The sequence below is a fragment of the Streptomyces sp. NEAU-174 genome (genome assembly GCF_052665095.1).
In genome coordinates this window covers 1-115343 of sequence record NZ_JBQTCE010000002.1, presented here as the reverse complement: position 1 = coordinate 115343, position 115343 = coordinate 1, and the positions used below count along the sequence as shown (strand labels likewise).

45 protein-coding genes and 1 pseudogene (1 of these 46 running past the window's edge) are annotated in these 115343 nt (G+C 72.8%); 22 read left to right on the top strand and 24 right to left on the bottom strand.

The genetic code is table 11. From position 1 onward, the window contains the following. Nucleotides 1-685, bottom strand: the 5' portion of a protein-coding gene (locus ACT2CW_RS05475) for an ATP-grasp domain-containing protein (RefSeq protein WP_445515730.1). The gene continues 245 nt to the left of window position 1, outside the view; 685 of the gene's 930 nt are visible here — the first part of the coding sequence; it begins with the start codon at nt 683-685; the stop codon falls past the left edge of the window. Between the two features lie 191 nt (nt 686-876). Here ACT2CW_RS05475 and ACT2CW_RS05470 point away from each other — a divergent pair, with 191 nt between their 5' ends. The 6 genes from ACT2CW_RS05470 to ACT2CW_RS05445 all read left to right on the top strand — a co-directional run bounded on the left by ACT2CW_RS05470 (nt 877) and on the right by ACT2CW_RS05445 (nt 5395). Beyond that, a complete protein-coding gene (locus ACT2CW_RS05470) occupies nt 877-2013 on the top strand; it encodes a PfkB family carbohydrate kinase (protein WP_445515729.1) in 1137 nt (378 codons plus the stop codon). Then, complete coding sequence (locus tag ACT2CW_RS05465; protein WP_138910686.1) at nt 2010-2933, top strand: pseudouridine-5'-phosphate glycosidase; 924 nt, start codon at nt 2010-2012, stop codon at nt 2931-2933. Before ACT2CW_RS05470 ends, ACT2CW_RS05465 begins: the two co-directional genes overlap by 4 nt. Nucleotides 2934-2998: 65 nt before the next feature. After that, a complete protein-coding gene (locus tag ACT2CW_RS05460; protein WP_445515728.1) occupies nt 2999-3775 on the top strand; it encodes a GNAT family N-acetyltransferase in 777 nt (258 codons plus the stop codon). Between the two features lie 65 nt (nt 3776-3840). Then, nucleotides 3841-4167 (top strand): MmcQ/YjbR family DNA-binding protein, encoded by a 327-nt coding sequence (locus ACT2CW_RS05455; RefSeq protein ID WP_086881029.1) that lies wholly within the window; start codon nt 3841-3843, stop codon nt 4165-4167. A 154-nt stretch (nt 4168-4321) separates the two neighbouring features. After that, a complete protein-coding gene (locus ACT2CW_RS05450) occupies nt 4322-4945 on the top strand; it encodes a hypothetical protein (RefSeq protein ID WP_445515727.1) in 624 nt (207 codons plus the stop codon). A gap of 108 nt (nt 4946-5053) precedes the next feature. Continuing rightward, nucleotides 5054-5395, top strand: coding sequence for a hypothetical protein (locus ACT2CW_RS05445; protein ID WP_445515726.1), 342 nt, complete (start codon nt 5054-5056; stop codon nt 5393-5395). Nucleotides 5396-5512: 117 nt separating this feature from the next. Here the strand turns inward: ACT2CW_RS05445 and ACT2CW_RS05440 are convergent, their stop codons facing one another. Continuing rightward, entirely contained in the window at nt 5513-7927 is a 2415-nt protein-coding gene (locus ACT2CW_RS05440; protein ID WP_445515725.1) for a tetratricopeptide repeat protein, read from the bottom strand. A 132-nt stretch (nt 7928-8059) separates the two neighbouring features. Here ACT2CW_RS05440 and ACT2CW_RS05435 point away from each other — a divergent pair, with 132 nt between their 5' ends. From ACT2CW_RS05435 to ACT2CW_RS05420, 4 genes are all read left to right on the top strand, one after another. Next, a complete protein-coding gene (locus tag ACT2CW_RS05435; RefSeq protein ID WP_445516216.1) occupies nt 8060-8545 on the top strand; it encodes a GNAT family N-acetyltransferase in 486 nt (161 codons plus the stop codon). A gap of 73 nt (nt 8546-8618) precedes the next feature. After that, entirely contained in the window at nt 8619-10139 is a 1521-nt protein-coding gene (locus tag ACT2CW_RS05430) for an ABC transporter substrate-binding protein (protein ID WP_445515724.1), read from the top strand. Beyond that, a complete protein-coding gene (locus ACT2CW_RS05425) occupies nt 10136-11914 on the top strand; it encodes an ABC transporter permease subunit (RefSeq protein ID WP_445515723.1) in 1779 nt (592 codons plus the stop codon). Before ACT2CW_RS05430 ends, ACT2CW_RS05425 begins: the two co-directional genes overlap by 4 nt. Nucleotides 11915-11989: 75 nt before the next feature. Further along, the gene (locus tag ACT2CW_RS05420) at nt 11990-13450 is read left to right on the top strand and encodes an aldehyde dehydrogenase family protein (protein ID WP_445515722.1); all 1461 of its coding nucleotides are present in this window, start codon (nt 11990-11992) and stop codon (nt 13448-13450) included. Nucleotides 13451-14001: 551 nt separating this feature from the next. Here ACT2CW_RS05420 and ACT2CW_RS05415 read toward each other — a convergent pair. Next, nucleotides 14002-15084: an NAD(P)/FAD-dependent oxidoreductase gene (locus tag ACT2CW_RS05415; RefSeq protein WP_445515721.1), complete on the bottom strand. Its 1083-nt coding sequence runs from the start codon at nt 15082-15084 to the stop codon at nt 14002-14004. Between the two features lie 74 nt (nt 15085-15158). Then, entirely contained in the window at nt 15159-16031 is an 873-nt protein-coding gene (gene sigJ / locus ACT2CW_RS05410; RefSeq protein ID WP_182474014.1) for an RNA polymerase sigma factor SigJ, read from the bottom strand. 220 nt (nt 16032-16251) lie between these two features. On the opposite strand from sigJ, the gene ACT2CW_RS05405 reads away from it, so the two are divergent. Together ACT2CW_RS05405 and ACT2CW_RS05400 are read left to right on the top strand one after the other, a co-directional pair. Beyond that, nucleotides 16252-17310: a PP2C family protein-serine/threonine phosphatase gene (locus ACT2CW_RS05405; RefSeq protein ID WP_445515720.1), complete on the top strand. Its 1059-nt coding sequence runs from the start codon at nt 16252-16254 to the stop codon at nt 17308-17310. A 100-nt stretch (nt 17311-17410) separates the two neighbouring features. Next, nucleotides 17411-20050, top strand: coding sequence for an ATP-dependent Clp protease ATP-binding subunit (locus tag ACT2CW_RS05400; RefSeq protein ID WP_445515719.1), 2640 nt, complete (start codon nt 17411-17413; stop codon nt 20048-20050). Between the two features lie 21 nt (nt 20051-20071). Here ACT2CW_RS05400 and ACT2CW_RS05395 read toward each other — a convergent pair whose 3' ends face one another. Beyond that, the gene (locus tag ACT2CW_RS05395; RefSeq protein WP_250853414.1) at nt 20072-21097 is read right to left on the bottom strand and encodes a CapA family protein; all 1026 of its coding nucleotides are present in this window, start codon (nt 21095-21097) and stop codon (nt 20072-20074) included. Between ACT2CW_RS05395 and ACT2CW_RS05390 the strand changes: the two genes are divergently transcribed. Together ACT2CW_RS05390 and ACT2CW_RS05385 are read left to right on the top strand one after the other, a co-directional pair. Beyond that, a complete protein-coding gene (locus ACT2CW_RS05390) occupies nt 21096-21233 on the top strand; it encodes a hypothetical protein (protein WP_445515718.1) in 138 nt (45 codons plus the stop codon). The two genes, ACT2CW_RS05395 and ACT2CW_RS05390, sit on opposite strands and share 2 nt — an antisense overlap. 355 nt (nt 21234-21588) lie before the next feature. Beyond that, the gene (locus ACT2CW_RS05385) at nt 21589-22440 is read left to right on the top strand and encodes a class I SAM-dependent methyltransferase (RefSeq protein ID WP_445515717.1); all 852 of its coding nucleotides are present in this window, start codon (nt 21589-21591) and stop codon (nt 22438-22440) included. Nucleotides 22441-22526: 86 nt separating this feature from the next. Here ACT2CW_RS05385 and ACT2CW_RS05380 read toward each other — a convergent pair whose 3' ends face one another. From ACT2CW_RS05380 to ACT2CW_RS05365, 4 genes are all read right to left on the bottom strand, one after another. Further along, nucleotides 22527-24434 carry a Xaa-Pro dipeptidyl-peptidase gene (locus ACT2CW_RS05380; protein ID WP_445515716.1) on the bottom strand — a complete coding sequence of 636 codons (1908 nt, stop codon included), beginning with the start codon at nt 24432-24434 and terminating at the stop codon, nt 22527-22529. A gap of 86 nt (nt 24435-24520) precedes the next feature. Then, on the bottom strand, nt 24521-24760 hold the full coding sequence (locus ACT2CW_RS05375; RefSeq protein ID WP_445515715.1) for a DUF5988 family protein: 240 nt from the start codon (nt 24758-24760) through the stop codon (nt 24521-24523). Between the two features lie 18 nt (nt 24761-24778). Further along, nucleotides 24779-25549 (bottom strand): AfsR/SARP family transcriptional regulator, encoded by a 771-nt coding sequence (locus ACT2CW_RS05370; protein ID WP_037950606.1) that lies wholly within the window; start codon nt 25547-25549, stop codon nt 24779-24781. Between the two features lie 741 nt (nt 25550-26290). Next, nucleotides 26291-27103, bottom strand: a complete 813-nt coding sequence (locus ACT2CW_RS05365; RefSeq protein WP_182474008.1) for an SAM-dependent methyltransferase — start codon at nt 27101-27103, stop codon at nt 26291-26293. Nucleotides 27104-27344: 241 nt separating this feature from the next. Here ACT2CW_RS05365 and ACT2CW_RS05360 point away from each other — a divergent pair, with 241 nt between their 5' ends. From ACT2CW_RS05360 to ACT2CW_RS05335, 6 genes are read left to right on the top strand one after another with little or no spacing between them, the layout of a single operon-like run. Further along, nucleotides 27345-34694 carry a type I polyketide synthase gene (locus tag ACT2CW_RS05360; RefSeq protein ID WP_445515714.1) on the top strand — a complete coding sequence of 2450 codons (7350 nt, stop codon included), beginning with the start codon at nt 27345-27347 and terminating at the stop codon, nt 34692-34694. Between the two features lie 41 nt (nt 34695-34735). Further along, nucleotides 34736-41437 carry an SDR family NAD(P)-dependent oxidoreductase gene (locus ACT2CW_RS05355; RefSeq protein ID WP_445515713.1) on the top strand — a complete coding sequence of 2234 codons (6702 nt, stop codon included), beginning with the start codon at nt 34736-34738 and terminating at the stop codon, nt 41435-41437. A gap of 41 nt (nt 41438-41478) precedes the next feature. Then, nucleotides 41479-53613, top strand: coding sequence for an SDR family NAD(P)-dependent oxidoreductase (locus ACT2CW_RS05350; protein ID WP_445515712.1), 12135 nt, complete (start codon nt 41479-41481; stop codon nt 53611-53613). 16 nt (nt 53614-53629) lie between these two features. Continuing rightward, a complete protein-coding gene (locus tag ACT2CW_RS05345) occupies nt 53630-65983 on the top strand; it encodes an SDR family NAD(P)-dependent oxidoreductase (RefSeq protein WP_445515711.1) in 12354 nt (4117 codons plus the stop codon). 42 nt (nt 65984-66025) lie between these two features. After that, on the top strand, nt 66026-78205 hold the full coding sequence (locus ACT2CW_RS05340; protein WP_445515710.1) for an SDR family NAD(P)-dependent oxidoreductase: 12180 nt from the start codon (nt 66026-66028) through the stop codon (nt 78203-78205). A 16-nt stretch (nt 78206-78221) separates the two neighbouring features. Next, entirely contained in the window at nt 78222-83222 is a 5001-nt protein-coding gene (locus ACT2CW_RS05335; protein WP_445515709.1) for a type I polyketide synthase, read from the top strand. Between the two features lie 39 nt (nt 83223-83261). On the opposite strand, the gene ACT2CW_RS05330 is transcribed toward ACT2CW_RS05335, so the two are convergent. The 6 genes from ACT2CW_RS05330 to ACT2CW_RS05305 all read right to left on the bottom strand — a co-directional run bounded on the left by ACT2CW_RS05330 (nt 83262) and on the right by ACT2CW_RS05305 (nt 90341). Then, nucleotides 83262-84092 (bottom strand): ABC transporter ATP-binding protein, encoded by an 831-nt coding sequence (locus ACT2CW_RS05330; RefSeq protein WP_445515708.1) that lies wholly within the window; start codon nt 84090-84092, stop codon nt 83262-83264. Then, nucleotides 84089-85120 carry an ABC transporter ATP-binding protein gene (locus ACT2CW_RS05325; RefSeq protein ID WP_445515707.1) on the bottom strand — a complete coding sequence of 344 codons (1032 nt, stop codon included), beginning with the start codon at nt 85118-85120 and terminating at the stop codon, nt 84089-84091. The genes ACT2CW_RS05330 and ACT2CW_RS05325 overlap by 4 nt, the downstream gene beginning before the upstream one ends. Continuing rightward, on the bottom strand, nt 85120-85983 hold the full coding sequence (locus tag ACT2CW_RS05320; RefSeq protein ID WP_445515706.1) for an ABC transporter permease: 864 nt from the start codon (nt 85981-85983) through the stop codon (nt 85120-85122). Before ACT2CW_RS05320 ends, ACT2CW_RS05325 begins: the two co-directional genes overlap by 1 nt. Further along, on the bottom strand, nt 85980-86948 hold the full coding sequence (locus ACT2CW_RS05315) for an ABC transporter permease (RefSeq protein WP_445515705.1): 969 nt from the start codon (nt 86946-86948) through the stop codon (nt 85980-85982). Before ACT2CW_RS05315 ends, ACT2CW_RS05320 begins: the two co-directional genes overlap by 4 nt. Continuing rightward, entirely contained in the window at nt 86945-88546 is a 1602-nt protein-coding gene (locus ACT2CW_RS05310) for an ABC transporter substrate-binding protein (RefSeq protein ID WP_445515704.1), read from the bottom strand. Before ACT2CW_RS05310 ends, ACT2CW_RS05315 begins: the two co-directional genes overlap by 4 nt. A gap of 118 nt (nt 88547-88664) precedes the next feature. Next, a complete protein-coding gene (locus ACT2CW_RS05305; protein WP_445515703.1) occupies nt 88665-90341 on the bottom strand; it encodes an amidohydrolase in 1677 nt (558 codons plus the stop codon). 127 nt (nt 90342-90468) lie between these two features. Here ACT2CW_RS05305 and ACT2CW_RS05300 point away from each other — a divergent pair, with 127 nt between their 5' ends. Next, a complete protein-coding gene (locus ACT2CW_RS05300; RefSeq protein ID WP_164426574.1) occupies nt 90469-91164 on the top strand; it encodes a TetR/AcrR family transcriptional regulator in 696 nt (231 codons plus the stop codon). Between the two features lie 139 nt (nt 91165-91303). Here ACT2CW_RS05300 and ACT2CW_RS05295 read toward each other — a convergent pair whose 3' ends face one another. Continuing rightward, nucleotides 91304-92158 carry an alpha/beta fold hydrolase gene (locus tag ACT2CW_RS05295; protein ID WP_445515702.1) on the bottom strand — a complete coding sequence of 285 codons (855 nt, stop codon included), beginning with the start codon at nt 92156-92158 and terminating at the stop codon, nt 91304-91306. 171 nt (nt 92159-92329) lie between these two features. On the opposite strand from ACT2CW_RS05295, the gene ACT2CW_RS05290 reads away from it, so the two are divergent. Beyond that, nucleotides 92330-93589, top strand: a complete 1260-nt coding sequence (locus ACT2CW_RS05290) for a cytochrome P450 (RefSeq protein WP_445515701.1) — start codon at nt 92330-92332, stop codon at nt 93587-93589. A gap of 82 nt (nt 93590-93671) precedes the next feature. Here the strand turns inward: ACT2CW_RS05290 and ACT2CW_RS05285 are convergent, their stop codons facing one another. The 8 genes and pseudogenes from ACT2CW_RS05285 to ACT2CW_RS05250 all read right to left on the bottom strand — a co-directional run. Beyond that, nucleotides 93672-94082, bottom strand: a complete 411-nt coding sequence (locus ACT2CW_RS05285) for an acyl carrier protein (RefSeq protein ID WP_182473297.1) — start codon at nt 94080-94082, stop codon at nt 93672-93674. Between the two features lie 288 nt (nt 94083-94370). Next, nucleotides 94371-97985: pseudogene (locus ACT2CW_RS05280) on the bottom strand (type I polyketide synthase); the annotation flags it as partial. After that, the gene (locus tag ACT2CW_RS05275; protein ID WP_445515700.1) at nt 97982-99412 is read right to left on the bottom strand and encodes an NAD(P)/FAD-dependent oxidoreductase; all 1431 of its coding nucleotides are present in this window, start codon (nt 99410-99412) and stop codon (nt 97982-97984) included. The pseudogene ACT2CW_RS05280 and the gene ACT2CW_RS05275, both read right to left, overlap by 4 nt. 33 nt (nt 99413-99445) lie before the next feature. After that, nucleotides 99446-99913 (bottom strand): nuclear transport factor 2 family protein, encoded by a 468-nt coding sequence (locus ACT2CW_RS05270; RefSeq protein ID WP_137981537.1) that lies wholly within the window; start codon nt 99911-99913, stop codon nt 99446-99448. 35 nt (nt 99914-99948) lie between these two features. Then, nucleotides 99949-100335: a nuclear transport factor 2 family protein gene (locus ACT2CW_RS05265; protein WP_199335961.1), complete on the bottom strand. Its 387-nt coding sequence runs from the start codon at nt 100333-100335 to the stop codon at nt 99949-99951. 47 nt (nt 100336-100382) lie between these two features. Continuing rightward, nucleotides 100383-106196, bottom strand: coding sequence for a type I polyketide synthase (locus ACT2CW_RS05260; protein WP_445515699.1), 5814 nt, complete (start codon nt 106194-106196; stop codon nt 100383-100385). Between the two features lie 76 nt (nt 106197-106272). Further along, nucleotides 106273-112923, bottom strand: coding sequence for an SDR family NAD(P)-dependent oxidoreductase (locus tag ACT2CW_RS05255; RefSeq protein ID WP_445515698.1), 6651 nt, complete (start codon nt 112921-112923; stop codon nt 106273-106275). A gap of 47 nt (nt 112924-112970) precedes the next feature. Then, nucleotides 112971-115343, bottom strand: a 2373-nt coding sequence (locus ACT2CW_RS05250; RefSeq protein WP_445515697.1) for an SDR family NAD(P)-dependent oxidoreductase, incomplete at its 5' end; no start/stop codon positions are given.

Below are 115343 nucleotides of genomic sequence, written 5' to 3'. Positions count from 1 at the left end.
CCCCGTACAGATCGAGGCCGTAGACCGCGCCGACCTCGGCGGCGATGGCGGCCACTTCGGCGGACAGCGGCACCCGGCGGCCGCGGGTGCCCCCGTCGGGGCCGAGCGGTGACCCCCGCTCGGTGGCGTACAACTCCCCGCCCACGCAGTACACCTTGAGGTCGATGCCCGAATTCGGCACATACGGCTGGGCGATGAGCATGCCCTCCGCCGCCAGCTCGGGGCGCAGCGCCCGCAGCAGGGCCGGGGTCGGCACCAGCCGTACGGCCCGCCCCGAGCTGCCGTCCGCGGGCTTGACCACCAGCGGGAACTCGGCCTCCGGTATCTCCTCCAGCGCCTCGGGCCTGGCCGCCGCGTAGGTGGGCGGCATCGGCAGGCCACGGCTGCGCCCGATGGCGGCCGCCAGGGCCTTGTCCCGTACACCGCGGATGGAGCGGGCGTCGTTGACGGTGGTCAGCCCGACCGCGGCCGCGGCCTCCAGCAGCGTCAGCCCGGGGCCTCCGGACACCGTCTTGAGCACCCAGGCGTCATGGCTGCCCGCCCGCACCGCGTCGGACATCCGCATCAGGGAACGACCCGGCCGGACCACGTCCACCTGGTGACCCCAGGCGGAGAGCTGACGGATCACCTCACGCGGCATGCCGTCATGGCGATAGCGCTCCTCCACCAGAAAGCAGAGTCTCATGGGCCTTCTTCCTCGTCACCGGACAGGTCCCCGGGCCGCTGCCGAGAGTGTCCGGCGCGCCATGGCTCCTCAGGATGTCATCCGCCGTTCTTTTACGATCTCCTGGGCCAACCCATGGCGGTCAGTGGCCCGTTCATCGGCCCCCGGATGGCACCTGTTTATCGCGCTAAGTTTGCTTTACTCTGCTGAATATGACGCTGACGCGCAGGGAGCGGGAAATACTCGCGCTGCTGCGGCGGGACCCGCTGGCCGGCGCCCAGTCCATCGCCGACGCCCTCGGGACCACGCGGGCCGCGGTCAATGTGCACCTGTCCAATCTGGGCAAGAAGGGCGCCATCCTGGGACGCGGCTACATCCTGCGCCAGGAGCACGCGGTGGTGGTCATCGGCGGGGCCAATGTGGACATCAAGGTGCGCAGCCTCGCCCCCGTGGCGTACCGCACCAGCAATCCGGGGCGGTCCCACACCAGCCCCGGCGGGGTGGCCCGGAACATCGCCGAGAACCTCGCCCGGCTGGGCACTCCGACCCATCTCATCGCCGCGGTGGGGCAGGACGCGGCGGGGGAGCGGCTGCTGAGCGACACCCAGGCCGCCGGGGTGCGGATCGAGCATGTGCACCGCGGACCGCATCCCACCGGCACCTATACGGCGGTGCTGGACGCCGACGGCGATCTGGTCGTGGCCATCGCCGACATGGCCGCCACCGACGCGCTGGCCCCCGAGCACCTCCACACCGCGCGGGAACTCATCGGCAACGCCGGTCTGCTGGTGCTGGACGGAAACCTGTCCACGCGGGTGCTCTCCTACGTCCTCGACATCGCCTCCGCCACCGGTGTCCAGACGCTGATCGATCCGGTGAGCGTCCCCAAGGCGGCGCTGCTGGCCCCGCTGTTCGCCGCCGGGCGGCCGGTCTTCGCCGTCACGCCGAACGTGGCGGAGCTGGCCGCGCTCACCGGGCGGGACCTCGAAGGGGCCATGGACGCGGACGACCCCGAGCTGCTCCGGGCCGTGGCCGCCCTCCACGAGCGCGGGGTGCGGCATGTGTGGGTGCGGCTCGGGGCCCGCGGCTCCCTGCTGAGCACCCTCGACGAGGGCCGGGTGCCGCTGGCGGCGCCACCGGCCGAGGTACGGGATGTCACCGGGGCCGGTGACGCGATGCTCGGCGCGTTCGCCCACGCCCTGCTCGGCGGCGCCGACCCGGTGGACGCCGCCCGCTACGGCCACGCCGCCGCCGCGCTGACCGTGGCCACCCCCGCCACCGTACGACCCGACCTGACCCCGCGTCTGATCGAGGACGCGCTCGACGCCACGCTGCGGAGGACCACATGACCACCCCCCACCCCCGGCTGACCCTCACCGAGGAGGTCGCGGAGGCCCTGCTCGACGGCCGTCCCGTGGTCGCGCTGGAGTCCACGATCATCAGCCACGGCATGCCGTATCCGCAGAACGTCGAGATGGCCACCGAGGTCGAGGAGATCATCCGCGCCGAGGGCGCGGTCCCCGCCACCATCGCCGTCCTCCACGGCAGGCCGCGCGCCGGCCTGGACCGGGCCGGCCTCGAACTGCTCGCCACCAGCCCCGAGGTGGGCAAGGTCAGCGTGCGCGACCTCGCCCATGTCATCGCGCGCGGCGGCCATGGCGCGACCACCGTGGCGTCCACCATGCGGCTCGCCGCGCTCGCCGGGATCCGGGTCTTCGTCACCGGCGGCATCGGCGGAGTGCACCGGGGAGCGGAGCGGTCCTTCGACATCAGTGCCGATCTCACCGAGCTCGCCACCACCCCGGTGGCCGTCATCAGCGCCGGGGTCAAGAGCATCCTCGACATCGGACTGACCCTGGAGAAGCTGGAGACCCTGGGCGTTCCGGTGCTCACCTACGGCACCGACGACTTCCCCGCCTTCTACTCCCGGGTGAGCGGCTTCCGCTCCCCGCTGCGCGTCGACTCACCCGAGGAGATCGCCGCCACCATGCGCGCCCAGTGGGAGCTGGGGATGACGGCGGGGCTGAGCATCGCCAACCCGGTCCCCGAGGCCGAGGAGATCCCCGCGGACCGGATGGACGGCATCATCGAGCGGGCCCTCGCCGAGATGGCGGACGCGGGGATCGGCGGCAAGGACGCGACCCCGTATCTGCTGGGCCGGATCGTGGAGTTGACGGAGGGTGAGAGCCTGCGGACCAATATCGCCCTCGTCAAGAACAACGCACGGCTCGGGGCGCGGATCGCGATCCACTACGCGGCCGGGGCGTAAGGCTCCCACGTCGGGGGCCCGATAATCGATTGCCGACTTGAGGGGGCCGGTGCTGGGGTGGGCGCATGGACCGTGATGTGGTGCGTGAGCTGTACGACCGGGAGATGAGACAGGGTGCGCGGGCCGACGGCCCCGGCGTCCGGGTCGAGCGGGTGGGCGCGGTGGTGCGGCAGACCGGTGGCCGCGACGACTGGAACGGCGTCCTGTGGTCGGATCTGGACGACGCCACCGCCGATGCGGCGATCGCCGCGCAGATACGGCACTTCGGGGGCGCGGACCGCGCGTTCGAGTGGAAGCTGTACGCGCACGACCGCCCCGGCGACCTCGGCGAACGGCTCCGGGCCGCCGGATTCGTCCCCGAGCCCGAGGAGACGCTGATGGTCGCCCACGTGGCGGACCTGGACACCGCCGTCGAACCGCCCCGGGGCGTCCGGCTGCTCCCGGTGACCGACGCGGCCGGTGTGGAACGGGTGGTGGACGTCCATGAGCGGGCGTTCGGCGACGACGGCACCGCCCTCCGGCACCGGCTCCTCGCCCAGCTCGCCGAGGACCCGGACACGGTCGCCGCGGTGGTGGCCATGGACGGCGACCGGCCGGTCAGCGCGGCGCGGGTGGAACTGCCGCCGGGGGCGCCGTTCGCCGGGCTCTGGGGCGGCGGCACGGTGCCGGAGTGGCGCGGCCGGGGCGTCTACCGCGCCCTGGTCGCGTTCCGGGCCCGTATCGCCGCCGACCGCGGCTGTCGCTATCTCCAGGTGGACGCGTCCGACCTGAGCCGCCCGATCCTGCGCCGGCTCGGCTTCGTGCCCCTGACCACCACCACGCCGTACGTCTACCGGGCCTGACGCCGGCCGGGGCCGGGGGCGGAGGTGGCTGGGGCCTTGTCGGTGGGGTGTTCTACGGTCTGGCCATGACGACCTCCGATGATGTCCGTGCCATCGCCCTGTCGCTGCCGGAGACCACAGAGAAGATCGCCTGGTCGATGCCCACCTTCAGGGTCGCCGGGAAGATGTTCGCCACCCTGCCCGAGGACGAGACCTCGATGGCGGTCAGATGTCCCAAGGTGGAGCGGGAGGAGCTGGTGCTGGCGGAGCCGGAGAAGTTCTGGGTCGCCGCCCATGAGGCGAGTTCGGCCTGGGTGCGGGTGCGGCTCGCCGCGCTGGACGACCTCGATGAGCTGCGGGACATCCTGCTGGACTCCTGGCGGCAGGCCGCACCGGCCGCATTGCTCGAATGATCACACCACGCGGCCCATGATTCCTCGAAATGTGGCGTTATGGACGTTCGAGCGGATAACCGACACGGGTGAAAGTCTGGACTTTTCCCGGTAATCGGAGTGCTGTCTTCCGCTGTGCGGGGTTCCCTGGAGGGGGATCAGCGAGGGAGGCCGCATGGTGCACGGCGGCAGGACGAACCGCCCCGCGGTGTGCGGCGGCCCGTGCGCGGCCGCCGTCCTTCTGCTGCTGGCGGCCACACTGCTGCACGCCGTGCTGGCCCTGGGGGTCGTCCGCGCGTCGCCGTCCACCGGGCCGGAGCGGTGCGCGGCCGGGAAGGCCGGGGCGGCCGGAGCGGCCGGAGCGGCCGGAGCGGCCGGGGTGCCGGACCGGGCCCCGGCCCCGTCCGATCCCGGTGACGCAGGGGCTCCCGCGTCACCGGGCGCGGGGGCTCCCGCCTCGGTCCGGGCCCTCGGCGCGTCCGCCCCCGCGGGTGCTCCCGGTCCCGTCACCCCCGCTCCGCCGGTGCCGGAGGCCGAGGACGAGCGCCCCGCCTCCTCGGCGTCGGCCGTGTACTCCGCCCGGGACGGCGCCGGGCATCCGGCCCGGCACGCCGGGCGGGTGGCTCACGGCGCCTCGTTCGGCGCCCATCGCTCCCTCTCGACGTCCCTCGGCCCCCTCGTGCTCGGCGCCGTCCGTGGTCGGCCCGCCGACCCGGCGCCGGGCGTCGGCGCGTTCGGCGCCGGGGGCGACGTCCCGGCCGGCCGGCTCTCCTCGCGGACCGTCGTTCTGCGCTGCTGACCGGGCCCGGGCCGTCCGTCATCCCGTTTCCGCGTGCCCCGCGGATCCCGGATGCGGTCCGGCCTGCCCGCCCAGCCGTAGGACGTCCGAGACCGCAGGAGTATCCGCATGCCCATCGATGTCTATGCCGCCATGCGCGCGATGCTGCGCGCGGAAGCCACCCGGCGCCCCGTCACCCCGCGGGTCGGCACCGCCGATCCGTCGCCGCCCGCGGTGGACCCGGCCGCCCCCGGGCCGGGTGACCCCACCGTTCGGGGCGCGTCCGCCGAGGAGGCCGTACCGGCTCCGCCGACCGCACCGGCTCCCGTATCGGCTCCCTCCGGCGCACCGCGTCCCGTCCGCCGGGCTCGCCGCTCCCGGTACCTGTCGCGCTGCCGCGCCGTGCTGCGCGCCGTACGCCACGCCGTGTCGTCCTGCTTCGCCGGGCGCGCGTCACGACCGGGCCGGTGACACACAAGGCCGGTGAGACCGGGCCGTCGACCCCCGGCCGTTGACCGGTCACTGGTGGACACCCGGCCGTTGACCGGCCGCCGACGGAGGGGAGCCGGAAGCACGGGTGCCGGGAGGTCACACCGGCCCGTCGCTCCGTCCGCCCTCCGGTGAATCCCCGCTCGAGAGCAACCGCTCGCGCTGCGCCACGGCCCAGGCGTAGCCGGGATTCAGGGCCACCGCGCGCTCCAGGTCCGCCAGCGCCGCCGCGCGTCTGCCCAGGGCCTCGTTGGCCATCGCGCGGCTCCCCAGGGCCCAGGCGTAGCCGGGGTCGAGGGCCAGCGCCCGGTCGTACTCCGCGATGGCCTCCTCGTAGTGGCCCGCGAAGCGGTGGACGTCGCCGCGCTCGCCGAGCGTTCCCGGGATGCCCGGCTCCAGCGCCTCCACCCGGTCCAGGTCCTCCAGCGCGCCCGCGGTGTCCCCCAGGGTGCTGCGGACCCGGGCCCGCCGGAGCAGTGCCCAGGCGTAGTCGCCGTGTCGCTCGATGGCCCGGTCCAGGTCCGCCAGGGCCTCCTGGATCCGGCCGAGCGCCATCTTGGTCTGGCCACGGCTGCCCAGGGCCACATGGTCCGCCGGATCGGCCTCGATCACCGGGTCGAGCCGGGCCAGCGCCTCCTCGTACCGGCCCGCCCGGCGGCAGGTCTCCCCGCGCTCCCGCTGCACCCAGGTCGAGCCCGGCTCCAGCGCGTCCACCCGGTCCAGCGCGTCCATCGCCGCGGTGAACTCCCCGGTCGCCCGGTGGACCACGGCACGCCCGAAGTGCGCGCGCACATTCCCGGGGTCCAGCTCGATGGCCCGGTGGAAGTCCCCCAGCGCCCCGTCGAACTCCTCGACCGAACGGCGGTGCCAGCCCCGTACGACGAGGGCCGCGACCCGGGCGGCGGTGTCCAGCCCGCCCCGGGCCAGCAGCAGCCCCATCGCGTCGATACCGCGCCGCCGTTCGTCCGTCAGCGCCTCCACCAGGTGCCGCCCCCAGGTGCGCACCGCGTCCGAGTCGGCGTCCTCGCCCGCCTCGACCAGGGTGGTCGCCCAGCGCCGGGCCACCGCGGGGCCCGCGTCACAGGCGCCGATCCCGTCCCGCAGCGCTCCGGGCAGCGCCGCCGACGGCCGTCCGCACAGCAGGTGGTACCACTCCTCCAGGCGCGGTCCGCTCCAGGCGTCCAGCCGCCATCCGTCGTGCGGGTCGAGCCCTCCGGCGGCCGCCTCCCGCCATCCGGCGAAGGTCTCCGCCAGCCGGGTGTGCGCCGCGCTCCACCGCTGCGGTGAGGTGGTCCGCTGGAGCCGCAGCATGGGGGCGCGCACCACATCGTGGTAGCGGGCCGCGCCGTCGCGGTCGCCGATGAACGGCAGCGACCGCAGCCAGCCGAACAGCCCGGCCCCGTCGGCGTCCACCGCGGCCCTGAAGACGTCCTCGTTCAGCCGCCGGGGCAGCGCCCCCGCCAGGGCGGCGGAGCGGCGCACCGGATCGCGCTCCCACTTCAGGAACCGGTCGACGGCGGTGGCGCTGGGGTCGCCCAGATCGCCATCGGTCCCGGGGTTCTCGGCGAGGGTGGACACCAGGACCGGCAGCCGGCCGGAGAGCCGCAGCACCTCCCGCACCACCGGCTCATCGGTGATCCCCTTGGCGGTCAGCAGTTGCCGGGCCTCCGCGTCCGTGAACGGCTCCAGCGGCAGCTCCGCGACCACATCGGCCAGATCGCCCCAGCAGCCGGGGTCCAGCCGGGTCTGCCCGGCCAGCACCAGCACGGTGTTGGCGGGGAGGACGCCGAGGCGTTCGCTGGTGAGCAGGGTGCGCAGCCAGGGGTCGAGCAGCGGTCCCAGGCGCTCGTAGGTGTCGAAGAGCAGCACCAGCCACGGCACCGCCGCGGCCGCCTCCGACAACTCTCTGACCAGCAGCGGCGACAGCGTCTCCACCGGGTCCAGCACCAGCTGGACGTCCTTGTGGTCGCGGAACCGCGAGCTGAGCGCCGCCCGCAGCCGGTCGGTGCTCTCGGCCAGCGGCACCGGATCGACGGCGCCCGCCAGCGCCCCGACCCCCGGCACCAGGCCGAGCCCCGCGAGACCCGCCCGCGCGGCGGCCATACTGCCGGTGCTGGGCCCCTGCCGCTCGCCCTCCGCCGGTGCCGACTCCGCCTCGTGGCGGCGCTGCCGATAGGTGGCGAGCCGACGGTCGAAGGCCGTCAACTCCCGCCCCTGGCGGGCGAATTGCTCACTGATGGCGGCCATCGCCTCGGGTACGGAGCTCGCCGTCTCGTCGATCCGGGCGGTGAGCGCGCCGTACTCCTGGCGGGCGGTCTGCTCCAGCCGGCGCGTCAGCCAGGTCTTGCCCACGCCCGCGTGGCCCCGCACATGGAAGACGAAACGATGCCGCGCGTCCTCCGGCGGCAGCCCGAAATTCTCCCGGAACGCGTCCAGTTCCCGGCGCCGGCCCACGAATCCGGCGTTCCTGCGCCGCTGGATCAGCTCCTGCATCGACGGCCGTGCCCGCCCCATCGGCCCCTCCTCCCCTCGGGATCCAGTCTGCCAGCACGGTCGGCGGACGGGCTTATTGCGTACGATGCGCAGGTGCCCAGCTACCGCATCAGAACCGCGACCCCCGACGACCTCGACGCCGCCCGTGGCGTGATGCTCGACACCGTCTACCGCGACTTCGGAACCGGCTATGTGCCGCACTGGCACGCCGACATCATCGATCCCGCCGCCGCGTATCTGGACGGCGCGCGCCACACGTTGCTGGTCGCGGTGGACGGCGGTGACGGCGCGGTCGTGGCGACCGCCGCGCTCGACTCCCGGGGCCCGGCCCATCCGCCCAACCCGCCGTGGCTGGCCGCGCGTTATCCGTCGGGCGAGACCGCCCAGCTGCGCCGGGTCTATGTGCGCCCCGAGCACCGGCGCCACGGGCTGGCCCGGCGGCTGGTGGGTGCGCTGCTGGACTTCGCCGCGGCGGACGGCGGCTATCGCGCGGTCTATCTGCACACCGATCCGGCGGTGCCGGGCGCCGAGCCGTTCTGGCGGTCCCTGGCGAAGGTCGTCTGCGATGAGCGGGAGGCGCCCGGGGGCGGTCAGGGCATCGTCCACTTCGAGGTGCCCATGACCCCCGGGGCACCCTGAGCCTTATGGAAATGATTATCATGTAGCTTCCGTGTTCCGGTCGTACCCGCGCAGCCCCTGGAGAACCACGCCCATGCACTCTGTCCGCCGCCGGTGGACCGCCGCGCTGCCGCTCCTCCCGCTGCTCGCCGGGTGTTTCGCGGCCCGCGACGGTTCGCCGTACGACGCCGGGGCCGAGGCGGGCGGCGGGCGCCTCCGCGTCGCGATGGCCTTCCCGCCCGCCGAGCGCTTCTCCCCGTACGGCGCCGACGCCACCCTGCTCAGCAGGCTCGGCGTCACCGAGGGGCTGACCCGGCTGGACGGCAACGGCGGCGCGGTGCCCGCCCTCGCCGAGTCCTGGACCCGGGAGAGCGGCCGGGGCTGGGTGTTCACCCTGCGCGAGGCGCGGTTCCAGGACGGCACCGAGGTCACCCCGGCGGCGGTTGCGGGCGCACTCACCCACGCCACCCGCGCCGATCCGCCGCCCGCCGCGCTCACCGGGGTCGCGCTCACCGCGGAGGCGGTGGGGGAGCGGCGGGTCCGGGTCACCACCGCGACCGCCGACTCCGCCCTGCCGCTGCGGCTGTCCAGCCCGAGCCTGGCCGTCCTCTCGCCCAAGGCGTACCGGACGAAGGCCGATACGCGGCGGGGGGAGGCGGCGGCCGACCCGGCCGGCACCGCCACCGGCCCCTTCACCCTGACCAGGACCACCGGCACCACCCGTGCCACCCTCCACCGCTTCGACGACTACTGGGGCGGCCTGGCCCACGCCTCCGGCCTCGACGTCCGCTTCATCGCCGACGGCACGGCGCGTACCAACGCGCTGCGCGGCGGGGAGGTGGACCTGGCCGAGGCGGTCCCGGTCTCCCAGGCGGCCACCCTCGACCGGGCCACCCTCCGCGAGGTGCCCACCGCCCGCACCACCGCCCTCTTCCTCAACACCCGCTCCGGGCCCTTCGCCGACCCCGCCGTCCGTGCCACCGCCCGCGAGGCCGTCGACGGCTCCGCCCTCGCCGAGGACGTGTACGAGGGGCACGCCGACACCGGCCGCGGGCTGTTCGGCCCGGCCCTCACCTGGGCCGCGGGCGAGCGGCCCCGGCCGTCCGGCCGCCCCGCCGCCGCGCGGGTCCGGAACGCCTCGATCACCCTCGCCACCTACGACAACCGGCCCGAGCTCCCCGAGGTCGCGCAGGTGCTGCAACAGCAGCTGCGCAGGGCCGGGTTCGGCGTGAGGCTGGAGGTGCGCGAGTACTCCCGGCTCGAAGGCGACGCCCTGGCCGGGAGGTTCGACGCCGTGGTGGCCGCCCGCAACACCATGCTCGACACCGGCGACCCGGTGTCCTATCTCGCCGACGACTTCACCTGCGACGGCGGCTACAACCTGGCGCGGGTGTGCGACAAGGCCGTGGACCGCGCGGTCGCGGAGGCCGGGTCCCGCGCCGACGACGCGGCGCGCCACCGCGCGGCCCTGGCCGCGCAGACCGCCGTCCTGCGCACGGACGGGGCCGTCCCGCTGGTCCACCAGCGGATCCTGCACGGTGTGGGCGCGTCGGTGCGCGGTGTGATCCTCGACCCGTACGAGCGCACGCTCGTCGGCACGGGTACGCGGCGTTGAGCGGCGCACGGACGCGGTCCACCGGGCTGGTCGCGCTCTGGCGCGTCGCGCTCGCGGGGGCGTTGCTGTGCGGCATCGGTCTGCTGCCCTGGCTGTCCCGTACCGACCCCGCCCGCACCGTCCTCAAGGCGCGCGCGGCCGACCGCGACCCCAGCCCCGAGCTCCTGGAGTCCCTGCGCTCCCAACTCGGCCTCGACGCGGGGCCGTTGCGGCTGCTTGGCCGGTGGCTCGCCGGGCTGCCGCACGGCGACGCGGGTACGTCCTGGATCTCGGGGACGTCCGTGGCCCCCTCGGTGGCCGCGGCGCTCGGCGTGTCGCTGCTGCTCATGGGCGGCGCGCTGGTGGTCGCGGCGGCCACCGCGGGCGCGGTGTGCGGGCGCACGCTGTGGCTCGGGCCGCGGCGGCGGGCCGCCCGGCGCGGGGCCGGTGCGGGGAGCGGTGGCGCGCTGCTCGCCGCGCTGCCGGAGTTCCTGCTGGCGTCCGTGCTGGCCGCGGTGGTCGGGGTGCGGCTCGGCTGGCTGCCCGCGGTCGGCTGGTACGGGCCGCGCTGGATGGTGCTGCCCTCGCTCGCCCTCGGCCTGCCCGCGGGCGCCCTGCTGGGCCGGGTCCTGGACGACGCGCTGCCCGGCGCGTTCGCCGAACCCTGGGCGCGGGCCGCCGCCGCGCGCGGGCTGCCCGCCCGGCGGATCGCCCGCCAGGCGCTGCGGCGCGCCGTGCCCGGAGTGCTGCCGAACACCGGGCTGTTCGTGGTCGGGCTCACCGGAGGCGCGGTCGCCGTCGAGCAGGTCTTCGACATCCCCGGGCTCGGCCGGCTCTCCTTGCAGGCGGCCATCGCCCAGGACCTGCCGATGCTCCAGGCGTGCGCCCTCGTCCTGATCCTGCTCGCGGCCGTCGCCGGAGGTCTCGCCCGGCTCGCGGCCCGGCTGTCGCTCGGGCCCGCGCTGCGCGACGGGGCGCTGCCCTCGCCCGCCCGGCCCACCGCCCCGTCCGCCCGCGCGATTCCGCTGGTTCACGGCGCGCTGCTGCTCGCCGTCGTGGTGCTCGGTGCCCTCCGGGACCCGCTGGTGGTGGACACCGCCGCCCGGCTCACCGCCCCGTCCTGGGCGCATCCGTTCGGCACCGACGCGCTGGGCCGCGATCTGCTGGCCCGGGTGGGACACGGCGCCCTGTCCACGCTCGCGCTCGCGGCGGCGGTGAGCGCCGCCGCGCTGGTGGCGGGGGTGTCGCTCGGACTGGTGCCCCGGCTGTCGGGCGGACTCGCCGAGACGGTGAACGCGGTGCCGCCCGTGCTCGCCGGGCTGCTGGTCGCCGGGGCGGCGGGCCGCGGCCCGTACACCCCCGCGCTCGCCGTGGCCGCGGTCGCCTGGGCGCCGCTGGCCACGCACACCTCGGCCCTGCTGCGGCAGCAGCGCGCCGCCGCCCATCTCGCCGCCACCCGCGCGCTGGGCGCCTCCCGCCGCCATCTGCTGCGCCGCCACATCCTGCCCGCGGTCCTGCCCCCGGTCGTCCGCCACGCGCTGCTGCGCCTGCCGTCCGTGGCGCTCGCCCTGGCCGCGCTGGGCTTCCTCGGCCTGGGCGCCCAGCCGCCGTCGCCGGAGTGGGGCCGGCTGCTGGCGGAGAACCACCCCTACGCCGAGCGCGCCCCGTGGGCCGTCCTCGCCCCCGCCGCGGCGCTGGCCCTTCTGGGTCTCCTGGCGGTGACGGCGTCCGGCGGGGTGCGGTGGCCCCGGCGGCGCCCGCGCATTGACGACTGCCCGGGGCGCGTCGGAGACTGACGGTCCGCGCGCAGTGAACCGAAGTTCATTCCGCGAACACGCCCTTGGGGCGAGGGACCGCAAAGGACATCCGATATGACCCTCCACCGCGATCTGTTGATCGATGGCAAGGACACCCCGGCCGTCTCGGGGCGTACCGCCGAGGACCTCAACCCCTACACCGGGGAGGTGTTCGCCACCGTCGCGGCCGCCGGGGCCGAGGACGTGGCGCGTGCGGTGGCCGCCGCCGACGCCGCCTTCCCGGCCTGGGCGGAGCTGGCCCCGTTCGAGCGCCGTACGATCTTCCTGACCGCGGCGGACCTGCTGGAGTCGCGAGCCGCCCGGGCCGCCGAGATCATGGCCCAGGAGACCGGGGGCACCGCGCCCTGGGCGCATTTCAACGTGGGGCTGGCCGCGAACATCCTCCGCGAGGCCGCCGCCGCGATCACCGCCCCGCGCGGTGAGGTGCTCAGCGCCCAGGAGGCGGGCGCGCTCGGTCTCGCCGTCCGCGAACCGGCCGGTGTCGTCGCGGCCTTCGCGCCCTGGAACGCGCCGGTCATCCTCGGTGTCCGCGCCGTCGCGGCGCCCCTGGCGGCGGGCAACACGGTGGTGGTGAAGGCGAGCGAGGACGCCCCGCTCGCCTGCGGGCTCTTCGTCGCCGATGTGCTGCGCGACGCCGGGCTGCCCGACGGGGTGCTCAACGTGGTCACCAACGCCCGTGAGGACGCCGCCGAGGTGGCGGAGGCGCTCATCGCCGATCCGCGCGTACGGATCGTCAACTTCACCGGGTCCACCGGCGTCGGCAGGACCATCGGCTCACTGGCCGCGCGGCACCTCAAGCCGGCCGTGCTGGAGCTGGGCGGCAAGAACGCCATCATCGTCCTGGACGACGCCGATGTGGACCACGCGGTGAACGCCGCCGCCTTCGGCGTGTTCATGAACTCCGGTCAGATCTGCATGTCGGGCGACCGGATACTCGTCCATGAAAGCCTCGCCGAGGAGTTCACCGCGAAGTTCGCCGCCAAGGTGGCCGCCCTGCCGTGCGGCGGCCCCGCCCAACCGTCCACCGTCGTCGGTCCGCTGATCACGGCCGACTCGGCGCGCCGGGTGGCGGCCCTGGTGAGGGACGCGGTGGACAAGGGCGCCACGGTGCTGACCGGCGGTGGCGAACCGGACGGCGCGGTCCACCCGGCGACGGTGCTGACCGACGTCACCCCGGACATGGACATCCACCACGCCGAGGCGTTCGGGCCGGTCTGCGTGCTGGCCACCTTCGCCGACGACGATCGGGCCGTGGCCCTGGCCAACTCCACCGACCTCGGCCTGACCTGCGGCATCATCACCGAGAACGGAACCCATGGGCTCAAGGTCGCCCGCCGCGTCCGGACCGGCATCGTGCACATCAACGACCAGTCGGTGGCGGACGAGCCCCAGGCCCCGTTCGGTGGCGTCAAGCACTCGGGGTACGGGCGATTCGGCGGCCGCTGGGGCATCGAGGCATTCAGCGACACCCGCTGGATCACCCTCGCCACCCAGCACGCCCACTACCCGTTTTAGGGGGGGCCGCAGCTCCGCGGCTCGGCGGGACTTTGCCCCCGGGCCCCCGGGCCGCCGGATCCCCGGGCTGCCGGATCCCCGGATCCCCGAGCCCCGGGCCCCCGAACCTCGGGCCGCCGGATCCCGGGCCCCCGAACCCTGGGCCCTCGGGCCCCCAACCCCCGGGCCGCCGGATCCCCGGGCCGCCGGGCCGCCGGGCCGCCGGGCCCCGGATCCCCGGATCCCCAGGCCGCCGGATCCCCGGCCCCCGAACCTCGGGCCCCCGGCCCCCGGGCCCCCGGGCCCCGGATCCCCGGCCCCCCGAACCCTGGGCCCCCGGGCCCCCGAACCCTGGGCTGCCGGGCCCCCGAACCTCGGGCCCCCGAACCCCGAACCCCGGGCCGCCGGATCCCCGGGCCCCGGACCCCCGCGCCCCCAGACCCCGGGGGTCCGGGGGCGTAGCCCCCGGTAACGGGAAGGGGCGGGGAGGGGAAAGGCCCGCCGGGCACCCCGTAGCGCGGGCGCATGGCTCGGGCCGCTTGCCGGGGATACTCAGCCTCTCCCCGGGCCCCTCAGCCGACCCCGGGGATGAGGGGCACGGCCCCGGGGCGGCGCGCCGCCAGTCGCAGCGCCCTGACCGTGGTGCGCACCACCTGCTCCTTGGCGCGCGCTGCCGTGCCACCGCGCAGCACCGTCTCGCGCGGGGAGTCGTCCGCCCGCACCAGCTGGATCAGCCCGTCCCGGCGGCCCAGGCTCACGCACTGCGCCACGAAGCGGAAGCGCAACGGCTTCGGCTCCCGCCCCCGCGTCTCGGCGATGATCGAGGAGGCGGCGTGCGAACCGGACGGAAGCGCGGTGGCGCAGGCCATGCGCAGGGCACCGGCGGCCGGGCTGGCCATGGCCGCCGCGTCGCCCACCGCGTAGATCTCCGGATGGGACACCGAGCGCAGCGTGGCGTCGACGCGGACGCGACCGGCCGGGTCGAGGGCGATTCCGGCGGCCTCGGCCAGGCCCGTGTTCGCGGTCATCGCGGTGGCCCAGACCACCGCGTCGGCGTCGATGTCCTCCGGGCGCGCCACCCGGCGGCCCTCCTCGATCCGGACACCGAGCCCGGTGAGCGTCGTACGGACATGGGCGCGGCCCTTCGCCGACAGCCCCGTGCCGACATCCTCGCCCGTGATCAGCCGGACCTTCCAGGCGTCGTGGGACTCGGCGATCTCGGCCGCGAGCTCGATGCCGGTGAGTCCTCCGCCGACCACCGTCAGCTCACCCGGCCCGTCCAGCAGCCGCTTGTGCAGTTCGGCCGCCGTCTCCGGGGTATAGGCGCGCTCACCGGGGTCGGCGGTGCGGCTGCCGAGCGCGTACACCAGCCGGTCGTACGCGAGCCGGCGGCCGTCGTCGGTGGTGATCCGCCGGGCGGCCGGATCGATCCCGGTGGCGCGGGCGGCCACGTGGGCGATCCTGGCCCGCCGGGTCAGCGTGTCGAGCGGATGGGTGATGTCGGGCCGTCCGGCGGCCCGCTCGTGCAGCCGCACCCGCTCGGTGAAGGCGGGGCTCGGATCGACCAGGGTGACGCGGGTGTGCGGGGCCAGCCGCAGGGCGGCCATCAGCCCCGCATAGCCCGCGCCGAGCACCAGGACCTGCTGCTTCTCCATATGGGCGGCCTCCTCGCCGGTCGGTGTTCACGAGGAGGACGACACGGCGGCCCGAGATGTGACGGTGATGCCGGTCACAGGTTCGGCAGGTCGAGATGGCGGAGCTTGTCGGGGTTGACGATCGCGTCGATCTCGGTGATCAGCCCCTGGTGCACCGAGAACGCGAAGACCACGGCCTGCCCGCTCGCACTGTCGACGATGACCAGCCCCGGGGCGCCGTTGACGTCGCGGTGGTGCACCAGCATCGTGGCCGGGTCGAAGCCCCGGGCCAGCCGCTGGGCGAAGCGGGCCACCTTCTCGTTCCCCAGCACCGGGAGCCGGGCCGCCGCCACCTTGCCGCCGCCGTCCGAACGCCAGACGACCTCCGGATCCAGGATCTCCAGCAGCCCGTCCATGTCACCGCCCATGACCGCCCGGAGGAACGCGTCCACGGCCCGCCGGTGCTCCTCGCGGTCCACCGAGCGCCGCGGCGCCTCCGCCCGGACCCGCTTGCGGGCGCGCGAGGCCAGCTGCCGTACGGACTCCGGGCTCCGGCCCACCACCTCGGCGATCTCCGGGAACGGCACCGAGAAGACATCGTGCAGGATGAAGGCGGTCCGCTCCGCCGGGGTCAGCCGCTCCAGCACGGTGAGCAGCGCGAGACCCACCGACTCGTCCAGCGTCACCCGGTCCTCCGGACCACCGGCCGCCACCACCGGCTCGGGCAGCCAGGGGCCGATGTAACGCTCACGCCGCACCCGCGCAGAACCCAGCAGGTCGTAGCAGATGCGGCTGATGACGGTGGTCAGATACGCGCGGGGGTCGGCCACCTCGTCCGCGGGCAGCGCCTGCCAGCGCAGCCAGGTCTCCTGCACCGCGTCATCGGCGTCGGCGACCGAGCCGGTGATGCGGTACGCGACGGCCCACAGCCGGTCGCGCTGCTCTTCGAAGGCGGTCAGCTCTGCCATGTCCCGATCCTCTCCTCGGCTTCCCGGCCCGAGAAGCTCGGCTTCCCGGCCCGAGAAGGAGGACGAGACAGCGGCCGGAAGTGTGACAGCCGCCTCCCGGGGCGCGGTCGTGGACCGGGCCGACGGGTTGGCGCGGGGGCCACGGCAGGCGTAAGCAGTAGATGTGCACTCGCGGCAAGGTCTCTCGGATCTGCGCCGGCCAAGGTGGCGGACCCATGTCTTGGTCGTGATCCCCCTGCTGGTCATCGGGCTGATCACGGTCGGCGACGTGCTGGCACCGGCAAGTGTCCGGCTCAGCCCGCTGCTGATCGCCGCCCCCGCCATGACCGCCTCGTTCGCCGGTCCGGTGCTCACCGCGTGCGTCGGGCTGCTGGCCGTCTTCGCGCAGATCGCGGCGAACGCCTCGGAGGGGTTCCTCGGCCATCCCGGCCGGCTGGCCGAGGTGGTCACCCTCGCCCTGGTCTCGGCGATGATCGTGCTGTTCCGCGCGGTCCTCGACCGGCACATGCGCGAGCTGATCCGGGTGCGGGCGGTGGCCGATGTGGCGCAGCGGGTGCTGCTGCGCCCGCTCCCCGTCAGGGTCGGCCCGCTGGTGATCGCCTCGGTCTACCTCGCGGCCGAACCGGGGGCGGAGATCGGCGGCGATCTGTACGCGGCGGCGCGCACCTCGAACGCCACCCGGCTGATCATCGGCGATGTCCGGGGCAGCGGGCTGACCGCCGTCGCGGACGCCTCCCTGGTGCTCGGCGCCTTCCGGGCGATCGCCCACTGGCCGGTGCCGCTGACCGATCTGGCGTCCCACCTGGACACCGCGCTGTCCGCGGAGCGGACCGAACCCCGCGACAAGGCGCCCGGGGCGGGGGAGTCGTTCGTCACCGCAGCCGTGCTGGAGATCCCCGACGACCGGCCGGTGGTCCGCCTCGTCAACTGCGGACATCCGCCGCCGCTCCTGCTGTGCGACTCCGGTGTCAAGGCGCTGGAGGGCCAGGCGCCCGCACTGCCGCTGGGCCTCGGCCACCTGGCGGCCGGCCGCTACCACACCGAGGTCTTCCCGTTCGAGGAGGGCGATCGGCTGCTGCTCTACACCGACGGGGTGGTCGAGGCGCGGAACAGCGAGGGCACCTTCTTCCCGCTCGCCGAGCGGCTCCCCGGAGCGGACGGCGGCGGCCCCCAGTACCTCATCGACTGTCTGCACCGCGATCTGCTCAGCCACACGGGCGGCCACCAGGGCGATGACGCCGCCCTGGTCGTCCTCGAACGCCACCGGGTGGAGCGCTGACGCACCCGGCGGCGCCCGCCAGCCGCACCCCGGCCGAGGTGCCCGCTCGCGGCACCGCCCAGGAACGGACATCGGCCTCGATCGCTCGTAAACTGGTCATATGGGCGGGAACGAGGGCCCGAATCAGGGCCCCGAGGACTTCGGGCCGGATCCACTCGGCGACTTCCTCGCACGCTTCCTCGGGACCGGGCCGGCCGGGCAGCGGCCCGATTCGCGCCATGTCGACTTCGGCCGGCTGATGAGCGAGAACGCACGCCATCTCGTCTCGGCCGCCGCCTCCTACGCCGCCGAACACGGCAGCACCGACCTCGACACCGAGCATCTGCTGCGGGCGGCGCTCTCCGCCGAGCCCACCCGCACCATGGTCTCGCGCGCCGGAGCCGACCCCGACCGGATCGCCGCGGAGATCGACCGGGAGGCGGGCGGCGGGCCGCCGCGCAACTCGGTCGCCGTCACCCCGGCCGTCAAACGGGCGTTGCTCGACGCCCATGAGATAGCCCGCTCGCGCGGCTCCTCGTACATCGGCCCCGAACACGTGCTGATCGCGCTCGCCGCCAACCGCGAGTCCACCGCCGGGCAGATCCTGGGCGCCGCCCGCTTCGAGCCCCGGGCTCCCGGCCCGCCGACCGGCGGCCTCACCCCGAGCGCCCCCACGGCCGATCAGAGGCCCGTCATGGACCAGCGGAAGACCCCGAACCTCGACCGGTTCGGGCGCGACCTGACCGAGCTGGCCCGCGAGGGGCGGATCGACCCGGTGATCGGCCGCGACGAGGAGATCGAGCAGAGCATCGAGGTGCTCGCCCGGCGCGGCAAGAACAACCCCGTCCTCATCGGCGAGGCCGGAGTCGGCAAGACGGCCGTCGTCGAAGGGCTCGCCCAGCGGATCAGCGACGCCGATGTGCCGGACATCCTGCTCGGCCGCCGGGTCGTCCAGCTCGACATCGCGAGCGTCGTGGCCGGCACCCGCTTCCGCGGCGACTTCGAGCAGCGCGTCACCAGCATCGTCGACGAGATCCGCGCCAACTCCGACGAATTGATCATTTTCATCGACGAGCTGCACACGGTGGTCGGCGCCGGCGGCGGTGGCTCCGAGGGCGGCCAGATGGACGCCAGCAACCTCCTCAAGCCCGCGCTGGCCCGCGGCGAACTGCATGTGATGGGCGCGACCACGCTCCGGGAGTACCGCCAGTACATCGAGAAGGACGCCGCGCTCGCCCGCCGCTTCCAGCCCATCATGGTCCCCGAGCCCACCTCCGCGGACGCCGTCGCCATCCTGCACGGCCTCCGCGACCGCTACGAGGCCCACCACCAGGTCCGCTACACCGACGAGGCGCTGCTCGCCGCCGTCGAGCTCTCCGACCGCTATCTGACCGACCGTTTCCTGCCCGACAAGGCCATCGACCTCATGGACCAGGCGGGGGCCCGGGTACGGCTGCGCTCCAGCGCCCGCGGCACCGATTTGCGCGCCCTGGAGCGGGAGGTCGAGCAGCTCACCCGGGACAAGGACCAGGCCGTGGCGTCCGAGAGCTATGAACGTGCCACCTCGCTGCGGGACCGGATCGCCGAGCTGAACAACCGGATCGCGCAGGCGTCCGGAACGCAGTACCACGGCGGGCGCGTCGCCGAGGTCACCGTCGAGGACATCGCCGAGATCGTCTCCCGGCAGACCGGAATCCCCGTCTCCAGCCTCACCCAGGAGGAGCGCGAACGGCTGCTCAGCCTGGAGGAGCACCTCCACCGCCGGGTCGTCGGGCAGGAGGAGGCCGTGTCCGCCGTGGCCGACGCGGTCCTGCGCGCCCGCGCCGGACTCGCCGACCCCAACCGCCCCAGCGGCAGCTTCCTCTTCCTCGGCCCCACCGGCGTCGGCAAGACCGAACTCGCCCGCGCACTGGCCGAGGCGCTCTTCGGCAGCGAGGACCGCATGGTCCGCCTCGACATGAGCGAGTACCAGGAGAAGCACACCGTCAGCCGGCTGGTCGGCGCGCCACCCGGATACGTCGGGCACGAGGAGGCCGGACAGCTCACCGAGGCGGTGCGCCGCCAGCCCTACTCGCTGCTGCTCCTGGACGAGGTGGAGAAGGCCCACCCCGATGTCTTCAACATCCTGCTCCAGGTGCTCGACGACGGCAGGCTGACGGACGCCCAGGGCCGCACCATCGACTTCAAGAACACCGTCATCGTGATGACCAGCAACCTCGGCTCGGAGGCCATCACCGGACGCGGTGGCCCGCTGGGCTTCGGCGGCGGCGGTGGCGAGGAGGCCGACGACGCGGCGCGCCGGGAGCGGGTGCTGCGCCCGCTGCGGGAGCACTTCCGGCCGGAATTCCTCAACCGCATCGACGAGATCATCATCTTCCGCCGGCTCGCCGACGACCAGCTGCGGCAGATCGCCGATGTGCTGCTGGAGGAGACCCGGCGCCGGCTGCACGCCCAGGACGTCGGCGTGGAGTTCACCCTGGCCGCGGTCGACTGGCTGGCCAAGCACGGACACCAGCCGGAGTACGGCGCCCGGCCGCTGCGCCGCACCATCCAGCGCGAGGTCGACAATCCGCTCTCCCGGATGCTGCTCGGCGGCGAGCTGCCCGCGCACAGCCAGGTCCGGGTCGATGTGCACGACGACCGGCTGGTGTTCCACACCCAGGACGACGCCGAGCCGACGGGGCAGCTCGGTCCCCCGGGTCACACGGAGCGGCCGGGCGGGACGGAGGGGCCGGGCGGTACGGAGGGACCGGAGCGGTAGCGCCACCCGGGGCGAGCCCGGTCAGCGCCCCATGGACAGGCCGTCCTTCTTGCCGCCCCGGCTGAGCACCGCCTCCTGGATGGTGCTCAGGGCGCTGGTGTACCCCGGGTTGCCGGGGCTCTTCTCCAGGGCCCGGGGAAGGTTCACCAGGGTGATCGGGTCGTTGTCCACCGCGTGCGGGATGTACTCCGCCTTCTTCACCCGCCACGCCCTGCCCGGGGCGGAGGGCGGGGTGAAGGTGAAGCGCGCCGCCGAGCCCATCTGGCCGCGCTTGTCGGGCATCACCCCGGCGATCTGGTCGCCCATGCCGTAGACCACCCAGGTGCCGTTGACCTTCTCGTACGCCTGGGGGATATGAGCGTGGGTGCCGATGATCAGGTCGATGTCGCGGCGGCCGCCGTGCTTGGAAGCGGTGAGCTTCCTCGCGAGCGAGAGCTGGAGCTTGTCCGGCGCCTGTTGCCACTCGGTGCCCCAGTGCACGCTGACGACGACCACATCGGCCCCGGCGCGCCGCGCGGCCCGCGCGTCCTTGATGATCCGCGCCGGATTGATGAGGTTGACCAGCCATGGTTTGCCCTTGGGGACGGGGATGCCGTTGGTGCCGTAGGCGTAGGCGAGATGGGCCACCTTGGCGCCACCGGCCTCCATGATCGTGGGACGGACGCTCTCCGCGGCGGAACGGGCCGATCCGGCGTGCTTGAGCCCGGCCTTGTCCATGGCGTCGAGGGTGCGGACCACCCCCTCGGGACCGGCGTCGAGGGTGTGGTTGGAGGCGGTGGAGCAGGAGTCGTAGCCGACGTCCTTCACGGCCGAGGCGAGCTGCGGAGGCGTCTTGAAGGTCGGATAGCCGGTGAACGGCCCGTGGGCGGCCCCGTAGACGGTCTCCATATGGCAGATGGCCAGGTCGGCCTGGGCGACGATGGGGGCGGCCGCCCGGATCATGCGCCGGAAGTCATAGCTCTCACCGCCCGAGTCCGCCTTCGCCTGCCGGATGACCGAGGCGTGCACCAGCAGATCGCCGGTGGCCACGAGGGTGAAGTTCTTCATGGACCCGCTTCTGGCCGCCGCCGAGGTCTTCGACGGCTTCGCCTCGGCCTTCGGGGCGGCCGGTGTCCCGCTGCCGCACGCGGTGGCGGCGCCGAGCAGGGCGACGGCGAGAAGCGCCGTCCGATGGCGTGGGTGATGGGACACGGTGCACTCCGCACTGGTCCGGCCATGCCGGACCCCTTTTGTTCTGATTGTCGGATTGTCATATTTATTGCACGACATCAGAGGGGCTTGCGGAGTGGTGGGGAGCTTCACCGGTTCGGCCGATCGGTTGCACCCGGTGGGCCCGGTCAACCTCTGTCCGGAGGCCATCGATGGGACAATGCCCGCCCGCCGCGCGGCGCCGCCGCCGGGACGGTCCCCGGGTGGCCGTCTCAGCGCGTAACTCCCTTGTAAACAAGGGCTGTTAGCGGTGCGCGCGGGGTCCGGAGCTGACACCATGAAGGGGTCGCTCGTGGCATCCGCGGTGGGACCTCGGGGGAGGACGTTCCATGCAGACCGGCCGGCCCAGCATCACCGCCCGCGGCGCGGCCGCGTTCCGCGCCGCTCACCAGGAGCTGGAGGGCGGCCGGGTGTTCTCCGACCCGCTGGCGCTCCGTATCCTCGCCGCCGACGCGGACGACCCCGTCCTCGAGGCGGCCTTCCACCCCGGGCGCGAGGACGTACGGCTGTCCGTGGCGGCCCGCGCGCGGTTCGCCGAGGACGCCGTCGCGGCCGCCGTGACACGCGGGGTACGGCAGGCGGTGGCGCTCGGGGCGGGGCTGGACACCTTCGGCTGCCGCAATCCGTACGGGACGGAGGGCCTCAGGGTGTTCGAGGTGGACCACCCCGCCACCCAGGAGTGGAAGCGCGACCGGCTGTCCGCCGCGGAGATCCCCGTACCGCCGTCACTGACCTTCGCGCCGGTGGACTTCGAGCGGCAGAGCCTGGCCGACGGGCTGACGGCTGCGGGCTTCGACCCGGCCCGCCCGGCGTTCTTCCTCTGGCTCGGGGTGGTGCCGTATCTGACCCACACCGCCGTGCTGGACACGCTCGGCCTCATCGCGGCCCTGCCGGACGGCTCGGGCGTGGTCTTCGACTACGGCGAGCCGCCGGACGCGCTGCCACCGGAGCAACGTGCCGTGCACGAGGCGCGCGCGGCGTGGGCCGCCGAGGCCGGCGAGCCCTTCCTCAGCTTCTTCACCCCGGAGGAGCTCGCGGATCAACTGCGCCGACTGGGCTTCTCCACGACGGAGGACATCCGCTACCGCGACCTCACGGCCCGGTACGAGAGCGGCCACCGCGATGCCGCGGGACACGCGGACCTCGATGCCCATGTGATCCACGCCTGGACGCGGGGCTGAGCGCGTGGACTCGAGACCGAGCGCCTGGTTGCGGGACTGAGCCCGGACCGCCGGTGGTGGCGGCCCGGGCCTGGTCAACCCGCCCGTCAGCGAAGGGAGTTGGGGAGATTGCCGGCGGCGGTGACCGGTACGGTGACCCGGCTGTCACCCAGGTCCACCGTCACCTTCGTCCCGGTCGCGTCCTCGAAGTAGAGGAAGTCGGCGTCGGTACCGCCGAGGACCAGCCCCAGCCGATGACCCGGCTTGAGCTCGTAGTCGCCCGGCAGGGTCTTCCAGGTGATCCGGTAGGACCGGCCGGGGGTCAGCGGCTCGGGGGTGGTGAGCGAGTGGCGGTTCTGGGCGTCCATCCAGCCCCGGGCGATCACCGCGGAGGATGTGCGCGCCGTCACATTGGCGGTCTGCTGATAGCAGGCGTCGTCCTGGGCGGTGCTCTCCCCGTGGCAGGACTCCTCGTCCAGCCCCCGCAGACCGTCGTGGATCCGGTTCTGGGGTTCGTTGCGGTTCCAGTCGATCCGTTCGTCCTCGCCGTAGTCCACGAGCAGCGCGGTGAGGTTCGATGTCGGCTTGTCGAGCGTGACCCGCAGATCGGCGGTGGGTGTGCCGGACAGCCGCACCCCGGTGCGCAGTGGCGGGGTGATGAACGCCAGCCGGCCGGGGCGGTCCGCCGACGGGTCGGCGGTGAGATCCGCCTCGCTCAGCTTGGTGTCGGTGAAGGTCCCGGTGCCGCTCGCGGGACTCAGCGCCAGCGAGCCGTCGGGCCCGGGGTGCAGGGGGACCGAGGAGGTGCCCGCGGGCCAGTCGGCCTGGGTCGTCCAGGTGTCCGGACCGGTCTGTAGGTCGACGCGGGGCTCGTCCATGATTCCGTTCTGGATGCCGTACAGCCAGTGGTCGAACCACCGGTGCACGGTGTCGACCCACTGCGCGCGCCGACCGGGCCAGTCGAACGGATCGGTGTGGCCGTAGCGGCCCAGCCACAGCTTGCGCGGCACCCCGCGCTCGGCCAGCGCGTCCCACCAGTTCGCGAGCTGGTTGATCCGGATGTTGTAGTCGTTGAGGTCATGCGCGGCGAGGACGCTCGCGCGCACCTTGTCCACCTCGGGCGCGGGCCGCGCGATGTAATTGCGCTCATCCCAGTGGGCGTTGTAGTTGCCGGTGGCGTCGTCCTCACCGGCCTGCAACCGCTCGCGCACCGCCTGGCACTTCTGGGGCGGGTCGGTGTCCAGCGCGGTGGTCAGGTACGAGGCGAAACCGCTCCAGTGCTTGGCGCCGTTGGTGCGGGCGAACTCGTACCAGGAGCTGACTCCGGAGATCGGGACGATGGTCTCCAGCCCCTCCACCCCGGTGCCCGCGACCGCGTTGGCCAGCATGCCCTCGTACGAGTGGCCGATCATGCCTACCTTGCCGGTGGACCAGGAGGCCTTCACCTCGCTGCCATCGGCCGCGTACGCCGTGGCGCGGCCGCCCAGCCAGTCGATCGTGGCCTTGGCGGCGGCCACATCGGCGGCGCCGCCGACCGTCAGACAGCCGTCGGATCTGCCGGTGCCGGTCACATCGACATCGACCACGGCGTAGCCGCGCGGGACGAAGTAATTGTCGTAGAAGAGAGGGAACTTGGCCGGGTTGCCCTGGGCGTCGTAGCTCTTGCGCTCCGACTCGAAGCCGCGGCCCACGGTGTCGTTGTAGGGACTGGACGACATGATGACCGGCACCTTGAGACCCCGCTGAGTCTCCTTGGGCCGGATGATGTCCACCGCGACCCGGTCCTTGTGGCCATCGCCGTCGCTGTCGACCGGCGTCTGGACCATCAGATGCTCACGCACGGCGTCCGCGTAGGAGAACACCGGCTGGGTGCGGCCGTCCACCACCTTGGTGACGGGTCCGGTGGCTGTCCGGGCCGACGCGGGCCCGGCGGGCAGTGCGGCAAGGGCTGTCGACATCGTGAGCGCGGCGATCACGACCCCGCGCCATCGTGCGGTACGTCGTGCAGTACGCATACGGACCTCCTGGCCACGGCCCCCGGCCCGGGACCACCGGCCGGCGGTGACCGGTCGGCGGTCCCGGGGTTCCGGAGCCATGGAGGCTACTCGGCGATTTTCGTACGCATGGTCCAGCGAAAGATCGCTGTGGTGATGTCAGCGGAATCGTTGACGAGTTCGAAGTGCTCGTATCCATCGCGGTGCTGGATTTTGAGCTTCTTGCCGGCGAGCGTCGACCGCTCGGTCCGGAATGCGCGGGGCAGATCGTCCGGTCCGCCTTCGAGGACGACCTCGATCGGACTCCCCTCGGACAGATAACTGACGTGTTCGCTCAATATCTCCACCTCCTTACGCGGTCCTCCTCAAGCGGGAACATGCAGTTCCAGTCGGTCATCCGAGGTGAGGATGGCCTGTTGCATGTCCTGCAAGGCCCGGCACGGCTCGAGCCCGAGTTCTTCATTGAGCGTCTTGCGCGCCGCTTGATACACATGCAAGGCGTCCGCCCGGCGGCCACAGCGGTAGAGCGCCAGCATCAACTGGCGGTGCAGTGCCTCCCGCAGGGGATGCTCGGTGGTGAGCTGATACAGATCGCTCACCAGCTCGCGATGGCGGCCGAGCATGAGCCGGGAATCCGTCAGCATTTCGATGCATTCCAGACGCGCTTCCTTCAGCCAGGTCTGAAAGCCTTCGAGGATCGGCCCATGGCATACGTCGTCCAGCAATGGATCGCGCCACAGATCGAGTGCGCTTTCGAAAGTCGCCGTGGCCTGCTGGTAACGCCGCTCCCGCAGATGGTCCCGGCCCTCGCACACCAGCCGTTCGAAGCAGTGGAAGTCGAGGCGGTCGTGGCCCAGCCGCAGGACATATCCCGGCGGGCGGGTGATAACGGGACTTTCGTGCTGGCCGGGCCGGCGCAGGAACTTACGGATCTGGGAGACATACACATGGAGCCCGGCGATCGCCCGGCGCGGCGGATCCTCTCCCCAGATCTCCGTGATGAGCTGGTCGATCGGGACCACTTGATCGGCGCGGACGAGGAGGACGGTCAACAGGACCTCGATCTTCCGCGCCCTGATGGTTAATTTACGCTCCTCTTCCACTACGCGGAGAGGTCCCATGATCTCATATCGCACGATGTGCCCCATCCGAGTCGCCGACGAGTGCGGTCATGGGACAGTCGGCGCCTTTGCCGGAATTGCCCGCGGGGTGGTCTGTGTGGTCGCTCGATTCCGAGGGCGGTCTGCTTCCGGAGGCGAACGCGTGTGCGGGTCGGGCTCTGGCGGTCCATGCGGATCGTCGCCCCTTGCCGTCCGGGTGGCGCGCTGGAATTGTCACGTCCCCGGAGTCCGGCGACCCCGAAGGGGATGGGAAGTGGGCACGTGCCGAGCCGCTTGCGTGTGGAAAGTGGTCCGGCCGCTCCGCACTGGACGGGGACGGGCGGTGCCGCCGGATCCACTGACGCACGCCGTTCGCGACTGCCATTACTCACCCCTCTTTTATCGCGGGCCCGCCGAGGAATCAGAGGATGGACAAGATCGACGCCTTCGGCAGGTGCCCCACATCGTAAGCGAGTCCTATGACTACCCACCTCACCTAGAATCCGGATATACGCGCCCTCGAGGCGGCGTCCTCGACGGTGCGGAGCGGGTATTCGCAATACTGTCCGGAAGATCGGAGTCCGGATATCCCGCACTTGAGGTGATGCAGTCCGCGAAAGAGAATACGCGGATCACATCGGCCGGGACAAGCGCATCTTGCGAGATCATGGGCCCCTTGGCGCCGCTTTGATGAGGAGCGGAAAATTCCGTCTGCGCGGGACCCATGAAGGCTTCTCGAATAACCGTCAGGTTTGCCGCCCGCCGCCGCCCGCCGATTCAGGGCTTGTGGGCCACCACGATGGCGCAGCCGGCGCTGGGCACGGTGGGCAGCGCCGACTTGGCGGCGTCCAGCACCTCCTGCACGCTGACCCCGTGGCGCGCCTCGAACTCGCGGCGACAGCGCAGGATGCCGTCGATCATGCGGTTGGCGGTGTCCTTGGTGTTCTCGGTGACATCGGTCAGCTCATCGAGCACCAGCCCGGCGTCACCGACCAGCCCGGGCCAGTCCTCCAGCCGGGTCAGCGAGGTGACCACGGCGGGGTCGTCGTCCGGCTGATAACTGCCGTCGCTCGGCGGGGTGACATCCGTGAGCACCACCCGGCCACCCGGCCGCAGCACACGGGCCATCTCCCGCAGCGCCGTCGGACGGTCCATGTGATTGATCGATTCGAATGCGAGTACGGCGTCGAAAGTGGCGTCGTCGAAAGGCATCGCCATGGCGTCGGCGTATTGGAATGCCACCCGGTCGGACAGCTCGGCCAGCCGGGCGGATTCGGTCGCCTGCTTGACCTGGAGCTCGCTGATCGTGACGCCCAGGACATTGGCCCCGGTGGCGGACGCCAGCCGCATCGCCGGTTTCCCGATACCGCAGCCGGCATCCAGTACCCGGTCTCCCGGTCCCACCCGCAGCCGTTCGATCAGCAGATCCGTGAAGCGATCGGTGGCCTCTTGCACCGAACGGGTATCGGACGGGCCGTCCCAGTAGCCGAAGTGGAAGTTGTCGTCCCACGCCATCTGTAGAAGCGGGCCCAGCGAGCTGTAGTAGTCCGACACCGTGCCGCCCGGCGGCACGGCCGAGGGAGAGGTCATGGCACTCCTCCTGTGTGCTCGAAAGATCGGGTCGGCCCAGGGCACATAAAGGCTCACCCGCTCAAGCGATCGTCCGGGGTTCCGGTAACGCGTCTCTAAAGTCACCGGCCGTGGCCTATTTGGTCTTGCTTTAGAACCGCGCCCCACGATGGGCCACGTGCTCGCACCGATCATCAATCCGGAGCGGGAGTGCCGACCATGACCACGAACACGCCGTTCGCCGAGCGCCGTATGGGGTGCGATGGATAGCGCCGAGCCCACCCGCACACCTCAGCACGCGGAGCCCATCGCCGTGGTGGGGATGGCCTGCCGCCTGCCCCACGCACCCGGCCCGTCGGCCTTCTGGCGGCTGCTGCGGCAGGGCGGGAACGCCATCACCACCATGCCGGACGACCGCCGCCGGACCGGCGCCTCCGCCACGGATGGCTCCGCGACGGATGGTTCCGCGACGGATGGCTCCGTCACCGAGGGTCCCGCCGCTGAGGGTCCCGCCGCCGACGGTTCCGTCAGCGACGGCTCCGGCCGGTCGGCGCCGACCTGGTACGGCGGCTTCCTGGACCGCGTCGACACCTTCGACGCCTCCTTCTTCGGCATCTCGCCCCGCGAGGCCACGGCCATGGACCCGCAGCAGCGGCTGATGCTCGAACTCGCCTGGGAGGCGTTCGAGGACGCGGGAATCCGCCCCGGCACGCTGAAGGACACCCCGACCGGAGTGTTCGTCGGCGCCATCTGGGACGAGTACGCCGCCCTGCTGCGCCGGGACGCCACCGCGGCCACCCGGCACGCCATGACCGGTGCCCACCGCAGCATGATCGCCAACCGGGTCTCCTACGGCTACGGTCTGCGCGGCCCCAGCCTCACCGTCGACACCGCACAGTCCTCCTCGCTGGTGGCCGTGCACACCGCCTGCGAGAGCCTGCGCCGCCAGGAGTGCACCCTGGCCCTGGCCGGAGGCGTCAACCTCATCCTCACCGAGGACAGCATGGCGGCCGCCGCCGCCCAGTTCGGCGGGCTCTCCCCGGACGGGCGCTGCCACACCTTCGACGCCCGCGCCAACGGATTCGTCCGTGGCGAGGGCGGCGCGGCGGTCCTCCTCAAACCACTCGCCGCGGCCGTACGCGACGGTGACCCGGTGTACTGCGTCATCCACGCGGCCGCCGTCAACAACGACGGCGCCACCGACGGGCTGACCTCCCCCAGCTCGGCAGCCCAGGAGGACGTGGTGCGCACCGCCCACCGGCGGGCCGGAGTCTCACCCGACGCGGTCCAGTATGTCGAGCTGCACGGCACCGGAACCCCCGTCGGCGACCCCGTCGAGGCGGCGGCACTCGGCGCCGCGCTCGGCACCGTACGGACCGACGGCACACCGCTGCTCGTCGGCTCCGCCAAGACCAACGTGGGCCACCTCGAGGGCGCCGCGGGCATCGTCGGACTGCTCAAGACCGCTCTCGCCATCACCCACCGACTGCTCCCGGCCAGCCTCCACTTCACCACTCCGAACCCACGGATCCCGCTGGCCGAACTCGGGCTGCGGGTCCAGGACCGACTCGGCGAGTGGCCCCGCCCGGACCGGCCGCTGCTCGCCGGGGTCAGCTCCTTCGGCATGGGCGGCACCAACTGCCATCTCGTCCTCGGCGAAGCGCCCGCGCCCGCACCCGTATCCGTAACCGCGTCCGCGTCCGCCCCCGCCGACACCCCTGCGCCCCCGGTCGTGGCCTGGCCGATCTCCGCGAAGACCCCCGCGGCGCTGCGTGCCCAGGCCGAGCGGCTACGGGACCATCTGGCGGACCACGACGGCCTCTCCCCGGCCGACATCGGCCACTCCCTGGCCACCACCCGGACCGCCTTCGCCCACCGCGCCGTGATCCTCGGGAAGGGCCCCGACGAGCTGCTGTGCGGACTGGACGCGCTGGCGAACGGCACGGAGGCCGCCGGAGTGATGCGGGGCAGGGTCGCGGACGGCGGTCTCGCCGTCCTCTTCAGCGGTCAGGGCAGCCAGCGAGCGGCCATGGGCCGTGAGCTCTACGCCGTCTATCCGGTCTTCGCCGCGGCGCTGGACGAGGTGTGCGACTGTCTGGACGGGCGGTTGGCGGAGCCGTTGCGCGAGGTGCTGTCCGCCGAACCCCCGTCCCCGCGAGCGGCGTTGCTCGACCGCACCTCGTACACCCAGCCCGCGCTGTTCGCCATCGAGGTGGCCCTCTACCGGCTGGCCGAATCCTGGGGGCTCACCCCCGGCCATCTGATGGGCCACTCGGTCGGCGAGATCGCCGCGGCCCATGTGGCCGGTGTGCTCACCTTGCCCGACGCCTGCACCCTGGTGGCCGCCCGCGGCCGGCTGATGCAGGCCATCACGGCGAAGGGCGCCATGGCCGCGCTCCAGGCCGACGCGGACGAGGCCGCGGAACTGCTCGCCGGAATGGAGGACCGACTGGACCTCGCCGCCGTCAACGGGCCCTCGTCCGTGGTGATTTCGGGTGACCACGACGCCGTCCACGCGACCGCCGCCACATGGCGCGAGCGCGGCCGCAAGGCCCGGCTGCTGAAGGTCAGCCATGCCTTCCACTCGCCGCACATGGACACCATGCTCGACCAACTGCGTGCCGTCGCCTCCGGACTGACCTTCTCCGCACCGGCCATTCCCATCGTCTCCAATGTGACGGGACGGCTCGCCACCGCCGCGGAGCTCGCCACACCGGACTACTGGGCCCGGCACGCCCGCCACGCGGTGCGCTTCATGGACGGTGTGCACACCCTCCTGGACACCGGTGTCACCACCTTCCTCGAACTCGGACCGGACGCCCCGCTCACCGCCATGACCCGCGAATGCCTCGCCGCACGGCCCGGACCTGCCCCCGGGCGGCCACGCCCGGCCGCGGTGGCGGCACTGCGCCGCGACCGGCCCGAGGCGCGCACCTTCGCCGCCGCCATGGCCCAGGCGTATGTCCGCGGCGCCGAAGTGGCCTGGGACCGCGCCTGCGCCGGGCACCCCCGGCAGCGGGTCCCCCTGCCGACGTACGCCTTCCAGCGGGACCGCTACTGGCCCGCCACCACACCCGAATCCGCCGTGCGGGGCACTCACACCACCGGGACGGACAACACCCCGGACCAGGCGGCGCCCGTAGGAGAGACGGCCGGGCCCCGCGACACGGGGCCGGGCCCGGACCCGCTCGAGGTCGTACGCACCCAAGTGGCCCTCGTCCTCGGACACTCCGAGCCGGACGCCATCGATCCCGGCCTCACCTTCAAGGAGCTGGGCTTCGACTCACTCGCGGCGACCGAACTCGGCGAGCGGCTCGGCGCCGCCACCGGGCTGCCCCTCACCGCCACGCTCACCTTCGACCACCCCACGCCCCTGGCCGTCGCCGACCACCTGCGCGCCCACACCACCCCTGCCGCCACCCCGCCCGCGCCGACGACTCCCGCGGCGCGCGACGCCGACGAGCCGATCGCGGTGGTGGCCATGGGCTGCCGCTTCCCCGGCGGCGTCGACTCGCCCGAGGCGCTGTGGCGGCTGGTGGCCGAGGGCGTCGACGCGATCGGGGAGTTCCCCCGGGACCGCGGCTGGGACCTGGCCGGACTCTTCGACCCCGACCAGGACCGCCCCGGCACCAGCTACGCCCACGAGGGCGGCTTCCTCTACGACGCACCGGAGTTCGACGCGGAGTTCTTCGGGATCAGCCCAAGGGAGGCGCTCGCCACCGACCCACAGCAGCGGCTGCTGCTGGAAACCGCGTGGCAGACCTTCGAACGGGCGGGCATCCGCTCCACCGCCCTCCAGTCCAGCCCCACCGGGGTGTTCGTCGGAGTGATGCCCCAGGACTACGGCCCCCGGCTGCACGAGGCGCCCAAGGGGCTCGACGGCCATCTGCTGACCGGCGGCACCCCCAGCGTGGTGTCCGGCCGGGTGGCGTTCACCTTCGGTCTGGAGGGGCCCGCGGTGTCGGTGGACACGGCGTGTTCGTCGTCGCTCGTGGCCATCCATCTCGCGGTGCGGGCGCTGCGGCAGGGCGAGTGCGCGCTCGCCCTGGCCGGAGGGGTGACGGTGATGGCCGCACCCGGCATGTTCACCGGCTTCTCCCGCCAGCGCGGCCTGGCCCCCGACGGGCGGTGCAAGCCGTTCGCGGCCGCCGCCGACGGCACCGGCTGGGGCGAGGGCGTCGGCCTGCTGCTCCTGGAGCGGCTGTCCGAGGCCCGGCGGAACGGCCACCGGGTGCTCGCGGTGATCCGGGGCTCGGCGGTCAACCAGGACGGCGCGTCCAACGGTCTGACCGCGCCGAACGGGCCCTCCCAGCAGCGGGTGATCCGCCAGGCCCTCGCCGACGCCCGGCTGTCCCCGGCCGAGGTGGACGCCGTCGAGGCCCATGGCACCGGAACCACGCTGGGGGACCCGATCGAGGCCCAGGCCCTGCTCGCCACGTACGGGCGGGAGCGGCCGGAAGAGCGGCCCCTGTGGCTGGGCTCGCTGAAGTCCAACATCGGCCACACCCAGGCCGCGGCCGGCGTGGCGGGCGTCATCAAGATGGTGATGGCGATGCGGCACGGACTGCTGCCCGCCACCTTGCACATCGACGCGCCCAGCCCCCACGTCAACTGGGACGGCGGCGCGGTGCGGCTGCTGACCGAGCCGGTGGAGTGGCCGCGCGACGAACGCCCTCGCCGCGCGGGCGTGTCCTCCTTCGGCATCAGCGGCACCAACGCGCATCTGATCGTGGAACAGGCCCCCGAGCCGGAACCCGCCCCCAGCGGCGCGCTGCCGGACGCGGACGACCGGCCGGTGCCCTGGGTGCTGTCCGCCCGCAGCGCCGAGGCCCTGCGGGGACAGGCCCGGGAGCTGGCCGCCCACACGGCGCCCGACCACACGCTGTCGCCCCGGGACGTGGGCTGGTCACTGATCACCACCCGGACGGCGTTCGACCACCGGGCGGTGGTGGTCGGCGCGGACCGTGATGAACTCATCGCCGCCCTCGGGGCGTTGGCCGCCGACGAGACGCATCCGGGCGTGGTGGGCCCGGGCGTCACCCGCTCCGGCGCGGCCGTTGACGCGGGCCCGGTGCTGGTGTTCCCCGGACAGGGCTCGCAGTGGATCGGGATGGGCGCCGGACTGCTGGACGCCTCGCCGGTGTTCGCCGCCCGGGTGGCGGAGTGCGAACGAGCGCTCGCGCCGCACGTCGACTGGTCGCTCACCGATGTCCTGCGGGGAGCCGAAGGCGCCGCCGGGCTGAGCCGGGTGGATGTGGTGCAGCCGGTGCTCTGGGCGGCGATGGTGTCCCTGGCCGCCGTATGGGCCGAGTACGGTGTGCGCCCCGCCGCCGTGGTGGGCCACAGCCAGGGCGAGATCGCGGCGGCCGTGGTGGCGGGAGCACTGTCCCTGGAGGACGGTGCGAAGGTCGTGGCGCTGCGCAGCCGGGCCCTGCGGCGACTCGCCGGGGGCGGGGCCATGGCCTCCCTCGGCGTGGGCCAGGAGCAGGCCGAGGAGCTGCTGATCGGGCTCGGCGACCGCGCCACCGCCGTCGTCGTGGCGGTGGTGAACGGACCCGAGTCCACCGTCGTCTCCGGGCCGCCGGAGCAGGTGGCCACTGTGGTGGCCGCGTGTCAGGACTCGGGCGAGCGGGCGCGGCTGATCGAGGTGGACTACGCCTCGCACAGTCCCCAGGTCGATGAGATCGCCGATGAACTCACCGAGCTGCTCAGGGGAGTTGATCCGGTGGAGGCGCCCGGATCCTCCGGGGTGGTGTTCTACTCCACCGTGACCGGCGGCCGGACCGATGTATCCGTCCTGGACACGGACTACTGGGTGCGGAATCTCCGGGAGCGGGTGCGGTTCGCCGATGCCGTCGAGGCGCTGCTGGCGGCAGGGCATCGGGTGTTCATCGAGGCCAGCACCCATCCCGTCCTCACCATGGCGATGCGGGAGAGCTTCGAGCACGCCGAGATCGGCGCCGCCGCGGTGCCCACCCTGCGGCGCGACCACGGGGACCTGGCCCAGCTGACGAAGTCGGTCGCGCAGGCGTTCATCGCCGGGGCCGAGGTGGACTGGTCGGCCGCCTTCCCGGCCGACCCCCCACCCCGTACGGTCGATCTGCCCACGTACGCCTTCCAGCGTCGGCGCTACTGGCTGGACGCCCCCGGCGGGCCCGGCGGGGACCCCGCCGCCCTCGGCCTGGTCGCCGCGGACCACCCGCTGCTGGGCGCCGCGGTGCGGCTCGCCGACGGCAGTGGCCATGTGCTGACCGGACGTCTCTCCCCGCAGACGCACGGCTGGCTCGCCGACCATGTGGTGGCGGGCATGGCCCTGGTGCCAGGAGCCGCACTCGTGGAGTGGGCGCTGCGGGCGGCCGACGAGGCCGGCTGCGGGGCGGTGGAGGAACTCGCGCTGCGGCTGCCGCTGGTGATGCCCGCGACGGGCGGCCGATGTGTCCAGGTGGTGGTGGGCCCGCCCGCCGACGACGGCCGCCGCGACATCGCGATCTACTCCCTCCCCGACGACGGCCTGCGCACGGGTGGCGACACCGACTGGCCGTGCCATGCCGTGGGCGTCCTCGGCCCCGCCGTACCGGAAGACCCGTCGGGGGAGTTGCCCGGGACCTGGCCCCCGCCGGGAGCGCGGCCGGTGGACACCGACGGGTTCTACGAACGGATCGCCACATCCGGATACGCCTACGGCGCCGCATTCCAAGGGCTGCGCGCGGTGTGGCGGGACGGCGCGGAGCTGCTGGCCGATGTGGAGCTGCCCAAGGCCGCGGGAGAGCCCGGTGGCTTCGGCATTCACCCTGCCCTGCTGGACGCGGTGCTGCATCCGACGCTGCTGATGGACGGGATGGAACGGATGGACCCGACCCGGGCGGAGGAGGGCAACGGCCGGATGTGGCTGCCGTTCACCATCAGCGGTGTGTCCCTGTGGGCGGCCGAGGCCACCGCCGTACGCGTCCGACTCACCCCCCGTCCGCGGACCGCCGAGCCCGAGGGCGAGCGTGAACTGCGCGTCGTCGTCGCGGATGCGGTGGGCGCCCCGGTGCTGACGATCGACGCGCTGGTGCTGCGCCCCGCCGACGCCGATCAGCTGCGCTCCCTGAACACCGGCCCAGTGGCGACCGAGAGTGCCGGTGGCGGAGGCGTACGGCGGCGCGCCGCCGCTGCCGCCGCCGGAGCGTCGTCCGCCGACTGGACCGCCCGGCTGGCGCGGCTGTCGGCCGTGGAGCGTTACCGCACCCTCCTCGCCCTGGTGCGCGACCACGCCGCCGCCGTGCTGGGGCACACCGATGCCGAGGCGGTGCACGCCGAGGCCAGCTTCAAGGAGCTGGGCTTCGAGTCCCTGACCGCCGTCGAACTGCGCGACCGCCTCGCGGCCGCCACGGGTCTGCGGCTGCCCGCGGCCCTGATCTTCAGACATCCGACCCCGGAAGGCATCGCCCACCACCTGGTGCGACGGCTGACCTCCGACGGCACCGACGCCACCCCCACCGCGATCGTCCCTCCGAGCACGCACTTGCCACGGCAGCCGACGGATGAGATGAGCGCGGCCCAGAGGCTGGAGTCCGCCTCCGCGGATCAGGTCCTTGAGTTTATTGACAACGAGCTTGGTGTGTCCTGAATGTGCCGGGCGCGACGATCGCTGAAGGCCGGGTGACCCTCATGGCGAACGAAGAGAAGCTGGTCGAGTATCTCAAGCGCGTTTCCGCCGATCTGCACGATACGCGTCTGCGGTTGCGCGAGGTGGAGGAGCGTTCCCACGAGCCGGTGGCCGTGGTCGGCATGGCCTGTCGCTTTCCCGGCGGGGTCACCTCCCCGGAGGAGCTGTGGGAACTGCTCGTCTCGGGTGTCGACGCGATCGGGGACTTCCCGACGGACCGTGGCTGGGACCTGGAGAACCTCTACCACCCCGATCCGGAGCACTACGGCACCAGCTGTGTCCGCCAGGGAGGATTCGTCGAGGCGGACCGCTTCGACGCGGCGTTCTTCGGCATCAGCCCCAGGGAAGCGCTCGCCATGGACCCGCAGCAGCGGCTGGTGCTGGAGCTGGCCTGGGAGTCCCTGGAGCGTGCCGGTATCGATCCGGTGTCGCTGAAGGGAACCCGCACGGGTGTCTACGCCGGTGTGTCCAGCCAGGACTACCTCTCCCGCGCCCCGCGCATCCCCGAGGGATTCGAGGGCTACGCCACCACGGGCTGCCTCACCAGTGTGATCTCGGGCCGGGTGGCCTACACCTTCGGTCTTGAGGGGCCGGCGGTGACGGTGGACACCGCCTGCTCGGCCTCGCTGGTGGCCATGCATCTGGCGGTGCAGGCGCTACGGCAGGGCGAGTGCACCCTGGCCTTGGCGGGCGGTGTCACCTCGCTCGCCACCCCCATCATGTTCACCGAGTTCTCCCGGCAGCGCGCACTGGCCCCGGACGGCCGGTGCAAGTCCTTCGCCGCCGACGCCGATGGCACCGGCTTCTCCGAAGGTGTAGGGCTGGTGGTGCTGGAGCGGCTGTCGGAGGCGCGGCGCAACGGCCACCGGGTGCTTGCCGTGATCCGGGGCTCGGCCATCAACCAGGACGGTGCCAGCAACGGCCTCACCGCGCCCAACGACGTGGCCCAGGAACGCGTCATCGGCCAGGCGCTGGCCAACGCCCAGCTGGGCCCGGGCGATGTGGACGCCCTCGAGGCACACGGCACCGGCACCAAACTCGGCGACCCGATCGAGGCCGAGGCCCTGATCGCCACGTACGGCCGGAACCGCCCCGCCGACCGGCCACTGCTGCTGGGCTCGCTGAAGTCCAACATCGGCCATACCCACGCGGCGGCGGGCGTGGCGGGCGTGATCAAGATGGTGATGGCACTCCGGCACCCCGGACTGCCCGCGAACCTGCATCTGGACGAGCCCACCCCGCATGTGGAGTGGGAGGGCAGCGGACTGCGGCTGTTGAATGAGCCGGTGGAGTGGCCACGCCTGGAGCGGCCCCGCCGCGCGGCGGTGTCGTCGTTCGGCATCTCCGGCACGAACGCCCATCTGATCCTGGAGCAGGCTCCTGAGGAGGATGTGGCGGCGGCGTCGTCTGTGGTGGGTGGGGTGGTGCCGTGGGTGGTGTCGGGGCGGAGTGTGGAGGCGTTGCGGGGGCAGGCTGGGGCGTTGGCTGAGCGGGTGGGGGGTGCGTCTGAGCTGTTGCCCGTCGATGTGGGGTGGTCGTTGGTTACCACGCGGTCGGTGTTTGAGCATCGGGCGGTGGTGGTGGGTGCTGACCGTGCGGAGTTGTTGGCGGGTGTGGAGGCGTTGGCGGGGGGTGGGTCGCATCCGGGTGTGGTGCGGTCGGGTGTGGCGGCGTTGACGGGAGACGTCGGTCCGGTGTTGGTCTTTCCCGGTCAGGGTTCGCAGTGGGTGGGGATGGGTGCGGAGCTGCTTGAGGTGTCGCCGGTGTTCGCGGGGCGGGTGGCGGAGTGTGAGCGGGCGCTTGGGCCGTTTGTGGATTGGTCGCTTTCGGATGTGTTGCGTGGGGTGGAGGGTGCGGCGGATCTGGCGCGGGTGGATGTGGTCCAGCCCGTTCTGTGGGCGGTGATGGTGTCGTTGGCGGCGGTGTGGGCCGGACACGGCGTACGTCCTGCGGCGGTGGTGGGTCATAGCCAAGGGGAGATCGCGGCGGCTGTCGTCGCGGGTGCGCTGTCCCTGGAAGACGGTGCGAAGGTCGTGGCGTTGCGGAGCAAGGCGTTGCGGCGGTTGGCCGGTGGTGGGGCGATGGCGTCGCTCGGTGTGGGTGAGGAGCGGGCGGGGCAGCTGCTGTCCGAGCTGGGGGACCAGGCCGTTGGCGTAGGCGTGGCAGCGGTGAACGGCCCTTCCTCCACGGTGGTGTCTGGTCCGCCGGAGCAGGTGGCCGCTGTGGTGGCCGCGTGTCAGGAGGCGGGGGAGCGGGCGCGGCTGATCGAGGTGGATTATGCCTCGCACAGTCCTCAGGTGGATGGGATCCGTGAGGAGTTGCTTGAGGTGTTGGCTGGTGTCCGTCCGGTTGTCGGTGGTGCGGATGAGGTGGGGTTCTACTCGACGGTGACTGGTGGCCGAGTCGATGCGGCTGGCCTGGATACGGACTATTGGGTGCGGAATCTGCGGGAGCGGGTGCGGTTCGCCGACGCGGTCGAGGCGTTGCTGGCGGACGGGCATCGGGTGTTCATCGAGGCCAGCACCCACCCCGTGCTACTCCTCGGAATGCAGGAGTCCTTTGAGCGGGCGGGTGTGGACGCGGTCGCCGTACCGACCCTGCGTCGCGATCACGGTGGCCAGGCCCAGCTCCTCCACTCGCTCGCCCAGGCGTTCATCGCCGGGGTCGAGGTCGACTGGAGGCCCGCGTTCCCGGCCGATCCCACCCCCCGTACGGTCGATCTGCCCACGTACGTCTTCCAGCACCAGCGCTATTGGCTCGACGGCCTCAGCAGCCGGGGCGCCGACCCCACCGACCTCGGTCTGGTCGCCGCGGGCCATCCGCTGCTGAGCGCCGCCGTGGAGCTCGCCGACGGCCAGGGCCATCTGCTGACGGGGCGCCTGTCGGCGCGATCCCATGGCTGGCTCGCCGACCACGTGGTGGCGGGCGCGGCCCTGGTGCCCGGGACGGCCATGGTGGAGTGGGCGCTGCGGGCGGCCGATGAGGTCGGCTGCGGTGGGGTGGAGGAGCTGGCGCTCCAGGTACCGCTCGTGCTGCCGCCCAGCGGCGGGGTGCGCCTGCAAGTGGTCATCGGCGGGCCGGGCGCCGATGGCCGACGCGATGTGCGGATGTACTCGCGCCCCGACGACGGCGCCGACACCGCGGCCGGTTGGGTGTGCCATGCGGAGGGCGTGCTGAGCCCACCTCCCGATGGCTCCGCACCGGTGGAGGAGTTGGGCGGCGCATGGCCACCGGCGGGTGCGAAGCCGCTCGACCCCGTGGACTTCTACGAGCACATCGCGGGGTCGGGGTACGCGTACGGCCCGGCCTTCCAGGGGCTGCGCGCCGTATGGCGGGATGGCGCCGACCTGTTGGCCGAGGTGGCGCTGCCCGAGGCCGCGGGGGAGCGGACGGGATTCGGTATCCACCCGGCGCTGCTCGACGCCGCACTGCATCCCGTTCTGCTGACCGATGGGTCACCGAGCGACGCCGAGTCGCCCGATGGCCGGGTGTGGCTGCCGTTCACCTGGAACGGGGTGTCGCTGTGGGCGGCCGGGGCGAGCACGGTACGGGTGCGGATCTCGCCGTACGAGCCGAGCGCGGAGCGGGAACGTACGCTGCGGGTGACCGTGGCGGACGCCCTCGGTGCACCGGTGCTGAGCGCCGACGCGGTGGTGCTGCGGTCCGCCGAGGCCGATCAGCTTCGTACGGCCCAACGGCCGGGCGTAGACGGGCTGTTCGTCATGGACTGGACCCCCTTGCCGGTTTCCGCGCCGCCCAACGGCGACGGGCGGTCCGGGGATCACCCGGCCGCTGACACCGACTGGGTGATCCTGGGGCCCGAGGACCGGGCTCCGGCCGGGTCCACCGCCGTATGTCATCCGGATCCGCAGGCGTTGATCAGCGCGCTCGACACGGGCGCCCCCGCCCCCGCCGTCGTCCTGGCACTCGAACCCGCCGAGCCGGTCCATGCCCGCGCCGGCGGGACGGCGGCCGACGGGCTGGCCTCGGCGGAGCGGGTCCTGGAGCTGTTGCAGGGCTGGCTTGCCGAGCCGCGCCTGGCCGAGGCCCGGTTGGTGGTGGTGACACGTGGCGCCGTCGCGACCGGCGACGACCCGGGTGGCGTCGACCCCGCGGCCGAGAGCGTGGACGTGGCGGGAGCGGCCGTCTGGGGTCTGGTGCGCAGCGCGCAGGCCGAGAATCCGGGCCGTTTCCTGCTGCTCGATCTCGACCCTCACACCGAGGTGTCCGCCGACCTCGTGACCGACGCCGTGGCGCGCGCGATCGAGATGGACGAGTCACAGCTGGCCCTGCGCGCGGGGCGGGCGCTGATGCCCCGGCTGGTGCGCGCCGCGCCGAGCGCGGGCCTGGTGGCCCCGACAGGGCAGTCCGCGTGGCGGCTCGTGCTCGAGGGTGCCGGGACGGTGGACAGCGTACGGCCGGTGGCGTGCCCGGAGGTGCTGGAGCCTCTGCGGGAAGGCCAGGTGCGCATCGATGTCCACGCGGCGGGCGTCAACTTCCGCGACGCGCTGATGGTGTTGGGGATGTATCCCGGGGACGCGGTGTTCGGTGGCAGCGAGGGTGCCGGTGTGGTGCGGGAGGTCGGCCCCGGCGTGACCGGTCTCGCCGTGGGCGACCGGGTGATGGGCCTGTTCGAGGGCGCGTTCGGCCCACTGGCCGTGGCGGACGCCCGTACGGTCGTACCCATCCCCGCAGGCTGGACCTTCCGGCAGGCGGCCGCCGCCCCCGTTGTCTTCCTCACCGCCTGGTACGGGCTCGTGGAGCTGGGCGGGCTCCAGGCGGGCGAGCGCGTGCTGATCCATGCCGCGACCGGTGGTGTGGGGACGGCCGCCGTGCGGATCGCCCGGCATCTGGGCGCCGAGGTCTACGCGACGGCGAGCCCGGCGAAGCACGGGGCCCTGGAGGAGATGGGCATCGATGCGGCCCATCGGGCCTCGTCGCGCGATCTGGACTTCGAGGAGGCGTTCCGTGAGGCCACCGGCGGCCGGGGCGTCGATGTGGTGCTCAACAGCCTCGCCGGTGAGTTCGTGGACGCCTCGCTCCGTCTCCTCCACGAGGGCGGACGGATGCTGGAGATGGGCAAGACCGATATCCGCGACCCCGCCCTGATCGCGGCCGAGCACCCCGGGGTGCGCTACCACGCGTACGACCTGATCGCCGACGCCGGTCCGGACCGTATCGGCGAAATGCTGCGTGAACTGGGCGAGTTGTTCGCCTCCGGTGTGCTGGAGCCGCCTCCGGTACGGGCGTGGCCGCTCGGCCGGGCGCGTGAGACGCTGCGGTGTCTCAGCCAGGCCAAGCACATCGGCAAGCTGGTGCTGGACGTCCCCGCCCCGGTGGACCCGGACGGCACCGTGCTCATCACCGGTGGCACCGGCACCCTCGGCGCACACGTCGCCGAGCACCTCGTCCGTACCCGGAACATCCGCCATCTGCTGCTGGTGAGCCGAAGTGGCCCCGACGCGCCCGGGGCGAAGGAACTGGTGGCCCGACTCGCCGACCTGGGGGCCGACGTACGCGTCGCCGCGTGCGACGTCGGCGACGCCGCCCAGGTGGCCGAGGTCCTCGCGGGCATCGATCCGGCGCACCCGCTGACCGGTGTCGTGCACGCGGCGGGGGCGCTGGACGACGCGATGCTTCCCTCGCAGGATCCGAAGCGGCTGGCGCGGGCCTGGGCGGCGAAGGCCGCGGCGGCGGGCCATCTGCACACCGCCACCGCGCGGCTGCGGCTGGGCATGTTCGTCCTGTTCTCCTCCTTCGCCTCCGATCTCGGCACCCCCGGCCAGGCCAACTACGCCGCAGCCAACGCCTTTTGTGACGCCCTCGCCGCCCACCGCCAGGCCCATGGCCTTCCGGGGCTGTCGGTGGCCTGGGGACTCTGGGCGGCCACCAGCGGCCTGACCGCACGGCTGGCCGACGCCGATCTGGCCCGGATGGCCCGCCTGGGCATCAAGGCGAACAGCACCGAGGAGGGGCTGGCGCTGCTGGACGCGGCCTGTCACCACGGCCATCCGCATCTGCTGGCGCTCCACCTGGACACCGGCTCCCTCACCGCTCAGGCCCCGGGCACCCTTCCCACCCCCCTGCGGGCCCTCGCCACCGTCGGTGGCAGCGGGCGGGCCCGGCCCACGGCTGCCACCGGTGGACAGAACACCGACTGGGCGGGCCGGCTCAGGGGGCTGCCGTCCACCGAACAGCACCGGCTGCTGCTCAACCTGGTGCGCACCCAGGCGGCCACGGTGCTCGGCCACGCCGATCCGGGTGTGGTGCGGCCGGACGCGTCGTTCAAGGACCTCGGCTTCGACTCGCTGACCGCCGTGGAGCTGCGCAACCGGCTGGCCGCGGCCACCGGGCTGCGGTTGCCCGCGGCGCTCGTCTTCGACCACCCGGAGGCGGCGGTGCTGGCCGAGCATCTGCGCCGGGAGCTCTCCCCGGACGGTGAGCCGGGCGCCCCGGGCCCCGACGTGGCCCAGCCCCATCCCGTCCTGAACGAGCTGGTCAGGCTGGAGAACAGCCTGTCGGCCGTCGGCGTCGAGGACGTGGACTCCGGTGCGGTCACCGCCCGGCTGGAGACCTTGCTGTCCAAGTGGAAGGCGATGTGCTCGTCGGCACAGCCGGACGACGGCACTGCCGTGGAGCGGTTGCAGGTGGCGACCGCCGATCAGGTTCTGGATTTCATCGACAACGAACTTGGCCTGTCATGAACAACGTGGCGCGCCCTTCGCTGAAGGCCGGGTGATCCTCCGTGACGCACGCTAATGAAGAGAAGCTGGTCGACTATCTGAGGCGAGTGGCAGGCGATCTGCACGAGACGCGTCAGCGGCTGCGCGAGCTGGAGGACCGCTCCCAGGAACCGGTGGCCGTGGTCGGCATGGCCTGCCGCTACCCCGGCGGGGCCGACACGCCCGAGGCGCTGTGGCGGCTCCTGGCCTCCGGCGCGCATGCGATGGGGGAGTTCCCCGACGACCGCGGCTGGGACCTGGAAGGGCTGTTCCACCCGGACCCGGACCACCCCGGCACCAGCCACGCCCGCGAGGGCGGCTTCCTCTACGACGCCGACCGCTTCGACCCCGAGTTCTTCGGGATCAGCCCGCGCGAGGCGCTGGCCATCGACCCGCAGCAGCGGCTGCTGCTGGAGGTGGCCTGGGAGCTCCTCGAAAGCGCCGGGATCGACCCGGCGTCGCTGAAGGGCACCTCGACGGGCGTGTACGCCGGGACCGCGCTGCCCGGCTTCGGCACCCCGCACATCGAGAAGAGCGCCGAGGGCTATCTGGTGACGGGCAACGCGCCCAGTGTGCTCTCCGGCCGGGTGGCGTACACCCTCGGCCTGGAGGGGCCGGCCGTCACGGTGGACACGGCGTGCTCGTCCTCGCTGGTCGCGATGCACCTGGCCGGTCAGGCGCTGCGGCAGGGCGAGTGCACCCTGGCCCTGGCGGGCGGGGTGACGGTGATGGCCATCCCGAACGTCTTCACCGAGTTCTCCCGGCAGCGCGGGCTGGCCCCCGACGGCCGGTGCAAGGCGTTCTCCGCCGACGCCGACGGCACCGCCTTCTCCGAGGGCGTGGGCCTGGTGCTGTTGGAGCGGCTGTCCGACGCCCGGCGCCACGGCCACCGGGTGCTGGCGGTGATCCGGGGCTCGGCCATCAACCAGGACGGCGCCTCCAACGGCCTGACCGCGCCCAACGGGCCCTCCCAACAGCGCGTCATCCTCCAGGCGTTGGCGAACGCACGGCTGTCCCCGGACGAGGTGGACGTCGTGGAGGCGCACGGCACCGGAACCCGCCTCGGCGATCCCATCGAGGCCCATGCGCTGCTCGCCACCTACGGCCGGGACCGTACCGAGGACCGGCCGCTGTGGCTGGGATCGGTCAAGTCCAACATCGGACACACCCAGGGCGCCGCGGGCGTGGCCGGTGTCATCAAGATGATCATGGCGATGCGGCACGAGACGCTGCCCGCCACCTTGAACGTCAACGAGCCCACGCCCCACGTGGCATGGGACACCGGCGCCGTACGCCTGCTCACCGAAGCCGTGGGATGGCCGCGTGGCGAGCGGCCCCGCCGGGCCGCGGTGTCCTCCTTCGGTATCTCCGGGACCAACGCCCATCTGCTCCTCGAACAGCCCCCCGCCGACGAGCCCACCGCGTCGGACCGGGCCCCTGAACCGACCGCCGCGGGGACGGCGAGCCGCGTGGTGCCGTGGGCGGTGTCCGCCCGCACCGGCCAGGCGTTACGGGACCAGGCCGAGGCGCTGGCCGCCCATCTCACCGCCCACCCCGGCCTGCCCGTGGCCGATGTGGGCTGGTCGCTGGCCCGCACTCGCTCGGCCTTCGAACACCGTGCCGTGGCCATCGGCGGGGACCGCGCCGAACTGCTGGCCGCCGTACGGGCGCTGGCCGACGACCAGAGCCACCCCGGGCTGATCCGGGCCACGGCGCCGACCCGCTCCGGCGGCACCGCCTTCATGTTCACGGGGCAGGGCAGCCAGCGGCCCGGTATGGGCCGTGAGCTGTACCGGACGTTCGAGGTGTTCGCCGCCACCCTGGACGAGGTCTGCGCCCATCTCGATCCGCTGCCCGGCCGGCCGCTCCGCGAGATCCTCTTCGCGGCGGAGGACACCGACCAGGCGCGGGCCCTGCACGGTACCGGTGTGACCCAGGCGGCCCTCTTCGCCCTGGAGACGGCGCTCTTCCGGCTCGTCGAGTCGTTCGGCCTCACCCCCTCGTTCCTGACCGGACACTCCGTCGGCGAACTGGTGGCGGCGCATGTGGCGGGCGTGCTGTCCCTGCCTGACGCCTGCGAACTCGTGGCCGCTCGCGGCCGGTTGATGCAGGCGCTGCCCTCCGGCGGCGCCATGGCCGCCGTCGAAGCCACCGAGGAGCAGGTCCTCCCCCTGCTCGCGGGCCATGAGGACCGCGTGGCCCTCGCCGCGGTCAACGGCCCCACCTCGGTGGTCGTGTCGGGCGCCGCCGAAACCGTCGACGAGATCGCCCGCACCCTGAAGGAACGGGGCCACCGCACCAAGCGGCTCAGGGTCAGCCACGCCTTCCACTCGCCCCTCCTGGCCCCCATGCTCGACGACTTCCGCGAGGTGGCGCGGCGGCTCACCTACCACGCCCCGCGCATCCCGGTGATCTCCAACGTCACCGGCCGGCTGGCCGACCCCGAACAGCTCCGCGACCCCGAGTACTGGGTGCGCCACGTCAGCGAGCCCGTACGGTTCCACGACGGGCTGCGCACCCTGCACGGCGAAGGCGTGACGCGCTACCTCGAACTCGGCCCGGACGCCGTCCTCACCACCATGGCCCAGGACGCCCTGGCCGCCGACACCTCCGCCACCCCGGACACCGCGCCCGTGTTCGCCACCGCCCTGCGCCCGGGCCGCGACGAGCCCCGTACGCTGCTGACCGCGCTCGCCCTGACGCACATCGACGGCGGCACGGTCGACTTCGCCGCCGCCCTCCCCGAGGACGCGGGCCATGTCGACCTGCCCACCTACCGGTTCCAGCGGCAGCGGTACTGGCGGCCCGTCCCGAACGCCACCGCCGACGTACGCGCCGTCGGCCTCGGCGCCACCGGCCACCCCCTGCTCCAGGCCGCCGTGGAAACGCCCGATGGCGGGCTGCTGCTCACCGGACGGCTGTCCGCGCACACCCACGCCTGGCTCGCCGACCACACCATCGCGGACAGAGTCCCCCTGCCCGGTACGGCCCTGCTGGAGCTGGCCCTCCTCGCCGCTGCGCACACCGGCAGCGAGCTGATCGACGACCTCACCCTGGAGACCCCGCTGGTCCTGCCCGCCTCCGGCGCGGTACGGATCCAGCTCGCCGTCACCGCGCCCGACGAGGCCGGACGACGGACCGTCACCATCGCCTCGCGCCCCGGCGACGAGGGGGGTGAGGCCCTGGAGGCACCGGCCGCCTGGCACCACCACGCCACCGGCCTCCTGTCCGACACGGCCACGCCACCGCCCGCCGATGAGCCGTCGTCGGCCACGGCCTGGCCACCGGCCGGGGCCGTCCCGGTCGATGTGGCGGACCTGTACGCGCGCCTGGCCGCGCAGGGGTACGCGTACGGGCCCGCCTTCCGGGGGCTGCACTGCGCATGGCGGCTGGGCGAGGAGATGTTCGCCGAGGTACGTCTGGCCCCCGAACGGCGCGGCGAGGCCGAAGGCTACGGGCTGCACCCGGCCCTGCTCGACAGCGCCCTGCACCCGGTGGAGGAGCTCTTCGGCGGCTCCGGCCGTTTTCAAGGTGATCACGCGCCGGACGCCGCCGAGGGGACCGTACGGCTGCCGTTCTCCTTCGGCGGGGTGCGGCTCTTCGCCAGCGGCGCCACCCGGCTGCGCGTACGCATCACCCCCACCGCCCCGGACACCATCACCCTGAGGCTGACCGACGACCACGGCGCGCCCGTGGCCACCATCGACGCCCTCGGGCTGCGGGAGGTCTCCGCCGACCGCTGGCGCTCGGCCCGCGCCGCCATGGCCGACGCCCCGCTGTACCGCCTGGACTGGCAGCCGTATCCGGTATCGACCGACACCGGTACCGATACCGGCACCGCCCTGCCCTCGGCGAGTTGGGCGCTCGTAGGATCCCAGGACCCGGACCCGGCCCTCCCGTCCCATCCGGACCTGGCCGCCCTGCGGGCCGCCCTCGACGGCGGACAGCCCGTCCCCGACATCGTCGTCCTCGAATGCCCCGGCGCACCGGACACCTCATCACACCCCGACGAGACGCCGGGCCGCGTACGCGCGGCGGTCCATCACGCCCTCGGCGACCTGCGCACCTGGCTGACGGACGAGCGGTTCAGCGGGGCCCGGTTGGTCGTCGCCACCCGTGGCGCCGTCGCCACCGGCCCCGGGGACGCGCCCGCCGACCTGACCACCGCGCCCGTATGGGGCCTGGTCCGCGCCGCCCAGGCCGAACACCCCGAGCGCATCCTCCTGCTCGACCTGGACGACGACCCCGCGTCGCGCGATGCCCTGCGCACCGTCCTTCCGGCCGCCGTCGCCGCTGCCGAATCCGAAGTGGCGGTGCGGGCGGGAGCGGCCCACGTGCCCCGTCTGGTCACCGTCCGCCCCGGCCAGGACACCCCGCCCCGCGCCCTCGACCCGGACGGCACCGCACTGATCACCGGTGGCACCGGAGCGCTGGGCCGGCTGGTGGCCCGCCATCTGGTCACCGCACACGGCGCCCGCCATCTGCTGCTGGTCAGCCGGCGCGGCGGCATCACGGAGGACATCGACGCGTTCGCGGACGAACTGACCGCGCTGGGCGCGGCGGACGTACGGGTCACCGCGTGTGACGCCGCCGACCCCGAGGCGCTGGCCGCCCTGCTCGACACCGTCCCCGAAGAACATCCGCTGACCGCCGTCGTCCACGCCGCGGGGGTGCTCGACGACGGTGTGGTCACCGCCATGACGCCCGAGCAACTCGACACCGTCCTCGCCCCGAAGCTGGATGCCGCATGGCATCTGCACCGGCTGACCCGGGACATGGACCCGGCCGCGTTCGTGATGTTCTCCTCCGCCGCCTCCATCATGGGCAACGGTGGCCAGGCCAACTACGCCGCGGCCAATATGTTCCTCAACGCCCTCGCCGAGCACCGCCGCGCCGAAGGGCGGGCGGCCCACACGCTGGCCTGGGGGCTGCTGGCGTCCGCTGGTGGCATGACCGGCCACCTGGACGACGCGGACCTCGCCCGGATGGCCCGCTCCGGCATCGCCGCCGTCTCCAACGAGCAGGCGCTGGCGCTGCTCGACACGGCGCTCACCACCGATCACCCCACGCTCGTCCCCGCGCGCTTCGACCTCGCGGCGCTGCGCACCCGGGCCGCCGCCGGGCCACTTCCGCCCGTGCTGCGGCGGCTGGTGCACGCCCCCGCGCGGGCCGTGCGGAACACCGGGCCGGGCTCGTTGTCCGGGCGGCTCGCCGGGCTGTCCACCGAGGAGCAGGACCGGCTCATCGGAGAGCTGGTGCGTGACCAGGTGGCCACCGTGCTCGCCCATCCCGCACCGGAGGCCATCGACCTGGGCAGGGCCTTCCAGGACCTCGGCTTCGACTCGCTCACGGCACTTGACCTGCGCAATCGGCTCAACGCGGCCACCGGCACCCGGATCCCGGCCACCGTCATCTTCGACTATCCGACCCCCGACGCCCTGGTGCGCTTCCTGCGGGAGCGGCTGGTCGGCGCACCGGCGGCGACACCGCTTCCGACGACGCCGGCCGTCGTGGCCACCGACGACGATCCGATCGCCATCGTCGGCATGGCCTGCCGCTATCCGGGCGGCGTCGGCTCCCCCGAGGAGCTGTGGCGGCTGGTGGCCGAGGGCGTGGACGCGATCGGGGAGTTCCCCGGGGACCGCGGCTGGGACCTGGGGGGCCTCTTCGACCCCGACCCGGACCACACCGGCACCAGCTACGCCCGCGAGGGCGGATTCCTCTACGAGGCGCCGCGGTTCGACGCCGAGTTCTTCGGGATCTCACCCCGCGAGGCGCTGGCCACCGACCCGCAGCAGCGGCTGCTGCTGGAGACGGCGTGGCAGGCGTTCGAGAGCGCGGGCATCGACCCTGTGAGCCTGCGTGGCAGCGCCTGCGCGGTGATCACGGGGGTCATGTACGACGACTACGGCAGCCGCTTCCTGGGCCGCACCCCGGAGGGCGTCGAGGGCCGGCTGATGACCGGCAGCACACCGAGCATCGCCTCCGGCCGGGTGGCGTTCACCTTCGGCCTGGAGGGGCCCGCGGTGACGGTGGACACGGCGTGTTCGTCTTCGCTGGTGGCCATGCATCTCGCGGCGCAGGCCCTGCGGCAGGGGGAGTGCACCCTGGCCCTGGCCGGTGGCGTCACGGTGATGGCCACACCGAACACCTTCGTGGAGTTCTCGCGGCAGCGCGGACTCGCCCCGGACGGCCGCTGCAAGCCGTTCGCCGCGGCGGCCGACGGCACCGGCTGGGGCGAGGGCATCGGCCTGCTCGTCCTGGAGCGGCTGTCGCACGCGCGCCGCAACGGCCGTGAGGTGCTGGCGGTGATCCGTGGGTCGGCGGTCAACCAGGACGGCGCGTCCAACGGTCTGACCGCGCCGAACGGGCCCTCCCAGCAACGAGTGATCCGCCAGGCCCTGGCCACCGCACGGCTCTCCTCGGCCGACGTCGACGTGGTCGAGGCGCACGGCACGGGCACCACGCTCGGCGATCCCATCGAGGCGCAGGCGCTGTTGGCCACGTACGGGCAGGAGCGGCCGGAGGGCCGTCCGCTGTGGCTCGGCTCCATCAAGTCCAACATCGGTCATACGCAGGCCGCCGCGGGCGTGGCGGGTGTGATCAAGATGGTGATGGCGATGCGCCACGGCCTGCTGCCCGCCTCGCTGCACATCGACGCGCCCAGCCCGCATGTGGAGTGGGACGACGACGGGGTGCGGCTGCTGACCGAGGCGGTCGAGTGGTCGGCGGACGAGCGTCCGCGCCGGGCCGGTGTGTCGTCCTTCGGCATCAGCGGCACCAACGCCCATGTGATCCTGGAACAGGCCCCCGACCGGGCCGAACGCACCGAGCCGGAGCCCGAGTCCGATGGCCCCCGGGTGGTGCCCTGGGTGCTGTCCGCGCGGGGCGCGGGCGCGCTCCGGGACCAGGCGCGGGCGCTGGCCGCGCGGCTGACCACCGGCCCCTCGGCCCCGCCCGTCGAGGTGGGCTGGTCCCTCATCCGCTGCCGCACCCTGTTCGACCACCGCGCCGTGGTGGTCGGCGAGAGCCGCGCCGAACTGATGGCGGCCGTCGAGGCGCTGGCGGCCGACGAGACACACCCGGGCGTGGTGCACACCGGCACTGCCGCCACCACGGGTGGCGCGGGCCCGGTGCTGGTGTTCCCTGGTCAGGGCTCGCAGTGGATCGGGATGGGCGCCGGGCTGCTGGAGGCCTCGCCGGTGTTCGCCGCCCGGGTGGCGGAGTGCGAACGAGCGCTCGCGCCGCACGTCGACTGGTCGCTCACCGATGTGCTGCGCGGTGTGGACGGCGCGGGCGATCTGAGCCGGGTGGATGTGGTGCAGCCGGTGCTCTGGGCGGTGATGGTGTCCCTGGCCGCCGTATGGGCGGGCCATGGGGTGCGGCCCGCCGCCGTCGTGGGCCACAGCCAGGGCGAGATCGCCGCCGCCTGCGTGGCCGGGGCGCTGACCTTGGCGGACGGCGCCCGGATCGTGGCCCTGCGCAGCCGGGCGCTGCGCCAACTGGCCGGCGGCGGGGCCATGGCCTCCCTCGGCGTGGGCCAGGAGCAGGCCACGGATCTGCTCTCCGGGCTCGGCGACCGCGCCACCGCCGTGGTCGTGGCCGCCGTGAACGGCCCCGCCTCCACGGTGGTGTCCGGCCCGCCGGAGCAGGTGGCCGCCGCCGTGGCGGCCTGCCGTGACACCGGGGAACGGGCCAGGATGATCGAGGTGGACTACGCCTCGCACAGCCCCCAGGTCGATGAGATCGCCGATGAACTCACCGAGCTGCTCAGGGGAGTCGAGCCGGTCGAGGCGCCCGGATCCTCCGGGGTGGTGTTCTACTCCACCGTGACCGGTGCCCGGGCCGATGGCTCCGTGCTGGACACGGGCTACTGGGTGCGGAATCTACGGGAGCGGGTGCGGTTCGCCGAGGCGATCCAGGCGCTGCTGGCCGATGGCCACCGGGTGTTCATCGAGGCCAGCACCCACCCCGTCCTCACGGTGGGCATGCAGGAGAGCTTCGAGGAGGCGGGCGTCCCCGCCGCCACCGTCCCCACGCTGCGCCGGGACCACGGCGATCTCGCCCAGCTGGTGCGGTCGCTGGCCCAGGCGTTCACCGCGGGGGCCGACGTCGACTGGACCACCCTGTTCCCCACCGACCCCGCGCCCCGCACCGTGCCGCTGCCCACCTACGCCTTCCAGCGCGAGCGCTACTGGCTCGAGGCCACCCCGGGCCGGGGTGGCGACCCCACCGACCTCGGCCTGGTCTCCGCGGACCACCCGTTGCTCGGCGCGGCCGTGGAGCTCGCCGACGGCAGCACCCATCTGCTCACCGGACGGCTGACGGCCGGTGGCGGCGAGGGCTGGCTCGGCGAACACGTGGTGGCGGGCGCCCGGCTGGTCCCGGGCGCGGCGCAGGTCGAATGGGCGCTGCGGGCCGCCGACGAGGCGGGCTGCGGCACGGTGGAGGAACTCGCCCTCCAGGTCCCGCTCGTCCTCCCCGACACCGGCGGGCTGCGCGTCCAGGTGGTGGTGGGCGAGGCCGCCGACGACGGACGCCGTGACGTACGGGTGTACTCCCGGCCCGACCGCGACGCCGAAACCACCGCGGACCCGGTCTGGGTGTGCCACGCGGTCGGCGTGCTCGGCCCCCACGGCGAACCGGCACCCCAGCCCACCGGGGCCTGGCCCCCGCCGAGCGCGGAGCCGGTGGACATGGACGGCTTCTACGAGCGTGCCGAGGCCGCCGGATACGGATACGGGCCCGCGTTCCAGGGCGTCCGCAAGCTGTGGCGCGACGGCGCGGACGTACTGGCCGAGGTGGCGTTGCCCGAAGCCGCGGGCGACCGGGCCGGATTCGGCATCCACCCGGCGCTGCTGGACGCCGCGCTGCACCCGGCGTCCCTGCTCGAACGGACCGGCCGTCCCGAGGAGCGGCACGACGACGGCCAGGTGTGGCTGCCGTTCGCCTGGAACGGGGTGGCGCTGTGGGCCGCCGGAGCGACCACCGTACGCGTCCGGCTGACCCCGCGTGAGCAGGGCGCGGACGGCGAGCGGGCGTTGCGGATCGCCGTGGCCGACGCCGTGGGCGACCCGGTCCTGACCGTCGATTCGCTGGTGCTGCGCCCCGCCCGTACGGATCAGCTGCGGGCCGCCGGACGAGGCGCCGTGGACGGGTTGTTCACCCTGGACTGGATCCCGCTCCCCGAGCCGACGCCCGGCGCGGACACGGGCCTGCCACGGCCGGTGGCCGGGGACGGCGGCTGGGTGGCGCTGGGCTCCGAGGGCCTGGACTGGGCCCCCTCGGGCCTGGCCCGCCACCCGGACCTGGAGTCCCTTGTCGCGGCGATCGAGGCCGGGACACCCGTGCCCTCGGTGGCGCTGACCGCCGTACCGGCCTCGACGACCGCCGTGGACATCGTGGCAGCGGAGGCCGAGGCCCTGGCGGCCGTACGGCGCACCCTGGACCTGCTGCGGGACTGGCTGGCCGAACCCCGGCTGGCCGAGAGCCGCTTGGTGGTGGTGACACACGGCGCGGTCGCGGCCGGCGGCCCGGTGGCGGAGGACCCCGGCTCCGGGGCCGTGGACACAGCCGGTGCCGCCGTATGGGGGCTGCTGCGCAGCGCACAGGCGGAGAACCCGGACCGGTTCATCCTGCTCGACCGCGATCCGCACGGCGCGCCCGACCCCGACGAGATCGGCGCGGCGGTGCTGGACGGTGTGCTGAGGGCAGTCGCCCTGGACGAACCGCAGGTGGCGGTGGGCTCCGGCCGGGTGTGGGCACCCCGTCTGATGCGCGCGGGCGGCCCCGGCAGCGGCGGTCTGGTGGGCCCGGTGGCACAGCCCGCGTGGCGGCTCGCCGTGGAGGGCGCGTCCACCGTGGACAATGTGGCGCCCGCGCCGTGCCCCGAGGTGCTCGGGCCACTGGGGCCGGGAGAGGTCCGGATCGCGGTGCACGCGGCGGGCATGAACTTCCGCGACGCGCTCATCGTCGTCGGGATGTACCCCGGGGGCGGGGTGTTCCGAGGCAGCGAGGGCGCCGGAGTGGTCGTGGACATCGGCCCGGAGGTGACCGGGCTCGCGGTGGGCGACCGGGTCATGGGCCTGTTCGAGGGCGCGTTCGGCCCCTGGGCGGTGGCGGACGCCCGCATGGTCGTGCCGATCCCCGACGGCTGGAGCTTCCGGCAGGCGGCCGCCGTACCGGTGGTGTTCCTCACCGCCTGGTACGGGCTGGTGGACCTGGCAGGGCTGCGAAACGGCGAAACGGTGCTGATCCACGCCGCCACCGGTGGCGTCGGCATGGCGGCGGTGCAGATCGCCCGCCACCTGGGCGCCGAGGTCTATGCCACGGCGAGCCCCGGAAAGCACGAGGTGCTGACCGAGATGGGCATCGACCAGGCGCACCGGGCCTCGTCGCGCGATCTGGACTTCGAGGAGGTGTTCCGCGAGGCCACCGGCGGACGTGGCATCGATGTGGTACTCAACAGCCTCGCCGGGCCGTTCGTCGACGCCTCCCTGCGACTGCTGGCCGACGGTGGACGGCTCTCCGAGATGGGCAAGACCGACATCCGCGACCCGGAACACCTCGCCGCCGTGCGCACGGGCGTCCGCTATCGCGCCTTCGACCTGGTCCCCGACGCCGGACCGGACCGCATCGGGGAGATGCTGCGTGAGTTGAGCGAGCTGTTCGCCGCCGGAGTGCTGCGACCGGCACCCGTACGGCCCTGGCCGCTCAGCCGGGCACGTGACGCGCTACGGCAGCTGAGCCAGGCCAGGCACACCGGCAAGCTGGTGCTCGACGTACCCGCCGCGGTCGACCCGGACGGCACGGTCCTCATCACCGGTGGCACCGGCACCCTGGGCGCCCACATCGCCGAACACCTCGTCCGCGCCTGGGGGATCGGCCATCTGCTGCTGGTGAGCAGGCGGGGGCCGGACGCTCCGGGCGCCCGCGACCTGGCCGCCCGGCTGGAGGACCTGGGCGCGCGGGTGCGCCTCGCGGCGGTGGATGTCACCGACGCCCCGGCGGTGGCGGAGCTGGTGGCGGGGGTCGACCCCGAACATCCGCTGACCGGAGTCATCCACGCAACCGGTGTGCTGGACGACGCGGTGGTCACCTCCCAGACCCCCGAACGGCTGGCGCGGGTCTGGACGGCCAAGGCCACGGCCGCGGCCCATCTGCACACGGCCACGGCCCACCTGCGGCTTGGTATGTTCGTCCTCTTCTCCTCCGCCGCGGGCACACTCGGCAGCCCAGGACAGGCCAACTACGCCGCCGCCAACGCCTTCTGCGACGCGCTCGCCGCTCACCGCCGGGCCATCGGGCTGCCGGGTGTCTCGATCGCCTGGGGCCTGTGGGCCGACGCCAGCGGCATGACCGGACACCTGGCCGAGGCGGATCTGGCCCGGATGTCCCGTACCGGCGTGGCCGCCCTCGCCACCCGGCACGGTCTGGCCCTGCTCGACGCCGCCGTCCAGCACGGCGGTGCCCATCTGGTCGCCGCCCAGGTGGACCCCCGCACCCTCGCCGGACTGCCCGCCGACAGCCTGCCCGCCACGCTGCGCGCCCTGGCCGCCACGGGCGGCGGCGGTGGCGGGGCCGGGCGGCGCACCGCGGCGGCGGCCGGAGAGGGCCGGCAGGTCGACTGGGGCGCCCGGCTCGCGGGCCTGTCCACGGCCGAACGACACCGACTCGTCCTCAACCTGGTCCGTGGCCACGCCGCCACGGTGCTCGGACACGCCGATGTGGACGCCGTCCAGGCCGAGGCCAGCTTCAAGGAGCTGGGCTTCGACTCCCTGACCGCCGTCGAACTGCGCAACCGCCTCGCCGCCGCCACCGGTCTGCGCCTGCCCGCCGGGATGGTCTTCGACTACCCGGAAGCGGCCGTACTCGCCGACTACCTGCTGGAACGGTTGGCCCCCGGCGACGGGACCCCGCCGGGGCGGGACGCCGTCGACCCGGTCCTGGGCGAGCTGGCCAGGCTGGACACCACCCTGGCCGCCCTCGACACGGACGACGAGGGCAGGCAGCGGATCGCCAAACGGCTGGGCGCCCTGCTGACGAAGTGGAACGGCGGCGGCGGATCCGGCGACTCGGCCGACGCGACCGGCTTCGACGCACTCGAAGCCGCCTCGGACGACGAGATGTTCGAGCTCATTGACCGTGAACTGCCCTGATGGAGGCGCGGAACTGATGTCGGGTACCGAAGAGAAGCTCCGCCAGTACCTCAAGAAGGTCACGGCCGATCTGGGGCAGACGCGTCGACGACTTCGCGAGATGGAGGAGCGTGCCCAGGAACCGGTGGCCATCGTCAGCATGGCCTGCCGGTTTCCCGGCGGAATCACCTCGCCCGAGGACCTGTGGGAGCTGGTCGCCTCGCGCGGGGACGCGATCGGGGAGTTTCCGGCCGACCGCGGCTGGGACCTGAACGGGCTGTTCCACCCGGACCCCGACCACTCCGGCACCAGCTATGTCCGCCACGGCGGATTCCTGGACCGGGCCGACGGCTTCGACGCCACCTTCTTCGGCATCAGCCCCCGCGAGGCCCTGGCGGCCGAACCCCAGCAGCGCCAACTGCTCGAAGTCTCTTGGGAATTGATGGAACGCGCCGGGATCGACCCCACCTCGCTGAAGGGCACCCCCACCGGGGTCTACGCGGGCGCCGGAATCCTCGGCTTCGGCACCCCGCGGATCGAGAAGAGCGCGGAAGGATATCTGCTCACCGGAAACACCCTGAGCGTCGTCTCCGGCCGGGTGGCCTTCACCCTCGGTCTGGAGGGCCCCGCGGTGACGGTGGACACGGCGTGTTCATCGTCGCTGGTGGCGATGCATCTCGCCTGCCAGGCGCTGCGGCAGGGGGAGTGCACCCTGGCTCTGGCCGGTGGTGTGACGGTGATGACCACCCCGAACACCTTCGTGGAGTTCTCTCGCCAGCGCGGCCTGGCCCCCGACGGCCGCTGCAAGCCCTTCGCGGCCGCCGCGGACGGCACGGGCTTCTCGGAGGGCGTGGGACTCCTGCTGCTGGAGCGGCTCTCCGATGCCCAGCGCAACGGCCATCAGGTGCTGGCCGTGCTCCGGGGCTCGGCCATCAACCAGGACGGCGCGTCGAACGGGCTCACCGCGCCGAACGGCCCCTCCCAGCAGCGAGTGATCCGCCAGGCGCTGATCAACGCACAGCTGTCCTCCGCCGAGGTGGACGCGGTGGAGGCCCATGGCACGGGCACCACACTGGGTGACCCCATCGAGGCCGAGGCGCTGCTCGCCGCGTACGGCCAGGATCGGCCGGAGGACCGGCCGCTGTGGCTCGGCTCGCTGAAGTCCAACATCGGGCATACGCAGGGCGCGGCGGGTGTGGCCGGTGTCATCAAGATGGTGATGGCGATGCGCCATGAGCTGCTGCCCGCCTCGCTGCACGTCGACGAGCCGACCCCGCACGCGGACTGGTCCGGCGGTGCGGTGCGGCTGCTCACGGACCCGGTGGAGTGGCCGAGGAACGAGCGGCCACGCCGGGCCGGGGTGTCCGCGTTCGGGATCAGCGGCACCAATGCGCATGTGATTGTGGAGCAGGCTCCTGAGGAGGATGTGGCGGCGGCGTCGTCTGTGGTGGGTGGGATGGTGCCGTGGGTGCTTTCCGCGCGGAGCGCGGAGGCGCTGCGCGGCCAGGCCGCCGCCCTGGCCGAGCGGGTGGGCGGCGCGTCTGAGCTGTTGCCCGTCGATGTGGGGTGGTCGTTGGTCACCACTCGGTCGGTGTTCGAGCATCGGGCGGTGGTGGTGGGCGATGACCGCGTGGAGCTGTTGGCCGCCGTGGAGGCGTTGGCGGGGGGTGGGTCGCATCCGGGTGTGGTGCGGTCGGGTGCGGCGGCGTTGACGGGAGACGTCGGTCCGGTGCTGGTCTTCCCCGGTCAGGGTTCGCAGTGGGTGGGGATGGGTGCGGAGCTGCTTGGGGTGTCGCCGGTGTTCGCGGCGCGGGTGGCGGAGTGTGAGCGGGCGCTGGCGTCGTATGTGGACTGGTCGCTTTCGGATGTGCTGCGTGGGGTGGAAGGCGCGGCGGATCTGGGGCGGGTGGATGTGGTCCAGCCGGTCCTGTGGGCGGTGATGGTGTCGTTGGCGGCGGTGTGGGCCGGACACGGCGTACGTCCTGCGGCGGTGGTGGGCCACAGCCAGGGTGAGATCGCGGCTGCTGTCGTCGCGGGTGTGCTGTCCCTGGAAGACGGCGCGAAGGTTGTGGCGTTGCGCAGCAAGGCGTTGCGGCGGTTGGCCGGTGGTGGGGCGATGGCGTCGCTCGGTGTGGGTGAGGAGCGGGCGGGGCAACTGCTGTCCGAGCTTGGCGATCGAGCCGTTGACGTAGGTGTGGCGGCCGTCAACGGCCCTTCCTCCACTGTGATTTCTGGTCCGCCGGAGCAGGTGGCCGCTGTGGTGGCCGCGTGTCAGGAGGCAGGGGAGCGGGCGCGGCTGATCGAGGTGGATTACGCCTCGCACGGACCTCAGGTGGAGGAGATCCGTGAGGAGCTGAATGAGGTTTTGGCTGGTGTCCGTCCGGTTGTCGGTGGTGCGGATGAGGTGGCGTTCTACTCGACGGTGACTGGTGGCCGAGTCGATGCGGCTGGCCTGGACACGGACTATTGGGTGCGGAATCTGCGGGAGCGGGTGCGGTTCGCCGACGCGGTCGAGGCGTTGCTGGCGGACGGGCATCGGGTGTTCATCGAGGCCAGCACCCACCCCGTGCTGACCATCGGAATGCAGGAGACCTTCGAGCAAGTGGGCACAGACGCAGTCGCTGTGTCCACGCTGCGTCGCGACCACGGAGGCCAGGCCCAGCTCCTCCACTCGCTCGCCCAGGCGTTCATCGCCGGGGTGGAGGTCGACTGGAGGCCCGCGTTCCCGGCCGATCCCACCCCTCGTACGGTCGATCTGCCCACGTATGCCTTCCAGCACCAGCGTTACTGGATGAACGCCTCGGGCACGGCGGGTGACCCCAGCGGCCTCGGTCTGGTCGCCGCTGGCCATCCGCTGCTGGGCGCCGCCGTGGAGCTGGCCGATGGAAGCACCCATCTGCTCACCGGGCGCATTGCGGCCGGTGGCGGCGATGGCGGCTGGCTCGGTGAGCACATCGTGGCGGACGCTGCCCTGGCCCCGGGCGCGGCCCTGGTGGAGTGGGCCTTGCGAGCGGCCGACGAGGTCGGTTGTGGTGGGGTCGAGGAGCTGGCGCTGCACGTGCCGTTGGTGTTGCCCGAGTCGGGCGGACTGCGCATCCAGGTGGTGGTGGGCGCCCCAGCGGAGGACGGGCGGCGCGATGTGCGGATCTACTCCCGTCCGGACGGCGAGGCCGGTTCGGGCGCCGACGTGGGCTGGGTGTGCCACGCCGAGGGGGCGCTGCGCCCGGCGTTGGAGGCCGCAGACCGGTCGGCCGAGGGGCTGGGCGGCACATGGCCTCCGACGGGTGCGCAACCGGTGGATCTGGAGGGGTTCTACGAGCGCTCCGCGGCGGCGGGCTATGCGTACGGGCCGTCCTTCCAGGGGCTGCGCGCCGTGTGGCGGGACGGTGCGGACCTACTGGCCGAAGTGGCGCTGCCCGAGGCGGCGGGCGACGCGGAGGGGTTCGGCATCCACCCGGCGTTGCTCGACGCGGCCCTGCACCCGGCCCTCCTGCTCGACACGGAGTCCGAACAGGAGCGGGACGGTGGTGGCCAGGTGTGGCTGCCGTTCGCCTGGAACGGGGTGTCGCTGTGGGCCGCTGGAGCGAGCACCGTACGCGTTCGACTGTCCCCGCACCGGGACGGGGCCGAGGGGGAGCGCGGGCTGCGGCTGGTGGTGGCCGATGCCGTGGGCGATCCGGTTCTGACCGTCGACTCCCTGGTGACGCGACCGGCGGCCGTGGAGCAGTTGCGGGCTGGGGCGACGCGTGCTGCGGACGGTCTGTTCGTGCTCGACTGGACCCCTCTGCCGCAGCCGACTCGGACCGACGAGCCGGTGGCCGATCGCGACGGCTGGGCGGTGCTGGCGGCCGAGGGGCCTGGCCCGGATCTGGAGACGTTGCTCGCGAAGCTCGATGACGGGGAGCCGGTCCCGACCGTGGTGCTCGCCGAGTTCCCGCGCCCGGACGCCGATGCCGACACCGTGGCCGACCTGGCGACCGCCGGTCTGGCGATGGCACAACGGGCTCTGGCGCTGGTGCAGACGTGGCTTGCCGAGCCCCGGCTGGCCGATGCCCGGTTGGTCGTGGTGACCCATGGCGCGGTTGACATCGCCGAGAGCGGTACGGATGTGGCCGCCGCCGCGCTTTGGGGTCTTCTGCGGAGCGCTCAGGCGGAGAACCCGGGGCGTTTCCTGCTGCTCGACCTCGACCTCGACCTCGACCTCGACCTCGACCCCGCCCTCGACCCTGGCCCGGCGGTCGATGTGCGTGCGGACAACGTACGGGACGCCGTCGCGCGGGCGATGGACCTGGACGAGCCGCAGTTGGCCGTGCGGGATGGCCGGGCGTGGGTGCCACGGCTGATCCGCGCCTCCGTCGACAGCGGTCCGGAGGGGCGGGACGCCCCGGTGGCGCTCGATCCCGATGGCACCGTGCTGGTGACGGGCGGCACCGGCACCCTCGGCGGCCTGGTGGCCGAACATCTGGTACGCACCTGGCAGGTCGGCCAGCTGCTCCTGGTGAGCCGCCGCGGGCCGGAGGCCCCAGGAGCCCGCCAACTGGCGGCGCATCTGGAGGAGTTGGGCGCACGGGTGCGGATCGCCGCCGTGGACGTCACGGACGCGTCGGCGGTGGCCGAGCTCGTGGCCGGGATCGACGCCGACCATCCACTGACCGGTGTCATCCATGCCTCGGGGCTCCTCGACGACGCGGTGGTGACCTCCCAGACACCCGAGCGACTGGCCCGAGTGTGGGCGGCCAAGGCGGCGGGCGCGGCACATCTGCACACCGCCACCGCCGACCTTCCGCTGTCGCTGTTCGCGATGTTCTCGTCGGCCGCCGGCGTCCTGGGCAGCCCGGGCCAGGCCAACTACGCGGCGGCGAACGCCTTTTGCGACGCCCTCGCCGCCCACCGTCAGGCCCATGGCCTCCCGGGGCTGTCGGTGGCCTGGGGCCTGTGGGCCCAGGCCAGTGAGCTGACCGGAAGGCTCGCCGCTACGGACCGGGCCCGGATGTCCCGCTCGGGCATCACCGGGATGTCCAGCGAGAAGGCGCTGGGTCTGCTGGACGCCGCCTGTGCGCAGGGCGGCTCCCTCTGTGTCGCCGCCGCTGTCGACACCGCCGGGGTGGCTCGTGAGGATCTTCCGGCGGTGCTGCGGGGGTTGGTGTCCGGCCGGACCGCGCGCCGAATGGCGGCCGGTGAGACGGGGACCTCGGGGTTGGTGGCTGAGTTGGTGGGGTTGGATGCGGCGGGTCGGTTGGGTGTGGTGGTGGATGTGGTGCGGGGTGGTGTGGCGGCGGTGTTGGGGTTTGGTTCGTTGGGTGAGGTGCGGGTGGATGCGGCGTTCAAGGAGTTGGGTTTTGATTCGTTGACGGCGGTGGAGTTGCGTAATCGGTTGTCGGTGGTGACGGGGTTGCGGTTGCCGGCGACGTTGGTGTTCGACTATCCGACGCCTCGGGTGTTGGCGGAGTATCTGTGCACTCGGCTGACCGGCGAGACCGCGGGCTCAAGTGCTCCCCTCGCCGCGAGGGCCGACGCGGACGAGCCGATCGCCATCGTGGCGATGACCTGCCGCTTCCCGGGCGGGGTCAGCTCCCCGGAGGAGCTCTGGGATCTGGTCGCCTCGGGCCGTGACGCCATCGGGGAGTTTCCGACCGGCCGGGGCTGGGACCTGGACGGGCTCTTTCACCCCGACCCCGACCACCCCGGCACCTCGTACGCGCGCAAAGGCGGGTTCCTGTACGACGCCGACGCCTTCGATGCGGCGTTCTTCGGGATCAATCCTCGGGAGGCGCTGGCGACGGATCCGCAGCAGCGGTTGCTGTTGGAGGCGTCGTGGGAGGTGCTGGAGCGGGCGGGGATCGATTCGGTGTCGTTGAAGGGGAGCCCGACCGGAGTCTACGCGGGTGTGATGTACCACGACTACGCGGCGGGCCTCAGTGGCGGCGATGCACGGCTGGAGGGCTACGCCATGCTGGCCAGCTCGGGCAGTGTGGTCTCGGGTCGGGTGGCGTACACGCTTGGCTTCGAGGGTCCGGCGGTGACGGTGGACACGGCGTGTTCGTCGTCGCTGGTGGCGATGCATCTGGCGAGCCAGGCGTTGCGGCAGGGGGAGTGCACCCTGGCGTTGGCCGGTGGGGTGACGGTGATGGCCACTCCGGATGTGTTCACCGGTTTCTCCCGTCAGCGCGGCTTGGCCCCCGACGGCCGCTGCAAGCCCTTCGCGGCGGCCGCCGATGGCACCGGCTGGGGCGAGGGGGTGGGTGTTCTGCTGCTGGAACGGCTTTCGGATGCCCGCCGCAACGGCCACGACGTTCTGGCGGTGATCCGTGGCTCGGCGGTCAACCAGGACGGCGCGTCCAACGGGCTCACCGCGCCCAACGGCCCCTCCCAGCAGCGGGTGATCCGCCAGGCCCTGGCGAGCGCCGGGCTGTCGCCGTCCGACGTCGATGCGGTGGAGGCTCACGGTACGGGTACGACGCTGGGCGATCCGATCGAGGCGCAGGCGCTCCTGGCCACGTACGGCCAGGAACGCCCGGCCGAGCGGCCGCTGCTGCTGGGCTCGATCAAGTCCAACATCGGCCATGCCCAAGCGGCGGCGGGTGTCGCGGGCGTCATCAAGATGGTGCAGGCGATCCGGCACGGAACGCTGCCCGCTTCGCTGCATATCGATGAGCCGAGCCCGCATGTGGACTGGGGGAGCGGTGCGGTGCGGCTGCTGACCGAGGCGGTGGAGTGGCCGAACGGTGAGCGGCCACGCCGGGCCGGTGTGTCCTCGTTCGGCGCCTCAGGCACCAACGCCCATCTCCTTCTTGAGCAGGCCCCCGAGCCGGTCGAGCGCGTCACGACCGAGCCCGTGACCTCTCCCGACCACCTACAGGCCGTCCCATGGCCGCTGTCCGCGCGGAGCGCGGAGGCGCTGCGTGGCCAGGCCGCCGCGCTGGCCGAACGCATGGCCGCGCATCCGGAGATGTCGGCGGCCGATGTGGGCTGGTCGCTCGCTTCCACCCGGTCGCTGTTCGAGCACCGGGCGGTGGCGTTGGGCGATGACCGCGCCGAGCTGCTGGCCGCCGTGGAGGCGCTGGCCACCGGTGAACCCCATCCGGGCGTGGTGCTCCCCGGCAGCGGAGCGGCGGCGGGCAAGACGGTGTGGCTCTTCAGCGGTCAGGGCAGCCAGCGGCAAGGGATGGGTGCGGGGCTGTACGACCGATTCCCCGTGTTCGCCACGGCGTTCGACGAGGTCTGTGGGCTGCTCGAGCCCCATCTGGAACATCCCCTCCGCGATGTGGTCTTCCACGGTGTGGCCGGGCGGCCGGGGCTGCTGGACCACACCACCTATGCCCAGGCGGGGCTGTTCGCGCTGCATATCGCCCTGGCGCGGCTGCTCGACTCGTTCGGCGTACGCCCGGACGCCGTCATCGGTCATTCGATCGGGGAGATCGCCGCCGCCCATGTAGCCGAGGTCTTCGACCTTCCCGACGCCTGCCGACTCGTGGCCGCCCGTGCCACGCTCATGGGCCAACTCCCCACCGGCGGGGGCATGGCCACCATCGCCGCCAACGCCGAGGAACTCGCCGAGGATCTGGCGGCATACGACGGCCAGGTGGGCATCGCCGCTCTGAACACCCCCGGCAACACCGTGGTCTCCGGTCCGATCGAACTGGTCGCCGACATCCGCGCGACCTGGGCGGTGAAGGGCCGCAAGACCAGGCCCCTGACGGTCAGCCACGCCTTCCACTCCCCGCTGATGGATCCCATCCTGGAGCCGTTCGCGCAGGCCATCGACGGTCTGACCTTCCACCGGCCCACCCTTCCGGTACTCAGCAACCTCACCGGTGAGCCGGCCGACGAGGAGATGGCCACGCCGGACTACTGGGTACGGCACATCCGCCAGCCCGTGCGATTCCACCCCGCCGTCGCTCATATCGCGCCCGAAACCGGCGTCTTCCTGGAACTCGGCCCCGACCCCGTCCTGGCCACCGCGACCCAGCACACCCTTCAGCACCTCGCCGCCGCCGACGACGCGACGGCCGACACCGACCAGGGCGGGGGCGAGGGCGAGAGCGGGACCGGGCGGCCGAGCCCGCTGGTGGCCGCCACCCTGAGCCGTAAACGGCCCGATGCCCACGCACTCGGCCACGCCCTCGCCCAACTGCACACCCATGGCACGGACGTCGGCTGGGCCCGCTGGTTCCCGGCCGATCCGGCGCCCCGGACGGTGGATCTGCCGACGTACGCCTTCCAGCGCGAGCGCTACTGGCTGGCGGCGGGCGGTGGCGTCGGGGACGTGGGGGCCGCCGGGCTACAGCGCGTCGAGCACGCACATCTGCCGGCGGCCGTCGGGCTCGCCGATGGCGGGCTGGTGCTGACCGGCCGGATCTCGGCCGGGGGCGCCGGGGGCTGGCTGGCCGAGCATGTGATGGCGGGCGCCGTGCTGGCGCCGGGCGCGGCGCTGGTGGAGTGGGCGCTGCGGGCCGCCGACGAGGCGGGCTGCGGCGGGGTGGAGGAGCTGGCGCTCCAGGTCCCGCTCGTCCTCCCCGCGTCCGGTGGGCTGCGTGTCCAGGTGGTGGTCGGGGTGGCCACCGAGGACGGGCGGCGCGATGTGCGGGTGTACTCCCGGCCCGACCGTGATGTCGAGCCCGGCGCCGACCCGGGGTGGGTATGCCACGCCGAGGGCATCCTGGGCCCGCCGTCCCCCCAGAGCCCCGAGCGGGGCCCGGTGGACGAGCCGGGCCGGGCGTGGCCGCCGGTGGGCGCGGAGCCCGTACGGCTGGACGGGTTCTACGAGCGCGCCGAGGCGTCCGGATACGCGTACGGGCCGTCGTTCCGTGGACTGCGGGCGGTGTGGCGGGACGGCACCGATGTGCTCGCCGAAGTGGCGCTGCCCGACGCCGCCGGAGACCCGGAGGGGTTCGGCATCCACCCGGCACTGCTGGATGCCGCGCTGCATCCGGCGTTCCTCCTGGACCGGCCCGAGGAGGACCACGACGACGGCCGGGTGTGGCTGCCGTTCGCCTGGAACGGCGTATCGCTGTGGGCGGGCGGTGCCACAACCGTACGGGTGCGGCTCTCGCCCCAGCGGCAGGAGGCGGGTGGCGCCGAGGGCGAGCGCGGGCTGCGGGTCGAGGTGGCCGACGCCGTGGGGGGTCCGGTGCTGACCGTCGACTCGCTGGTGATGCGACCGGCCGCCGTCGACCAGCTCCAGAGCTCCGGTGGGCCGCGGGTGGACGGGTTGTTCACCCTGGAGTGGACGCCCCTGCCCGTTCCCGCACAGGACACCGATACGGAGTGCCAGGAGCCGGATCCGGCGGACGGCGGCCGTTGGGTGGTGCTGGGCCCGGACGAGTGCGGGCCACTCGTGCCGGACGCGGTACGCCATCCGCATCTGGAGGCGTTGGTGTCCGCCCTCGGCGGTGACGACCCCGCCCCCTCGGTGGCCATCGCGTATCCGCCCGGCCTCGACGACCCCTCCGGGACACACGTGGACACGGACCTGGCGGCCGCCGGTCTGGCGGCCTCGGAGCGGGCGCTGGAGCTGGTGCGGGGCTGGCTGGCCGAACCTCGGCTGGCGGACGCCCGGCTGGTGCTGGTCACGCGGGGAGCGGTGGCGATCGACGCCCCCGATGCGGAGGGCGCCGGAGACGGCGGCGTGGACATGGCCGGGGCCGCCGTGTGCGGGCTGGTGCGCAGCGCGCAGGCGGAGAACCCGGGGCGCTTCCTTCTGGTCGACCTCGACCCGGACGCCGAGCCGCTCGCGGAGGACGTGCGCGGCGCGGTGGCGTGTGCGGTGCGTCTGGACGAGCCGCAGGTCGCACTGCGGGCGGGGCGGCTTCGGGCGCCCCGGCTGATCCGCGCCGGTGGCGTGAGCAGCGGGGGCGTGGCCGCACTGGTGGGCCGGCCCGCATGGCGGCTGGAACTGACCGGCGCGGCCACGGTGGAGAACGTGAAGCCGGTGCCGTGCCCGGAGGTGCTCGATCCCCTCGGGCCGCACCAGGTGCGGGTGGCGGTGCACGCGGCCGGTATCAACTTCCGTGACGCGCTGATCAGTTTGGGCATGGTCCCGGGCCAGACCGGGCTCGGTGGCGAGGGTGCCGGCGTGGTGGCCGACATCGGCCCCGAGGTGACCGGGCTCGCGGTGGGCGACCGGGTCATGGGGGTCTTCGACCGCGCGTTCGGCCCGACGGCGGTGACCGACGCCCGCATGGTGGCGCCCATTCCCGCCGGGTGGACCTATCCGCAGGCGGCCTCGGTGCCGGTGGCGTACCTGACCGCCTGGTACGGGCTCGTGGAGCTGGCCGGGCTCCGGGCCGGGGAATCGGTCCTGATCCATGCCGCGACCGGCGGTGTCGGCATGGCAGCCGTGCGGATCGCCCGCCACCTGGGGGCGGAGGTCTACGCGACGGCGAGCCCCGGTAAACACGGGGTGCTGGAGGAGATGGGCATCGATGCGGCCCATCGGGCCTCGTCGCGCGATCTGGACTTCGAGGGGGTGTTCCGCGAGGCCACCGGTGGACGTGGTGTCGATGTGGTGCTCAACAGCCTCGCCGGGCCTTTCGTCGACGCCTCCTTGCGGCTGTTGGGCGAGGGCGGCCGGCTGATGGAGATGGGCAAGACCGACCTCCGTGACCCCGAGCGCGTCGCGGAGGACCATCCCGGGGTGACGTACCAGGTCTACGACCTGATCACCGATGCCGGACCCGAACGCATCGGCCGGATGCTGGGCGAACTGGGCGAGTTGTTCACCACGCGGGCGGCCGAGGCCGCCGGAGGCACTGGTGCCGCTGAGGTTGCCGGTGCCGCCAAGGCCGCGGGGGCAACCGGGGCCGCCGCCGGAGCCACCGGTGCCGCCGAGCTCACCGCAGCCGCCGGAGACACCGAACTCACCCGAGTCACTGGCGCCACCGGAGCTGTCGAAGTCATCCGAGCCACCGCCGCCCTGCCGCCGCTGCCGGTGCGGACCTGGCCGCTGAGCCGGACGCGTGAGGCGCTGCGCCACCTCAGCCAGGCCAAGCACACCGGCAAGCTGGTCCTGGACGTCCCCGCCCCGGTGGACCCGGACGGCACGGCCCTCATCACCGGTGGCACCGGCACGCTGGGCGCGCTGGTCGCCGAACACCTCGTACGCGTGTGGCGGATCGGGCATCTGCTGCTGGTGAGCCGCCGGGGCCCGGACGCGCCGGGCGCCCGGGACCTCGCCGCCCGGCTGACCGCCCTGGGCGCGCGGGTACGCGTCGTCGCGGCCGATGTCACCGACGCGACAGCCGTGGCGGAGCTGGTGGCGGGGGTCGATCCCGAGCATCCGCTGACCGCGGTCGTCCATGCCGCGGGTGTGCTGGACGACGCGGTCGTCACCGCGCAGACTCCCGAGCGGCTGGCGCGGGTCTGGGCGGCGAAGGCCACCGCCGCGGCGCATCTGCACACCGCGACGGCACATCTGCGCCTGGGCGCGTTCGTGCTGTTCTCGTCGGCCGCCGGGGTCATGGGCAGCCCGGGGCAGGCCAACTACGCGGCGGCCAACGCCTTCTGCGACGCGCTGGCGGCCCACCGCCAGGCGCTGGGCCTGCCGACGGTCTCGGTGGCGTGGGGCCTGTGGGCCGAGTCCAGCGAGATGACCGGCGGGCTCGCCGACGCGGACCTGGCCCGGATGTCCCGCTCGGGCGTCACCGCGATGGCCGCGGACCACGCCCTCCGGCTGCTCGACGCGGCGTCCGAGCACGGCGGCCACCAACTGATCGCGGCGGATATGAACACGCGTGTCCTCGCAGCCCAGCCCGCCGGCAGTCTCCCCGCAACGCTCCGCGCCCTCGCCGCCTGCGGCGCCGGTGTCGGAGGCGCGGTGGCGCGGCGTACGGCGGCGGCCGACGCACGGCCGGACGACTGGGCCGACCGGCTGGCGGGCCTGTCCGCCGCGGAACAGCGACGTGCCGTCCTCCAGCTGGTCCGTGGCCATGTGGCCACCGTGCTCGGACACGCCGACGCCGAAGCGGTGCAGGCGGACACCACCTTCAAGGAGCTGGGCTTCGACTCCCTGACCGCCGTCGAACTGCGCAACCGGCTCGCCGCCGCCACCGGTCTGCGCCTGCCCGCCGCCCTCGTCTTCGATTATCCGGACGCGGCGGTGCTCGCCGACTACCTGCTGGAGCGCATCGCCCCGGCGGTCGGCGCCACGCCGGGCCGGGGCGGCGCCGATCCGGTCCTCAACGAGCTGGCCAGGCTCGAAACCACTCTGATCGGCCTCGAGATGGCAGCCGACGACTCGGGGGCGGTCACGGCACGGCTCGAAGGGCTGCTGGCGAAGTGGAAGGCGACACGAAAGCCGGCGGAGGAAGAGATGACCGCCGCGGAGAGGCTGGAGTCCGCGTCCGCGGCCCAGGTTCTCGACTTCATCGACAACGAACTGGGTGTGTCCTGAATGTGCCGCGCGCGACGACCGCTGAGGGCCGGGTGAAACCTCATGGTGAACGTGAATGAAGAGAAGCTGGTCGAGTATCTCAAGCGCGTTTCCGCGGATCTGCACGATACGCGCCTGCGTCTGCGTGAGGTGGAGGAGCGATACCAGGAGCCGATCGCGGTCGTGAGCATCGCCTGCCGGTTCCCGGGCGGGGTGAACACGCCCGAGGACCTGTGGCGCCTGGTCGCGGGCGGTGTCGACGCCATCGGGGACTTCCCCACCGACCGCGGCTGGGACCTCGACAGCCTCTATCACCCGGACCCGGACCACCCCGGCACCACCTATGTCCGCCGGGGCGGGTTCCTCTACGACGCCGACCGTTTCGACCCGCGGTTCTTCGGCATCAGCCCGCGCGAGGCGCTCGCCACCAGCCCCCAGCAGCGACTGTTGCTGGAAACCGCCTGGGAGGCGTGCGAACGGGCGGGAATCGACCCGGTGTCCCTCAAGGGCTCCCGTACGGGCGTCTACGCCGGGACGGCCACCACCGGCGGCACCACATCGGGTGACCTTCCGCAGAAGGGATCCGAGGGATACGCGGGCAACGCACCCAGTCTGCTGTCGGGCCGGGTGTCGTACACCCTCGGCCTGGAGGGACCGGCCGTCACGGTGGAGACGGCCTGCTCGTCCTCCCTGGTCGCGATCCATCTGGCCTGCCAGGCGCTGCGGCAGGAGGAGTGCGCCCTGGCCCTGGCCGGCGGGGTGACGGTGATGACCACCCCCGAGGTGTTCACCGGCTTCTCCCGGCAGCGCGGGCTGTCCCCGGACGGGCGGTGCAAGGCGTTCTCGGCGAACGCCGACGGAACGGGATGGGGCGAAGGCGTCGGTCTGGTGCTGCTGGAGCGGCTGTCCGACGCCCGGCGCAACGGTCATCGGGTACTCGCGGTCGTCCGGGGCTCGGCCATCAACCAGGACGGCGCCAGCAACGGCTTCACCGCGCCGAACGGCCCCTCCCAGCAGCGAGTCATCCGCCAGGCACTCGCCAGCGCCCGGCTCGCCCCGTCCGAGGTGGACGCGGTGGAAGCGCACGGTACGGGCACCAAGCTGGGCGACCCGATCGAAGCCGACGCGCTGATCGCCACATACGGCCGGGACCGGCCGGAGGACCGGCCGCTGTGGCTCGGCTCGCTGAAGTCCAACATCGGGCATACGCAGGGCGCGGCAGGGGTGGCCGGTGTCATCAAGATGGTGATGGCCCTGCGGCACGGCGTGCTCCCGGCCACCCTCCATGCCGAGGAGCTGACACCCCATGTGGAGTGGGACGGCGGCGGTGTACGGCTGCTGACCGAGCCGGTGGAGTGGCCGAACGGTGAGCGCCCGCGCCGGGCCGGTGTGTCGTCCTTCGGGATCAGCGGCACCAATGCGCATGTGATTGTGGAGCAGGCTCCTGAGGAGGATGTGGCGGCGGTGTCGTCTGTGGTGGGTGGGGTGGTGCCGTGGGTGGTGTCGGGGCGGAGTGCGGAGGCGTTGCGGGGGCAGGCTGCGGCGTTGGCTGAGCGGGTGGGGGGCGCGTCTGAGCTGTCGCCCGTCGATGTGGGGTGGTCGTTGGTCACCACGCGGTCGGTGTTTGAGCATCGGGCGGTGGTGGTGGGGGATGACCGCGCGGAGTTGGTGGCGGCCGTGGAGGCGTTGGCGGGGGATGCGTCGCATCCGGGTGTGGTGCGGTCGGGTGCGGCGGCGCTGACCGGGGACGTCGGTCCGGTATTGGTCTTCCCCGGTCAGGGTTCGCAGTGGGTGGGGATGGGTGCGGAGCTGCTTGGGGTGTCGCCGGTGTTCGCGGCGCGGGTGGCGGAGTGTGAGCGGGCGCTGGCGCCCTACGTGGACTGGTCGCTCACGGATGTGCTGCGCGGTGCGGAGGATGCGGCGGATCTGGCGCGGGTGGATGTGGTGCAGCCGGTGTTGTGGGCGGTGATGGTGTCGTTGGCGGCGGTGTGGGCCGGATATGGCGTACGTCCTGCGGCGGTGGTGGGTCATAGTCAGGGTGAGATCGCGGCTGCTGTTGTCGCGGGTGCGCTGTCGTTGGAGGACGGTGCGAAGGTTGTGGCGTTGCGGAGCAAGGCGTTGCGGCGGTTGGCTGGTGGTGGGGCGATGGCGTCGCTCGGTGTGGGTGAGGAGCGGGCGGGGCAACTGCTGTCCGACCTGGGAGACCAGGCCGTTGGCGTAGGCGTGGCAGCGGTGAACGGCCCTTCCTCCACGGTGGTGTCGGGTCCGCCGGAGCAGGTGGCCGCTGTCGTGGCCGCGTGCCAGGACGCGGGGGAGCGGGCGCGGCTGATCGAAGTGGACTATGCCTCGCACGGACCTCAAGTTGAGGGGATCCGCGATGAGTTGATGCGGGTGCTGGAGGGCATCCGTCCGCTCGATGCCTCCGGCTCGGGGACGGCCTTCTACTCGACCGTGACTGGCGGCCGCGCCGTCACCACCGACTTGGACGCCGCCTACTGGGTGACCAATCTCCGTGAGCGTGTGCGGTTCACCGATGCCGTTCAGGCGCTTCTGGCGGACGGGCATCGGGTGTTCATCGAGGCCAGCACCCACCCCGTGCTCACCCTCGGCCTCCAGGAGACCTTCGAGGAAGCCGAGATCCCGGCCGTTACCGTGCCCACCCTGCGTCGCGATCACGGCGGCCAGGCTCAGCTTCTCCACTCGCTCGGCCAGGCGTTCACCGCCGGGGTCGACGTCGACTGGAAGGCCGCGTTCCCGGGTGACCCCACCCCTCGTATGGTCGATCTGCCCACGTACGCCTTCCAGCGCCAGCGGTACTGGGCCACCGCCACCGGCGGGGTCGGTGATGTGGGTGCCGCGGGGTTGCAGCGGGTGGAGCATCCGTTGTTGCGGGCAGCGGTGGGTCTCGCCGATGGCGGGCTGGTGCTGACCGGACGGGTGTCGGCCACCGGCGGTGACGGCTGGCTCGGTGACCATGTGGTGGCCGGAGCGTCGCTGATGCCGGGTGCGGCGTTGGTGGAGTGGGCGTTGCGGGCGGCCGATGAGGCGGGCTGTGGCGGCATCGAGGAACTGGCGCTGCACATGCCGTTGGTGCTGCCGGAGTCGGGTGGGCTGCGGGTGCAGATCGTGGTGGGCGGGGCCGCCGAGGACGGGCGGCGCGAGGTGCGGGTGCACTCCCGGCCCGACCGCGATGCCGGGCCCGGCGCCGATCCGGACTGGGTGACCCACGCGGAGGGCGTCCTGACCCCGTCAGCGGCGTCTGCCGCGCCGAGCGCGGCCGAGGAGCCGGTGGGAGTCTGGCCTCCCGAGGGCGCGAAGCCCATGGACGTCGAGAACTTCTACGAGCACGCCGCGGCGGTCGGCTATGCGTACGGGCCGTCGTTCCAAGGGGTGCGCGCTGTGTGGCGGGACGGTGCGGACCTGCTGGCCGAGGTGGCGCTGCCCGAGGCGGCCGGGGACGCGGAGGGGTTCGGCATCCATCCGGCGCTGCTCGACGCCGCCCTGCATCCCATGCTGCTCGCCGCCGACATCGAGTCGGCCGACGATGGGGGGATGCGGCTGCCGTTCGCCTGGAACGGTGTGTCGTTGTGGGCCACGGAGGCGACCACCGTCCGGGTCCGGCTCTCGCCCCATCAGGACGGTACGGCGGGTGAGCGCGGGTTGAGGGTGGTCGTGGCCGATGCCATGGGCGCCCCGGTGCTCACGGTCGAATCGCTGACGATGCGCCCCGCCGACCCCCGTCAGCTGCGATCCATGGGCGGACATGGCGTCGATGGGCTGTTCACGCTGGACTGGATCCCGATGCCCGACGCGCCGGACGCGGATGCCTCCGACACCATGGGTTGGGCCGTACTGGGCGAGGACGCGCTGCACCTGGCCGGGAAGCCCGGACCCCTCGGCAGGGGAGTGGTGTGCCATCCGGGTCTCGAAGCGCTGGTCGCCGCGCTCGACGACGGCACGCCACCTCCCGCGTTCGCCGTCACCTACCTGCCCGCCGACGGTGGTTCCGCGGAGGCCGGAGCCGTGGCCAGGGCGGCTGATGGCTTGGCGGCCGTCGGCCATGCGCTGGAGTTGGCGCAGGGGTGGCTGGCCGAACCCCGGCTGGCCGATGCCCGGTTGGTGGTGGTGACACGCGGCGCGGTGTCGACCGGCGACCCTGACGTAGGCGGGGATTCCGGCGACGGAGAGCCGAACGCGGCCGCCGCGGGGCTGTGGGGTCTGCTGCGGAGTGCGCAGGCGGAGCATCCGGACCGGTTCGTCCTCCTCGACCTCCACCAGGCCACCGATCCGACCGCGGATGAGGTGGCGGATGCCGTGGTCCGTGCCGTACGCGCGGATGAGCCACAGGTGGCGCTGCGCACCGGACGGCTGCTGGTGCCCCGGCTGATGCGCGCGCGTGTCACCGACACTGCCGACGAGACGGACTCCGGCGGGCTGACCCCCGCTGGGCTCGACCCGGACGGCACGGTGCTGATCACCGGTGGTACGGGTCTGCTGGGCGGTCTGGTGGCCGAGCATCTCGTACGTACGTGGCAGGTCAAGCATCTGGTCCTGGTCAGCCGACGTGGCTCGGACGCGCCCGGCGCACCGGAGTTGGCCGAGCAGCTGCGCGACCTGGGCGCACAGGTGCGGATCGCGGCAGTGGATGTCACGGACGCCGACGCGGTGGCGGACGCCGTGGCCGGTGTCGACTCGGCACATCCGCTGACCGGTGTCATTCATGCGGCGGGGCTGCTGGATGACGCGGTGGTCACCTCGCAGACGCGGGAACAGGTGGCGCGGGTGTGGGCGGCGAAGGCCACGGCGGCCGCACATCTGCACACCGCCACGGCGGATCTTCCGCTCCGCATGTTTGTGATGTTCTCCTCGGCCGCCGGAGTCGTGGGCAACGCGGGTCAGGCCGGATACGCGGCGGCCAACGCCTTTGTCGACGCACTGGTTGCCCATCGACGGGCGCTGGGGCTGCACGGGATTTCCCTCGCTTGGGGGCTGTGGGCGCAGGCCAGCGAGATGACCGGGCATGTGGGTCAGGCGGATCTGACGCGGCTGCGCGGAATGAGGCCGTTGGCGTCCGAGCGCGGGCTGGCCCTGCTGGATGCCGCGTGCCGGTGCGCGAACCCGCTGATGGTGGCCGTGGACTTCGACCCGGCCGGGGTGGCTGGTGAGGATCTTCCGGCGGTGTTGCGGGGGTTGGTGTCGGGCCGTGTTCGGCGGCGGGCGGCGGAGGGTGGTGCGTCGGCTTCGGGGTTGGTGGCTGAGTTGGTGGGGTTGGATGCGGCGGGTCGGTTGGGTGTGGTGGTGGATGTGGTGCGGGGTGGTGTGGCGGCGGTGTTGGGGTTTGGTTCGTTGGGTGAGGTGCGGGTGGATGCGGCGTTCAAGGAGTTGGGTTTTGATTCGTTGACGGCGGTGGAGTTGCGTAATCGGTTGTCGGTGGTGACGGGGTTGCGGTTGCCGGCGACGTTGGTGTTCGACTATCCGACGCCTCGGGTGTTGGCGGAGTATCTGTGCACTCGGCTGACCGGCGAGACCGCGGGCTCAAGTGCTCCCCTCGCCACGAGGGCCGACGCGGACGATCCGATCGCGATCATCGGCATGACCTGCCGTTTCCCGGGAGGCGCGAACTCGCCGGAGGAGCTGTGGGACCTGGTCGCCTCGGGGAAGGACGTGATCGGGGAGTTTCCCACCGGCCGGGGCTGGGACCTGGACGGACTGTTCCATCCGGACCCCGATCACCCGGGCACCAGCTATGCCAACGAGGGTGCCTTCCTCCATGACGCCGACGCCTTCGATGCGGCGTTCTTCGGGATCAATCCGCGGGAGGCGCTGGCGACGGATCCGCAGCAGCGGTTGCTGTTGGAGGCGTCGTGGGAGGTGCTGGAGCGGGCTGGGATCGATCCGGTGTCGTTGAAGGGGAGCCCGACCGGGGTCTACGCGGGCGTGATGTACCACGACTATGCCGCCGGGCTCAGCGGCGGTGGCTCGGATGTGAAGCTCGAGGGCTATGCGATGCTCGCGGGTTCGGGCAGTGTGGTCTCGGGTCGGGTGGCGTACACGCTGGGGTTCGAGGGTCCGGCGGTGACGGTGGATACGGCGTGTTCGTCGTCGCTGGTGGCGATGCATCTGGCGGCGCAGGCGTTGCGGCAGGGGGAGTGCACCCTGGCCCTCGCCGGTGGCGTCACGGTGATGGCCACCCCGGATGTCTTCACCGGTTTCTCCCGTCAGCGCGGCTTGGCCCCCGATGGCCGCTGCAAGCCCTTCGCGGCGGCGGCCGATGGCACCGGCTGGGGCGAGGGCGTAGGCGTTCTGCTGCTGGAGCGGCTGTCGGACGCCCGCCGCAACGGCCACGACGTCCTGGCGGTGATCCGTGGTTCGGCGGTCAACCAGGACGGCGCGTCCAATGGGTTGACGGCGCCGAACGGTCCGTCGCAGCAGCGGGTGATCCGCCAGGCCCTGGCGAGCGCCGGGCTGTCGGCATCGGATGTCGATGCGGTGGAGGCGCACGGTACGGGTACGACGCTGGGCGATCCGATCGAGGCGCAGGCGCTCCTGGCCACGTACGGTCAGGAACGCCCCGCCGAGCGGCCGCTGCTGCTGGGCTCGATCAAGTCCAACATCGGGCATACGCAGGCGGCGGCGGGTGTCGCCGGTGTCATCAAGATGGTGCAGGCCATGCGCCATGGAATGCTGCCCGCCTCGTTGCACATCGATGAGCCGAGCCCGCATGTGGACTGGGGGAGCGGTGCGGTGCGGCTGCTGACCGAGCCGGTGGAGTGGCCGAACGGCGAGCGACCGCGCCGGGCCGGTGTGTCCTCGTTCGGCGCCTCCGGCACCAACGCCCATGTGATCCTCGAACAGGCTCCTGTGGCGGACCGGCCGGAGGCCGAGGCAGTCCCCTCCGACATGGGCACGGTCGCGTGGGTGCTTTCCGCGCGGAGCGCGGAGGCGCTGCGCGGCCAGGCCGCCGCCCTGGCCGAGCGGGTGGGCGGCGCGTCCGAGCTCTCGCCCGTCGATGTGGGGTGGTCGTTGGTCACCACGCGGTCGGTGTTTGAGCATCGGGCGGTGGTGGTGGGCGATGACCGCGTGGAGCTGTTGGCCGCCGTGGAGGCGTTGGCGGGGGATGCGTCGCATCCGGGTGTGGTGCGGTCGGGTGCGGCGGCGCTGACGGGAGACGTCGGCCCGGTGCTGGTCTTCCCCGGTCAGGGTTCGCAGTGGGTGGGGATGGGTGCGGAGCTGCTTGGGGTGTCGCCGGTGTTCGCGGCGCGGGTGGCGGAGTGTGAGCGGGCGCTGGCGCCCTACGTGGACTGGTCGCTCACGGATGTGCTGCGCGGTGCGGAGGATGCGGCGGATCTGGCGCGGGTGGATGTGGTGCAGCCGGTGTTGTGGGCGGTGATGGTGTCGTTGGCTGCGGTGTGGGCCGGATATGGCGTACGTGCTGCGGCGGTGGTGGGCCACAGCCAGGGTGAGATTGCGGCGGCTGTGGTTGCTGGTGTGCTGTCGTTGGAGGACGGGGCCAGGGTTGTGGCGTTGCGGAGTAAGGCGTTGCGGCAGCTGGCCGGTGGTGGGGCGATGGCGTCGCTTGGTGTGGGTGAGGAGCGGGCGGGGCAGCTGCTGTCCGACCTGGGGGGCCAGGCCGGGGGCGTAGGCGTGGCAGCGGTGAACGGCCCTTCCTCCACGGTGGTGTCGGGTCCGCCGGAGCAGGTGGCCGCTGTCGTGGCCGCGTGCCAGGACGCGGGGGAGCGGGCCCGGTTGATCGAGGTGGACTATGCCTCGCACGGACCTCAAGTGGACCAGATCCGCGATGAGTTGATGCGGATGCTGGAGGGCATCCGTCCGCTCGATGCGTCCGGTTCGGGCACGGCGTTCTACTCGACCGTGGCCGGTGGCCGGGTCGACGGCTCCGTCCTGGATACGGACTACTGGGTACGGAATCTTCGTGAGCGGGTGCGGTTCACCGATGCCGTTCAGGCGCTCCTGGCGGACGGGCATCGGGTGTTCATCGAGGCCAGCACCCATCCCGTACTCACCCTCGGTCTCCAGGAGACTTTCGAGGAGGCCGAGCTCCCGGCCGTTACCGTGCCTACCCTGCGCCGTGATCACGGCGGCCTAGCCCAGCTCCTCCACTCGCTCGGCCAGGCGTTCACCGCCGGGGTCGACGTCGACTGGACCACCCTGTACCCGAGCTCCCCGGCCCCCCGCGTGGTCGCCCTGCCCACCTACGCGTTCCAGCGCGAGCGCTACTGGCTCGACGGCCACGGCGGACGCGCCGGCGACCCGGCCGACCTGGGGCTGGTCTCCGCCGGGCATCCGCTGCTTGGCGCCGCTGTGGAGCTCGCCGATGGCCGTGGCCATGTGCTGACGGGCCGGATTTCGGCGCGTACGCACACATGGCTGGGTGAGCATGTGGTGGCGGACGCGGTGTTGGTCCCCGGCGCTGCGCTGGCCGAGTGGGTGCTGCGGGCGGCCGATGAGGTCGGCTGTGGCGGTGTGGACGAGCTGGCGCTGCATGTGCCACTCGTCTTGCCGCCGTCGGGCGGGCTGCGGGTGCAGGTCGTCGTGGGCGAGGCCGCCGAGGACGGGCGCCGTGACGCGCGGGTGTACTCCCGGCCCGCCGCCGGTGAAGGAGACTCCGGCGCGGGCTGGATCTGCCATGCGGAGGGTGTGCTGAGCCCGCCCCCGGACCGTTCCCACGAGGCGCCGGGGCTGGGCGGGGCGTGGCCTCCGGCCGGTGCGGCACCGCTCGGCGTCGACGGGTTCTACGACCGGGTCGCGGCCTCGGGCTATGCCTACGGGCCGTCCTTCCAGGGGCTGCGGGCCGTGTGGCGGGACGGGTCCGACGTATGCGCGGAGGTGGTCCTGCCAGAAGCCGCCGGGGAGCAGACCGGATTCGGCATCCACCCGGCGCTGCTGGACGCCGCGTTGCATCCCGCGCTGCTGATCGACCAGCTCGACACGCACGATGACACCGGGACGAACGGCGACGAACCCACCGATGGCCGGGTCTGGCTGCCATTCGCCTGGAACGGTGTGACGTTGTGGGCGGCCGGCGCGACCACGGTCCGGGTACGCCTCTCTCCCCACCAGGAGACCGCCGAGGGCGAGCGCGCACTGCGGCTGACCGTGGCCGACGCCGTCGGCGCTCCGGTGCTGACCGTCGACTCCGTGGCGATGCGGCCCGCGAGCGTCGATCAGCTGCGGGCGGCGGTGGCCCCCACTAGCCACGCCACGGACAGCCTGTTCACCGTCGAGTGGACCCCCCTGCCGCTCGCGGCCGGGGCCGGGGCCGGAGAGGCGGCGGCCGGGGACGGTGGCTGGGCGGTCCTGGGCGCCGGTGGCCACGCGGATCCGGCCGCGCTCGTCGCGGCCCTCGCCGACGACGAGCCCGTACCGCCCGTCGTTCTCGCCGATATGACTGATATGGCCGACGTGGCCGACCTGACTGACCTGACCGACCCGGCCGACCTGACCAAGCCCACCCGTGAGGGCGCCGAGGAGGCGTCGGCCAAGGCGCAGTCGACGACCGAACGGGCGTTGGAGCTGGTACGGGGCTGGCTGGTCGAACCACGGCTGGCGGATGCCCGGTTGGTCGTGGTCACGCGTGGCGCGGTCGCGGTCGATGGACCCGAGAGCACTGCCCGGGTGGACCTGGCCGCGGCCGCCGTATGGGGCCTCGTACGCAGCGCACAGTCGGAGCACCCCGGACGCTTCGTCCTCCTCGACCGCGACGATGAGTCCGGCCCCCGAGTCGACTCCCGAGTCAACCCCCAAGCCGACTCCCAAGCCGCCCCCCTCACCGACGCCGTCCGCGTCGCCGTGGCGCGCGCCGTGGAGATGGACGAGCCCCAACTGGCCCTGCGCGCGGGCCGGGCCCTCGTGCCCCGCCTGGTCCATGCCGGTACCGGCGGCGCGGGGCTGGTGGGCCCCGTGGCGCAGCCGGAGGCATGGCGGCTGGACACGGCGGGCACGGCCACCCTGGAGAACGTCGTACCGGTGCCCTGCCCCGAGGTGCTGGAGCCGCTGGGCGCGGGCCAGGTGCGGATCGCCGTACGCGCCGCCGGTGTCAACTTCCGTGATGTCGTGGTCAGTCTGGGCATGGTGCCCGGCCAGACCGGACTCGGCGGAGAGGGCGCCGGAGTCGTGGTGGACATCGGCCCCGAGGTGACCCACGTGTCCGTGGGCGACCGCGTCATGGGCGTCCTCGACCAGTCGTTCGGACCGCTCGCGGTCACCGACGCGCGGTTGCTGGCGCCGATCCCGGACGGCTGGAGCTTCCGGCAGGCGGCGGCCGTACCGGTGGCCTATCTGACCGCCTGGTACGGACTAACGGACCTCGCCGGGCTGCGCCCCGGGGAGTCGGTGCTGATCCATGCCGCGACCGGTGGCGTGGGAACGGCCGCCGTACGGATGGCACGGCACCTGGGCGCGGAGGTCTACGCGACGGCGAGCCCGGCGAAGCACGGGGTGCTGGAGGCGATGGGCATCGATGCGGACCACCGGGCCTCGTCGCGCGATCTTGACTTCGAGGAGGCGTTCCGCGAGGCCACCGGCGGCCGGGGCGTCGATGTCGTGCTCAACAGCCTCGCAGGCCCCTTCGTCGGTGCCTCGCTCAGGCTCCTCCGCGAAGGCGGCCGGTTGCTGGAGATGGGCAAGACCGACATCCGCGACCCGGAGCTGATCGCGGCCGAGCACCCCGGGGTGACGTATCGGGCCTACGACTTGATCACCCACGCCGGTCCGGACCGCATCGGCGAAATGCTCCGCGAACTGGGCGAGTTGTTCGCATCCGGTGCGCTTGAGCCGCCCCCGGTCCACGCATGGCCGCTCAGCCGGGCGCGTGAGGCGCTGCGCCACCTCAGCCAGGCCAAGCACACCGGCAAGCTGGTCCTGGACGTCCCCGCCCCGGTGGACCCGGACGGCACCGTGCTCATCACCGGCGGCACCGGCACCCTCGGCGCTCTGGTGGCCGAACATCTCGTCCGCACCTGGAACATCCGCCATCTGCTGCTGGTGAGCCGCGGCGGCCCCGAGGCGCCAGGGGCGAAGGAACTGGTGGCCCGGCTCGCCGACCTGGGCGCCGAGGCCCGGATCGAGGCGGTGGACGTCACCGACGGCGCCGCGGTGCACGACCTGGTCGCGGGCGTCGACCCGGCGCACCCCCTGACCGGTGTCGTCCACGCGGCGGGCGTACTGGACGACGCGGTGGTCACCTCGCAGACCCCGGAGCGGCTGGCGCGGGTGTGGGGGCCCAAGGCCACGGCCGCGGCCCATCTCCACGCCGCCACCGCGCGGCTGCGGCTCGGCATGTTCGTGATGTTCTCCTCGGCCGCAGGCGTGCTGGGCAGCCCGGGCCAGGCCAACTACGCGGCGGCCAACGCCTATTGCGACGCCCTGGCCGTCCACCGCCAGGCCATGGGCCTCCCGGCCGTATCGGTGGCCTGGGGCCTGTGGGCCGACGCGAGCGGTATGACCGGGCACCTGGACGAGGCGGACCTGGCCAGGATGTCCCGCTCCGGCATCGCCGCCCTGTCCGGGGCGCGGGCGCTGGGGCTGATGGACGCCGCATGCTGGCACGGCGCCCCGCAGCCCGCGGCCGTACAACTGGACCTCCGGACCCTGGCCGCCCGGCCCGCTGACACCCTGCCCGCCCTGCTGCGCACGCTCCTCGACAGCGGGACGACCCCCCGTCGTACCGCCGCCACCGGGGCGCCCGCCGCCGGTCTGGTCACCCGGCTCACGGCGGTGCCCGCCGAGGAGCAGCACCGGATCCTGCTCACGCTCGTGCGCACGCAGGCCGCGGCGGTGCTGGGGCACACCGACGCCGGGGCGGTGTCCGGTGACACCCCGTTCAAGGACCTGGGCTTCGACTCACTGACCGGTGTCGAACTGCGCAACCGGCTCGCCGCCGCCACCGGGTTGCGGCTGCCCGCCACCGTCGTCTTCAGGCATCCGACGCCCTCGGCCATCGCCGCCGAATTGCGCGAGCAGCTGTGCCCCGCACAGCCGGACACCTCCGCGCCCGCCTTCGACGAGCTGGAGCGGCTGGAGGCGGCGATGGCGGGGCTCGGCGCCCACGACGAGGCCCGCGGCCGGCTGGCGAAGCGCCTGGAGGCGCTGCTGTGGCGGCTCAACGACGGCACACCGGCCGAGGCCACCGGCGAGCACCGCCCCGCCGCGGACGACGGCGCCCTCGACTCCGCGTCGGACGACGAGTTGTTCGAGTTCATCGACAGGGAACTGCCCTCTTGATCGTGAGTGAGGACTGATGTCGGGTACGGAAGAGAAACTCCGCCAGTATCTGAAGCGGGTCACGGTGGATCTCGGGCAGGCCCGTCAGCGGCTGCGCGAGATGGAGGAGCGGTCCCAGGAGCCGGTGGCCATCGTGAGCATGGCCTGCCGTTATCCGGGTGGTGTCGGCTGCCCCGAGGAGCTGTGGGAGCTGGTGGCCTCCGGTGGCGACGGCATCACCGCCTTCCCCACCGACCGCGGCTGGGACCTGGAGGGCCTCTACCACCCGGACCCCGACCACCCCGGCACCAGCTATGTCCGGCACGGCGGTTTCCTGGACGGCGCGGCCGGCACCGACCGCTTCGACGCGGAGTTCTTCGGGATCAGCCCGCGCGAGGCCCTGGCGATGGATCCTCAGCAGCGGCTGCTGCTCGAGGTGGCCTGGGAGCTGTTCGAGCGCGCCGGTGTCGACCCGGTGACGATGAAGGGCAGCCTGACCGGTGTGTACGCGGGCGTGTCCAGCCAGGACTATCTGTCCCGGATGCCCCAGGTCCCCGAGGGGTTCGAGGGCTACGCCACGACCGGCAGCCTGACCAGTGTGGTCTCCGGCCGGGTGGCGTACACCTTCGGTCTGGAGGGCCCGGCGGTGACGGTGGACACGGCGTGTTCGTCGTCGCTGGTGGCGATGCATCTGGCGGGCCAGGCGCTGCGGCAGGGCGAATGCGATCTGGCGCTCGCGGGCGGGGTCACCGCGCTCACCACACCGACCGCGTTCGCCGAATTCTCGCGGCAGCGCGGGCTGGCCCCCGACGGCCGCTGCAAGTCCTTCGCGGCCGCCGCGGACGGCACGGGCTTCTCCGAGGGCGTCGGCCTGGTGCTGCTGGAGCGGCTGTCGGACGCGCGGCGCAACGGCCATCGGGTGCTGGCGGTGATCCGGGGTTCGGCCGTCAACCAGGACGGTGCCAGCAACGGACTCACCGCGCCCAACGACGTGTCGCAGGAACGGGTGATCCGCCAGGCGCTGGCCAACGCGCGCCTCGCCGCCGACCAGGTCGACGCGGTGGAAGCCCATGGCACGGGCACCTCCCTCGGCGACCCCATCGAGGCACACGCGCTGCTGGCCACCTACGGCCGGGACCGGCCCGCTGAACGGCCCCTGTGGCTGGGGTCGCTCAAGTCCAACATCGGTCATGCCCAGGCGGCCGCCGGGGTGGCTGGTGTGATCAAGATGGTGATGGCGCTCCGCCACGAGACGCTGCCGGTCACCCTGCATATCGATGAGCCGACCGCGCATGTGGAGTGGGAGGGCGGCGGGGTACGGCTGCTGACGGAACCGGTGGCGTGGCCGCGGGGCGAGCGGCCCCGCCGGGCCGGGGTGTCCTCGTTCGGGATCAGCGGCACCAACGCCCATCTGATCCTGGAACAGGCCCCCGAGCCGAGTCCCCCTGCCGGGCAGGAGGAGCCTGCCGACCGCGAGCCCGAGGCGGCGGCGGTGGCGACGGCGGTGTTGCCCTGGGTGCTGTCCGCCCGTAGTGCCCAGGCCCTGCGCGGGCAGGCGGCCGCGCTCGCCCGGCGGATGGCCGTCGATCCGGGGCCGTCCGTCGCCGAGGTGAGCTGGTCGCTGGTCACCACCCGCTCGGTGTTCGACCACCGGGCCGTGGCCCTGGGCGAGACCCGCGACGAACTGATGGCGGCCGTGGAGGCGCTGGCCACCGGCGGGACGCACCCGGGCCTGGTCCACCCCGGCGGCGCCGCCGTGGCCGGGGATCCGGGCCCGGTGCTGGTGTTCCCCGGGCAGGGCTCGCAGTGGGCGGGCATGGGCGCCGAACTGCTCGAAGCATCATCCGTGTTCGCCGCCCGCGTGGCGGAGTGCGAGCGTGCCCTGGCTCCGTACGTCGACTGGTCCCTCACCGATGTGTTGCGCGGCGCCGACGGGGCGGGCCACCTGGGCCGTGTCGACGTCGTACAGCCCGTCCTGTGGGCCGTGATGGTGTCGCTCGCCGCGGTGTGGGCGGGCCACGGCGTACGCCCGGCGGCGGTGATCGGGCACAGCCAGGGCGAGATCGCGGCGGCCGTGGTGGCCGGGGCCCTGTCGCTGGAGGACGGCGCCAAGGTCGTGGCGCTGCGCAGCAAGGCGTTGCGGCGGCTGGCCGGTGGCGGGGCGATGGCCTCCCTGGGAGTGAGCCGCGAGCGGGCCGAGAAGCTGCTGGCCGGGCTGGGCGACCGGACGGCGGCCGTGGGCATCGCGGCCGTCAACGGCCCCTCGTCCACGGTGGTTTCCGGGCCGCCCGAGCAGGTGGCGCACGCCGTGGCGGCGTGTCAGGAGGCGGGCGACCGGGCGCGGCCGATCGAGGTGGACTACGCTTCGCACAGCCCCCAGGTGGACGAGATCGCCGACGAGCTGACGGAGGCCCTGGCCGGCGTCCGGCCGGTCGCGTCCACGGTGGCGTTCTACTCCACGGTCACCGCCGGCCGGATCGACACCACCGCGCTGGACACCGGCTACTGGGTGACCAACCTCCGTGAACCGGTGCGGTTCGCCGACACCGTCCGGGCGCTGCTGGCCGATGGCCACCGCGTGTTCATCGAGAGCAGCACCCACCCCGTGCTGACCGTCGGCATGCAGGAGAGCTTCGAGGAAGCCGGGGCCGACGCCGTCACCGTGCCCACGCTCCGGCGCGACCACGGCGGCCCGGCGCGGCTGATCGAGTCCCTCGCGCTGGCCTTCACGGCGGGCGTGGCGGTCGACTGGACCACCCTCCACCCCACCGGCCCCGCCGCCCCGCGCACCGTCGAACTGCCCACCTACGCCTTCCAGCGGGAGCGGTACTGGCTGGCCGACTCGGTGTCCTTCGACACCCGGCCCGCGGCGGACGAGGAGGAGTCCCGGTTCTGGGCCGCCGTGGAGGGGGAGGACCTGAGCGCGCTCTCCGAGACACTGAGTCTGCCGGACGACACCGGCCACCGGGCCTCACTGGGCACCGTGCTCCCCGCGCTCTCGACATGGCGCCGCGCCCGGCGTGAGCGCTCCGCCGTGGACTCCTGGCGCTACCGCGTCGAGTGGCGGACTGTCACCGATGCCGCTCCTGCCCCTGCGGGCTCCTGGCTCGTGGTCCACCCCAAGGGCGCCGCCGACGCCTGGACCGACGCCTGCGTACGGGCGCTGGGCGCGGACGGCGGCCAGGCGCGGCGGCTGGAGGTGGCCGAGGACATCGACCGCGAGGGGCTCGCCGAACTGCTGCGCTCCCGGTGCGCCGAGGAGCCGCCACCGACGGGCGTCCTGTCGCTGCTGGCCCTGGACGACGACGCGCCGCCGCTCCCCGGCGTGGCCCCCGGCCTGACCGGCACCCTCACCCTGCTCCAGGCGCTGGTGGACGCCGCCGTCCCCGCGCCCCTGTGGTGCGCCACCCGCGGCGCGGTCGCCATCGACGATGCGGAGTCCCCCGACGCTCCCCACCAGGCCCAGCTGTGGGGGCTCGGCAGGGTGGCCGCCCTCGAACACCCCGACCGGTGGGGCGGGTTGGTGGATCTGCCCGCGAGTCCGGGCACCCTCGACGCGGAGCGGTTGCGCGCCCTGCTCACCGGTGCCCGGGGCGAGGACGAGGTGGCGCTGCGCCCGGCCGGTGCGTACGGACGTCGGCTGGTCCCCGACCCGATCGGTGGCCGGGCCCCGCGGCGCACCTGGAAGCCCCGGGGCACCGTGCTCATCACCGGAACCGCCGAAGGACCCGCCGCCCAGGTCGCCCGCCACCTGGCCGCCGACGGGGCGGAACACATCGTGCTGCTGTGCCCGGGAGGTGACGAAGCCCCCGGCGCCGTGGAGCTGACGGCCGAACTGGACGCCCTCGGGACCGGACTCACCGTGGCCGACCACGTGCCCGCCGACCGGGAAGCCACCGCGCGCATGGTCGAGCGCGTGGCGGAGGAGAACGGACGGATCGGGACGATCGTCCACACCTCGGCCTCCGGCGAGCTGGCCCCACTGATGGAGCTCACCCCGCGGCGGCTGGCCGGGGAGATCCGCGCCCACCTGGACGATACCGGGCGCTACCTGGACGAACTGTGCGGCATGGGCCCCGAGGACACCGTGGTGTACTTCTCCACCGTCGCCGCGTCCTGGGGCAGCAAGGACCACGGCTCCTACGCGGCCGCCACCGCCTGCCTCGACGCGCTGGCCCGGCACGACCGGGCCGACGGACGGCCCACCGTCTCGATCGCGTGGGGGCTGTGGGACCTGCCGTACGGCGGTGCGACGGCGGACGCGACGGCGGCCTCGCACACCGAGCGCTCCCGGCGGCAGGGCCTGCCCCCGCTGGACCCCCGGCCTGCGCTGACCGCGCTGCGCCAGGTGCTCGACCACGACGATCCGGGCCTCACCGTCGCCGATGTGGCATGGGAGCGCTTCGCGCCGCTGTTCACCCTCGCCCGTCCCAGCAGGCTCTTCGACGGTGTCCCGGCCGCCCGCCAGGCCATCGAGGCCGCGCGGGAACCCGCCGAGGACACCGGCACCGACGAGGCGTCGGCGCTGCGGCGGGAGCTGGCCGCCCTGCCCGACGACGAGCGGGTCGAGCGGCTGCTGGCGCTGGTACGCGCCCATGTGGCGGCCGTACTGCACTATCCGGCGCCGGAGGCGGTCGAGCCGGACCGCCCGTTCAAGGAGCTGGGGTTCGACTCCATCGCGGCCGTGGAGCTCAGAAACCGGCTGCGCGCCGCCACGGGCCTGAGCCTGCCGACCACGGTGGTCTTCGACTATCCGACACCGCGCACACTCGCGGGCCATCTGCTGGCCGAGGTGGACCCCGGGGAGGCCGACGCGGCACATCCGGCGTCCGGACACCTGGATGAAATCGAGGCCGCACTGGCCGGGCTGCCGGCCGGCGATCCGCGGCGCGCCGGTCTGGTGAACCGGTTGCAGGCTCTCGTCTGGAAGTACACCGCCACCGCGCAGCAGGCCGATGAGCCCGCGGGCGAGCAGGATCTGACGGCGGCCACCGCCGATGAGGTGTTCGCCCTCATCGACCGCGAACTCGGGGTCTGACCGGCAGTCGCGGGCCCCGGGCCCGCGACCGCCGGTGCGTCAGCCGCTGTGCTCCCGGCGTCGGCCGCTGATCGAGTCGGGGTCCCAGCCCGGTCGGGGGACGGATGCCAGCAGAAGCTGTGTGTAGGGGTGTCCGGGGTCGGAGAGGAGGTCCGCGACGGGGCGGTGTTCCATCGTGCGGCCCCGGTACAGAACGAGCGCCTCGTCGCACACGTATCGCACGACGGCCAGGTCGTGGCTGACGAAGACCAGGCCGATGCCGGTGTCGCGGCGGATGTCCCACAGGAGATTGAGCACCTGTGCCTGTACGGATACGTCGAGGGCCGACACCGCCTCGTCGAGCACGAGCACGGCGGGCTCGACGGCCAACGCCCGTGCGATCGCGGCGCGTTGGCGCTGGCCGCCGGAGAGCCTGCGGGGGAGCGCGGCCGCCTCGCGCTCACCGAGGCCGACCTGGGCGAGCAGCTCCCTGGTGCGGGCGGCCCGGTCCGCCCGGTCCGCCAGGCCGTGCAGGCGCAGCACCCCGTCGATGGTCGCGCCGATGCTGATGCGCGCGTCCAGCGAGAGATACGGGTCCTGGAAGACGATCTGGACCGCCTTGGCGCGGGCGAGCCGGGCAGCCTTGCCCCGTACGGACGCGGTCAGCGGCTCGCCCTGGACCAGGATCCGTCCCGCGTCGGGGCGTTCGAGGCCGATCAGCATCCGGGCCGTGGTCGTCTTGCCGGAGCCCGACTCGCCCACGATGCCGAGCGCGCCGCCGGCCCGTACGGAGAACGACAGGTCGTCGACCGCGACGAGCTCCGCCTTTCCCGTCCGGTAGGTCTTGCGCAGACCGCTCACTTCGAGCAGCGTGTCCGTCTCGCTGGTCAACCGTCCTCCAGCTGGGGTGAGTGGGGAGCGGTCGCCGTCGCGGCGAGCGCGTCGGGCACGGAGGTGAGGTCGTCGGCGCGGTGGCAGGCGACCAGGGCCGTGTCGTGCCGCTCCAGGGGCGGTGGTGACTGGTCGCAGACGCCGGGCCGGGCGAAGCGGCAGCGGGCCGCGAAGGAGCAGCCGGGGGCGGAGTCGAGCAGCCCCATCGGGGCCCCGGGGATCGGAGTCAGCCGGGCGGGCGGGCCGCTCGGCGCCGACAGGGGAGGGGACGAGCCGAGCAGGCCCGCGGTGTAGGGGTGGCGAGGCGCGGCGAAGAGTTCGGCGGTGGGCGCCGTCTCCACGATCCGCCCGGCGTACATCACATAGACGCGGTCGCAGACGGCGGCCGCGAGTTCGATGTCGTGGGTGATGAGGAGCAGGCCCAGGTCGCGTTCGCGTTGCAGCCGTCCCAGGATGGCCATGATCTCGGCCTGGGTGCTGACGTCGAGGGCGGTGGTCGGTTCGTCGCACAGCAGCAGCCGGGGTTCGGTGGTGAGCGCTCCGGCGATCATGACGCGCTGGAGCATGCCGCCGGAGAGCTGGTGCGGATACTGCCTCAGGTGCCGGGCGGGGTCCGGGAGGCCGACCGCGGCGAGCAGTTCGGCGGCCCGGGTGTGCGCGCGGTCCTTGGTCCAGCCGTGGCCGACGCGCAGCGACTCGGTGAGGAAGTCCCCGATGCGGCGCACCGGGTTGATGCCCGCCCGAGGGTCCTGGAAGATCATCGACGCCTTGGCCGTACGGATGGTCCGCAGGCCGGTGGCGTCGGCACTCACCAGGTCCGTGCCATCGACCCGGACGTGGCCTTCGACTTCGGCCCCCGGAGGGAACAGGCCGAGGGCGGCGCGGGCGGTGACCGACTTCCCGGAGCCGGATTCACCGACCAGGGCGACGACCTCACCCGCGGCCACGGTCAGATCGATGCCGTCGAGGACCGGGCGGGCCATGCCGGGCAGGGCGATGCTCAGCGCCTCGTATGCGAGCAGTGCCATCAGGAATCCCTCCCCGCGAGCCGGTCGCCGAAGTTCTCTCCGACCACGTTGAAGGCGACCACGACCAGGACGACCGCGACGGCGGGCACGACCGACGACAGCGGTTGGCCCTGAAGCACCGCGGCCTGACTCTGGTTGATCATCGCGCCCCAGTCGGGTGTCGGCGGCTGGACGCCGAGGCCCAGGAAGGACAGGGCGGCGAGGTCGAGCAGCGCGTAGCCGAAGTTGACCGTCGACTGGGCGAGCACGGTCGGGCCGATGTTCGGCAGCAGTCGGCGGACCGCGACGAACACCCCGGAGTGCCCCTGTACACGGTAGGCGGCGATATAGGGCCTGGCCTGCTCCTGAAGGGCGAGACCGCGCACCAGCCGGGCGGTGTACGGCAGGTACGCCAGGGACATGGCGATCACCGGTGCCGTCATCCCCTTGCCGAAGACCGCCACCGCGAGGATCGCGACGAGCAGTGCGGGGAAGGCGAACAGGACGTCGATCAGCCGCCCGATCACGGTGTCGACCCAGCCGCCCCGCCAGGCCGTGAACAGGCCGACGGCGATGCCCGTGACGGTGGAGAACAGCACCACCGTGAGCGGCCCGACCAGGCTCGTACGACTCCCTTCGACGAGGGCCGAGAACGTGTCGTGCCCACCCTGGTCGGTGCCCAGCCAATGCTCGGCGCTCGGGCCCACGAGCCCCGAGCCGAGGTCGCCGTAGGTCGGATCCTGCGGCGCGAGCCACGGCGCGAACACCGAGACGAGGATGAACAGGATCAGAAGCAGCAGGCACAGGTTCTGCGACCACCCGCCGCCCAAGGACCGCAGCCGGGCCGCCGGCCCGCGCGCCACATCCGGGATCTGTACGCTCATCGCGCGCTCCCCGCTGCCGCCACCCGCGGATCGATCAGCGGATGTGCCACGTCCACCAGGGCGTTGACCACGACGAACGCGGCCACCACGAGCAGCACGATCGCCTGCACCACCTGGAAGTCCATCTGGTTGACCGACTGCACGAGCAGCGATCCCACGCCCGACATCCCGAACGCGGTCTCCACGATCGAGGTGCTCACCAGCATTCCCGAGATCAGGAGCGCGGAGACGGTGACGATCGGCCCGAGCGCGTTGCGCAGCACATGACACCGGATCACGGTCCACCGTGGTGTGCCACGGCTCACCGAGACCTCGACGTGTTCACGGCCGAGCTCCTCCAGCATCGCCGAGCGGGTCACCCGGGTCACCAGCGCCATGAACGTCACCGACAGGGCCACCGCCGGAAGCACGACATGATGCAGCCGGTCGAGTACGCCGGTGCCGTTGCCGATGGTCGGGAACCAGCCGAGCCGCACCCCGAACTGCGACCTCAGCAGCACCGCGACGACGAAGGCGGGGGCGGCGGCCCCCACCGTCACCAGAAGCATCAGCGCGGAGTCGGCCCGTGTGCCGCGGCGCAGCGCGCCGACCATGCCCGCCGCGACACCCACCACCGCGATCAGCAGTGCCGACACCGCGACCAGCAGCAGCGTGGCCGGCAGGCGCGACCAGATGACCGAGCTGACGTCCTGGTGGAAGACGTAGGACCGGCCGAAGTCGCCGTGCACCACCTGGTCCAGCCAGTGTCCGTACCGGACCAGGAACGGCTGGTCGAACCCGTACTGGTGGCGGATCTCGGCCAGTTCCCGCGGGCTCGCGCTGCGGCCGCGGACCAGGAAGCTCGCCGGGTCGCCGGGCGCCAGGTACAGCGAGGAGAACACCAGGAACGAGGTGATCAGGAGGGTCGTGGCCATCCCGGCCAGTCTGCGCAGACCGTCGAGCGCCCATGTCGCCGTGTGCTTCATCCCTTCGCTCCGATCTCGGCCGCCCACGGGTAGTACAGATAGGCGATCGACGGCCGGACGCCGGTGATCCGGTTGCCGAGGAAGACGCTCACGGGCTGTGTGTGCAGGGGCAGCCAGGGCAACTCCCGCAGGGCGATCCGCTGGGCCTTCGCGTTGGCCTCCGCGTGCGCGGCCGGTTCGTAGGTGCCGATGGCCTGCTCGACGGCCTTGTCGAAGTCCTTGTTGGACCAGCCGCCGTAGTTGGTGGACGCGCCGGTCTCCAGGGAGGTGTACATGTCCAGCGGGTCGGTGATCGACGTGTACCAGAAGGTGAGGAAGAGGTCGATGCCCTTGCGGGCGGCGGGGTCGGTGAAGAGCGTCGAGTACTTCTCCGGGGGGAGCGTGTCGATCTTGGGATCGAGCCCGATGTCCCTGGCCGCCTGGGCGACGGCCTGTGTGGTGATCGTCGACTGCGAGTCGAGCGGGCTGGACGCGATGGTGATCCGCCGGCCCTCCACTCCGGCCTGCTTCGCGAGCTTCTTGGCCTTGGCCGGGTCGTACGGGTAGCGCGGCAGGTCATCGAGGAGGGCCTTGCGGGTCGCGGCGGGCGCGCCCTTCCACACGTTGTCGGTGACCAGCGAGTCGGCAACCTCGCCTACTCCGCCGGCGCCCGCCTTGACGATGCCCTCGCGGTCGATGGCCATCAGCAGGGCCCTGCGCACCCGGGTGTCCCCCAGCGGGCCCTTGAGATCGCCGACCACCTCGTCGGCGACGGTGGTGTTGCGGCCGAAGTAGAGCTTTCCGGCCCGGGACGAGCGGAGTTGGGCGTAGGAATCGGTGGGGACCATCCAGCCGCCGTCCACCTCACCGCTCTGGAAGGCGCTGACGCGGGTCGTCGCATCGCTCAGGAACACGAACGTGACCCGGCCCGCCTTGGCCTTGAGCTTGGGGTTCCAGTAGCCGTCGAACCGCTTGAGCACCAGCGACTGGCCCGGGTTCCAGGACCCGAACGAGAACGGCCCGGTGCAGTTCACACCGCCCTTGGGGCCGCCGTAGTCCTTGCCCTTCTCGGCGAGGGTGGCGGCGGACTCGACGGTGCCGGGACTGGCCGCCATCCCCTGGTTGAAGGTCGAGTCCGGCTTCTTCAGCCGGACGGTGACCTCCAGCTCACCGGACTGGTCGATCGACTTCACATTGCGGAACGAGTTGGCCCAGGCGCTGCCCACGGCGGGGTCGAGGTGGCGGCGCAGCGAGGCGACGACGTCGTGCGCGGTGAGCGGCGTCCCGTCGTGGAAGCGCACATGGGGGCGGATCTTGTAGACCCAGGTGGTGGGCGTCGGATTGCGGTACGAGGACGCGAGGTTCGGCGATGTCGTCAGATCCGGGTTCCAGCGCAGCAGGCTCTCGCAGACATTGGAGAGGATCTGGTTGGGCGGATAGTCGAAGGCGTAGGCGTAGTCGATCGAGGTGGGCTCGGCGAAGATCGACCAGCTGAAGGAGTCAAGTGGCCCTGTGGCTGCGGGAGTTCGTTCGGTGAGTCGGTATGCGGCACTCGTGCCGCCGCCTATGTCCGAGTGCGCGGTGCCGCTGCACGCACCGGTGGTGAGCACCGCGGCCACCGCGAGGAGGGTCCCCCCGGTGCGCCACCATGGTCGTGTCCGTCGTCTCGTTCCTGCGCTCCCTATGGGCACCGTCTGCCTCCGTCCGGGGTGGGCTCGGTGAAGTAGCGGGGATACGTCAGTCGGTCGCGGCGAAGACGAGCCGACCGTCGATATAGGTGCGGCGCACCCGGGCGTTGGCGATCTCCTGGGAGGGGCCCGCGAACGGGTCGCGGTCGAGCACCACGAGATCCGCGCACTTGCCCTCCTCGACCGTGCCGGTCATGTCGTCGAGGTGGTTCGCCCAGGCGCTGCCCGCGGTGTACGCGGTGAGCGCCTCGGCCAGGGACAGGGCCTGCTCGGGGTGGAACGGCGCGTACGGCCCGCCGGGTGACTCCTCCGGGGGTACGGTCCGGTTGACCGCGACATGGATGCCCCACAGCGGGTTGGGGCTGCTCACCGACCAGTCGCTGCCCGCGACCAGGCGGGCCCCGGCCCGCCGCAGATCCCCGAACGGGTACTGGAGGGCGGCCCGCTCGGGGCCCAGGAACGGGATCGTCAGCTCGTCCATCTGCGGTTCGTGCGCCGCCCACAGCGCCTGGATGTTCGCGGCCACCTCCAGGCTCGCGAAGCGCCCGATGTCGTCGGGGTGGACGACCTGGAGATGGGCCATATGGTGCCGGTTGTCATTGACACCATTGGCGGCGCGGGCCGCGGCGAGCGCGTCGAGGGCCTCACGGACGGCGCGGTCGCCGAGCGCGTGGAAGTGGACTTGGAAGCCGGAGCGGTCGAGTGCGCACACCGCCTCGGTGAGCAGGGCGGGTTCGACGAAACTGAGTCCGGAGTTGGCGGTGGGGCAGCCACAGCCGTCGAGGTAGGGCTCCAGCATTCCCGCGGTGAAGTTCTCCGCCACGCCGTCCTGCATGATCTTCACGCTGGTGGCGTTGAAGCGGCCCACCTGTCCGGTGCGGCGGCGCTCCGCCAGCTCGGGAAGTTGTTCCAGGCCGCGTTCGCGGTCCCACCACAGGGCGCCGACGACGCGGGCCAGCAGCGAGCCTTCACGGGCCGCGCGCAGATAGACGTCGAAGTTGTCGGGGTTGCCGGGGAAGGCGCCGATCATGGCGTCCTGCCAGCCGGTCACCCCCAGCGAGAAGAGGTACTCCTGCGCGGCGAGCAGACCGGCGTACGCCTCGTCCGGTGTCGCGACCGGCATATGGCGGGCCACCAGTTCCACGGCGCCCTCGTGCAGGGTGCCCGCCGGGGCGCCGTCCGGCTCCCGCTCGATCCGGCCGTCCGCCGGGTCGGGGGTGTGGCGGCCGACCCCGGCGAGGTCGAGTGCGCGGGTGTTGGCCCAGGCGCCGTGGCCGTCGCGGTTGGTGAGCAGGACGGGCCGGTCCGGCACCACCGCGTCGAGCATGCCGCGCGTCGGCGTACCCCCGGGGAAGCAGTCCATGGACCAGCCGCCGCCGCGGATCCAGGCCGCGTCCGGATGGTCCTTGGCGTACTGGGCCACCACCGCGAGACAGCCCTCGGCGGTGCTCCGCCCGCCCAGGTCGCAGCCGAGCATCAGGGCTCCGCCCACCACGGGATGGACATGGGCGTCCTGGAACCCGGGGACGAGCAGCCCGCCCTCCAGGTCGACGACCTCCGTGGTGGCGCCGGCGAGCGACCACACCGCGCTCGCGTCGGCGACGGCGAGGATCCGGCCTCCCCCCACGGCGACGGCGGCGTCCACCGGGGTGGGCCGTGTCCCGGCCCCGGTGAAGACCCGGCCACCCACGAAAACGGTGTCGGCCTGTTGGCTGCGGTGCGCCATCGAAGCAACCTCCGGCTCGGCGGGCTGACCCGCTGGCTTGTTTGTTGTGGAGGAGTGAACGTCAGCGCAATGCTGTTGTCAACGGTATTGCGCTGATCGTTTCCTGGATCGATACACTGGCCGCACCATGCCGAAGTCACCCGCCAACACGGCCCGGAGCAAGCGCGCAGGCAGTCAGCTGACGCCCGACGCAATCATCGAGGCGAGCCTGCGCATCGCGGCCCGCGGCAGCGAGGACGCCTTCACCGTCCGCCGCCTGGGCGAGGAGCTCGGGGCCGACCCGACCGCGATCTACCGGCACTTTCGAGACAAGGACGAGCTGCTGCTGTCCGTCGCGGACCGCACGCTCGGCGAGGTGCTCGACAGCATCCCCGAGGGCCTCGACTGGAAGGGGCGCATCCGGGCGCTCGCCGACGGCTCGCTTGCGGTCGCCCTCAAATACCCGGTGGTGGGCTCGGCCATGGCGAGCCGGACCACCCGGCGGCCCAATGAGTTCCGGGTCGTCGAACTCATCCTCGGCGCCGTCATGGAGGCCGGACTCGAGGGCGCCGAGGCGGCCCTGCACTACCGCATGGTCGCGGACTCACTCCTCGCCTACGTCGGTCAGCAGGCCGCGTATTTCCTCTTCGACGCGGAGGCCCGCGCGGCCGACGAGTCCGCCTGGACCCGCGAGTACCGGCTGGTCGACCCGCGGGCATTCCCGAACATCACCCGCCTGAGCGCCGAACTCGCCGAGGTGGCGGACGAGCGGATCTTCGAGGCCACGGTCGGGGCGCTGATCTCGGCGATCGAGAAGCGGGCCGAGACCCTGCGGGGGGCTTAAGCGCCCGGCAGGAAGTGTCGCGATGCGTCGTCGGCCGACTGCGGCGCCGTCGTGGCTGGTCGCGCTCGCGCGGCGGAGCCGCACATCGACACAGCCCCGCGCCCCTTCGGGGCGCTGTCCGGCGATCAGCGAGCGTTGCTCACCGGCCGGAGGCTCCGCGGGCCAGGTCGAGCAAGTCGTCGGCCACCCGCCGCGGGTGCTGGGCATGCAGATCGTGCTCGGAGTCGAGGTATTCGCGCATCGTCGCATGGCGCAGATCGGCCGTGGTCTCCCTGATGCGGGAGCGGATGCGGTCCGCCCACTTCGCGTCCGCGCCCTTGGGGATGGCGGGCATCAGCAGGGTGGGCACGTCGATGGCCGCGTACCACGGCCTCGGCGGCTCGTTCCAGATGCTGTGCAGGATCGACATGTGCTGCTCGGTGGACATGCGCCGGGACAGCGATCCGTCCGCGTTCACCCGCATGGTGTCCACCGCGGCCTCGATCGCCGCCGGGGACCAGTCCGGGTGGATGGCGCGGAAGTAGTCGCTCACGCTCCGCACGGTGGCGCCCTCCAGGGACGCGGGCCGCAGCGCCCCGACGAACGCGTCCCAGGAGGAGAACGCCTTGGCCGGCTCCAGCCAGCCGCCGTCCACCAGGGCCAGCGCGGCGACCAGTTCGGGATGCTCGGCGGTCAGCCGCACCGAGATATTGCCGCCCCAGGAGTGACCGGCCACCACCACCCGGTCAAGACCGAGGGCGGCGGACGCGGCCACCAGATCCGCGACCGCGGTCGGCGTGTCGTACCCGGTCTCCGGGGCGTCGGAGTCCCCGTGGCCGCGCAGGTCCACCGCGTACACCGCATGGCCCGCGGCGGCCAGATGGTCGGCGACCTCGTCCCACAGCCGGGCGCTCGACGCCATGCCATGGACCAGGAGAAAGGGAAGCGACGCCGTTCCCGGCCGGTGCCGGAAATGCAATTTCACATCGTCGGTTACGGGCACGGAAAGATCCATGGCGGAATTCTAGCCGGAGCGCCCAATCCGATTCGACCGCTGGGGATGTGAGGTACGCGCGGATTAGCGGCGCTTTAGCGGGGGGCGAGATGCTGGATGACCGGGCGATTCATACTCTCATGCCGACCCACCTCCTTGCCGACCGTAGACTCCGAGCTGAAGTGAGGCGCCGTGTATCCCCCGGAATCCAGGTTCGCCCAAATCGACACCATCGATCTCACCGACTTGTCCTTCTGGGCACAGCCCTACGGCGACCGTGACGCCGCCTTCGCGGCGCTGCGCGGACGGCCGGAGCCCGTTCTCTTCCGCGAGCCGGTCATGCCCGGGTTCGGGCAGGGGTCAGGCTATTACGCGATGGTCCGGCACGCCGATATCGCCGAGGTGAGCCGGCGTCCGCAGGACTTCGGCTCCGAGCCCACCGCGATCAGCATCATCGATCTGCCGGAGGAGTTCAACAACTTCTTCGGATCCATGATCAATATGGACAATCCCCAGCACGCCCGGATGCGCCGGCTGGTCTCCCGCGCGTTCGGCCGCGGAATGGCCGCCGAGTTCGAGGCGGCCTCCCACAAGGCGGCCCGGAAGATTGTCGACGACCTCATCGCGGAAGGGCCCGGCGACTTCGTCCGGAAGGTCGCGGCGATCATGCCGATCGCGGTGCTCAGCGGCATGATGGGGATTCCCGACGACGACTACGAGTTCATTTACGACCGGTCCAATATCATCGTCGGCACCTTCGACCCCGAATATGTTCCCCGGGCCGATCAGGCCACCGCCGCCCTGCTGAAGACCTCCCATGAACTCGCCGACTACATCGCACGGCTCGCCGCCGACCGCACCCGCAACCCCACGGGCGATCTGATCACCCGGCTGGTGCAGGCGCAGATCGACGGTGAGCGGCTCAGCCCCGAAGAGCTCTCGTCGTTCTTCATCCTGCTCGTCGTCGCCGGAATGGAGACGACCCGCAACGCCATCTCGCGCGGTCTGGTGCTGCTCAGCGACCACCCGGAGCAGCGGAAGCTGCTGCTCTCCGACTTCGAGACCTACGCGCCGGGCGCGGTCGAGGAGATTCTGCGGGTCGCGACCCCCATCAACTGGATGCGGCGCACCGTCCGGCGTGACTGCGAGGTGAACGGCCACCGCTTCACGGAGGGCGACAAGCTGCTGCTCTTCTACTGGTCGGCCAACCGGGACGAGGACGTCTTCCCCGACCCCTACGAGTTCGACATCACCCGGGACCCCAATCCCCATCTGACCTTCGGGTCGGTCGGACCGCACTTCTGCCTGGGTGCCCATCTCGCCCGGATGGAGGTCACGGTGCTCTTCCGCGAGCTGTTCAGCCGGCTGCCGGAGATCCGTACGGTGGGGAAGCCCCGGCGGCTGGTGGCCAGCTTCGTCGAGGCCATCAAGCATGTGGAGTGCGCCTTCTGACACACCTGCCCCGTAGCACTGAAAACGCCGCGCGGGAGGGGGTTGATCCCCTCCCGCGCGGCGTTGTGCCCCGCGGGCCTGACTAGGCCGTGGCGCCGTCACCGGAGTTGACCGCGGCGTATGCCTCGGCGAGGTAGTGGCCGAGCTGGGTGGGTGTGGGGTACTCCAGAATGGCGACGAGGGGGATCTCCACGTCGGTGAGCGTCATCAGATTGCGGGTGAGCTCGAGAGCGGTCAGCGAAGTGAGCCCGTTCTCCAGGAAGTTGCTGTCGTCGTCCACCACGGTGGGCGCCAGGATGTCGGCCAGCTGCGTCCGTACGGTCTCCCGCATGATGTCCTCGCGCTCCTCGGCGGTGGCGATGGAGAGCGCCTGGTGCAGCGCCGTCCCGTCGAGTGCGGTCTCGCTCTTCTCCGTCTGCATCGCGGATCCGTCTCCTTGAGCTTCGGTGGCGTCGCCGGGGGTGTGGTTGTTGACCTTGGTGTGTGCGTTCATGGGTACTCCCGCCTGGTTGGGGCCGGTCGGCGTCGGTCACCGACCGCGGTGCGTATGCGGCGTGTTCGAAGGGCCGGAGACGTCATCGAAGAGCCGATGTGCTCCCAGCTCGGAGGCGTGTGCGGTCATCCAGGCCCAGTCGATGTCCGCGATGACCACGGACGCCGTGTCCGCCATGACCGCCTGCCGCAGCAGGGCGGCGGCCGAGCGCTGGGGGAGTGCGGGCAGCCCGTTGGCGCGCAGCTGCTTGGCGGCGCCGACGGCCGTGTCGGGGTCGTCGATCGAGCCCCAGCACACCGAGGTCGCCGGAACGCCCCTCGCCCGACACTCCTGGGCGAGCGCGCTCAAGTAGGCGTGCGCCGGCGCCTGGTTGCCAAGGCCCGGGCTGGGCAGGACGCCCACGACCGAGCATCCGAGCACCAGGGCCGACAGCTCGTGGTCGCTGCCGAGGGCGCAGAGGTTCTCCGCGCCCGCCACCGTGGCGGCCCACTCGCGCTCGATCCGCGCCACCTCCAGCTGCCCCGCCTCCGCGGCCAGGGGCGCCGTGAGATGCAGGACGGCCGTCAGAGGGAACTCCGCGGGAATGCCCGCGACGGCAGCGGCCAGCGCTTCCGGGTCCGCCACATCGAGGGTGGCCACGGACGTCCGTACGCCCGAGGCGCCGAGCTCGGCCACCAGGTCGGCGGCCGGTGGCGCGGTGTTGTCGATGAGCAGCAGGTGTTCGGCGCCGTCCTCGGCCGCCCAGCGGGCGGTGTGGCCGCCCAGGGCGGTGGCGGCGCCCGTGATGAGGACCGTCCCCCGGAGCCGTCGGGCGGGGGTGGCCGGGGCCGTGGGGACATCGCGCACCAGGCGCCGGGCGAAGCAGCTGTCGCCTCGTACGGCCACCTCCACTTCGCCGTACGCCCCGGCCAGCACGCCCACGAGCCGCCGCCCCGCGCGGTCGTCGAACCTGTGGGGCAGGTCGACCAGCCCGCCCCAGCAGCGTGGACGCTCCATCGCCAGCGCGCTCCCCAACCCCCAGAACCCGGCCTGCTCCGGACGGGACATCGGATCGCCCACGTCGACGCTGACGCCACCGCGGGTGGCCAGCCACACCGGGGCCTCGACCCCGGCGCGCCGCAGCGCCTCGAACAACTCCACGGTCGGGGCCGGCTCAAGGCGCCGCCCGTCGTCGGACCCCGGCCGGTCGTCATCCAGCGCCAGCAGGGAGAGCACCCCGGCGACCGGCCGCCCGGCAAGGGACGGCGTGGTGTTCGGATCGACCACGACGGTCTCCGCGCCATGGTCGCGCAGCGCGGTGGTCACGGCGGCCACCATGGGGTCGTCCTCGCCGTCGCCGGACGTCACGACCAGCCAGGTGCCGGTCAGCCGTGGTGCCGGTGGGTCGGGGAGGGGCTTCCAGCCGATGCGGTGGCGCCACTCCCGCTGCCGCCGCCAGGTGGCCAGGGCGGGCAGGAGCTCCGCGAGCGCCTCCCGCCGGCCGGCGGGCACTTCGAGCGCCCGGGTCAGGGCCGCCGCGTCCGAACGTTCCACGGCATCCCAGAACTCGGCCTCCGCCCAGGTCTCCACCGTGGGCACGGCATCCGCCGGAGCCTCGTTCTCCAGCCAGTAGCGCTTTCGCTGAAAGGCGTACGTGGGCAGCGCGACCGCGCGGGGAGCCGGATCGCCGTCGAACAGGGCGGCCCAGTCCACGGTGGCGCCCATGGTGTGCATACGGGCCAGGCCGCGCATCAGCTCCCGCACCTCGGACCCCTCGCTACGGAAGGGCGACAGCACCAGCGCGGCCGGGGCGGAGGGCAGCATCGCCCCGGGCCCCAGCTCCCACACCGCACCGGCTTCGTCGAGCGAGGGCATGGGCGGCCGCTCGTACTCCACCGCGCCCGGATCGGCCTCGGTGGCCACCAGTCGGCACGCGTCGGCGAGGTCCAGAGCACCGGTGATGTGCGCCGCTGCGATCTCACCGACCCCGCAGCCCACCACCCCGTCGGGCCGCACCCCCACCGAGGCGAGCAGCCGGGCCAGCGCGATGTAGAGGGCGAACAGCCCGGCCCGGGAGGACACGTCGGCTACCCCCTTCACCCCGAGCACCTCACCGACCTCGTCGAAGGCCGCGGCGAAGACGGGGAACCGGCCGTACAGCCCGGCGCCCGTCCCCGGCGGATGGCCGCCCTCGCCACCGAAGGCGAACACCGTCCCGCTCGCCGGGGCCGCCGCGCCGGTACGGGCCACACCGGGCCCCACCACGGAGGGATGCGGCTCACCGGCCGCCAGCGCGGCCAGCCCCGCTCGCAGCTCGTCCGGCCCCCGGCCGACCACGACCGCCCGGTGGTCGAACACCGACCGCGTGGTGACGAGTGACCAGCCGACGTCCGTGGGGGAGAGCCCGGGAGCGGCTGCCGTATGTGCGGCCAGCGCACGGGCCTGGCCGCGCAGCGCCGCCGCGCCCCGCGCGGACAGCACCCACGGCACCACCCCCGGGTCGCGAGCGCCACCGGCGTCGGCGGAGTGTTCCACCGGCTCGGTGAACTCCTCGAGAATCACATGGGCGTTGGTGCCGCTGGCGCTGAAGGAGGACACACCGGCCCGCCGTGGCCGGTCCACCCGTGGCCAGTCCATCCGCTCGGTCAGCAGCCGCACCGCGCCCTTGCGCCAGTGCACCAGCCGGGTAGGCCGGTCGATGTGGAGCGAACGCGGCAGCACGCCCCGGCGCATCGCCATCACCATCTTGATCACACCGGCCATTCCGGCGGCGGCCTGCGTATGACCGATGTTCGACTTGATGGATCCCAGCAGCAGCGGCCGGTCGTCCGGACGCTCCTGGCCGTACGTGGCGAGCAGCGCCTGGAGCTCGATGGAGTCGCCGAACGCGGTACCCGTGCCATGCGCCTCCACCGCGTCCACGTCCCCCGTGGACAACTGGGCGTTCGCCAGCGCGTCACGGATCAGCTGCTGCTGAGCGGGGCCGTTGGGCGCGGCCATGCCCGTACTCGCACCGTCCTGGTTGATCGCCGAGCCGCGGATCACGGCCAGCACCGGATGGCCGTTGCGCCGGGCGTCCGACAGCCGCTCCAGCAGCAGCAGACCGGCGCCCTCCCCGTACACCATGCCGTCGGCGGCGTCCGCGAACGACCGGCACCGGACATCGGGCGACAACTGGCGCTGGCTGGAGGCCACTTGGAACACGCTCGCGGTGTACATGATGGCGGCGCCACCGGCCAGCGCCAGCGTGCACTCGCGCCGCCGCAGCGCCCCGGCCGCCAGATGCATCGCCACCAGCGACGACGAACACGCGGTGTCCAGGCTGACGGCCGCGCCCCGCAGACCGAGGGTGAACGCCACCCGGCCCGAGGACACACTGCCCGCGTTGCCGTTGCCCACATGGCCCAGCAGACCCTCGGGGATCTCGTCCAGACGCGAGGCGTAGTCGTGGTACATCACCCCCGTGTAGACGCCGGTCCGGCTGCCCCGCAGGGTGTGCGGATCGATGCCCGCGCTCTCCGTCGCCTCCCACGCCAGTTCCAGCAACATCCGCTGCTGCGGTTCGATGGCCGCCGCCTCCCGGGCGCCGATGTCGAAGAACTCCGCGTCGAAGTCGGCCGCGTCGTAGATGAAGCCGCCGGCCCGGACGTACGAGGTGCCGTGGTGCTCCGGATCGGGGTGGTAGAGGTTCTCCAGGTCCCAGCCCCGGTCGGTGGGGAAGCTGGAGACGGCGTCCCGCCCCTCGGCCACCAGGTCCCACAGCTGGGCCGGGTTGCGCACCCCGCCGGGGAAGCGGCAGGACATGCCGACGATGGCGATCGGCTCCTCCAGCTCCTCCTGGGCCTCCCGCAGCCGCTGCCGGGTCTCATGGAGCTCGGACGTGGTCCACTTGAGATAGTCGACGAGCTTTTCCTCGTTGCTCATGAGCCGCCCGCACCCACTGCGCTGCGCGGGCTCAGATCCACCAGCGCGAGCTCATCGGCGGTCAGCGGCGGCTCCGTGAGCTCCGGGAGTACCCGGTCCTTCTGCATCAGCGAAAGGAAGCCGCTGGACGCCAGCTCGGACTGCGGGGCGGTGAGGCTGATGACGTCGGTCACCACATCACACACCGCCGAGGAGCGGATCGACCGGTCGGCGATCAGATCGGAGAAGCGCTGCCGCGCCACGGCCCCGCCGGTCAGCCGTGGATCCGTCGTGTTCATCCGGCAGTTGACGTACTCCACGTCCTTGGACGCGGCCATGATCCAGGGGTCGTCCACGGTGGCGCTGATCGCCTGCTGGACCCGGTGCGTGGTTCCCCCGGCGATCCCGGACCGCCGGAGCCCGGCGTCCAGGGCGGCGGCCGCGCGAGCCGCCGAGCTCATGCCATGGCCGTAGATCGGGTTGAACGCGGCCAGCGCGTCCCCCAGCACCAGCAGCCCCTCCGGCCAGATGTCGAGACGCTCCGGATACAGCCGCCGGTTGGCGCCGACCCGCGAGACGGCCACCGAGGTCAGTGGCTTCGCGAGCGCGATGAGATCGGCGACCAGCGGATGGCGCAGCGTCCGCGCGTAGGGCAGGAACTCGTCGTCGTGGGTGGGCAGCCCGGCGCCCCGGGTGCACGACAGGGTCACCATCCAGGTGCCGTCCTCCTGCGGATACACCACCCCGAACCGGCCCGGTTCGCGCAGCCGGTGGTCGGCGGCCACGTTGACGGCGGGGAATCCGGCCGCGGCGCCCGGCGGACCCTGGTACACGCGGGTGGCGTAGGCGATGCCCGCGTCGACGATGTCCTCCTCCAGCGGCGGCACCTCCAGCGCCGACAGCCAGTGCCGGAGCCGGGAGCCGCGCCCGGACGCGTCGACCACCAGATCGGCCTCCAGGGTTTCGCCCGCCCCGGTGTCCATGTCACGCACCCGGACCCCGGAGACCCGTTTGGCGTCGCCGACCAGATCGAGGATCTCGGCGCGCTGGCGCACGGTGATCCGCCCGGTGGCGAGCACCCGGTCGCGGACCTTCCAGTCCAGGAACGGACGGGTGCACATCAGGGCGTACTGCCGCGGTGGAAAGCGGTGCTGCCAGCCGTGGGACGTCAAGGTCACCAGGTCCTGATGGAATCCGATCCGGCGGGCGCCCGCGTCGAGCAGTTGGTCGATCATGCCCGGCAGCAGCGTGTCCACGATGCGCGCACCGCTGGACCACAGCACATGGACATGGCGTCCCTGCGGCGATCCCTTGCGGTGCCGGGGGCCGTCCGGCAGCACATCGCGCTCCACGACGGTGACGCGCTCCACATGGCGGGCCAGCACATGGGCGGCCAGCATTCCCGCCCAGCCTCCGCCCAGAACGATTCCGTGTGTGGGTTCGGTCATGGTTTCGCTTTCGTCCCTTCACCGCTTACGGCTTTACATCGGACTGGGGCTGCCCTTGGCCTGGACCATCTTGGCGAGGTTCTGGGTGACCGCCATGAAATGTGCGACACCGGTGAGTTCGGGGCCGTCGCCCACTTTGGTATCCGTGATGCCCCAGAACGCCTGGGCGTGATGGACCAGTCCGTCATCACCGAGTTCGATCACGCCGATGATGCTGAAGGTGAGTTTGGCCGGCGCGTACACCGTGACCGTGGTCGGCACCGCCACCCTGCGGCCGTCCATCGAGGTGACCGGACGGCCCGGGGTCTCGTGCACCTGGCATTCGATGGACCAGGCGATGTGTTCGCGAAGCGCGTCCTTTCCGATGAGCGGGGGCGCGCCGACCGGGTCCTCGAAGACGATGTCGTCCGAGAAGAGCTCCAATACGGCCTCGACATCACCCTCGTTCATGCGCCGCGCGTATTCCAGAGCCATCCTCTTGAGGGTCGCCTCATCGGCCATGAACGCCTCCTGTGCGGTGCCGGGGTGGTGGGGGATCAGCCGGCGATACCAATGTCCGACCTCCCCCAGAACATCTGCAATTCCTGAATGAGGCCACCGGCCCCCGCGCGCATCATCAGGACGTAGTCCCAGGTGATACGGGAGTTCTCCGGGGCGTCCGGGGCCGTCAGCCAGCCGCGCTCGGCGAAGCCGGGGCCTTTGGGCAGATAGTCCATGGTGGCCGTCACCGGCACCAGGACATGCACCCCGTCCTGCCCCGCGACCGGCTCACCGGGAATCTCGGTGATACCCGCCGCGGCGAGCTCCTCGAAATGCGCACGAAGGGCGTCCCGCCCGGTCCTGCGCCCCGATCCGACCGGATCCTCGAAGGTGACCTCGTCCGCGTAGAGTTCGAGCAGCCCGTCGATATCCGCGGCGTTCATCCGGCGGCTGTGCTCGAGAATGAGCTTCTTCCGGCTTCGCTCATCAATCACCGTGTGCCCCCATGTGCATGCTCTCCGTCGCTTTCGCTTCGGCCCAGGTCCTGGTCGATGAACTGGAAGATCTCGTCGGCCGTGGCGTCCTGAATACGGCCTGCCGCTCGGCCTTCCTCCGTCCCGCCGCCGTGCAGGGCGCCCAGTTTCGACAGCGTGGACTGAAGGCGCTTCAGCAGCGCCTCATGCGCGGTCTCGTTCTGGGCCACGGAAAGCAGCGCGCTTTCCAGCCTGTCGATTTCGCCCAGCATGGGGGGAAGCGGATCCACATCCTCGGGCGCCAATTCCGTGTGCAGATGGACGGCGAGCGCGGCCGGATTCGGGTGGTCGAAGATGAGGGTGGTGGGCAGTCGCAGCCCGGTCACGGCCGTCAGCCTGTTGCGCAGCTCGATCGCGGTGAGCGAGTCGAAGCCGAGCTCCAGGAAGCCGCGCTCGGTCTGGATCCGCCCCGGGTCGGAGTGGCCCAGCGCCGCCGCGGCATGGGTGAGGACCAGATTGAGCAGCGTACGGCGCTGCTCCGCCACCGGCAGCGCGGCCAGATGACCGGCCCAGTCGGTGTGCGGCCGGGCGGTGGCCGCCGTACGCCGGGCCGTACCGCCTCCGGTGAGCGCCCGCAGGGGAGCGGGCAGGGTGAGCGCCGGCTGACCCGACAGCGCCCGTACGTCCAGGTCGATGGCGATCAGATGGTGGTGGCCGTGGCGCACGGCGGCGTCCAGCAGCCCCAGCGCCCGCTCGCTGGACATCGCCCCGATACCCGACCGGCTCATCCTGGCCCGGTCCGTCTCCCCCAGATGCCCGGTCATCCCGCTGGCGTCCGCCCACAGGCCCCACGCCACCGAGAGCCCGGGCAGGCCGAGGGCGCGGCGCCGGGGGGCCAGGGCGTCGCAATAGGCGTTCGCAGCGGCGTAGTTGGACTGCCCGGAGGCGCCCAGCGTGCCCGCCGTGGAGGAGAACATCACGAACAGGGACAGCGGCAGCTCCGCGGTCGCGGCGTGCAGATGGGCCGCGGCTGTGGCCTTCGGGCGCCACACCCGCGCCAGCCGCTCCGGGGTCTGGGTGGTGAGAACGGCGTCGTCCAGCACCCCGGCCGCGTGGACCACACCGGTCAGCGGATGCGCGGGATCGACCCCGCCTACCAGGTCGGCCACCGCGTCCGGGTCGGTGACATCGGCCGCGATGATGTGTACCTGAGCCCCCAACTCCGTCAGCCGGTCGGTGAGTTCATCGGCTCCGGCGGCCTCGGGGCCGCTCCGGCTCACCAGCAGCAGATGCCTGACTCCCCATGTGCGCACCAGGTGTTCGGCGACCAGAGCGCCCAGGGTGCCGGTGCCGCCCGTGATCAGTACGGTGCCATCGGTGTCGATTCCGGTGGTGTCCTCCTGGTCCTGGCCGTCGACGGCGGGGCCGGGGGTGGCCCTCGCGCGGACCATCCGGGGCACCAGCACCCGTCCGTCCCGCACCGCCACTTGGGGCTCATGCGCCTCGATCGCGCGCACCACGGCCGCCACGAGGCCCTCGCGGTCCTCGTGGCTCTCGGGGCTCTCGGGGCTCTCAGCGAGGTCGAGCAGCACAAACCGGCCCGGGTTCTCCGACTGGGCGCTGCGGATCAGCCCCCATGCCCCGGCACCGGACGGGTCCAGTGTGTTGTCGTGGATGGCGTCGGCGCAATCGGTGCTCTTGCCCGTTGCCACCGCGTCACGTGTGACGACCACCAGCCGCGTGTCGGCCAACGCCGGGCGCCGCAGCCAGGACTGCACCAGCCCCAGCAACTCCTCGGTCGCCTCCAGGCCGTCCCCGTGGCCGCCCTCGGCGGCGTACGGCTGGGCCAGGACGACGGCAGGGGCGGGCTCGCCCGAGTCGACGGCCGCGATCAGCGCCTCCAGGTCAGGGTGGCACGCCACCGCATCGCCCAGGTCCGTCCGGACCGGCTCCGCCAGCCCCAGCCGGTCCTCGCCCAGCACCACCCAGCCGCCGTCGCCGACCACCGAGGCGGGGGACGGAGCGGTGGCCGGAGCGGGCAGCGGCGTCCAGTCCAGGGTGAACAGCCCGTCCACGGCACGGGTGGCCGTGCGCAGCCGGTCCGTCGCGGCCGGACGGGTGACGAGCGAGTCGACCGTCAGCACCGGGGCGCCCACTGTGTCCGCCACCGTCAGCCGCAGCGACTGCCGCTCCTCGTCCCGCGACAGCCGGACCCGTACCGTGGCCGCCTCGGTCGCCCACAGGGACACGCCGTTCCAGGCGAACGGCAACCACACCTGGCCGTCGTCCTCCTGCCCCTCGGGCCGGTCCATCAGCAGCGACGTATGCAGCGCCGCGTCCAGCAGCACCGGATGGATGCCGAATCCGTCCCGGCCTCCGGCGGCATCGGGCAGCGCCACCTCGGCGAGGACATCCCCGCCCTGGCGCCAGGCGGCCGTCAGCCCCTGGTACGCGGGGCCATAGCCGTACCCCGCCGCCATCGCCTGCTCGTAGAAGGCGCCGACGTCCAGCGGCTCCGCGCCCGGCGGCGGCCATGCCCCGCCCAGGCCCTCCACCGGCGCGGGTGCGTCGGCGGCGGGCGCGAGCACGCCCACGGCATGACACACCCACTCCGTGTCCGGGCCGGAATCGAGGGCCGGGGCGTGGCCGACGCCGTCGGGGCCGCCGGGCCGGTCGGGATGATTGGGGAGGTCGGGGCGCGAGTACATCCGCACCTCACGCCGCCCGTCCTCCGCCGCGGCACCCACTACCACCTGCACCCGCAGCCCACCGGACTCGGGCAGCGCCAGCGGAACCTGGAGCGCCAGTTCCTCCACCCCGCCGCAGCCGACCTCGTCGGCCGCCCGCAGCGCCCACTCCACCAGCATCGCGCCCGGCGCCAGCACCGCGCCCGCCACCACATGCTCGGCGAGCCAGGGATGGGACCGCGTGGAGATCCGGCCGGTGAGCACGTGAGTGCTGCCGTCGGCGAGTTCCACGGCGGCGGCGAGCAGTGGATGCCCGGCGGCCATCAGCCCCAGATCGGCCGGATCGCCACCCGGCCCGCCCTCGCCGTCCAGCCAGTACCGTTCACGCTGGAAGGCGTAGGTGGGCAGGTCGATGGTGCGGGGTGCGGGGTCGGCGGGGAACCAGCGGGTCCAGTCGACCTCGACCCCGGCGGTGAACGCCTGCGCCACCGACCGCAGCAACTGGGCGGGGCCACCGTGGTCGCGCCGCAGGGTCGGGATGGTGACCGCCTCGACCCCCGCCTCCTCGATGCTCTCCTGCATGCCGATGGTGAGGACGGGGTGGGTGCTGGCTTCGATGAATACGCGGTGGCCGTCGTCGAGGAGTGCTCGTACGGCGTCGGCGAAGCGGACCTGTTCGCGGAGGTTCTTGACCCAGTAGGCGGTGTCGAGCTCGCTGGTGTCCATGCGGGCGCCGGTGACGGTCGAGTAGAACGCCACGTGGCCCGGCACCGGCTTGACACCGGCCAGGAGTTCGTTCAACTCCTCGGCGATTTCGTCGACTTGGGCGCTGTGGGAGGCGTAGTCCACGTCGATGAGCCGGGCGAGGTGGCCTGTTTGTTCGCATGCGGTGACGGTGTGGGCGACCTGGTCCGGGGGTCCGGAGACCACCACCGATCCGGGCCCGTTGACGGCGGCCACGCCCACCCCCTCGGCGGCTTCACCGAGTTCGGTGAGGAACTCCTCGGCTTGGTTTTGGCTGAGGGTGAGGGAGGCCATGGCGCCGTGGCCGGCGAGGCGGCGGAGGGCGTGGGCGCGGAGGGCGACGATGCGGGCGCCTTCGTCGAGGGAGAGGGCTCCGGCGACGCAGGCGGCGGCGATTTCGCCTTGGCTGTGGCCGACGACGGCGGCGGAGGTGATGCCGTGGTGGTCCCATACGGCGGCCAGGGAGACCATGACGGCCCATAGGACGGGTTGGACGACGTCGACGCGGGCGAGGTCGGCGGCGTTGACTCCGCCGCGCAGGACTTCGGTCAGGGACCAGTCGACGTGGGGGGTGAGGGCCTGTTCGCATTCGGCGACGCGGGCGGCGAAGACGGGGGAGGCGTCCAGCAGCCCCGCGCCCATGCCGAGCCACTGCGAGCCCTGGCCGGGGAAGACGAGGACTGGTCCGATGCCGCCGCTGGTGGTGGTGTTGGGTTCGATGATGGTGGGGTGGGTGGTGCCGGTGGCCAGGGCGTTGAGTCCGGTGAGGAGTTCGTCGCGGTGTTCGCCGACGATGACGGCGCGGTGGTCGAAGACGGACCGGGTGGCGATCAGCGACCAGCCGACTTCCGCCGGCGATACCTCGGGGTCGGTGGCCACTCGTTCGGCCAGTGCGCGTGCCTGACCACGCAATGCCTCGGCGCCACGCCCGGACACCACCCACGGCACCACACCACCCGCCGAAACACCGTCCCCCGACGTGTCCGGCGCGGGGGCGGCCTCGGCCGGTTCGGGTTCGGGTGCCTGCTCCAGGATGAGATGGGCGTTCGTACCGGAGATCCCGAACGACGACACACCCGCACGGCGCGGCCGTCCGTCCGCCGCCCACGCGACCGGTTCGGTCAGCAGCCGCACCTCGCCCGCACCCCAGTCCACATGCGGGGTCGGCTCGTCGATATGCAGTGAGACGGGGAGCACCTCATGCCGCAGGGCCTGCACCATCTTGATGACGCTCGCCACCCCGGCGGCGGCCTGGGTGTGCCCGATGTTGGACTTGATGGAGCCCAGCCACAGCGGACGCCCCTCCGGCCGGTCCACTCCGTACGTGGCCAGCAGCGCCTGAGCCTCGATCGGATCACCCAGCGTCGTGCCCGTACCGTGTGCCTCCACCGCGTCCACCTCGGACGGCGACAGCCCCGCGTTGGCCAGTGCCTGCCGGATCACCCGCTGCTGCGACGGCCCGTTCGGCGCCGTCAGACCGTTCGACGCACCGTCCTGGTTGACCGCCGAGCCCCGGATCACCGCCAGCACCCGGCGCCCGTTGCGCCGTGCGTCCGAAAGCCGCTCCAGCAGCACCAGGCCGACGCCCTCGGAGAAGCCCGTGCCGTCGGCCGCCGCGGCGAACGCCTTGCACCGCCCGTCCGGGGAGAGCGCGCGCTGGCGCGAGAACTCGGTGAACCCACCGGGCGTGGCCATCACCGTCACCCCGCCCGCGAGGGCCAGCGAGCACTCGTCCTGCCGCAGCGCCTGACACGCCAGATGCGTGGCCACCAGTGACGATGAGCACGCCGTGTCCACCGTGACCGCGGGCCCCTCCAGGCCGAACGAGTACGACACCCGGCCCGAGACCACGCTGCCGAGGTTCCCGGTGGCCACATAGCCCGCCGAGTCGCTCGTCGTCTGGCCGATGAGCGACAGATAGTGGTACGAGTCCACCCCGGCGAACACCCCGGTGGCACTGCCGCTCAGCGCCTCCCGTGTGAGCCCCGCGCGCTCGAACGCCTCCCACGCCGTCTCCAGCAGCAGCCGCTGCTGCGGATCCATCGCCGCGGCCTCACGCGGGCTGATCCCGAAGAACTCGGCGTCGAAGTCGGCCACATCGCGCAGGAACCCGCCCTCGCGGGCGCTGCTGGTACCGGCGTGCTCGGGATCGGGGTCGTAGAGGTTCTCCAGGTCCCAGCCACGGTCCTCGGGGAACGAGGAGATGACGTCCACACCCTCGTCCACCACCCGCCACAGGTCCTCGGGGGTCGCCACGTCGCCGGGGAAGTGGCAGGCCATCCCGACGATGGCGATGGGCTCCCGGGCGCGGTCCTCGACCTCGCGCAACTGCCGCCTGGCCAGACGCAGATCGGCGGTCGCCCGCTTGAGATAGCTGCGGAGCTTCTCGTCATCCGTCATATCGCATCAACCCGATCGTCACGGCTGTCCTGATTCAGCGGTCTTGACCCAGTGGTCCTGTTCCAGTGGTCTTGGTTCATCGGAGGCCGTCGTCGGAGACGGTCAGTTCGTTGTCGAGCGCCCGGAACAACTCCTCGTCGCTGGCCGACGCCAGATCCGCCTCGGCGTCGGTGTCGGCGTCGCCTTCCGCGTCCTGCCACGGGCCGTCCGCCTTGCGCAGCAGTTCGCGCAGCCGGGCCGCGATCCGGGTCCGTTGCTCGCGGTCGGCGATCCCCCCGGTCAAGGCGGCGTCCAGGGAGTCGAGGCCGGTGAGGAGCGAGTCCGCCGACGTGGCCCCGGCCGGGGCCAGGAGCTCCTCCAGCAGCCGCACCACCGCCGTGGGCGTGGGGTGGTCGAAGACCAGCGTGGCGGGCAGCCGCAGACCGGTGGCGGCGCTCAGCCGGTTCCGCAACTCCACGGCGGTCAGCGAGTCGAAGCCCAGTTCCCGGAAGTTCTGGGTGGGGTGGACGGCATCCGCCGTGTCATGGCCCAGCACCGTCGCCGTGGCGTTGCGCACCAGCTTCAGGAGCGTCTGCTGCCGGTCCTCCCCGGACATGGCGGCGAACGCCTCCGCCGGTGCCGCCCCGCCCGAGGCGATGGCCCCGGTGGCCGCCTGCGGGGCGGCGCCGCGCACCAGGCTCCTGAAGAGGGGCGGCAGATCGTCGGCGTGGGCCTCACGCCGCATGGTGGCCAGGTCGAGCCGGATGGGCGCCAGGGTTGGCAGGCCGCTGTCGAGCGCGATGTCGAGCAGTGCGAGACCCTGTTCGGTCTCCAGCCCCACCATCCCGGCTCGTGCCAGCCGCGCCCGGTCGGCGTCCGTCATCCCCCCGGTCATCCCGGTGGCTTGGGCCCAATATCCCCAGGCCAGGGAGGTGGCGGGCAGGCCCTGGGCATGACGGTGCACGGCGAGCGCGTCCAGGAAGGCGTTGGCCGCCGCGTAGTTGCCCTGGCCCGCGGCGCCCAGCAGCCCGGCGGCCGCGGAGAACAACACGAACGCCGACAGCCCGGTGTCGCGGGTGAGCTCATGCAGATTCCACGCCGCGTCGGCCTTCGCCCGCAACACCTCATCGAGCTGGTCGGGCGTGAGCGCCTCCACCGTGGCATCGCGCAGCAGCCCGGCGGCGTGGACGACGGCGGTGAGCGGATGGCGGTCCGGAACGGTCTCCAGCAGCTTGGCCAGGGCGGCCCGGTCGGCCGCGTCACACGCCGCGATGGAGACATGTGCGCCGAGTTCGGTCAGTTCGGCCGCCAGTTCCGCGGCCCCCGGGGCGTCGGGGCCCCGACGGCTGATGAGCAGCAGCCGCCGTACGCCGTGGTGGGCCACCAGATGGCGGGCGGTGGCGGCGCCGAGGGTGCCCGTGCCACCGGTGATGAGGACCGTGCCCTCCGGATCGAGGGCGGTGGGGAGCGTCAGCACGATCTTGCCGATGTGGCGGGCCTGGCTGAAGTAGCGGAATGCCTCCGGAGCCCTGCGGATGTCCCACAACGTGGTCGGGAGCGGTTGTAGCGTCCCGTTCTCGAACAGCGTCGACAACTCGGCCAGCATCTGCTGGATACGGTCCGGACCCGCCCCGCCGACCAGGTCGAACGCGCGGTAGACGACCCCCGGATGGCGAGCGCCGACCTCCTCGGGGTCGCGGACGTCGGTCCGGCCCATGTCGATGAAGCGACCGCCGGGGGCCAGCAGCCGTAACGACGCGTCCATGAAGTCACCGGCCAGGGAATTGAGCACCACATCGACGGATCCGGCGGCGGTGCGGAAGACCTCCTCGAAGTCGAGGGTGCGCGAGGAGGCGATATGACGGTCGTCGAAACCGCGCTCCCGCAGGGCGTGCCACTTCGCGGGTCCCGCCGTGGCGAACACCTCGGCTTGCCAGTGGCGAGCCAGCTGCACGGCCGCCAGCCCCACCCCGCCGGTGGCCGCGTGCAGCAGCAGCTTCTCCCCGGCCCGCAGCCCCGCGAGATCGGCGAGACCGTAGTAGGCGGTGAGGAAGGCGGACGGTGTGGTGGCCGCCTGTGCATAGGACCACCCCGCGGGGATCCGGGTGATCATCCGGACGTCGGTGACGACCAGCGGTCCGGTGCCGTTGAACAGGCCCATGACCCGGTCGCCCACCGCGAACTCTTCGGTGCCGGGCCCCACTTCGACGACCACGCCCGCGCCGTCGCCGCCCAGTGGCCTGGGGTCCTCCACCATGCCCAGGGCCACGACGACGTCATGGAAGTTCACCCCGCCCGCCCGAAGCGCCACCCGGACCTCGCCCCGGCCCAGCGGGCGGGTGTTGTCCGGACAGTCGACCAGCGCCAGCTGGTCCAGGCTGCCGTGGCCGGTCAGCCCCAGACGCCACGTGGCCGACCCCTCCGGCGGGGCGAGCCGCTTGGCCGCGTCGTCGTGGACCAGCCGCGGTACGTACGCCACCCCGTCGCGCAGCGCCAGCTGGGGCTCGCCCGAGGCCACGGCGCCGGCCAGGGCCCGCCGCGAGTCGTCCCGTGTGTCGGGGTCGAGTCCGTCGAGGTCGAGTCCGTCGGGATCGAGTCCGTCGAGGTCGAGCAGCAGGACCCGGCCGGGGTTCTCCGACTGAGCGCTGCGCACCAGACCCCACACGGCGGAGGCGGGCAGATCGTGGACATCGTCATGGCTCTGCGGGGCGACCGCCCTACGAGTGACCACCGCCAGCCGGGTGTCGGCGAATTCGGGCGCGGCGAGGAACTCCCGCAGTACCCCGAGGGCCGCCCTGCCCAGGTCATGGGCGCGCTCCGCCGGATCGTCCCGGCCGTCGGCGGAAGAGCCGAAGAAGGCGAACACCACATCGGGGGCCGGGGACCCGTCCGCCATGGCCGCGCGCACCGCCGCGAGATCCGGGAGGTGGGAGGCGTCGGGCAGCGCGTCGGCCAGGGGACCGCCCTCCGGGCCGATCACGGCACAACGGCCCGCGGAGCCGCCCTCGGCCGGTGTCACCCGCGTCCAGACAGGCTGGAACAGCGAGTTCCTGCCCGCCGCACGCGCCCGGCCCAACTGCTCGTCCGGCACCGGGCGCAGGATCAGGTCGTCCACAACGGCCACGGCCGCGCCGGTCGGATCGGCCGCGAGCAGGGTGAGCCGGTCCGATGCCGTCGGGGTGATGCGGATCCGCAGGGTGTCCGCGCCGGTGGCGCGCAGCCGCAGACCACTCCAGGTGAACGGGAGCAGGATCCGGTGCGCGTCCTCGGAGCCGGGGGCGACGTCCAGAGCACGGGCGTGCAGCGCGGCGTCGAACAGGGCGGGATGGATGCCGTACGCGGCCGCGCCCTCGCGCTCCCCTTCGGGCAGGGCCACCTCGGCGTAGACATCGCCGTCCAGCCGCCACGCGGCGGTGAGGCCCTGGAAGGACGGTCCGTAGTGGTAGCCGTGGTCGGCGAGCTGCCGGTAGAAGTCCTCGACGGGCAGCGGTGTCGCCCCGGGAGGCGGCCAAGCCCCCTCCATAGCCGTGGAGTTGGACGCGGCGGAGGTGGCGAGCGCCCCGGTGGCATGCCGGGTCCAGGCCGCGTCGCCGGCGTCGCCCGCCGGCCGTGAATGCACCGTGATCGGACGCTCACCGGTGTGGTCGGGAGCGGCCACGGCGATCTGCACATCGACCGCCTCGCCCTGCGGAATCACCAGTGGTGCGTGCAGAGTCAGCTCCGCCACATGGTCACAGCCGGTCCGCGCGGCCGCGTGCAGGGCGAGCTCGGCGAAGGCGGTGCCCGGTAGCAGGACGGTGTCCAGCACCCGGTGGTCGTTCAGCCATGGATGAGTCCGCGGCGACAGCCGGCCGGTCAGCAGATGGGTGCCGCCCTCCGCGAGTTCCACGGCGGCGCCGAGCAGCGGATGCTCGGCGGACCCCAGCCCGAGGTCGCCCGGGTCGCCACTGTGGCCACCCCGCCCGTCCAGCCAGTACCGCCGCCGCTGGAAGGCGTAGGTGGGCAGGTCGATGGTGCGGGGTGCGGGGTCGGCGGGGAACCAGCGGGTCCAGTCGACCTCGACCCCGGCGGTGAACGCCTGCGCCACCGACCGCAGCAACTGGGCGTGGTCGCCGTGGTCCCGGCGCAGGGTCGGCACCGCGGCCGCGGGCACACCGGCTTCCTCGAAGGTCTCCTGCATGCCGATGGTGAGGACGGGGTGGGTGCTGGCTTCGATGAATACGCGGTGGCCGTCGTCGAGGAGTGCTCGTACGGCGTCGGCGAAGCGGACGCGTTCGCGGAGGTTCTTGATCCAGTACGTGGTGTCGAGCTTGCTGGTGTCCATGCGGGTGCCGGTGACGGTCGAGTAGAACGCCACCTCGGCCTGGACGGGCTCGATCCCCGACAGCAACTCCCTCAACTCGTCTGCGATTTCGTCGACTTGGGCGCTGTGGGAGGCGTAGTCCACGTCGATGAGTCGGGCGCGGTGGCCTGTTTGTTCGCATGCGGTGACGGTGTGGGCGACCTGGTTCGGGGGTCCGGAGACGACGACGGAGCCGGGTCCGTTGACGGCGGCGATGCCGACGTCGCGGGCTGGTTCGCCGAGGCTGGTGAGGAGTTCTTGGGTTTGGTGTTGGCTGAGGGTGAGGGAGGCCATGGCGCCGTGGCCGGCGAGGCGGCGGAGGGCGTGGGCGCGGAGGGCGACGATGCGGGCGCCTTCGTCGAGGGAGAGGGCTCCGGCGACGCAGGCGGCGGCGATTTCGCCTTGGCTGTGGCCGACGACGGCGGTGGGGGTGATGCCGTGGTGGTCCCATACGGCGGCCAGGGAGACCATGACGGCCCACAGAACCGGCTGGACGACGTCGACGCGGGCGAGGTCGGCGGCGTTGATTCCGCCGCGCAGGACTTCGGTCAGGGACCAGTCGACGTGGGGGGTGAGGGCTTGTTCGCATTCGGCGACGCGGGCGGCGAAGACGGGTGAGGCATCCAGCAGCCCCGCGCCCATGCCGAGCCATTGGGAGCCCTGGCCGGGGAAGACGAGGACGGGTCCGATGCCGCCGCTGGTGGTGGTGTTGGGTTCGATGATGGTGGGGTGGGTGGTGCCGGTGGCCAGGGCGTTGAGTCCGGTGAGGAGTTCGTCGCGGTGTTCGCCGACGATGACGGCGCGGTGGTCGAAGACGGACCGGGTGGCGATCAGTGACCAGCCGACTTCCGCCGGCGATACCTCGGGGTCGGTGGCCACTCGTTCGGCCAGTGCGCGTGCCTGACCACGCAGCGCCTCGGCGCCACGGCCGGACACCACCCACGGCACCACACCACCCGCCGAAACACCGTCGCCGTCGCCGTCGGTCGGCACCGTCGCGACGGATGGCGCCCCGGCGGGGGCGGGTGCCTGCTCCAGGATCAGATGGGCGTTCGTACCGGAGATCCCGAACGCGGACACACCGGCCCGGCGCGGACGCTCCCCGCGCGGCCACGCGACCGGCTCGGTCAGCAGCCGCACCGCACCCGACGCCCAGTCGGCGTGCGGCGTCGGCTCGTCGATGTGCAGCGAGGCGGGCAGCAGCTCATGCCGCATCGCCATCACCATCTTGATCACACTGGCCGCACCGGCGGCTGCCTGCGTGTGCCCCAGGTTGGACTTGATCGAGCCCAGCCACAGCGGCCGGTCCTCCGGCCTGCCCTGGCCGTACGTGGCCAGCAGCGCCTGGGCCTCGATCGGATCGCCGAGGGTGGTCCCGGTGCCGTGTCCGTCGACGGCGTCCACCTCGGCGGTGGACAGCTGCGCGTTGGCCAGGGCCTGCCGGATCACCCGCTGCTGCGACGGCCCGTTCGGAGCCGTAAGACCGTTGCTGGCCCCGTCCTGGTTGATCGCGGAACCCCGGATCACCCCGAGGACACGGCGGTTGCGGCGCTGCGCCTCACACAGACGCTCCAGGACGACCAACCCGGCGCCCTCGCCCCACCCCGTGCCATCGGCGGCCGCCGCGAACGGCTTGCAGCGGCCGTCCGGTGCCATGCCGCGCTGACGGGAGAACTCGATGAACGCGCCGGGCGTCGCCATCACGGCCACCCCACCGGCCAGCGCCAGATCGCATTCGCCGTGGCGCAGCGCCTGACACGCCAGGTGGATGGCGACCAGCGACGAGGAACACGCGGTGTCCACCGTGACCGCGGGCCCCTCCAGGCCGAGCGAGTACGCCACCCGCCCGGACACCACACTGCCGAGGTTCCCGGGGCCGACATAGCCCTCCACCTCGCTGGTGATGTCACCGATGACCGACAGATAATCATGCGAACCCACCCCGGCGAACACCCCGGTGTTGCTGCCGCCCAGCGCCGCCCGATTGAGCCCAGCGCGTTCGAACGCCTCCCACGCGGTCTCCAGCAGCAGCCGCTGCTGGGGGTCCATGGCCTGGGCCTCACGGGGGCTGATGTCGAAGAAGGCCGCGTCGAACTCGGTCGCGTCGTAACAGAATCCGCCCTGGTCCACATACGACTTCCCATAGCTTTCGGGATCCGGGTCGAACAGCTCCTCAACGCCCCAACCCCGGTCCGCGGGAAAGCCGGAGACGGCGTCCTCGCCGTCCCGCACCAGCCGCCACAGCTCCTCCGGCGACCGCACCCCGCCCGGATAGCGGCAGGCCATGCCCACGATCGCGATGGGCTCCGGCTCGGCGGACTCGGCCTCCCGCAGACGCTCACGGGTCTGGCGCAACTCGGCCGTGACCCACTTGAGGTGGTCGAGCAGCTTCTCTTCGTTCGACATCTAGCGGAGGCTCCTTGGCGCGTCGCGGAGGATGGGGGTCATCGGGCTCACGACTTTCCGAGCTCGTCGGACTTCCCGAACTCGTCGGAGATGAGGTCGAAGATGTCTTCTGCCGTCGCCGTCTCGAGATCGCTGTGGGCCGCGGAACGCTCCGTTTCCCGTTCCGTGTCGCTCCACTTGGCCAGCAGCAGCCGCAGCCGCCCGGTGATCCGGCGACGGGCCGCCTCGTCCACCGCCGATGGCTCCGAGACCGAGTCCCACCGGTCGAGCTCCGAGAGCAGATGTCCCTCGGAGGTCAGCTGCCCCTCGACGAGCCGCTCGCGCAGATAGTCGGCCAGCTCCTTGGGGGTGGGGTGGTCGAAGACGAGGGTGGGCGGAAGGTCGAGCCCGGTGGCGGCGGAGAGCCGGTGCCCGAATTCGACGGCCGTGAGGGAGTCGAACCCCAGCTCCTGGAACGGCTGGGCGGGTGGGACCGCGTCGATGCTCGGATGGCCGAGGATCGCGGCGGCGTGCGTCTGGATGTGATGGAGCAGAAGCTGATGCTGCTGGGCGGGGGAGCCGGTGGTCAGCTGCCGCTGAAGCGAGCCGCTCAACGTCACGTCGGCGTCCGGGGTGGCATCGGCGCCCGGCGACGCGGTGGCGGCCAGGTCGGACAGCAGCGGGCTGGGCCGCTGCGCGGTGAAACCGGCCGGGAACCTCTCCCAGTCGATGTCCGCGATGGTGATCGTGGTGTCGGCGTGGTCCAGGGCGTGCTGGAGCGAGGCGATGGCGAGATCGGTGTCCAGGGGACGCATCCCGCGCCGGCGGTAGTAGTCGATGACGGCCTCGTCGGCGGCCATGCCCGCATCGCTCCACGGCGCCCAGGCGAGGCTGGTGGCGGGCAGGCCACGGGCGCGGCGGTGCTCGGCGAGGGCGTCCAGATAGGCGTTGGCGGCGGCGTACGAGGGCTGTCGGCTACCGCCCCACGCGGCCGCGCCGGACGAGAAGAGCACAAAGGCGCTGAGGTCGAGGTCTCGGGTGAGCTCATGGAGATGGGCGGCCGCGAGCGCCTTGGGCCGCAGCACCGCCGCGATCCCCGGAAGGTCCAGCTCGGCGAGCGGGGTGTTCTCCGCGAGCCCGGCGGCGTGGACGACGGCGGTAAGGGGGTGTTCGGCGGGGATGGTGCCGAGGAGATGCCGGAGTGCGGTGCGGTCGGCCACGTCGCAGGCCGTGATGGTGACGTCCGTGCCCAACACGGTGAGTTCTTGGGCGAGTTGGGTGGCGCCGGGGGCGTCGGGGCCGGAGCGGCTGACGAGGTGGATGCGGGGTGCGCCTTGGCGGGCGAGCCAGCGGGCCACATGGGCGCCAAGACCGCCGGTGCCGCCGGTGATCAGAGTCGTACCGGCGGGGCGCCACGCGGTGGGCGCGGTGTCCGGGCAGGCGGCGCGCTCCAGCCGGCGGGCCAGGGCGGTGGCGCGGATCGCCACCTGGTCCTCGGGCTGACCGGGCGCCAGTACGGCGGCGATACGGGCGGGGGTACGGGCGTCCACGTCGGCCGGGAGGTCGATGAGACCGCCCCAGAGGTGGGGGTGCTCCAGCGCCGCGACCCGGCCCATACCCCAGATCTGAGCCTGGTGCGGGTGGGGGAGCGGATCGGTGGCGGTGGCGGCCACCGCACCCTGGGTGACGCACCACAGGGGCGCGATCGGCGGCGTCTTGCCGAGGGCCTGGACAACGGCGGCCGTGGCGGCCAGCCCGGCGGGGACGGACGGGTGATCGGGGTGCGGCGTCTGGTCGAGCGCGAGCAGACTCAGAATGCCCTCGGGTGTGCTGCCGTCGGGGAGATGTGAGAGCAGTGGGGCGAGGGCGTCACGTCGGGCCTCCGCGCCATCGAGCGACAGGACTTCATGGGCCGCGCCATGGGCGTCCAGCGCCTGGACGGTGGCGTGGACGGCCGGGTGCTCCTCCAGCCCGCAGGGCACGAGCAGCAGCCAGGTTCCGCTGAGCGCCGGCGCGGCGGCGGGGTCCGGCAGCTGCTTCCACGCGATGCGATAGCGCCAGGAGTCGATGGTGGACCGTTCGCGGTGCCGACGCCGCCAGGTCGACAGTACGGGGAGCGCGGGCAGCAGCGCGTCGACGCCGGGGCCGTCCTTGTCCAGCTGGAGTGTGCTGGTGAGGGCATCGACGTCGAGCTCCTCGATGGCGTCCCAGAGCCTGGCCTCGGCCGGGTGGTGGCCGTTGAGACGGCCGTCGGCGCGCGGGGCGGGCGGGGCGAGCCAGTAGTGCTGGTGGTGGAAGGCGTAGGTGGGGAGGTCGATGGTGCGGGGGGTGGGGGTGGCGGGGTACCAGCTGGTCCAGTCGATGGTGGTGCCGTGGGTGTGGAGTTGGGCGAGGGTGTGGGTGAGGGCGTGGGTGTCGGGTTGTTTGTGGGTGAGGGTGGA

Coding starts and splice junctions, on each gene's coding strand:
- ACT2CW_RS05460 (WP_445515728.1), top strand. CDS start 2,999: ATGGACCGTGATGTGGTGCGTGAGCTGTACGACCGGGAGATGAGACAG.
- ACT2CW_RS05325 (WP_445515707.1), bottom strand. CDS start 85,120: ATGGCACTGCTCGCATACGAGGCGCTGAGCATCGCCCTGCCCGGCATG.
- ACT2CW_RS05420 (WP_445515722.1), top strand. CDS start 11,990: ATGACCCTCCACCGCGATCTGTTGATCGATGGCAAGGACACCCCGGCC.
- ACT2CW_RS05415 (WP_445515721.1), bottom strand. CDS start 15,084: ATGGAGAAGCAGCAGGTCCTGGTGCTCGGCGCGGGCTATGCGGGGCTG.
- ACT2CW_RS05300 (WP_164426574.1), top strand. CDS start 90,469: ATGCCGAAGTCACCCGCCAACACGGCCCGGAGCAAGCGCGCAGGCAGT.
- ACT2CW_RS05400 (WP_445515719.1), top strand. CDS start 17,411: ATGGGCGGGAACGAGGGCCCGAATCAGGGCCCCGAGGACTTCGGGCCG.
- ACT2CW_RS05360 (WP_445515714.1), top strand. CDS start 27,345: ATGGATAGCGCCGAGCCCACCCGCACACCTCAGCACGCGGAGCCCATC.
- ACT2CW_RS05430 (WP_445515724.1), top strand. CDS start 8,619: ATGCACTCTGTCCGCCGCCGGTGGACCGCCGCGCTGCCGCTCCTCCCG.
- ACT2CW_RS05455 (WP_086881029.1), top strand. CDS start 3,841: ATGACGACCTCCGATGATGTCCGTGCCATCGCCCTGTCGCTGCCGGAG.
- ACT2CW_RS05435 (WP_445516216.1), top strand. CDS start 8,060: ATGCTCGACACCGTCTACCGCGACTTCGGAACCGGCTATGTGCCGCAC.
- ACT2CW_RS05365 (WP_182474008.1), bottom strand. CDS start 27,103: ATGACCTCTCCCTCGGCCGTGCCGCCGGGCGGCACGGTGTCGGACTAC.
- ACT2CW_RS05260 (WP_445515699.1), bottom strand. CDS start 106,196: ATGACGGATGACGAGAAGCTCCGCAGCTATCTCAAGCGGGCGACCGCC.
- ACT2CW_RS05470 (WP_445515729.1), top strand. CDS start 877: ATGACGCTGACGCGCAGGGAGCGGGAAATACTCGCGCTGCTGCGGCGG.
- ACT2CW_RS05395 (WP_250853414.1), bottom strand. CDS start 21,097: ATGAAGAACTTCACCCTCGTGGCCACCGGCGATCTGCTGGTGCACGCC.
- ACT2CW_RS05390 (WP_445515718.1), top strand. CDS start 21,096: ATGGACCCGCTTCTGGCCGCCGCCGAGGTCTTCGACGGCTTCGCCTCG.
- ACT2CW_RS05270 (WP_137981537.1), bottom strand. CDS start 99,913: ATGGCCGATGAGGCGACCCTCAAGAGGATGGCTCTGGAATACGCGCGG.
- ACT2CW_RS05285 (WP_182473297.1), bottom strand. CDS start 94,082: ATGAACGCACACACCAAGGTCAACAACCACACCCCCGGCGACGCCACC.
- ACT2CW_RS05440 (WP_445515725.1), bottom strand. CDS start 7,927: ATGGGGCGGGCACGGCCGTCGATGCAGGAGCTGATCCAGCGGCGCAGG.
- sigJ (WP_182474014.1), bottom strand. CDS start 16,031: ATGGCAGAGCTGACCGCCTTCGAAGAGCAGCGCGACCGGCTGTGGGCC.
- ACT2CW_RS05345 (WP_445515711.1), top strand. CDS start 53,630: ATGTCGGGTACCGAAGAGAAGCTCCGCCAGTACCTCAAGAAGGTCACG.
- ACT2CW_RS05295 (WP_445515702.1), bottom strand. CDS start 92,158: ATGGATCTTTCCGTGCCCGTAACCGACGATGTGAAATTGCATTTCCGG.
- ACT2CW_RS05255 (WP_445515698.1), bottom strand. CDS start 112,923: ATGTCGAACGAAGAGAAGCTGCTCGACCACCTCAAGTGGGTCACGGCC.
- ACT2CW_RS05320 (WP_445515706.1), bottom strand. CDS start 85,983: ATGAGCGTACAGATCCCGGATGTGGCGCGCGGGCCGGCGGCCCGGCTG.
- ACT2CW_RS05305 (WP_445515703.1), bottom strand. CDS start 90,341: ATGGCGCACCGCAGCCAACAGGCCGACACCGTTTTCGTGGGTGGCCGG.
- ACT2CW_RS05465 (WP_138910686.1), top strand. CDS start 2,010: ATGACCACCCCCCACCCCCGGCTGACCCTCACCGAGGAGGTCGCGGAG.
- ACT2CW_RS05335 (WP_445515709.1), top strand. CDS start 78,222: ATGTCGGGTACGGAAGAGAAACTCCGCCAGTATCTGAAGCGGGTCACG.
- ACT2CW_RS05265 (WP_199335961.1), bottom strand. CDS start 100,335: ATGAACGCCGCGGATATCGACGGGCTGCTCGAACTCTACGCGGACGAG.
- ACT2CW_RS05275 (WP_445515700.1), bottom strand. CDS start 99,412: ATGACCGAACCCACACACGGAATCGTTCTGGGCGGAGGCTGGGCGGGA.
- ACT2CW_RS05340 (WP_445515710.1), top strand. CDS start 66,026: ATGGTGAACGTGAATGAAGAGAAGCTGGTCGAGTATCTCAAGCGCGTT.
- ACT2CW_RS05445 (WP_445515726.1), top strand. CDS start 5,054: ATGCCCATCGATGTCTATGCCGCCATGCGCGCGATGCTGCGCGCGGAA.
- ACT2CW_RS05450 (WP_445515727.1), top strand. CDS start 4,322: ATGGTGCACGGCGGCAGGACGAACCGCCCCGCGGTGTGCGGCGGCCCG.
- ACT2CW_RS05385 (WP_445515717.1), top strand. CDS start 21,589: ATGCAGACCGGCCGGCCCAGCATCACCGCCCGCGGCGCGGCCGCGTTC.
- ACT2CW_RS05380 (WP_445515716.1), bottom strand. CDS start 24,434: ATGCGTACTGCACGACGTACCGCACGATGGCGCGGGGTCGTGATCGCC.
- ACT2CW_RS05355 (WP_445515713.1), top strand. CDS start 34,736: ATGGCGAACGAAGAGAAGCTGGTCGAGTATCTCAAGCGCGTTTCCGCC.
- ACT2CW_RS05315 (WP_445515705.1), bottom strand. CDS start 86,948: ATGAAGCACACGGCGACATGGGCGCTCGACGGTCTGCGCAGACTGGCC.